We start from the raw sequence: 115343 nt of genomic DNA, 5'->3' as shown, positions 1-115343 counted from the left end.
GACGATGAGTTTAATTACAAAGAAGCGATTCCAGAAGATACCTGGTGGACTCGCTTTAAACAAAAACTCAATGATATTTATAGCAGCTTTATAAGATGGCTCACTGGTGGTGATGAAGCATCTGGAGTATGGAGGTTTGTGGTAGAGATACTTCCCTACCTACTTATGGCAGGGCTTCTAGTATTATTTGTCTATATATTTATGAAGATAGATAGTGGTTCTCTATTAATGGAAAATGTAAAAGCTCCCGAAGCCTTAATCTCAGATGATGAAGAACTCATACAGCGCCAAGACCTAAATGAGCTTATAGACGAAGCCATAAAAGATGGTAATTATAGACTCGCTGTACGGTTTTATTACTTATTTATCCTTCAGCAATTGAGTACAAAAGACCTTATAGACTGGCAAGTTCAAAAGACTAACCACGACTATATCTTTGAGATTCAAAACACGCAGCTTCAGGGTGATTTTAGAAAAGTAACAGATATTTACGATTATATCTGGTACGGTAATTTTGAGGTAGATAAGACCGCTTTCGCGAAAGCGGAAACCCATTTTAAATCTATAAAAAATCAGTTATGAGTAATAAATATAAGGTCTTAGCCGGTGTGCTGCTCCTTGCTCTTGCTCTGGTGATTTATATGGAGTCTGGGGAGAAAGATGAAGTAAACTGGTTTCAGAGTTATTCTAAAACAGATAAAATACCTTACGGTACGTACGTACTGCACGACCTGCTCTCAAACAGTCGTACCCAAGATAATTTTAAGGAGGTGAGACAACCACCTTATGAGTTTCTTGATGATAGTACGACGGTCTCTGGCACCTATTTATTTATAAATCAATACATACTCTTTGACGAAGCCGAGTCAAAAAAACTACTCTCGTGGGTAAGTAAAGGTAATACACTATTTATAGGCTCAAGAGGTATAGGCGAGACTATACTAGATACACTTAATTTGAGCACAGATTTATTTTATGATCTGGATAATCTAGAACGTAAGCCTCTTGTAAACTTAGTTAACCCTGCACTACATCGCGAGCGCCCATTTTACCTAGATAAAGAAACTACAGCAGGTTACTTTGACCAAGTAGATACACTTACTACAGTAGCCTTAGGAGAGTTTAGCCTTATGGTAGATAAAGACACGCTGCATATGGAGGAGCCTCGAGTAAATTTTGTCAAGCAGCCCTTTGGCGATGGAGAGATTCTCATACACTTAATGCCAGAAGTATTTACAAATTACTTTGTTTTAAGAGAAAACAATTATAAATACACTCAGAACGTACTTTCATACATAGATCAAAAGAAAGATCTTTTATGGGATAATCACCATAAAAATGGTAAGACCGTTTACTCTAGTCCGTTGTATATTTTCTTAAGAAATAGATATTTAAAATGGGCATACTACATCCTACTTATCGGTACGGTCCTCTGGGTAATCTTTGAAGGAAGACGCAAGCAACGTGCAATACCTATTGTAAAACCATTACCTAACCAGACGCTTACTTTTACAAAAACTATTGCTGGTATGTACTTTGATAAAAAAGACCATAAGAGCATAGCCCTTCATCAAATTAATCACTTTCTTGAATTTGTACGAAGTACCTATAATCTAGATACCAATTTTATAAACGATGAGTTTATAAAAAAACTGGCACTAAAGAGTGATAATACTCTTGAAGAAACGAGATTACTCATTAATTACATAGTATCCTTACGCTCTAGACAAGCACTTACTCAAGAGGACCTTTTAGAACTCAATAAACGCATTGAAGCATTTAAAAAACAAAACTAATGGACGATATCACACCACAAGATTCTGAGCACACTACAGATGGACTTCCACAAGAAAACGTACCACAAAGTGAAGGTATGGCTTTTGAGAATCGTATACCGCTAGAAGAATTACGTACTGCTGTAGAGGCTATACGAGCAGAGCTAGGTAAAATTATTATAGGTCAGCACGAGTTTATAGAGCTTCTTATTGTGGCATTGCTTAGTGATGGTCACGTGCTCATAGAAGGTGTTCCTGGTATTGCAAAAACGGTAACAGCAAAGCTATTTGCCAGAACACTTGATACCGCCTTTGGACGTATACAATTTACACCAGATCTTATGCCTAGTGATGTACTAGGTACCTCTATACTTAATATGAAAACTAGTGAGTTTGAGTTTAAGCAAGGGCCTATATTTTCAAATATTGTACTTATAGATGAGATTAACCGTGCTCCTGCAAAAACGCAAGCAGCCCTCTTTGAGGTGATGGAAGAGCGCCAGGTTACTATAGATGGTACAAAGTATAAGATGGACCCACCATTTATGGTACTAGCAACACAAAACCCTGTGGAGCAAGAAGGAACGTATGCGCTTCCAGAAGCACAACTAGATCGTTTCTTATTTAAAATAAAAGTAGACTACCCTACCCTTGAGCAAGAGGTAGCTATCCTACAGAGTCATCACGACCGTAAGGGAGGTGCACCACAAGCTGCTATTGCATCTGTACTTGACCCTGCAAAACTTGCAACCTTTAGAAAACAAGCACAAGAGGTGATTATAGAAGAGAAGATTCTTAACTATGTGGCAGAGATTGTTGTAAAATCACGTACACATCCTCATTTATACTTAGGCGGTTCTCCTAGAGCATCACTAGCTATTATGAATGCGTCAAAAGCATTTGCTGCAATCGCTGGACGAGACTTTGTTATCCCAGAAGATGTAAAACGTGCTGTGGTACCAGTAATGAGACACCGTCTTATTATGGCTCCTGAGCGTGAGATGGAGGGAATGACTACAGAGCAAGTGATAGATATGATTGTACAATCTGTTGAAATACCTCGATAGTATTGGCCATTATTAGATTCATAAAAGGATTATTTTTACACCAGCGTCTATTTTATGGACTGGCCGTACTAGCTTTGCTATACCTTCTCTCCTACTGGTTTCACAACCTTTTTGGAATTACAAACATTTTATTATTGGTGTTTTTGCTTGTGGTATTTACAGACACCCTAGTCCTCTTTCGCGGAAGCGGAAAAATTAAAGCAACACGTGCACTTCCAGAAAAGTTTTCTAATAGTGACATTAATGAACTTAAGGTCACACTAGAAAATAAATATCCATTTTCCGTATCTCTTGATATTATAGATGAGATCCCAGTGCAGTTTCAAAAGCGAGACTTTAGTAAGCATATTGAGATACCAGCCAGGGAGTCTAGTTCATTTAGCTATACATTACGACCTACAGAGCGTGGAGAGTACGTTTTTGGACATCTTAATTTATACGCTAGTACAAAACTAAAATTAGTAAGAAGACGTTACCGCTTTGAGAAAGACCAGATGGTAAAGGTATACCCCTCTTTTATCCAGATGAAGAAATATGCCTTTCTCGCACTAGACAATAGACTCACCTTACACGGTATGAAAAAAATACGCCGTATAGGTCACACTATGGAGTTTGAGCAGATTAAAGATTACGTAACAGGTGATGACGCTCGTACTATAAACTGGAAGGCGACGGCAAAGAGAGGTAGCCTTATGGTCAATCAGTTTCAAGATGAAAAGTCACAGCCCGTTTATGCATTAATAGACGCCAGCCGGGTGATGAAAATGCCTTTTAAAGGACTTACCCTACTAGATTATGCCATAAATAGTACCCTTGCGTTTTCTAATATTGCGCTTAAAAAGAAGGACAAAGTAGGTATGCTCACCTTTGCCGAAGAGGTGAAAAATCACCTCCCTGCTAGTAGCAAGAAAACCCACCTCCAAACCATACTAGAGGTACTTTACAATATAAACACTAAGTTTTTAGATAGTGACTATGGTGGTTTATATAATCAAGTAAAACGTAAGATCACACAACGTAGTTTATTATTACTGTACACAAATTTTGAACATATTACTGCGCTAGAGCGACAGTTACCTTATTTAAAAGCACTTTCGCGAAAGCATATTCTCGTCGTTATTTTCTTTCAGAATACAGAGTTAGATCAACTTATTACAAAACCCGCAACCTCCTTACCTGATGTCTATCATAAGACTATTGCTCAAAAAGCAGATTATGATAAAAAAGTTATGGTAGCACGTCTAGAACAATATGGAATACAAACCATATTAACAAAACCAGATGATCTCACCGTAAATACGATTAATAAATATCTAGAGATTAAAGCACGAGGTATATTATAATACTATGATTTATCTCTCATAATTCGTTCAGACGGAGTCTAATTTTTATATTTGTCCCTTAACTAAACCCACAACAAATGTCGTTGTCACCACTTCAAGCCATCTCACCTATAGATGGTAGATATGCTTCAAAAACCGAAGCCTTAGTTCCCTTCTTTTCTGAAGCTGCTTTAATAAAATATAGAGTAAAAGTAGAGATAGAGTATTTTATAGCTCTTTGTGAGTTACCACTACCGCAACTTACCGGTGTAAATAAAAACATCTTTACAGACTTACGTGATATCTACCAGAACTTTACAATAGAAGATGCGCAAGCTATAAAGGATATAGAGAAGATAACAAACCACGATGTCAAAGCGGTTGAGTACTTTATTAAAGAAAAATTTGACGCTCTTGAGCTGTCAGAGTTTAAAGAGTTTATACACTTTGGACTTACTTCACAAGATATAAATAACACTGCAATTCCTTTATCACTTAAGGATGCGATGAATCAATCTTACATCCCACAACTACTGGAAGTTGTAGATCACTTACGCCAGCTCGTAGATGAGTGGGAGAATGTACCATTACTAGCACGCACACACGGGCAACCAGCCTCTCCTACTCGCTTAGGGAAAGAAATACAAGTCTTTGTAGTACGTATAGAAGAGCAACTTAACTTGCTTAATGATATCCCGAGTGCGGCAAAATTTGGTGGAGCTACAGGTAACTTTAATGCACACAAAGTGGCATACCCACATATAGACTGGAAAGCTTTTGGACAATCTTTTGTGCACGATACACTTAAGATGCAACACTCATTCCCGACTACTCAAATTGAGCACTACGACCATATGGCGGCACTCTTTGATGGGTTAAAGCGTATTAACACCATTCTAATAGATCTTGACCGTGACTTCTGGACATATGTCTCTATGGATTACTTTAAGCAAAAAATTAAAGCGGGTGAGGTAGGATCTAGTGCAATGCCACACAAAGTAAACCCTATTGATTTTGAAAACAGTGAAGGTAACTTAGGTATTGCAAATGCAATTTTTGAACACCTTTCTGCAAAGTTACCTATCTCTAGATTACAACGTGATCTTACTGATAGTACGGTTTTACGTAATATAGGTGTACCATTAGGACACACACTTATAGGTTTACAGTCTACAGTAAAAGGTTTAAATAAACTCCTTATAAACGAAGCAAAAATCGCTGCAGATCTTGAAAACAACTGGGCAGTAGTTGCAGAGGCAATACAGACCATTTTAAGACGTGAAGGCTACCCTAATCCTTATGAGGCACTTAAAGAGCTCACACGTGTAAACAGTAAAATTACACAACAGTCTATGGCAGAGTTTGTAGATACGCTTGATGTAAGTTTAGATATCAAGAATGAGCTTAAAGCTATTACACCTCAAAATTATACAGGTATATAGTTTAAGAACGCTTTCGCGAAAGCGGAATTACAATAATAAAAGAGATGGCTATAAGTCGTCTCTTTTTTTATACTATAAACCAAAGCACTGTAGACACGACAAGTCCAACAATAGCAATAAGTGAGGTCATTACTGTCCACGACTTAAAGGTTTCTTTTTCTGTAAGGCCAAGGTACTGTTTTACAAGCCAGAAGCCGCTATCATTTACGTGAGAAAAGATACTCGCACCAGAAGCTATGGCTATAACAAGCACAGCTAGTTGAGGTGCACTAGTCTCAGAGAGGCCTAACAGTGGCGCTGTTATACCAGCAGCGGTAATCATTGCAACGGTTGCACTCCCTTGTAAAACACGGACAATAGCTGCGACTATAAACCCAAAAATTACAGGAAGAAAGATATCACTGCTCAAACTTTCTGCTATCATTTTACCGGCTCCAGTATCTATTAATATTTGTTTAAAAGCACCGCCGGCACCCGTAAGTAATATAATAACTCCTGCTGGGTACAGTGATTTTGTAGATATATCTAATAATTCACTTCTAGAAAATCCTTTCTTTATTCCTAAAAAGTACCAAGCAACTAGATTTGCAATAATAAGCGCCACAAATGGGTGCCCCAGAAGATCTGCCCCATATATAAGCCACGCTGGCAACTCCCCTTCTGCAAATAACGGACTATTAAGCACCGTGTTACATACTATTAAAAATATCGGGATTGCTATGATGAGTAATATGGTTCCAGCACTAGGAGCGTTATCTGGGACTTTCATCTCAGAAAACATATCTTCTGGTGTCTCGATATGCATTCTTTTTGATAAATACTTTGCAAGCATAGGCCCAGCAATTATAGCAGAAGGTATACCCGCTATAAAACCAAAGATGATGACATAACCTAAATCTGCTCCTAAAATTTCGGCGACGGCTATGGGGCCTGGCGTAGGTGGTATAAATGTATGTGTGATGGCAAGTCCTGCAAGTAAGGGTATAGCATACAACAGTAATGACTTCCCTGTTTTCTTTTGTAATGCATAGATGATCGGGATAAGTATAATAAATGCCACATCAAAAAACACAGGTATCGCTACAAAGAAACCTGTAAGCATTACTGCCCAAGGAGACTTTTCTATCCCAAACTTACTTAACAAAGATGCTGCGAGCCTTTGAGCACCACCAGAACGTTCTAGTATGGCTCCAAATAAAGCTCCTAGACCTACTACAGTGGCAACAAAACCAAGGGTTCCGCCCATTCCATTCTTTACAGAATCTAGTATAGACGATGGTTGCATTCCAGCAATAACTCCTACGGAAATACACGTGATAAGCAATGCAAGGAAGGCTTGCATTTTTAATTTTAAAATAAGAAATAGTAATATTGAGATGCCTATTATAACAGCAAAGAGTAGTTGGTAATCCATAAATTATGCTTCTATTTCTTTTAAAATGTCTGTAAGTATTTGATCTGTATTTTGAGCAACAGATACTTTTATGCCGTATGACGGAACTTCAAGTGTGTCATATTGTGATTGTAACAATGAGGGATTAAAAAAGTGATTTTCCCTTGATGCAAGTCGCTTACTTATAGTCTCAAAACTCGCATCAAGATAGACAAAGTTTTGTTTTGCTTTCGCGAAAGCGTTATCACTATACAATCGCTCCCTATACACCTCCTTGAGAGCAGAGCACGCTAGAACTGCACCTTCTGCCTGTGACCACGTATTTATTTTAATCGCTAGCGCATCCAGCCACGGCCACCTATCACTATCTTGTAAAGGCTTCCCAGAAGCCATTTTATCAATATTTACTTGTGGGTGAAAATCGTCGGCATCATAAAATGGTAGGTCTAGAGCTGCCGCAAGTTTTTTACCTATAGTGGTTTTACCGCAGCCAGAAACGCCCATAACTACATATACCACACTCATTAAAAAAGGGTGTTTGTCGTGCTACTTGCACTTTGTGGTACGCGTAAATTAATCCCTAACGCAGGGTTGAGTCGCTCTATAAAATAGGCAGATAGTAAGGTGGACTCCTGCTCGATGTTTTGATGTATAAAAAAATGAATTTTACGCAAGCCAAGACTCACCCAGTAAGTAAGTCGCTCTACCCAAGCATCTAGTCGTGCATAATCACTAGGATGGTTTGCCCCTACATAACGTATAAAAGCCTCTCCATTTGTTAACCTCATATGCATAATATCTCGCCTTCCAGCAGTGTCTACCAGAACATTTGCCATATTATGCTCTTCTAGAAGGGTATATAATCGCTCTGCAGTATCTGAGTTATTAAACCAGTCTGTATGCCTAAACTCTAACGCGATGGGAAGCGCTTCTGGCCAGTGGTTTACAAAATTATCTACACGGTCAAAATCTTTGGGTTGAAAATTATTGTGCATCTGTAAGAACACGGTACCCAGCTTTTCTTTGAGCATCGCCACGTGATCTACATACTCTGGGATAAAATCTTGAGCATCTATAAGTCGCTTACGGTGGCTTATCATATTTGTGATTTTTGGGAAGAATTTAAACCCCTCTGGCGCTTTATTATACCACTTTTCAAACTGCTCTTTTGGGAACAGCCTGTAAAATGTAGCGTTGAGCTCTATACTATTAAACTGCTTTGCATAATATGAAAGCTCGTCTTTAGTTCCTCTGGGGTAAAAACCTTTGAGCTCTGCTTTATTCCATTTTGCACAACCTACATAGACTTCTAGATTTTTGTTTTGCGCTTTCGCGAAAGCGTCCTCAATCACACCTCTAGTTGCAGGGTGATCTGGAGGTAAGGTAAAATCAATTAACTCTGGTTGCTCTACGGCGCCAAATTTCATACTCTTAAATTTTTATAATATGTTCTTTACTGTGACTAAAAATTTATCATATCTAAAGAACTACGGGTTTAAAGATAATGTAAGTACACAAAAGATGATATTTTATTGAATAACTTGTAACATTATGCGCTCTTAATAGTCTTATGTGCAAACAAGAATCATTAACACAACATCATATGAAAACTATCAAATTATTACTAGTTGCCGTTATCGTAAGTTTTACCACAATGGCACAGGCACAAACAGCCGAAGAAATCATTGCAAACTATTTTGAAAACACAGGCGGGATGGATGCCTGGAATTCTCTGGAAGCTCTAAAATTTGAAGGAGCGATAAAAGTTCAAGGTATGGAACTACCTATGACAATGATACAGACTAAAGAAGGAAAACAACTTTCTGTTGCAGAATTTCAAGGAATGAAGTTTTACCAAGGTGTTTTTGACGGTGAGACTATGTGGAATACAAACCAAATGACAATGGCTGCCGAAAAGAGTGATGCAGAGACTACTGCCAATGCAAAGCTAGAGATGAATGACTTTGGTGATCCATTTTTAAACTATGCAGATAAAGGGTATACCGTAGAACTTTTAGGTAACGAGACTATTGAAGGGACAGAAACTTATAAAATAAAACTCACAAAAGAACCTACAATGGTAGATGGTGCAGAAGTACCTACCGTAGCATACTACTATTTTGATATGGACAACTTTGTACCTATTGTAATAGAGCAAGATCTACTTACAGGTCCAGGTAAAGGAATGACAGGACAGACTAAATTAAGTGACTATCAAGAAGCTGGCGGAATATATTTTCCTTTCTCTATTGTAGCTGGTGCAAAAGGTCAACCTGGAGGACAAGAAATTGTAATTAAATCTGTTGAAATTAATCCCGAAGTATCTGATGAGATGTTTGCTTTTCCAGAAGGAAAATAAAAAACATATATAACATAATCCCCAAGACTACTTGGGGATTTTTTTAGCGCATATTTTAAGAAAATATCAATCCAAACCAACCCATATGAAAACTAAATACATCCTCCTAGGTCTGTGTATTGCTGCACTAAGCATACCTACCCAGGCACAAGAAATTGCCCTCAAGGGTAAAGAACTCTTTGGCGACATTACCGCTAGACAGATAGGACCCGCGCTTATGTCTGGTCGTATTATAGATATGGAAGTTCACCCTACTAATGCACAAATAATATACACCGGTACCGCAGGTGGTGGTGTATGGAAATCTCAAGATGGAGGTGCTAGCTACGCTCCTATTTTTGATGATCACATACAGTCTATAGGTCAAGTGGCTATAGACCCTACAGATCCAGATCAAACGGTATGGGTAGGTACAGGAGAAATATGGACACGTAACTCAGTCTCTGTAGGAGACGGACTTTATCGCACAAAAGATGGTGGTAATAACTGGCAAAAAATACCAGGTTTTGATAACAGTGAGCGCATCTCTGGTATTGAGATAGATCCTAATGATGGTAATACAGTGTATGTAGGTGTGCTGGGTGCATTATGGAGCGATAGTGATGATCGTGGTGTTTACAAAACAACAGATGGCGGTAAGACTTGGGAAAAAGTTCTTTACATAAATAATACGACAGGTGTTGCAGATCTTATTATGGATCCTAGCAACTCAAACATACTCTATGCTTCTATGTGGGAGTTTAGACGTACGGCTTGGGATTTTAACTCTGGTGGTGTTAACTCTGGTCTGCATAAATCTACAGATGGAGGTAAGACCTGGAAAAAAATACACAATGGTTTTCCAGAAGGTAAATTAGGACGTATAGGTGTTGCAGTAGCACCTAGTGAGCCTAGCATTGTCTATGCGGTAATCGAGTCAGAACAAGAAAAAGATAAAGGATTATACAGATCTGAAGATGGCGGAGCAAACTGGAAACGTACTAATGGAGACTTCTCACTTACTGTGCGCCCGTTTTACTTTTCAAGAATAGTAGTAGATCCAAAAAATCCTGATGTAGTAGTAAAAGGTGGTCTTAGTGGTTCAATATCTCGTGATGGTGGTAATACCTTCAAACCTTTGGGCAATATGCACTCAGACATACACGATATTGTTTTTGACATAAACAATTCTGATATGATGCACGTGGGTACAGATGGTGGCGTATATCGCTCTTGGAATGGTGGTACAACAATGGAAATAGTATCTAACCTTCCTTTATCTCAATTTTATCACATCTCTGTAGATAATGCAGAGCCTTATAATATTTACGGTGGTTTACAAGACAATGGTTCTTGGTACGGTCCATCTTCTTCTCCAGGTGGGATTGAAGCTAGAGACTGGACACGTGTAGGCGTAGGTGATGGTTTTAGAGTACTACCCCACCCTACTAAGGACATCTTATATTCTGAGATGCAAGGTGCAGATAATGTGTGGCGTTATGATATGAAGCGCAACTACACAAAAAATGTAAAACCACTACCTGCAAAGGGAAGCGCAGATCTACGCTTTAACTGGAACCCTCCTATGGCAACAAGTACACACCAGCCAGATCGCTTTTATATGGGGAGCCAGTTCTTACACGTGAGTGAAGATATGGGTGACACCTGGAAGGTAATCTCTCCAGATCTTACCACAAACGACCCAAAGAAACAAGAAAAAAACTCTGGAGGACTCTCTGCAGATAACTCGGGAGCAGAAACACACACCACGATATTTACCATTGCAGAATCACCTATAAATGAAAAAGTTATTTGGGTAGGTACAGATGATGGCAATGTGCAAATAACACGCGACGGTGGTGCAAACTGGACTAATGTAGTTGCAAATATACCAGGCCTACCAGCAAATACTTGGGTATACCACATAGAAGCATCTGTGCACGGTGCCGGAACTGCATATGCAGTTTTTGAAGGACACGCAAGAGGTGATATGAAACCTTATGTGTATAAAACTACAGATTATGGTAAAAGCTGGAAAAGTATCACCACAGATGATATTACAATGTTTGCACGCAACATTCAAGAAGATTATGAAAATGAAAATCTACTCTTTTTAGGTGCTGAAGACGGATTATACATCACCGTAGATGGAGGTCTTAATTGGTCAAAATTTACGAATAACTTTCCAGCGACCGCTGTTCACTTTCTTGATTTACAAAAACAAACTAATGACCTTGTTGCTGGTACTCACGGGCGTGGTGTTATTATCATAGATGACATAAGTATCTTAAGAGATATAAAGCCAGAAATACTAGACAAGAATGTACACTTTTTTGATACTAAGCCAGGTACAATGATAGAAGAAGGCGGTTTTGGCGGCGGAAGCACAGAGCTTGAGTTTGTGGGCCCTAACCCTGGAAATGCTCTCAAAATCAAATACTACCTAAAGAAGAGACACACCTTTGGTAAAATGACGCTTGCCATACAAGATATGGAGGGCAATGAGATAACAACGCTTGCGCCAGGTAAATCAAAAGGAATAAACATTGTCTCTTGGAACTATGCAAGCAAGTCACCTAAGCTTGCCGCGGCAAAGACATTTGCCTTTGGAGGGTTTACTCCAGTAAGAGTACAGGCAGGAATGTATAAAGCGGTCCTTAAAAAAGGTAAGGACACTTATGAAACAACTTTTGAAGTAAAGAATGATCCAAAATCATTTATTACAGCACCAGAAAGAAAGGAGCAATATAAAACTTCAAAACAACTTTTTGATGTTCAAGAAGATCTAGCATATATGGTGTATCAAATCAACTTGATGGTAAACAGTGCTCAAGATGCCGTAGAGGCAAATGCAAAAGCAACAAAGGTTGCACAACCACTCATAGATGATCTTAATGAGCTTAAAAACACACTAGTAGTTACCACAGGTGATAACTACGTAGGTACTGCTCCACCACAACTTAGAGAAAAGTTAAGTACACTGTACAGTGATGTTGCTTCAAACTACGAGGCACCCAGCTCTGCTCAAAAGGAGAATATAAACTTACTACTAGAACGATTTAATACTGCAAAAGCAGACTTTGAAAAGATTAAATCAAAACGCCTAGTGAAGTTTGAAAAATACTTAGAAAAGCAAGAAATGAAGTCTATTAACTTTGATACTAAAGAAGCCTTTTTAGATAGCAAAGAGTAAACGATAATCACTCATAAAAAATCCCGATGTGCCACTGCATATCGGGATTTTTTATTTTTACGCTTTCGCGAAAGCGGACACCTATTTTATATAAACTGTCTTTTTATTTACAAACTCTTGTATACCATCTAGCGATAGCTCCCTACCGTAACCTGAAATCTTAGTCCCACCAAAAGGTAAGTTAGGATTACTCTTGACCATATCATTTACAAATACTGCACCATCGTCAAAAAGTGGTATGAGCTTCTCTATGCGCGCCGTATCTTGAGTAAAAATTGATACTCCTAACCCAAAATCTGACTGGTTTACAAGATCTACAGCTTCCTGATCATCTTTAAAGCGGGTCACTCCTATCACAGGCCCAAAGGTTTCTTCTTTAAAAATACTCATCTCTGGTGTTACTCCAGTAACAATCGTAGGCTCAAAATAGGCTTTCTGTCTATGACCTCCTACGAGCACTTTGGCACCAGCATCTACCGTTGCTTTGAGTTGCTCTTCAAGTTCTATAGCGAGGTCTTCACGTGCCATTACTCCTATGTAGGTATCTTTATCAAGAGGGTCACCAGACTTTAGTTGTGTTACCGCTTTCGCGAAAGCGTCTATAAATTTATCATATACCTTATCGTGTAGCAAGAGTCTTTTACCAGCGATACAGCTCTGCCCCGTGTTTTGAAAACGCGCCTGAACACAAGTGGCAACTGTTTGCTCAAAATCACAATCGTCAAAAACCACTAAGGCATTACTGCCTCCTAACTCAAGTACAGATTTCTTAATCTCACTAGCTGCTGTACTAGCCACGGCAGCACCAGCCGGTTTACTCCCCGTAAGAGTGATTGCCTTTATGCGAGCGTCACGCACGATATTTTCTATACGATCACTACCCACGGGCATATTTTGAAATACGCCTTTAGGTAAACCTGCTCGTTCAAAAACTCTCTGGATGTTCTGGGCGCTTTGCATCACATTACTTGCGTGCTTAAGTACTCCTATATTACCCGCCATAAGTGCAGGCGCTATAAATCTAAAAACCTGCCAGAAAGGATAGTTCCAAGGCATTACGGCTAGCACAACACCTATAGGTTCATAACGTACATAACTTTTTGTAGCGTCTGTTTCTATTATTTTTGGTGCGAGGTGATCTGGAGCATTATCTGCATAATATCTACATACCCACGCACATTTTTCTACCTCGGCGATGGCTTGTGTTATGGGCTTTCCCATCTCAAGTGTCATAGTTTTTGCATAGTCCTCCTTATTTTTTTCTAGCTCTAAGGCAACATTGTGTAAATGCTCTGCACGTTCTGAAAAGCTTGTGGTACGCCATTCTAAATAAGTGTGCTGTGCTAGGGCAAGCGTTTCTTCAATTTCTTGAAGATTAAAAGCTTTAATTGTTGCAACTTCTTCGTTATTATATGGGTTTGTTGAAGTAATATTCATAGTCTATTTTTTTATAAAGTTACACCGCCTATAAAGGATTGTGTGTATGGTTAAGAGCATTTTAACGCAACATAGGTAAAAGGTCTTAACAAAATGTGAATTGGTTTTGTTTTAAGAAAGTTTGCAAACTTTAAACGTACTTTTAAAACTACCAACCATTATTATGAGCATTATACAACAATCTACTACAACTACAATTTCTGAAGCATTTAATAATGCGACAGAGAGCTTTATAGAACAGCTACCGCAAATCACAATGGGTGTACTCATTATTGTGTTAGGAGTTTTAATAGCTGGATGGATAGGCCGTTTTGCAAGAAAGAGAATTTCGGCTAGAACAGACGATCCTTTAATGAGCAAATTTTTGGGCACCGCTATTAAGTACCTGATAATTATAATTACTATAATGCTGGCATTACGTGCAGCGGGACTTGCTGGCGTAGCTACGGGAATACTCACCGCCGCCGGTGCAAGTGCTGTAGTACTAGGGTTTGCATTTAAGGATATAGGCGAAAACTTTATAGCAGGTATTATTCTTGCGTTCAATAGACCTTTTGATGTGGATGATACCGTTATGGTAGGGTCAAATTTTGGGAAAGTAAAAACTCTTGATTTAAGATATACAAAGCTCAAAACCTTTGACGGTAAAGATGTTTATATACCTAATAGTGATGTACTCACAGAGCCCGTAACAAACTACACAGAAGATGGTTTTTACAGATGGGACTTTGTAATAGGTATTGCTTATGAAGATAATATAGAAGGTGCAAAAGAAACCGTACTCAGAGCTCTTGCAGATGAGCCTAATGTTATTAATGACGAGATACACGAAAACTTTGTTATAGAAGATGAACTTGCAACAAGTACCGTAAATCTTAAAGTTTTCTTTTGGGTAGACACTAAAGACTTTAGAAAACAAGCAATGATCACAAAGGGTAATGTGGTACGTAAAGTAAAAGAAGCACTAGAAGATGATGGCTATTATATGCCAGCAGATATACAAGAAATTAAACTCTATGGCGGTGTAAAAGAATTCCCGCTTAGTTTTAATAAGAATACTAATTAAATTAAAAATAGATAACTATGGAAATAATATTTGAATATCACGACGTAACTGCAAGTGCTGAGTTAGAAGCTTTCGCGAAAGCGCAATTAGAAAAACTTGTAGATAAATATCAATTTATACACAGAGCAGATGTGTTTTTTAAACTTGAAAACACCTCAAGTGACGAGACAGGAAAAATTTCTGGAGTACGTATAAGTATGCCTGGTCCAAGATTATTTGCCGAGCATAGCTCTGATGACTTTTACCCTTCACTAAAGGAAGCGATAAATGAAGTAGAAGTCCAGTTAAGAAAGAAAAAAGAAAAAATGCAAGCTCACCACTAAAACCTAAAAGAATGCCAACCGATATGACACTAGCAATAGATAATAATGAACTCCTTGTGATTTACTCAGAAGAGTCCAGTATAGGAAAACAAGTAATAGGCTATGCCAAGAGTAGCGAGAGTAAAGTAAATCTGATTAATATATCAGAAGCTGGACTTACAGGTACCCAATGGAGCGAGGTAGCAGATATGCTAGGCGCTAGTATAGATGAGCTTGTTTCTAAGGATCATCCAGATGTAGATGATTTTGCAAAAGATGCTACACTAAGCGATGACGACTGGATTCATTTTATACAAAACAATAGCAATGCTATACAGAAACCTATCCTTATAAAAGGCAAAAAAGCTATGCAGGTTCAAACCCCATCAGACGTTTTACAGTTTATTGATGTAGATTCGGCTGGTTTAGAAAAGCACCCTGTAGGTGATGAGCCAGAAATAGCACCTAACACTGATGATGAACAACAAGTATAAAATTTAAAATTCATCTCATAAAAAAGGAGCCACTTTATTAAAGTGGCTCCTTTTTGTTATAATAACTTACTACTATTTTTCAAAGATTTGCTCATTAAAATCTCCATTAAAAGTAAAAGAATGTTGAGATTTTCTTGATCTTAATTTTGTCTCTTCTTCTTGAAGATCATCAGATAGTTTATCTAAGTCACCTCCATAATAGCCTATAGCCGTTGCCGTGGCAATATGATAGTTATCTGGCATAGCAAACTCTGTCATTGCTTTCTCATAATTTACACCAGCCATTTGATGTAGCGCTATTCCTAATTGTTGTGCTTGTACAGACACATTACCCATAAAAAGACCTAAATCGTGTAGCGCGTGAAAATTATCTTTTCCATCTGGAGTAGTCTTTTTATAACCGCCTAGCATAAGTGCCTGTGCATTATTTGCCCACGACTGGTTAAATTCATCTAGGCACGAGTAGATACGATCATATGCCTCTGTACCTTTTATACCCCATATGATAACCCACGGCTGGTGATTATTTGAACTTGGAGCCCATCTCCCTGCTTCAAATAGTACTCTTAGCTGTTCTTCAGAAATGGCTTCTGTTCCAAAAACTCTTGGACTCCATCTATTCTCTATAAGTGGATTAATCATATACTCTGTTGTAGTTTCCTTTTTCATATTCTTTTTTTAATAAAGGTATTTTTATCATACCTAACTACTAGTCCTATTAATAATAATTAACGTGTAGTACCTTAACATTTTAACTATTCTTTACAAAATGGGAATATTTATATAAATTATTCAATTAAAAAGTTCAATTTTTGAATGGATTATAACTAAAATTCAGCGTGTTAAGAATATGATAAAACTTAGTTAATAAGTACGAATATTCTTGTTTAGGTAGCATTAAAGATTAATTTTGCGGCTGAATTTGAACTAACAATAACATTTATGAAAAAGATTACACTTGCTATAATCGCATTAGTAGGAATGCAATTAGCAACAAATGCACAAGAGAGTACTGAGACTATGTCTACTGACTTTAACAAGTGGTCTGTAGAGCTTACAGGAGGAGTTAACAAACCAGTTCGTCCAGTTTCTGGAGGTTCTTTTACAAACACTCCATCTCTATACACAGTAACAGGTGGCGTACGCTATATGTTTAATGACAAAGTAGGTCTTAAAGGAGGTATTGCTTACAATAGCTTTGAAAACGACGATAATAGCAATGAATTTAATACAGCACTTTACAACTTCTCTCTTGAAGGAGTAATTAACGCTGGAAACATTCTTGGTTTTAGAGAGTGGACTAACACCTTTAACGTACTTGTACACGGTGGTATGGGATATTCTGCATTAACTACAGATGCTCCAGCTGTTGAGAGAGATTTTGGAGATGCAGACCAGATGCTTAGCTTTATGGTGGGTGTAACTCCACAGGTAAGAATTTCTGATAGAATTGCTTTAGTTGCAGATCTTACTGCAGTAGGTAATGTACGTCAAGATTTAACTTTCAATGGTACGCCAGCTGGTGGAACAAGAGGTTTTGATGGTTTTTATGTAAACGCAACTGCAGGTATAAACATATACCTAGGTAAAGCAGAGAAGCACGCAGACTGGTACTCAAGCAATAACGTTGCTCAAGAGCAAATTGAGGACTTACAGAATCGTCTAGCAAAAGTTGAGACAGATCTTATCGATACAGACCAAGATGGTGTTGCAGACTATTTAGATCGTGAGCCTAACACTGTTTCTGGTGTTGCAGTAAATACTAAAGGTGTGGCTGTAGACCAAAACAAAAATGGAGTTCCAGACGAGTTAGAAGCTACGTTAGATAATCGTTATGCTAAGAAGAGCGACATTCCTGCTTCTACATCATCGATGACTTCTGGTGGTGATGTGATTAAAAAATTAATCGAAGATGGTTACGTAAACGTATATTTCCAGTTTAATAGCACTAAGCCTGAAACTTACAGCCTTGAGTCTATTAACTACCTTATTAATTATATGACTGAAAACGCTGGTGCATCTGCTCAACTTGTAGGTTATGCAGACGAGATTGGAAACCCAGCAACTAACCAACGTCTTTCTGAGAGAAGAGCTCAAAAAGTAAAAGATATTATGGTAGCTGCAGGAATTTCTGCTAGCCGTCTTACTGCAACAGGTAACGGTGAAGATGCTTCTGTAGATAAAAACTCTGCTCCTGCTCGTCAGTTAGTAAGAAGAGTAACTTTTAAACTTAACTAATCGATTATAGATTACTTTAAGTGTTAATTGCAAAGCCTCCGATTTTTCGGGGGCTTTGCTCGTTAATAAGGTGTTGAGAAGTATTGAGTACGCTTTCGCGAAAGCGCACAATGATTACCTAACTTTAAAGAAAACACAAGGAGTTATGAATGATAGACCAAATGATATTAAGAGAATACGTCCAGAAATTCCAAAAGCTCGTGTCAACGACCAAATGAGCGATGAGGAGCGTTTTCAAAACATTACACTCCGGCCGGTTGTAAAATTGCAAAATCCACTGCTTATAGAAATGTTTAGAAACTACATTTCAAAAAGGAAAAATGTATTTTATAACCTATCTCTTGAGAAGCGACTTGATTATGTAGAAAATGCTGTTAATAAGGATATGAAATTTCGCAATAGCCTTAAGGGAATGATAATAGGCCAGTTTACTGTAGAGGAGTATCTTATTTATATACAAAACTCATCTGCTCTTAATAAAAGAATGGCAAACCTCATAAGAGAACGCCTTATAAGCCAGATACAATTATTTGACAACCCCTCAGACATACTTATCAAAGCAAGTTAATGCAAATACCTACAGACATACCAAAGCCGCAAAACAATAGCCCTATAGACCCCTCATCACCTCTAGAGGTCATTATCTTTATTGCGTTACCCATACTACTTATTGTAGTGTATTTTGTAAACAGAAAACGTGTGAGGAATAAAAGGAAAAAGAAGTAATTTACAATATGGACTCGCCATTGAGATCTGTTGTGAGAACGTCACTCATATAATTAAAAAAGGGCCTTAATAATCTAAAATGCTTAAGTACACGATCGCTAAAGTCACTAGCCATTACTTCTTGATCTGTAAATTCTTTACGTACAAAGAAATTCTTGAGTTTTATTAAATCTATATTTGGGTCGTCTTTTTCAAAATCTCTAGGAGCAGTTTTTACAGCATTACTTGTTTCAAATCCATTAGGAAACGCTTTCGCGAAAGCGGAATCATTAAGTATATCTCTTATCTCACTAGCATCAAGATGAAACTCTGTACGTATGCGCTTGAGATCTTCCTTTTCTGGGTTGAAAAAACCACCTGCAATTACAGATTTATTGCCAGGCTCTATACGTAAGTAATAGCCGCCACGTCTATGGGCTCCCGCCCTACTATAACTCGCAGACCTATGTACGTTATAAGGGGTTTTATCTTTACTGAAACGTATGTCACGATTGATACGAAAGACTTTGAGCTTCTCAATGTCATCAGTTTCATTAAGTCCCGTTTTAATAGTTGTATAAAGGTCTTTTAAAACCTTCTCACTATCTTGATATCGAGATTTATGGTCTGCCATCCACTCACGTGTATTATTCTTTTTAAGATCTTTAAGAAATGTGAGAGAAGCCTTAGGTACAGCTGTAATCATATAATGTCTTTAGGTTGTCTAAGTTACTTATATAAATAAAAATAGCCACCACAAAATGTGGTGGCTATTTCAATCATCAATCAAATCAAACCTGAATTACGCGTGTTGTAATTCGTGCTTTCCTTCTTTTATTTCTTCAATGAGCTTAGCATTAAAAGCTTCTAGATCTCCAGGGTTACGACTTGTTACGAGCGCCTCATCTACTACCACTTCTTTATCTACCCACAGTGCTCCCGCATTTTTAAGGTCGGTTTTAATACTGTTAAACGATGTCATCGTTCTCCCGTTTACTACATCTGCCTCTATGAGTAATTGCGGTGCGTGGCATATTGCTGCTACTGGTTTGCTTTGTTTGAAAAAGTCTCTTATAAAAATAAGCGCGTCATCGTTACGTCTTAATTTATCCGGATTAATAACACCTCCAGGTAGCATTAGCGCATTATAATCTTTTGCACTCACGTTATCTACTGTGTCTGTTACATCATACTCACCAGACCAGTTACCGTCTGCCCATCCTTTTATTGTTCCTGTTTTTTCACTTATAATATCTACGGTGAAGCCTTCATTTTTCATCGCCTCAAGTGGTGATTTTAATTCACTTTCTTCAAATCCGTCTGTTGCTAATATTGCTACTCTCTTTGTCATAATCTTTCTTCTTTTTAGTTAAACAATTAATTATGAAACAAAGATACAGGGAGGCTCTACTGGCCGTCGTTAAAGAGATGATAAGATAAAATTCATAAGGGTTAAACCTTTATTAAATGACTTGCAAAGCTGTTAAGAATGTTAAATCTGGACGTCCTGCAACAATAAACCGCTCGCCTGTGCAATGCGTGTGAGCTTAATATCATTACTAGCATCTAGTGTCTTTTTAAAAAAATCAAGATCAATATTACCCTGCCCTAAATCAAAAAGAGCACCCATCATAAGACGTATCTGGTGGCGCTTAAACCCTTTACCGCTTACGCGAAAAGCATAACTCTCCTCTGGAAAGAAGCTAGCGGTATACAAATCATTAATCTCAATTGTAGATGATAGTACGTGACCAATAGTTTGAGTTTGTGGATTAGGCTTATAAGCATACGATCTAAAATCGTGCTCTCCCTCAAAAAGCCTTGCAGCCTCCTTCATAAGCTCGATGTCTAGATCACCCGCTATATTAATCATATAAGGTGCGGCAAATGGATGATTCTTTTCTCCGTAAGAAAAAAGATACACATATTCCTTTGCGATGGGAGCATCCATCACATTAAATTTTTTATCTACCTGAGTAATTTCAAGACAGCGTATGTCTTGAGGTAAGTTATCATTAAGCAGCGTAAGAAAACCTTCTTCTGGTAGTGGGCTATCATTTAAAAACAACTCAACATAAGCCACATTTGCAGAGACCTTTGCATCTGTTCTACCAGAAGCCAATAGTTTAAAATTTTTGCGATCAAGCACATAGGCAAAGGTACGCTCCATCATACGCTCCACAGTGAGAACATCTGGCTGCTTCTGCCAGCCGTGGTATCTAAAACCTAAGTATTGAATCTTTAAAAGATAGTAGTATCGCTTATCAAACATCCTTCAAAAATAGTTGCCTCATTTTAATTTTAGATTGATAATTAAAAAATAATTGTAAATTAAAACTCAAATAACTTAAACCAATTATTATGACGACTACACAAAAACCTTCTACACTTTTCTGGATTATTGGTATTGTGCTCCTCCTCTGGAATTTAATGGGGGCTAGTGCCTTTATAGTAGACAACTTCTTTACAGATATGATTGCAAGCGCTTATAATGAAGAGCAAATGGCTGCCATAAACGCAACTCCTTTATGGTCTAAGATACTTTATGGAATTTCTACTATAGGTGGGCTTCTAGCTGCAATATTACTACTTGCCAGAAAAGTAGGTGCCGTGCGTATCTATGCAATATCACTTATTGCTATTATTATACACACAGTATATAATATAGGCTTTGCCAATGCGATGGAACTTTTTGGTGTGGGAGCTGGTCTTATATTTCCTCTTATCATTATACTCCTCGCTATTTTTGAATACTGGTGGAGTAAGTATAGTGCATCAAAAGGGTGGTTAAAATAAGAGCCACTACATATTATATAAAGCTGTCACATTATTGTGATGGCTTTTTTTGTTTGTAAATGTTTACAATGAGTATTTTTAGACAATGAAGCAATATGCTGGTTTTCTTAACACGCCTACCTTGTGGACGGGCACGCAATTCTCCCTTACTCAATTTGAAATACCTCGTATTGATTTATCTACATTCAGCGCCACGACAATACCACCTCATTTAAGATTAGGCCACCAGGTAGAATATATCTTCAAACAACTTTTAGATCATTCTGAAAGATATACCGTGCTCGCTCACAACATCCAGATTAAGCGAGATAAAATAACACTAGGTGAACTTGATTTTGTGGTAGAAGACCGCTTTCGCGAAAGCGTAAAAATACACATTGAGCTTACCTATAAATTTTACATTATAGATACTGCGGTTACTAGCACCATACATCAACTTATGGGACCCAACCGAAAAGATCACTTCTACCTAAAAATGCAAAAAACAAGAGATAAGCAACTACCGCTTGCCTACACTCCAGAAGGAATTGAGGCGCTACAGTCTATAAATTTTAACCCACAACAACTAGAACAACGCACACTGTTTATGGGGCAACTTTTTACGCCCTATAATAAAAACGTAATTCTCCCAGAAGAAATAAATCCTCGCGCCATAATAGGCTACTGGATGCAACTAGATGACTTTTGCACCGCATCCTTTCTAGATTATAGATATTATATAACTACTAAGCCAGAGTGGTTACACGAGCCACATACTGAAGTAAACTGGCTCAATCACAAAGAGGCATTAGCTATTATAAGAGAAAAACATAAGCTCAAGAGGGCACCTCTTGTATGGATACAAAAAGATGATACCGCAATTGACAAAGCCTTTGTGGTATGGTGGTGAAATTTAAAGAACACTTGACTGGTAATGATGTACTTCATAAATTGAAGCAAAATTAAAGTCTTGCAAAAATATCCATTTGACCAAAAATTTAGCAGCTATCTATTTACTGCATTAGGGCTGGCTATTTGGGTATTTGCATTTCTCTTTCTCACAGAACCGCTTGATGTAAATGAATTTAAAACAAGAGATACGTTCTAGTATTTTTTGTAGTCTGGCGTTTTCTTAACCAAACTTATTTATGTCGAGCAATAAGTGTTTTTTCTATATCGCGTAGGTGAAACCCTTTTGCCTGCAATAAAACCATATAGTGAAACAAGAGGTCTGCGCTTTCATTAAGGAATAGGTGATCGTTATCATCCTTTGCTTCAATAACCACCTCTACGGCCTCTTCTCCTACTTTTTGAGCTACTTTATTAATCCCGCTTCTAAAGAGTGACGCAACATAAGAGTCTTCTGTATCTTTAGTATTCCAGCGATCTTCTATGACTTCTTCGAGTTTTGATAAAAAGCCAAAGTTTACCTTATTAGTCTCTCCCCAGCAAGTATCTGTACCTTTATGACAAGTAGGTCCTTGAGGGGTTACTTGTACTAGTAGTGTGTCATTATCACAGTCTACCGCAATATTTTCAAGATGTAAATAGTTTTTAGTCTCTTCACCTTTAGTCCAAAGTCTCCCTTTAGAACGGCTAAAAAAGGTAACTTTTTTTAAAGCAAGTGTTTTCTCATAAGCCTCAAGATTCATAAAGCCTAGCATCAACACATTTTTAGTTCTTACATCTTGTATTATTGCTGGAACAAGACCGTTTTCATACTTATCAAAATCTATTTTCATTGCTTGTAATATCTGGTAAAAGTTATAATCTCATCGTAATCCCTTGCGTGGCTAACTCTTCTTTTAAACTTGGAATTTCTATTTCTTTAAAGTGAAAAACACTGGCTGCAAGAGCTGCATCTGCCTTACCCTCAGTAAAAGCATCTGCAAAGTGTTGCATATTTCCCGCTCCTCCACTTGCAATTATTGGAATATTTAGACTTTCAGAAAGTCTGGCTAGCGCCTCGTTTGCAAAACCATCTTTTGTACCGTCATTGTCCATAGAGGTAAAAAGGATCTCACCTGCACCGCGCTCTTCTACTTCTTTTGCCCAGTCAAAGAGGTTATATTCTGTAGGCACCTTTCCTCCTACTAGATGTACAATCCACTCTCCTTCTACATACTTTGCGTCAATAGCTACAACAATACATTGAGAACCAAATTTTGCTACAAGCTCATTTATGAGTTCTGGTCTCTTTACAGCACTAGAGTTTATAGAAACTTTATCTGCGCCATTTTGTAATAAAATATCTACATCTTCTACAGACGATATTCCTCCCCCTACGGTAAATGGTATGTTCACTTGAGAAGCCACTCTTAAAACTAAATCTGCAAGGGTCTTACGACGTTCTTCTGTAGCAGATATGTCTAAAAACACAAGCTCATCTGCTCCAGTCTCTGAGTAGATCTTTGCAAGCGCTACTGGATCACCAGCATCTCTAAGGTTTACAAAGTTTGTTCCCTTTACAGTTCTACCGTCCTTAATATCTAAACAAGGAATAATACGCTTAGTAATCACGTGATGTATCTTTCTGAAGGTTCATATTATAAAAAACGCAAATTTATAGAAAACCACCTCTATAAACTTACAATTGGTCACAGCATTTCTTAAACCCTCTTAAAATTTAATCCAAATTCACAAAGTGCTATTAATAATCTTGTAATAACGTGTTAAGCCATCACGGTAAAAGGTCATATCTCTTTACCTTTAATCTTATAAATAACAAATACTGTCAAATGATCAAACTTATAGGTGTCATAGCACTAGTTGCGGGAGCAATATTACTTGTTTTAGGAATTCTTGGAATTTTCGGGAGTCTAGAAACAGGTATAAGTCCGTGGGCATTTACTATATTAGGTTTGATCTTTTTCTTCTCTGGTATCTCTCTATTAAAACATATAAAAGATACAGATACACTAGATAAATAAAAAAAATTGTGCGTAGCTTAGTAATTCAATTTTATACTAAAAATGAGTACAAGACCTTTTCACCTCGCTATACCTGTAGATAATTTAGAAAAAGCACGCGCATTCTATCGCGATATACTTGACCTACCTGAAGGCCGCAGTAGCGACCACTGGGTAGATTTTAACTTTTTTGGACATCAGTTAGTGATTCATTACAAGGAAAAATCTACTGTAGATGAAGTGCATAATAAAGTAGATGGTAAAGCGGTACCAATTCCTCATTTTGGAGTTGTACTCGCTTGGGAAGATTTTGAAGCATTTGCCGAAAAAATAACACCACACGTAGATTTTGTAATAGAACCTTATGTACGCTTTAAAGGTCTAACGGGAGAGCAAACTACAATGTTCTTCTATGACCCTTGCGGTAATGCGCTTGAGTTTAAAGCCTTTAGAGACGACTCTCAAATATTTGCCAAATAATATATGCAAACACTCAAACCTAACCTTTTACGACAGTTCTTTATCATCTTTTTAATCATTCTATTTGGGTGGTTAATATTTAAAGAGATGGCAACCTATCTATCAGGTATACTCGGTGCGATTACACTCTTTGTTTTGTTACGTAAGTGGCAAGGACACTTAGTAAAAAAAAGAAAATGGAATTCTAGCGTTGCTGCTTGCGTTCTTATGGCAGGCTCATTTCTTGTAATACTCGTACCTATTGCTGGACTTGTATTAATGCTCACCTCAAAAATTAGTAAAGCGGTAGAAAATAGTGGCAAAGTAATAAACATTGTAAAAACAGAAATGGCAGATATAGAGTCTCGCTTTGGTCTCGATATCGCAAGCTCCATAGACACCAGTTCTGTAACAGACTGGATAAGTAGTAACCTTCAAGGGCTCGCCGGTGGGACCTTTAATGTATTTATCGCCATAGGTCTTATGTATTTTATGCTGTACTATATGCTTACTAATAGAAGGACTTTTAGAGAGTCTATGCTAGAGTATATACCGCTCAGTGAGAAAAACTTAAAACTCATAGGTAGAGATAGTCAGGAGCTTGTAAAGTCAAATGCCATAGGCATACCACTAGTAGCATTACTGCAGGGACTTGTGGCACTTATAGGCTTTTTAATACTTGGCGTAGAAGATCCCTTTTTCTGGTTTGCAATTGTCACCGTTGGGTCTATGATACCATTTGTAGGTACCGCCTTAGGTATCGTACCAGTGTGTATCATTCTATACGCTGCTGGTGACATCTGGCAAGCCATCGTGATGGTTATCTATGGTACAGTCGTAGTGGGCTCTACAGATAATCTTTTTAGACTCGTGATTCAAAAGCGACTGGCAGACGTTCACCCACTTATTACCATTATAGGAGTTATCGTAGGTGTGCCTTTATTTGGATTTATAGGTCTCATTTTTGGACCTATTGTAGTGAGTATTTTTCTACTTATTGTAAAAATATACAAACAAGAATATGGCAAGGAAGTGCCTTCAAAACAAGAAGAGGTACTCTAAGTATCTGATTTTATAAGGTTACGCTTTCGCGAAAGCGGACTCACCCGCACCACTTCTATATTATTCAAAAATTCCTATCTTTCGCCACACAAAAACCATCATAAATGAAGATATTAGGTATCGACATAGGCGGAACGGGAATAAAAGGTGTCCCTGTAGATCTGGAAACAGAAGAGTATATAGGTGAACGTTTTAGAATAGAAACCCCGCGCCCTGCAAAACCTAAGGCTGTAGCAGATTGTGTACAGCAACTCGTAGACCACTTTAACTGGACAGGACCTGTAGGAATAGGGTTTCCTACCGTTATCGTAGATGGTAAAGCTATGGCATATGGTAATATGCACAAGAGCTGGATGGGTGTACAGATAGATGAACTTTTTTCTGAAAAAACCGGTTTACCTTGCTCTGTTATAAACGATGCAGATGCCGCAAGTCTCGCCGAAGTTAGATACGGAGCCGGAAAAGATTTAAAAGGTCTGGTAGCCGTGATTACAGTGGGTACAGGTATAGGCTCTGGACTTTGCTATAACGGTAAACTCATCCCAAATTTTGAATTTGGCCGTATTCCATATAAGAAGAAACCTATTGAAAAGTATGCAGCAAACTCTGTAAGAAAGGAAGAAAAACTTACTTTTAAAGAATGGGCAGAGCGCTTTAATTTCTTTCTTAAAAATGTAGAGTTAATATGTACACCTAACCATTACATAATAGGCGGTGGTATAAGTAAGCATATGGCAGAGTTTGAAAGATATCTTACTACAGATATTCCTATTGTTGCGGCAAAAACTAAGAATCACGCTGGCATTATAGGAGCTGCTTGTGGCTATCTAGATAAACTAGAGCGCTAGTCTTGTGTTCATATCCAATACAACTCCATATTTTAGTTAACAATTGTTACGTGCAGGCGTTACTTCTTTTGCTTATTTTTAGAGTCTAACAACTCAAAAAATAGCTTATAGAATGCGCTTACTACTCGTACTTATTACCCTACTATTAAGTAGCCTATCTACACTCGCACAAAGCGGAAAGGTAGATATGGATTACTATTTACCTACAGATGTCACTTATAATCCAAATATCCCTACACCAGAAAGTGTTTTAGGCTACACACCTGGAGAGTGGCACGTGAGTCACGACAAGTTATCAGAATATATGCGCACGCTTGCAGCAGCAAGTGACCGTATGACTATAGAAAGTCGAGGAACTACCTTTGAGGGAAGACCTATTTTATTACTAACGGTCACCTCACCTAGTAATCACTCCAATATTGAAAACATACGCAAGGAACACGTAAAACTGGTAGAAGATGGCAGTGCTAGCTTGAGTACAAGCAATATGCCTATTGTAGTATACCAAGGGATGTCTATACACGGTAATGAACCTTCTGGCGCAAATGCAGGGCTTATAGCTGCATACTATCTCGCTGCCGCTCAAGGACCTAAAATAGATGCACTACTAGATAACACCATTATACTTTTTGACCCATCTTTTAATCCAGATGGTTTACAGCGTTTTGCTTACTGGGCAAATACAAATAAGAGTATAAACATAAATGCAGACCCTCAAGACCGCGAGTATGACGAGGTATGGCCAGGTGGTCGTACTAACCACTACTGGTTTGATATGAATAGAGACTGGCTTCCAGTACAACTACCAGAGTCAAGAGCCCGTATTAAGACATTTCATAACTGGTATCCTAACATTCTTACAGATCATCACGAGATGGGATCTAACAGTAGCTTTTTCTTTCAGCCAGGTATACAATCTCGTACACACCCGCTCACACCTGCACTTAACCAAGAACTCACAAAGCAAATAGGGAACTACCACGCGGCAGCCCTAGATAAAATAGGCAGCTTTTACTATACAGAAGAGAGTTTTGATGATTTTTACTACGGTAAAGGATCTACCTTTCCAGACATAAATGGTGGTATAGGTATTCTCTTTGAGCAAGGAAGTAGCCGTGGCCACGCTCAAGAAACAGAAAACGGTTTACTTGAGTTTCCGTTTACGATACGTAACCAGTTTACAGCTATATTATCTACCCTTGAGGCTGCACAAGGTATGCGCAAGCAATTACTAGACTATCAACGTGACTTTTTTAAGAACGCTCGAGGCGAAAAAGGAAGTGGCGCATATGCTTTTGGTAGTGAGAAAGATGCAGGTAGCGCATATCACCTAGCAGAGGTGCTTAAAAGACATCAAATAAAAGTACACGAGGTTGCACAAGACTTCTCGCAAGATGGAGCAAACTTTAAAAAAGGAATGAGCTACATCGTCCCAAAAAACCAAAGACAGAGCCGCCTCATCAAAGCGATGTTTGAAAAGCGTACTACCTTTCAAGATAGTTTGTTTTATGATATAAGTGCTTGGTCTTTCCCACTCTCTTTTGGTGTAGATTTTACAGAAAATGCATCTTTAAGCAAAGCTGGCAACGAGATACAAGATTTAAAAAGAAAACCTGCCCCAGCTGTAGGCACTAGTACCTATGCATACCTTATGGAGTGGCACGATTACTACACCCCTAAGGCCCTCAATACCATACTTAATAAAGGTATAAGAGCAAAGGTGGGTATGCAAAAATTTAGTGTAGAAGGCATCTCTTATGACTATGGTACCATTATGATACCTGTGCAAAATCAATCGCTTAATAAGCAAGAGCTAGCAAGTTTTATAAATGAAGTTGCACAAGATGCAAACGTAACCATCAAGGCAGTAAGTACGGGCCTCACAGAAGGTATAGATCTTGGTAGTAACCAGTTTAGAGCATTAGAGCCTGCTCGCGTAGCAATGATAGTAGGTGAAGGTATCAACCCGTATGATGCAGGAGAGATGTGGCACCTATTTGACACACGTTACAATATGCGTATCACAAAAATTGATACTAAAGATTTAGGTCGCGCAGACTTGTCTAGATATACAGATATTATCTTACCTAATTTATGGGGTAATGCTATAAATAAAGGCAACACAGATAAGATAAAACAGTGGGTGCGATCTGGAGGAACCCTCATAGGTTATAAAAACGTAGCAAACTGGTTTGAAAGAAATAAGATGCTAGACATAGATTTTGTAAAAACTAAAAATCCTGCAAAAAACGTGAGCTTTGAGCAACGTAGAGATTTTACAGGAGCACAAGTAATAGGAGGTGCAATTTTTGAAGCAAAGCAAGATCGCTCACACCCTATTAACTTTGGATATACGGGTGATAAAGTATCTCTTTTTAGAAACACTACGCTATTTATAAAAGCAGATTCCACAAGTTACAAGAACCCTATACAGTACACAAAATCACCGTTACAAGCTGGATACATCTCTAAGATTAATCTTAAAGCTATCCCAGAGACGAGACCTTTTGTACACCAGAGTACGGGTCGTGGTGAGGTAATTTTATTTACAGATAATACAAACTTTAGAGCCTTCTGGTATGGAACAAACAAACTGCTTATGAATGCTATTTTCTTCGGGAGTGAGATGTAATATTTATTAAAAAAACTCAATCTCAGATAATGAAAATAGATTATTCAACAAAGACAACGACACAACTGGTCTCTAGCTTAAATATGATTAAGGTGCTTATTGTTGCCCTACTCATCATCTTATCATTACTTATAGGCATATCTATTTATGGTATGCTCACAAAGGACAATAATGCCACATTTATAGCAACACTAGCGGTAGGCTTATGCTGTTCAGCAACATTGCCTATGCAGTTTATTTCAAAAAAAGCAATCAAGGCAGAATTAATAAAGAGAGAAGAGACATTATAAATAGAAATGTATTACGCTTTCGCGAAAGCGTACTCAACTCAATTATTTTTATAACTTTACACCACATTATGATTTTAGTCACAACATATAAACTTACCTCGTGCACACTGCTGCGCCAGACTTGATATGTTGTCACTATATGATTATAAGAAGTAACGATATTAAAGAGTCCGGCCACCACGCTGGACTCTTTATATTTATGGGCAAGCGTAGGTCTTAACAAGCTAACCAACCAACTGTATGAAAACACTGCTACGCAATTACCTTAAAACCTTTGATGGCCTATCAAGAGAAATCTGGTGGCTGTCACTCATCACGCTCATTAATAGATCTGGGGCGATGGTTATCCCGTTCTTGTCTATTTACCTCAATAAGAGTTTACACTTTAGTCTACAAAACGTCGCGTGGATAATGACTTCGTACGGTCTAGGTTCTTTTGCTGGTGCTTGGATAGGCGGTAAACTAAGTGATGTAATAGGGTATTATAAAGTCATCTTATTAAGCCTGCTCCTTACTGGTATTAACTTTTTATGGGTAATGCACGTAGAGAGTTTCTGGATGATGTGTATTTCATTCTTTGTTCTTATTGCTGTGGCAGATATGGGACGCCCTGCTTTTTTTGTAGCACTAAGCGCCTACTCAAAACCAGAAAATAAAACCCGGTCATTAACGCTCATTAGGCTCGCAATTAATCTAGGGTTTTCTGTGGGGCCAGCTATAGGTGGTTTTCTTATAGCACTCGCTGGCTATAAGACATTGTTTTATGTAGATGGCATCACCTGTTTGCTTGCGGGTGTACTTATGATGCAAGTACTCAACCCTAAAAAAGTAAAAGAACTAGATAAAGAAGTCGTGGTTCAAAACCCAGTAAAACCTCTCAAGGATACGCCTTACGTATTATTCTTAATAGCACTTGCGCTTTTTGGAATCATATTTGTACAATATTTTTCTACTGTACCGCTTTATTACAAGGATGCCTATAAACTTGATGAAGACGCCATAGGTCTCATACTAGCGCTTAATGGCGCACTCATTGTTGTATTTGAAATGCCACTCATAGCCTGGATGGAAAAAAAGGCGCTTACTAACGTGCAAAGCACCATTGTAGGTTTGCTTATGACGGGTGCAAGTTTTCTATTACTGCTGTGGGAGACTTGGGTAGGTGTGGTTGTGATAGGTATGGTAATCGCAACCTTTGGAGAGATGATTTCCTTTCCTTTTAGTAACAAATTTGCGTTAGACAGATCTAAGCTAGGGAGACAAGGAGCATATATGGGTGTTTACAGTATGTCATTTTCTGTAGCTCATATTTTTGGTCACAACAGTGGGATGCAAATTACTGCATATTATGGCTTTCAGACCACTTGGATATTTTTGATAGGGCTCACGCTTATTGCTTGGCTTCTACTCTACATTGTAAAGAGAATGCTTGCCAAAGAAACCCTTTGAGAACTCGTATCTTTATCATTAAAAAGAGAACCTAATGAAATACTATATACTACTACTTACAACGCTTATATTAATAGGTTGCAATACAGAACCTAAAACTATAGAACAGCCCGCTGTTACTAATAAGATTGATAACGCTTTCGCGAAAGCAAAACCAGTACTAGACTCAACGCGGTACAATGTAGCCTTCTTAATTATGGATGGTACTTTTAACACAGAGCTTACGGCACCTTTTGACATTTTTCAGCATACTATTTATCGAGAGAATATAAAAGCGATGAATGTTTTTACAGTAGCAAATACTCTACAACCCGTGCGTACCTTTGAGGGGATGTATCTCCTACCAGACTTTGACTATACTAGCGAAGACCTACCTAAAATAGATATACTAGTTGTACCAAGTGCAGAGCATCACCTAGATACAGATCTGGAGGATGAAGCGCTCATTAACTTTGTAAAAAAAGTAGATAAAGAAGCTATGTATGTAACCTCACATTGCGATGGTGCTTTTGTACTAGCAAAGGCAGGTTTACTAGACAACAGTGTCTCAACGACCTTCCCGAGTGACATCGATAAGATGCGCGAGACGTTTCCTAATCTTGATATTAGGAAAGATATATTATTTGTACACGATGGGAAGTATATCACCTCTGCTGGAGGTGCTAAAAGTTTTGAAGCCGCTCTCTATCTCACCGAACTTCTTTACGGCGCAGAAATTGCAAGATCACTAGCCGGAGGATTAGTGATAGACTGGAAACTAGATGATGTACCGCACCTCATAACAAAGTAATAATATGGAAAATTCAAAAATCACTACCGTCATATTTGACTTAGGAGGCGTTCTCATAGACTGGAGCCCCGAGTATGTATATCTCAAAGAATTTAGAGGCGATCGAGAGAAAATGGACTGGTTTTTAGAACACGTTTGTGCTTGGGACTGGAATGTAAATCAAGATGCAGGCTATCCATTAGAAAAAGCAACCAAAGAGCGTATAGCGATGTTTCCAGAATATGAAGAGCTCATAAAAATGTATTACGGCCGCTGGGAGGAGATGCTCGGTTTTACACACCTAGACACGCTCAAAATATTAAAAGAACTAGTAGATAATCCAGACTATAGAGTGCTAGCATTAACAAACTGGAGCGGAGAGACCTTTCCTGTTGCGCTAGAAAAGTTTCCTTGGCTGCAGTGGTTTGAAGGAATTCTAGTCTCTGGTGATGAGGGTACACGCAAACCTTTTAAAGAAATTTACGACCTTATGCTAGACAGGTATCATATTAATCCAGCAGAGGCTGTTTTTATAGATGACAGTCTTAACAATGTTGAGGGCTGTAAACGCTCTGGCATAGCCGGAATTCATTTTAAAAATGCAAAAACTCTAGCTGTACAACTTAGAACACTAGGTGTACACGTAACTTTACAATAATTATATAATGATTAAAATATATCACAATCCTCGTTGTACAAAAAGTAGACAAGGTCTAGCGTTGCTAGAAGAATCTGGAAAAGAATTTGAAGTAATCAAGTATCTTGATACTTCTCTTAGTACAGAGCAACTTAATGAGATTATAAATATACTTGATATTAAACCCATAGAGCTAGTTAGAAAAAATGAAGCCATCTGGAAAAGTGATTATAAAGGAAAAGACCTCACAGATGCTCAAATAGTGGCTGCGATGAGTGAAAATCCAAAATTAATTGAGCGTCCCATTGTAATTCTCGATAAAAATGGCGTTATTGGTAGACCAACAGAGTTAATTAATGAACTCTTAGAGAAATAAATAACTACAATTTTAAGACATTATGAAATCAATAGTCACTCTAGCCATCGTTGCTTTTCTTGGTATGACAACCGTACAAGCACAAAAAGTTGCAAATGCGCCAGTACAAAAAGAAAAAGTAAGCCAGATTGATATGCTTGCTCAAAAATTAAACCTTACAGCAGAGCAAAAGGCAAATGTTGCAAAGACTCTTACAGGTTTTAAAGCTACAGAAGATAGACTTAAAGCTAGTAATATGAATGCGACAGACAAGCAAGCAGCACTAGACAAAGTGGCAAGTCGTAAAAACGGAAACTTAAAAACATACCTCACAGATGAGCAGTATGCTATGTATGTGAAGCTTACACAGCTTTAAGAATAAAACAACATAATTTAAAAGGCCAAATTTAATTCAGTTTGGTCTTTTTTCTTGCAATAATTCTAATACGCAGCATATCAAGATAATATGCCTAACATAAAAAAGCCACTCGTACGAGTGGCTTTTTTACTATAAGTATCATAATACTCTATGCATCCTTATGCATAAAGGCTTGCTTTGCAAGTAAAACTTCATCTGTCTCTACGTGATCATCATCAGGTACACAGCAATCTACTGGACATACGGCAGCACACTGTGGCTCTTCGTGAAAACCTTTACACTCAGTACACTTATCTGGTATAATATAGTAAATCTCATCGCTCACTGGCTCTTGCGCCTCGTTTGCATCTACTTCTTTACCGTTAGGTAGTACTACATTTCCTTCCAGATCTGTACCATCTGCATAGCGCCAGTCATCTGCTCCTTCATATATTGCCGTATTAGGACATTCTGGCTCGCAGGCACCGCAGTTTATACATTCGTCTGTTATGATAATTGCCATAGGTTTCTTTTTGGGTAACTTTGCACAAAAATAATGCCTAGCCATCGATTTGCCAAAACACTATGACGCTTCAACAAAGAATTAACGCTTTTAGTAAACTCGGGACTTTCTTGAGTCAGTTCTCACGTACTAATATTACTCAAAAAGAGGGAGTTGCACACAATGACCTATTTTTTGACGGAATGAAACATCAGTTTAAACTCGCGCGAGAAAACAACGGGTGGTTTACGCAAGAAAATATTCTTTTTGCACTTGAGGGATGGGCAGCACTCCTTACCGAAGAAAAGCTTAGCGAGTGGATGAGCGGTTATAATGACGCTTTCGCGAAAGCGCAATCCCAAAAAACCGTTGCTATCATAATGGCAGGTAATATCCCGCTAGTAGGTTTTCACGACTTTTTATGTGTACTTATTGCAGATCAAAACGTCGCAATAAAACAATCTTCAAACGATAAGCACCTACTACCCTACCTAGCCAAATATCTGGAATATGTAGCTCCAGACTTTAAAGGTCGTATCTCATTTACAGAAGAAAAATTACCCGCACACGATGCTGTGATTGCTACGGGAAGTGATAATACAGCAAGATATTTTGAATATTACTTTGGTAAGAAGCCTAACATTATAAGAAAAAACAGAAACTCTGTTGCCATACTTACGGGTGATGAGAGTGAAGAGCAACTTAAAGCGCTAGGAGAAGATATATTTAGATACTACGGTCTAGGCTGTCGCAATGTATCTAAATTACTTGTGCCAGAAGGATATAACTTTGACGCTTTTTTTAAAGCTATCTACTCGTGGAGCGATGTGATGAATGACGCAAAGTATGCAAATAACTATGACTATAATAAGGCAGTATACCTTATGAGTCTTTTTGACCTACTAGAAAATGGTTTTTTAATGCTTAAGGAAGATGAAAGTTATGGCTCTCCTATTGCTACGTTATTTTATGAAAAATATGAGTCAAAAGAATCTCTTGATTTAAAACTTTCTCAAGATGTAGATAAAATACAGTGCATTGTAGGTGATGATAAAAATCTACAAGGTTTTACATCACTTATACCATTTGGAAAGACTCAAAAACCGAATCTTCAAGATTATGCCGATGGAGTTGATACTATTGCATTTTTAGTATCGATTTTGCCATAATTTTATCATTTTATCTATAATATTCTATGGGGTTTTGAGCATCTTTGCATTTCAAAATTAGCATAAAATGAAGAAGCACAACTTTAGCGCAGGACCTTGTATTTTACCTCAAGATGTTTTTAAAGAAGCATCACAAGCCATATTAGATTTTAATGATTCTGGTTTATCCATACTAGAAATTTCCCACAGAAGTAAAGACTTTGTAGATGTTATGGATGAGGCTAGACAGCTAGCCTTAGAGCTATTGGGTCTAGAGGGTAAAGGGTATAAAGCGCTCTTTTTACAAGGAGGTGCGAGTACACAGTTTTTAATGACTGCATATAACTTATTGCAATCGAAGGCTGGTTATATAAATACCGGTACTTGGAGCGATAAAGCAATAAAGGAAGCTAAGCTTTTTGGGGAGATTGTAGAGGTAGCATCTAGTAAAGAGGCAAACTTTAATTACATACCTAAAGGATACTCAATTCCAGAAGGACTAGATTATTTACACCTTACAAGTAACAATACCATCTTCGGAACACAGATAAAGGATTTTCCTGAAGTAGACTGTCCTCTTATATGTGATATGAGTAGTGACATCTTCTCTAGAGAGATAGATTTTGGACAATTTGATCTTATCTACGCAGGTGCTCAAAAAAATATGGGACCAGCAGGTACAACACTTGTTGTTATAAGCGAGGATATCTTAGGTAAAGTGACACGTCAAATACCTTCTATGCTCAATTATGAAACGCATATAAGCAAAGGAAGTATGTTTAACACACCTGCTGTCTATGCAGTATATGTCTCTATGCTTACAATGAGATGGCTTAAAAACTTAGGAGGTGTAAAAGCTATTGAGGAGATTAATGATCGTAAGGCAACCTTACTTTATAGTGAGATTGAGCTTAACCCATTATTTAAAGGATTCGCTGCCAAAGAAGATAGATCTACAATGAATGCTACTTTCTCACTTACAGATGGAGATCTTAAAGATGCCTTTGATGCTATGTGGAAGGAAGCTGGTATAAACGGTCTTAATGGACACAGAAGTGTAGGAGGCTACAGAGCATCTATGTATAATGCACTATCTATGGACAGTGTAGGTGTACTAGTAGACGTAATGAGTGAGCTAGAAAGAAAAGCATAATTTAAAAAAAACGCATACAACACTATATACTATGAAAGTATTAGCAAACGACGGAATATCACAAACAGGAATTGACGCACTTACCGCAGGAGGCTTTGAAGTAATTACTACAAACGTAGCTCAAGATCAACTTGAGAACTATATTAACACAAATGAGATAGATGTTATACTTGTGCGTAGTGCAACCACAGTGCGTAAAGAGTTAATAGACGCTTGCCCATCTATAAAAGTTATAGGCCGTGGTGGGGTAGGTATGGATAACATTGATGTACAATATGCACGTGATAAAGGACTTCACGTGATTAATACACCAGCAGCATCTTCGGCATCTGTTGCAGAGCTTGTTTTTGCACACCTCTACAACGGCGTACGTTTTCTATTTGACTCAAACCGAAATATGCCTCTAGATGGTGATACAAAATTTAAAGGATTAAAGAAAGCTTACGCGAAAGGAACCGAGCTACGTGGTAAAACACTTGGTGTTATTGGTTTTGGACGTATAGGTCAAGAAACTGCAAAAATTGCTCTTGGTGTAGGGATGAAAGTAATCTTTCACGACCCATTTACAGAAGAGGCTACTGTTGAAGTTCCTTTCTTTGATGGACAGTCAGTTTCATTTACAATAAAATCTTCTTCAAAGGAAGAGGTATTAAAATCTGCAGATTTTGTGACTCTTCACGTTCCTGCACAAAAGGACTATGTAATAGGTAAACCAGAGTTTGAGCTTATGAAAGATGGAGCAGCAATTGTAAATGCAGCTCGTGGTGGCGTTATTGATGAAGTAGCTCTTATCGCAGCTTTAGACAGTGGTAAATTATCATTTGCAGGTCTTGACGTTTTTGAGAACGAACCTACTCCAGCTGTACAAGTTCTTATGAATCCTAAAGTGAGCCTTACACCACACATAGGTGCGGCAACTAGTGGAGCTCAAGATCGCATAGGTACAGAGCTAGCAGAACAGATTATGAGTATTTTAAAATAATGCAAGAACATCAAACATTTGATTTCTAAATTGAATTAATTTGCTTTTTATCGATAAAAACAAGCAAACCATCCTTTTGGATGGTTTTTTTATGGCTGTTTGTCAAACCGCTTAGATTAATTCGTAAATTGAAAACTCACAATTAAAACTAAAATAATATGTCAGGATTACTAGATCTACTTAATGGACCAATAGGAAAAACGCTCATCCAAGGAGCTAGCGCAAAAGCTGGACAATCTGAAGGAGATACTGCAAACGTATTAAGTATGGCTTTGCCAGTACTTATGGGTGCAATGAAAAAAAATGTACAAACCCCAGAAGGTGCTGCTGGATTAATGGGAGCTTTAAGTGGAAAACATAGTGGTGGTATTCTTGACCAACTAGGAGATCTTATGGGTAATGGAGGACCTAGTGATGACGTATTACAAGATGGTGCAGGTATTTTAGGACACTTGCTAGGTGGTAAACAGCCACAAGTAGAAAACGCACTAAGTAGTAAAACAGGTGTAGATGCTGGTTCTATCGCACAAATACTCAAAGTTGCTGCTCCAGTACTTATGGGTGTGTTAGGAAAACAAACACAGCAAAATAATGTAAGCGATGGTAGTGGTATGAATGCACTTCTAGGAAGTATGCTAGGAGGGCAACCACAAGAAAACCAAAGCCTTATTACAACACTACTAGACTCAGACGGGGACGGTAGCATCCTTGACGATGTAGCTGGTATGGTATTAGGAAGTAATAAAGGAAAAGGTGGTATAGGAGGCCTACTAGGTGGTCTTTTTGGAAAATAAGATTATTACCATTTAAGATAGTAAAAGGATGCCTATGTAGGCATCCTTTTTTTTGTTCCCTAAGTGTAAAGCCAGGTTCACTCAATGGTGATACTATTAATGAATGCCGCATTCTAAATTTACAATGTACAATTATCAAGCTATCGTTAATACCTTATTAATTGCTACAGAAATTATTTGTAAAACCATTAACTTTAGTATTATGAAAAAACTATGTTACACACTACTACTCACAGCGCTCATTATAGGATGCGCCAGCACCTCAAAAAAACAAGACATTACAAATAGCTCAAAGGCTATGTCTGACACAGTACGCATCGCAAATGATAGTCTTGAATACGAGATTATAATTATAGAACCTGGATTTAATCAGTGGCTAGTCACACAACCCCCTAGAGGTTATTATGAGCAGTTCTGGCTTGAGAATAGAAATGTAATTTTTGTAAATGAATATAATAATCGCGTAGTAAATACAACGCAGTATGACCCTAACCTTTACATACAACAAATAGATTACCAGCGTGGTATAGACTACGGTTATGAAGTAAACTACTTGTTATATAACTGGTTTGAATATTTTCAACAACGTAACAACCAGAAACTACGATAATCGTATTTTTGCAGCGCTATGGAAAACTTTAAAACGCGCTGGGAAATCACAAAAAACTGGCAATTTATTCACGTTATACTGGGATTAATTGCCAGTTTCATATCGGCTTTCTTACTTTCGAAAGCTATTATTTCAAAATTTTTAGAAGCAACTTCTATTACCTATCTAGTGCTTCTCTCGCTCGGTACACTCCTACTCACCTACCTTATCATTAAATTTACCCTGTGGTTATTTACAAAATTATATGACAGATGGGGCGTTAGTTATAGATGGGAGCTTATTGCAATTTTTCTTGCCTTTGCCGTAACTGGCTCAACAGCAGGTAGGTTATCTAACCCTTTAATGGAAATTATAGGCTTAGATAAAAATCTCACTAGTGGGTGGATTTATTGGCCTGTTAGAATCTTGTTAATTTTCCCAATATATCAAGTGTTATTAGTGATATTTGGTTGGTTATTCGGTCAGTACACATTCTTTAAGGCATTTGCCATAAAAATGGTTTCTAGAATGGGATTAGGCTTTATATTTACAAAATAGATTTTGAAAGAACAGAGACCACATAATTTACAACGCGCAGCTGCATTTCTTATAATGCTTGCTTTTCTATTACCTGCGCTTGTCTCTTTCATACACAGTACAGAAAACCACACACATTACGATACCTGTTCATTTGGTAATAAAACTCACGTACACGAGAAGAAGCTAGATTGTGATCTAGGAGATCTTCATATTGTAAAAGAAGGAGTTTACGCTTTCGCGAAAGCGTACCAAACAACTACAATTTTAATAAAAAAAAGTAATGATGTAGAGTTAATTACATCATACACAACCACAGTCATAACATCTTCAGACCGTGGACCACCGTTTTGTTAAGCATTGAATAACATTCAATAATTAGCAAAACAATTTTTATGAAATTTTATTTATGGCTTAGCATTGCCTTGCTGAGCATTACAGCTACAGCACAAGAGTGCTCGTACACCTTATCTGGATACATTATAGATTTACACGATAATGAAGTGCTTGAAGAAGCAACCATTATTATAGTAGGTTCTGAGCAATCTGTGATAACAGATGCTCAAGGAAAATATGTGATTACAGATCTTTGTGAGGACCAGTATACATTACAGGTATCTCATCCTGCGTGTGAGACACAACTTGTAAAAGTAACTGTAAGCGGTAATACAACTCGAACTATTAATATGGAGCATCACCTGGAGTCTCTAGGCGATGTAGAGATTGTTGCACACGCTCATAAAAGTAAAAGCCGTACAGCGACAGAGAGTGTGGTAGACCACAACATCTTAGAAAATAATAGCGCAGCATCATTAGGTGATGCGCTTAAAAACCTAAGTGGTGTTACCTCATTAAACACGGGAAACTCTGTTGTAAAACCTGTAATACAAGGGCTACACTCTAGTAGAGTAGTACTTATTACAGAGGGTACGAGATTGCAAGATCAAGAATGGGGTGTAGAACACGCACCTAACATAGATGTAAATGCAGCTGGTGAAATCACAGTTATTAAAGGAGCGGCAGGATTGCAATATGGTGGTGATGCTATAGGAGGCACCATTATCATAGAGCCAGAGCAGGTACCTGTAAAGGATACCCTTTTTGGACGAACAATTATTACCGGTGCGACCAATGGTCGTGGAGGTTCTCTGACTACTTCTTTGATAAAATCATATAATAACGGCTGGTATGGCGGCATAAATGGAACTTTAAAACGCTTTGGGGATTTTGAAGCGCCAGATTATGTACTAAGTAACACAGCTTTGTATGAGAGAGACCTTTCTGTACGTATAGGAGTTAATAAATATCGTTATGGTGTAGAGGCTAGCTACTCGATTTTTGACAAAGAATCTGGTATTTTACGCTCATCGCACGTAGGTAATGCTGCAGATCTCTCGGTTGCTATAAACAGCCAAGAGCCCTTTGTAGTGGAGCCATTTACGTATGATATTAATGCTCCAAGACAGGAGGTACAACATCAAATTGCAAAACTAAAGTCATTTTATCGCTTTGATAACTTTGGGAAGTTAAGTGCTCAGGTAGATTACCAGCGCAATAACAGACTTGAGTTTGACATACGTCGCGACAGCGATGACTTGAGACCATCTATTGATCTACAACTTGAAACTATAGGAGGAAAAATAGATTTTGACTACACGGCAGATAATACCATTACCGCAAAGGTGGGTGTTTCTGGAAGGTACCAAGATCACTTTCCCGACCCCTTTACTGGAGTAAGAAGACTAATACCAGATTACCAAGGTTATGACTTTGGCATCTATGCGTTAGGTTCTAAAGACTTTGGAAAGTGGACTATAGAGGCAGGTGCAAGATATGATTACAACCGCATCAATGCAGAGAAGTTTTACATCACTAGCCTCTGGGAATCCAGGGAATATGATGTAAACTTTGCTCAGTTTGTAGTTGAAGAATTTGAAAATCAAATATTTGTAAAACCAGAATTTGAATATCATAATTTCTCAGCAACAGCAGGAGCCTCGTATGAGGTAAATGATGCGACTACGGTTTCCTTAAACTACGCACTAGCATCGCGCTCGCCTAATGTGTCAGAATTATTTTCTGATGGATTACACCAGAGTGCTGCCCGTCTAGAGCTAGGTGACCTAAGTTTTAATCAAGAAGTCGCAAATAAAATTTCATTAAATTTTACAAGATCTACAGACACTTGGAGTTTTACTATTGCTCCGTTTGCAAACTTTATTGAGGATTTTATCCTCATAGAGCCTACAGGCGTACAGCAAACCTTAAGAGGTAGTTTTCCAGTATGGGAGTATAGACAGACACAAGCTAGACTGTTAGGTTTTGACATAGATAACAACGTTCAAGTAACAGATCGTTTTGAATTTTCTAACCAGTTTTCACTGGTAAAAGGAAAGGATGTAACCTTTGACAAAGCTTTAATTAATGTGCCATCGGCGAGTACGCGTAACAGTGTTACGTATACAATGCCGTCTGTAAATAACTTAAAGCTGTCACTTGAGAGTAACTATGTATTTCGTCAAAATGAATTTCCAGACACAAACTTTGACGTTTTTCTACCTGAGACTAACACAACAGAGTTAGTAGATATAAGCACACCTCCCGATGCGTATCATCTTCTCAACTTTAGAAGCTCTATTGATTTTGCAATAAATGACAAGAGCAATCTTAATGTAGGTCTTATGGTAAACAATCTATTTGACACCTCTTACAGGGAGTACTTAAATCGCCAGCGCTATTTTGCAGACGATCTAGGTAGAAATGTTTTATTACAACTTAAAATTAATTATTAAATCTACGCTTTCGCGAAAGCGTAATAACACACAAACAATGAAAAACTTTAGAAATTACACACTTATCGCCCTTACTGCCATTAGCCTTGCAGCTTGTTCTAGTGATGATGACGGAGATATTCCAGAAATAATCAACGAAGAAGAGGTAATAACAACCTTAAATCTTACACTACAGTCTGGCGCAGAAACGATCGTTCTTACATCACAAGATCTTGATGGAGATGGTCCTAACGCACCTACAATTACAGTCTCTGGCAACTTAGATGTAAGCACTGTTTATAACGGTACTGTAGAGTTTCTTAACGAAACAGAAAGCCCAGCAGAGGATATTACCGAAGAGGTAGAAGAAGAGGCAGATGAGCACCAAGTATTTTATACACCGAGCTCTGGAGTAGATGCAGCGATTGCATACGGTAACTTTGATAGTGATAACAACCCGCTTGGTACTGTAATAACACTTACTACTGGAGCAACTGCTGGTACAGGTACACTTACAGTTACCCTACGTCACGAGCCTACTAAGCCTAACGATGGAACGTTAAGTGATGCTGGTGGTGAAACAGATATTCAAGTTACTTTTCCTGTTACTGTTGAGTAATGTAAAGTAAGTATACTTTTATTATTTTATGATGTATGTCCTACTGTTGCGGTGGTGCCTGTGCTCCTTCTTGTTCTGGTTTTTCAAAAAGACTCATTACTGCTCTTCCTAAAAACTCTGTTACATCTCCTGCTATAAGTCCTTCTATACCGTATTGATTTACGGCAACATCTGCTGCTAGACCGTGAAAGTACACTCCCATCATTGCTGCCTCCATAGGGTGGTATCCTTGTGCTAGATGTCCAGTAATGACTCCTGTAAGCACATCTCCAGTTCCCGCTGTAGATAGACCTGGATTACCTGTAGTGTTAATATAAAGCTGCATATCATACACTGTAATAGTATGTGCTCCTTTTATAACTATGATAACATTATGATTTTTTGCAAACTTTGCTGTTTTCTCTAGCTTATCAAAGTCGTCATCCCACTTCCCTACTAGCCTCTCTAATTCTCCTGGATGAGGTGTGAGTATAGATAATGCAGGTACTTGCTTCATAAGTGCAGGTCGCTTTGCTATTATGTTTATAGCATCTGCATCAATAACTAGTGGTGATTTTTGTGATTTTAAGAACGACTCCATCGCGGCAACAGTTTTCTCATCTGTTCCCATACCTGGACCTATAGCAATAGCATTTGCCTCTGTCTGAAAGTCTATCTCTTCAAAAACTTTTCCATTAAAGTTATCCGTTTCAACCATTACTTCTGGTAATGCTGTTTGTAAGATAGGTACCCCTATTTGTGGTACATAAGCAGTTACAAGGCCACTTCCAGCTCTTAGTGCAGCCTTACTGGCAAGCTGTACTGCTCCCATTTTACCAAAGCTTCCTCCTATAATTAAACTATGCCCAAACATCCCTTTATGAGTATACTGTGAGCGACCTTTATACATTTGCTGTATTTCGGGTTTGCTTATGAGCTTCACATTTGTAGGTGTGGTTGCTAGATATTCTGGGTCCAGACCTATATCAATAGTATCCCACATATTTATATACTTCCCTGTTTCTGGTAAAAAGAAAGCAAGCTTAGGAGACATAAAACTCAATACAAAGGTGGACTGTACAACAATATCATCCTTCTCTAAGCCTCTGTCTGCATACATTCCTGAAGGTATATCTATAGATAATGTATAGGCTTTAGACTCATTAATCTTTACAAAGAGTGCTTTTACCCAATCTTCTGGACATCTATTAAGTCCTATTCCAAAAATTCCATCTACCACGATATCTTGCGGACTTATCTCTGGAAAGTTTTCTACTCCCTTAATTATCTCAGGCCATTTTTTTACTTCATTTTTGAGAGCTTCATATGCCTTTAAAAAATCTGTAGATCGCTTATCGTTACAATCTACAATGTATGTATCTACGTTATAGCCATTTTTAAGTAGTAATCTTGCTATAACTAAGGCATCACCACCATTATTACCTATACCACAAAAGACTTTAATAGGTACTGGCTGTCCTTGCAATCGTTTATGCATCCACTCATATACATAACCTCCGGCGCGCTCCATTAGGTTATAAGATGGTATACCCTCCTTCTCTATTGTTACTTTGTCTGCTTCGTATAGTTGTTTAGAACTAAAAATCTTCATAAGTATAGGTGTTAATGAGCGTCTTTGCTCACAGTCATTAGTATAAGTAAGTGTATTATCAAAATAATGATAAGATCTATGTTCTATCATTAAATAAGAGAGAAAACTTTATAGAAATTATCACATTTACAATAAAGCAAGGATTGTTTATGGTTATTTATGATATCCGTAAAACTAAATTCTCTGCATTGCCTGTTTAGGTAAAAGTAATACATTTACTTCATCACAGACAAGATGATCGAAGCACAAAACATAACTACTTTTTATACTACCTCTATTACTATAGGTACAATTACCCCTATGGGGTATTCTGTATATATATCATTCATTTAGTTTCCGTAGTCGCGGGACACTCTTCACACACAAAAATTAGATTTATTCATTAGTTTTTACTCAGGTAAAAATGACAAAGCATTTGTATATGCGTGTATTAAAATTTGGAGGCACTTCTGTAGGAAGTGTAGAAAACATAGAAAAAACAATTGCCATCGTGGCAAACCAGGCAGCTCAAAGTCCTGTAGCCGTAGTCGTGTCTGCCCTAGGTGGTGTAACAGATTTGTTACTAAAGGCTGGAGCACTAGCAGCCAAAAAAGAAGAGAGCTACAAAGATATTCTTAAAGAAATCTCTCAAAAGCATTTGTCATTTACTGAAACACTTACTGGTAATAACCAAGAAGCTCTCAAAGCGATTACTTTACAAATGTCGCACCTAGAGGATTTACTCAAAGGTATCTATCTTATAAATGAACTCTCTTCAAAAACCTTAGATAAACTAGCCGCTTATGGCGAACTTACAAGTAGCTACATCATAGCCGCTGCATTTGAGCATAAAAGTATAGATGCAAGTCTTAAAGATAGTAGAGAACTTATTATAACAGATGCAAACCACACAAAGGCCGGGGTTCTTTATGAGATTACAAACCAAAACATCACCACATATTTTGCTGAAAAGAAAGCAAAAATCACCGTTCTAGGCGGATTTATCGCACGTACAGAGGCAGGTGATACAAGTACACTAGGTCGTGGAGGATCAGACTTTACAGCAGCAATTATAGCAGCAGCCCTAGATGTAGAGCAACTAGAAATCTGGACAGATGTAAGCGGTATGTTTTCGGCAAATCCAAAGCTGGTAAAACAGGCAAAACCCATACAAGAAATCTCGTACCACGAGGCTATGGAGTTATCACATTTTGGGGCAAAAGTACTCTACCCTCCTACCATTGTACCTGTATTGAGTAAAAACATACCTATCCATATTAAAAATACAATGGCTCCAGAAGAGCCCGGTACACGTATAGGTAATCAAGACACCGCACACCCCAACCCTATTAAAGGAATATCACACATAAGTGATGTAGCTTTATTAACTCTTGAGGGAGCAGGTATGGTAGGTATATCTGGTATCTCAAAACGTTTGTTTGAGGTACTATCGCAACAGCAAGTTAATATCATACTCATTACTCAAGCTTCCAGTGAGCACAGTATCTGTATAGGTGTGATGGAGGCAGATGCCTTACGTGCAAAAACAGCGATAGAAACAGAGTTTGCTTACGAAATATCGTTGCATAAAATTGACCCGGTAATTGTTGAGACGTCTCTAGCAATTATCGCGCTTGTAGGTGAATCTATGAAAAGTCATCAAGGCATCTCAGGAAAAATGTTTTCTACCCTAGGTAAAAACAATGTAAACATACGCGCCATTGCTCAAGGAGCAAGTGAAAAAAATATCTCTGCCGTGATTGCCGAGAAAGATGTAAAAAAAGCACTAAACAGCTTGCACGAAGTATTCTTTGAAGGTAACCGTAAGCAAATAAACCTATTTGTAACAGGTGTAGGTAACGTAGGTGCAAAGCTTCTTGAGCAAATTAACAATCAAAAGCAATACCTTAAAGAGCACCTCAACCTCAACATAAGAGTACTAGGACTCTCTAACAGTCGCAAGATGCTCGTATCGCAAGACCCTATAGATCTCAATAACTGGGAGGCACAACTAGATGGGGGAGAAAAAGCAGATATTTTACGCTTTCGCGAAAGCGTAATAAACCTGAACCAGCGCAACTCAGTTTTTGTAGACATCACCGCAAATGAACCTGTGGCAATGGCATATGAGGAATACTTAAGAAATAGCATTGCCGTGGTTGCTTGTAACAAAATAGCCGCCGCAGGTAAGCAAGAGTATTATGCAAATCTAAAAAGGCTTAGCCGCAAGTACAACGCTCCATTTAAATTTGAGACTAATGTGGGCGCAGGACTGCCTATAATAGACACCTTGCAAAACCTTATTGCCTCTGGTGATAGAATTACTAAAGTGCAAGCTGTACTCTCGGGAAGCTTAAACTTTGTTTTTAACAACTTTAAAAGTGGTGGTAGCTTTTATGATGTGGTACAACAGGCCAAAGAAGAAGGATATACAGAGCCAGACCCACGCATAGATTTAAGCGGTGTAGATGTGGCACGTAAAATTCTAATACTAGCTAGAGAAAGCGGTCTTGAGCTAGAGCTAGAAGATATTGTAAACACACCTTTCTTAACCAAAAACAATCTCGAAAGTACAGACGTTCCTCACTTCTTTGAAACCCTTAAAGAAGATGCAGCACACTTTGAAAAACTAGTTGCCGAAGCTACAGCAGCTGGCAAGCGCCTTAAGTATGTAGCCCAGCTAGATAATGGTAAAGCAAGCGTAGGCTTACAGTCTGTAGGTTCAGACAGTCCGTTTTACAACCTCGAGGGGTCAGATAATATTGTGCTTTTTTACACAGCACGTTATCCAGAGCAACCGCTTATTGTAAAAGGTGCGGGTGCAGGTGGTGACGTTACCGCCAGCGGACTCTTCAGCGATATCATAAGACTTAGATAATTTTAATATGTCTCAACAAACACATAAAGAAAGCGCTAAAACTCGTGATGAGGTACGCATTTTTTGCCCCGCAACTGTTGCAAACGTAAACTGCGGTTTTGATTCGCTAGGTTTTGCCCTTGAGGGCATAGGTGATGAGATGGTGTTTAAAAAAACTACCAAAAAAGGCGTTACTATCACAAAAATTACGGGTGACGATTTACCTATGGAAGCGCATAATAATGTAGCCGGCGTGGCAGGTAATGCAATGCTAGAAGGCATACAAGCAGATTTTGGCGTAGCTATAGAAATTCATAAAAGAATACGATGTGGTTCTGGTATAGGCAGCAGCAGTGCAAGCGCGGCTGGGGCCGTTTACGGTATCAATCAATTACTTGATGAGCCATTATCTAATCTTGAACTCACTCGTTACGCAATGAAGGGTGAAGCACTTGCAAGTGGTAATGAACACGCAGATAATGTGGCTCCTTGTATTTATGGAGGTACAACGCTGGTTACCGGCTACTCCCCTCTTAAAATTATAGCGCTCCCACCTATGGAAACGATATACGTAGGTATACTGCACCCGCATATTACCATAAAAACCAAAGAAGCAAGGGAGATTTTGCCCAAAACGGTACCTCTTGCAGATGCCATTAAGCAATCACAACATCTAGCAGGTTTTGTCGCTTCACTATATGAATGGGATAAAGAACTTTTTACCGAGAGTATACAAGATGTGCTTGTAGAGCCCCACCGCAAGCAATTGATTCCGCATTTTGATGAGATACGCACTATTTCTAAAGAGAACCAATGCATTGCCTTTGGCATATCTGGTAGCGGGCCTAGTATGTTTTGTCTCGCTTTCGCGAAAGCGCATATAGACTCATATCTAGCTAAGAGTGTAGCCTTGTATCAAGAAAACGGTCTCCAAGTAGACAGCTACTCCAGCCGAATTTCTGGCGCGGGTTGCCATATCATATAATACAATAAAAAATGCCGAGCAATTGCCCGGCATTTTCTTTGGTTGGATTGTGAAAGTAATTAATTATTCATTCTGATCATACTTCTCTGCATATCGCTTTGCAAGCTTAGTCTGGTGTGATTCTAAACTAATATCACGACCTTGTATAAAGGCTCTAGATAGATTGTTACCTCTCATATCTAACGCATTGCCATCACTTATAAAAAGTGTCGCATCTTTACCAGGCGCTAGCGTACCGGTTGTAGAAGCTATCCCCATAATCTTAGCAGGATTTAAAGTAATCATTTTAAGTGCATCTTCATCGCTTAACCCAAATTGTGTTACTTGACCTGCATAAAATGGCAGGTTACGCACTTGCCAGTACTCTGCATCATAGCCTAAAGCTACAGTCACACCTGCATCTGTAAGTAACTTTGGTAATTTATAAGGCAGGTCATAATCGTGATCTTCCATAGATGGTAGTCCTTGTACACGTTGTAGTATCACAGGTATGTTTGCCTTAGCTAGTTCTTCTGCTACCTTATAAGATTGGTATCCTCCTACAAGTACTACATTAGTAAGTTGCATCTCTTTGGCAAATGCTATCACATCAAGAATTTGCTTTTGGTCATTTGCACTTATATATACTCTTTGAGTACCGTTAAAGACATTCTTCATCGCATCAAAAGGTAAGTTTTTAGTTCCCTTAGCTTTACTGTAAGCTCTTGAGTTGTTAAAAAACATTTTAATCTTATTTATATCCTCTTTATATGACTTGTTAGGCTTATAACCAGGCTCTTCACCTAGCCACCATCTACCGCGACGCATTGTACGAGGCCAGTCCATAAAGATACCTTCATCTGTTTTATAAGCTGCATCTTCCCAGTTCCAAGCATCTAGCTGCACTACAGAAGAGGCTCCAGAGATGGTCCCTCCTACAGGTCTAATTTGTGCCATAAGCACTCCGTTAGGACGCATAGATTCTACAACCTTAGACTCTGCATTATAAGCAATGATACCACGTACGTGTGGGATCATCTCTCCTATCTCATCATCATCATTAGATTGTCTTACTGCGCCTACCTCTACAAGGCCTAGCGTTGTGTTTGTTGCTATAAAACCAGGGTATACGTGTTTACCTGTGGCATTTATCACTGTTCCCTTTGTGGCGCTACCACCACTTTGAATTGTAGATATTTTACCATTTTCAAAAACGATAGTGGCATTATCTATTACGGTCCCATCACCTATGTGTGCTGTTGCTCCCGTTATTGTATAAGCAGTTGCTTGAGCTGGTGCAGGTGTTTGTTGTGCATTTGCTGTTGCTCCTAAAAGGAAAACAACGGCTACTAGTAATTGTTGTAGTGTTTTCATCTTAGTAAATTGTTTGTTCTGTATCACAATGCATACGTTGTTTTTCTTTCTTTCTTGCCGGTTGTGTTTTTAAGCCTTTGTTCTTTTCTGCAAGCATCATTGCAGTAAGTTGTGCTTTTTCTTTTTGTACCGTTGCGCGTAGTTCCTTATCCTTTTCTATATCAAAGAATACTTTTCCTTCTATTATAGTCTTCTCTGCTCTAGCTTTTATACTAAGCGGGTGATCTGACCATATAACGATATCTCCATCCTTACCAGGTTTTAGACTTCCTGCACTATCATCCATATGTAAAAGCTTTGCTGGATTTAATGTGACCATTTTCCAAGCGTCCTCTTCTTCAATACCTCCGTACTTATAGATTTTTGCAGCTTCTTGATTAAGACGTCTTGACATCTCTCCATCATCTGAGTTAATGGCTACTGTAACTCCTGCTCTGTGCATAATAGCAGCATTATAAGGAATCGCATCGTTAACCTCATATTTATAAGCCCACCAGTCTGAGAAGGTAGATCCTCCTACGCCGTGCTTTGCCATTTTATCTGCAACCTTATAACCTTCTAGTATGTGTGTAAAGGTGTTTACATTAAAACCAAACTGCTCTGCCACCTTCATTGTCATATTAATCTCGCTCTGTACGTATGAGTGACAAGAGATGAGACGCTCCATATTAAGAATGTCAACTATAGTTTCCATTTCCTCATCTACACGATACGGTTGTCCACTACTCTTCTTTGCTTCATATTCTTTACCTCTTGTAAAGTAGTCTACAAAAACCTGCTCTACTCCCATTCTTGTTTGAGGAAATCTTGAGTAGCTATTCCAGTTTGCTTGTTTTACGTTTTCACCTAATGCAAACTTGATAAACTTCTTGTCCTTAATTACCATTTCATCTATAGGTGCTCCCCACTTAAGCTTCATCACTGCGCTCTGTCCACCTATTGGGTTTGCAGATCCGTGTAGTAACTGGATGGCCGTTACACCACCAGCTAGATTGCGATAAATATCAGAATCATCTGGATTAACCACATCACTCATACGCACCTCTGCTGTAGAGTTATGACCAGACTCGTTTATTGCAAAAGCAGCAATATGTGAATGTTCATCTATAATACCAGAAGTAACGTGCTTACCTGTACCATCTACTACCATCGCTCCTCGCGCTGATAGATTTTTTCCAACTGCACTTATTTTTCCATCTTTGATTAAGACATCTGCATTCTCAAGAATACCCTCTGCCTCATTTGTCCAGACTGTTGCGTTTGTGATTAAAATATCTTGTTGCTTAGGACGTGTTTCATAACCAAAAGCCATATTAGGATATGTAAGTGGCATAACATCTAAGGCTTTATCACCACCTTTTTCATCATCCTTAGCTTCACTTGCCTCTAAAGCTGTCTTTCTAGAGGTAAAGTTTTTTTCTGTTCCATCTGGAAGAATTGCTTTACCATTAAAACCATTTGCATCTGCTCTAGCAACAAGTCTTATAAACTTACCTTCGGCTTCTTTAAAAGTAACTGTAGCCCAGTCTTGTTTATAAGCAAACTCGCTTTTTACTTCTTCTCCTCCTTTTTTCAAAGTTGCTTTTGCCTTTTCAGTTGAGTTTTTTACTTCTAGATTATAAGTCGTACCGTTAAGGTTAATTGCATAGTTGCCATCTATGTTTACTGTAGTCATATCTTTAACTACATTTTTATTACCCTGAATCCAGTGCTCAAATAATTTTGTGTCTTGTTCAAACACCTCTCCAGAAGTAATCATAAAGTTTGCCCACGCTCCATTTTTAAGAACACCTATCTCACCGCTCTTACCTACCATTTGCGCTGGTATCGTAGTAAGTGCTTCTAGCGCACGCTCTTTTGAAAGACCATACGTAATCGCCTTCATAAGGTGCTTTTTAAAATCCTTTGGTGATTTATGCTTAAATGTAGTAAGTGCAAATGTCACTCCAGCATCTTGTAATGCTTTAGGGTTTGTAGGTGCTTGATTCCAGTGCTTCATATCAGACAGCGCTACATATTCGGCAGCATATGGATCTTCCATATCATAGGCATCTGGAAATTTAAGTGGCAAGATCATTTTACGATTCATTGCCTGTACCTCACCTATACGCTTATACTCGTCTCCGCCTGCAACTATTACGTAGTCTATCCCAAATTGATCTCCTAGCTTATCTATACGTAAGTCGTCATAAAGTCCATCACCTTCAAAAAATTGCGGTAAGGTTTTATTTCGCGTAAGCGCTTCAAGAGACATATCCTTTGTATCTACATTTCCTTTCTCATACCAGTCTAGGTCGTGTTGTACTTGACGTAGTAAGGCTGTAGCTCCCATTTTTGAAGAAGGGTATGCTTGTCTAGAAGTAACGCTCTTGTCAAAAGAAAAATATTGAGCAAGACGCTCCTCCATTACTCGATTTGCCGTATTACCATCATTGTTAAGAGCAATAAGTGCTCCCGTACCACGAGCAATACCATCGTGTTGTAAGGTTGCTACTACGCCAAAACCTGCGTTTATATATTCGGTAGCCTTCTTTTTATCATACTCAAAGTCGTCATAGCCATTTTGTTCTGAGAGAATATGATCGTTCCAGTATCCTCCCTCTCTCGAGTTGTCATATTGAGAAGCACGACCAGAGCCTCCTGCCCTCTTAGGCTTTGCAATACCAAAATTTGTATAGATATCTACAAAAGATGGATAGATGTGCTTACCATCTAGGTCTACCACAACAGCATTTGCCGGGTACTTAGATGATTTACCTACAGACACTACTCTACCATTTTGCACCACTAGGGTACCTTTCTTAATAGTTTCGCTTGGTGTGCTGTGTATTGTGGCGTTTTTAAACACCGTGTAGTTTTCATTTTTGGACTTAACACCAGCATTTGCTGGAAAGTAATCTTGCGCATACATTGTAAATGAACAAGTTACCAGCCCTAAGACAAGTAATTTTTTAAAGAACATATTTAGATTGTAAATTATTTAGTTCTTAAAGATAACTACCTTGTTAAGCAAGCGTTAAGGTTTAATAAATATTTAAGAGACTTTTAACATCAAAAAGTCTCAGGAAACTGCTTGTCATAGTTCACCAGTAATGCAACCATATAACTGTAGCTTTCTAAACCACCCGGCTGGTTATTTGCCTTAAGGTAGTTACTATAAAAGAGATCAAATAAGGGCTCAAGCGGGTTATCCATCTCATCCCAAAAGTCTCTGGAGAGTTGATACTGTGCTAGTATACCAGGATGTACCTTACTTTTTAATAAATTACCTAGCTCTTTGTCTCGGCGGTACACATCATTAAGGCAATACCTAAGTGCAAAAATACTTCCCGAGTATTGAAAATGTATATTCTCATTATTAAGCGTAGCCATAACTGCCATAAAGTTTGCCTCATTTTCTTTGGCAAACCCTAGCTGGTGTGCTTGCTCGTGACAAGATATAACAGGCCACCTGTGAGCAGGTACCATTCCATTTATTTGCGCCTCATTTGTAATGGGGTTGAGATAACCACTATATCCCATAACAGATAGCGGATATCGCAATAATGAGTTTTTTATACTTTTAGGAGGGTATTGCAAGGAAGGAAACTTCTGTTGTAAGGCTTCATAGCCGTTCAGAGTTTGATTAAATATTTCCGCTTTCGCGAAAGCGTAATTAACCACCGCACTATCATTTACAGCAAGTGCCTTGTGTAATCTATTGCTATTATTAAGAAGTTTTTCTGTAAGTGACACGAGCTCTTGTGTGGTATACTCATTATCTATTGACAAGGACTTGTGTAGTGGTAAGCGGTAATAATTCATCCCCCAAAGAATGTGAAATGCAAAATATACAATAGAAAGCATCGCAAGGGTCCGTAGTAAGAATGACTTGATGGTCTTAAATCTATTTCTTATCAAGATTACAATCTCACGTACCGCAAGCACTATTAAAACCGCATACATAATATCTCCAAAGGAAAAAGGCAGCCACCCAAAAGCATATCTAAAACCTTTTGAAATCACAGGGTATATCCCATTACTGTACCATTGCTCTACAGCTTGTGGATATAAAGCTAGTAGTCGTACAACGAGCATTTGTACAAATAATAGTAATCCAATTATGAGGGTTATGCGATTCTTTTTCAAGCGATATGATTTAAATTCGTCACAATTTACAATGTGTGTTTAACAAAGTTGACTTAAAAATTACAATTCAAATTGCTTCTAGTCGTATTTTAGTAAAAAAAATATAGTTTATGGATTCTATTTTATCATTCTTAGGTGCAATTTCTTGGTGGATGTGGCTCATACTCGTTGTAGTACTTGTAGCTATTTATGACACCTTTATACAGAAAAAGCATATTATTTTAAAAAACTTCCCTGTAGTAGGCCACTTTAGATATATGCTTGAAAGTATAGGTCCAGAGCTACGCCAGTATATTGTGGCAAATAATCGTGAGGAACTACCCTTTAACCGTATAGAACGCGGGTGGATTTATGCCTCTGCAAAAAATGAAAATAATTACGAAGGTTTTGGAACAGACCGTGATATTAACCAGTCTCATTACATTTTTATAAACAATGCGATGATGCCTTATAAGGTAGAAAAGGATCACCCTAATGCAAAAGATCCATACTTCCTAGCGTGTGCAAAAGTAATGGGAGCAGGAAGAAGAGCACGTCCTTATAGACCTAGTTCAATAATTAATGTAAGTGCGATGAGTTATGGTAGCCTTTCGGCGAAAGCTATAGAGTCTCTCAATCGAGGTTGTGCAAAGGCTTATGCATATCATAATACTGGTGAGGGTGGGTTATCTCCATACCACAAAAAAGGCGGTGATGTTGTTTTTCATTTTGGTACAGGATATTTTGGTGTGAGAAGTGAAGAAGGTGGTTTCTCAATGCCTAAAATGAAGAAACTCGTTTCAGAAAATCCGCAGGTGCGTGCCATAGAGGTAAAACTCTCTCAAGGTGCAAAACCAGGGAAAGGAGGCGTTTTACCAGGGTCTAAAATCACAAAAGAAATCGCAGAGATACGCGGAGTAAAACAAGGCGAAGACGTCTTATCCCCTCCTAATCACAAAGCATTCTCAAACGTACCAGAACTTGTAGATTTTGTAGAAGGTATTGCAACCGAGACTGGATTACCCGTAGGTATTAAAGCCGCTATAGGTAAACTTGATGCCTGGAGAGAGCTTGCTCAAGTTATGGCAAGCACTGGCAAGGGGCCAGACTTTATTACAGTAGATGGTGGTGAAGGTGGTACGGGAGCTGCGCCACCTAGTTTTGCAGACCACGTAGCAGTGCCTTGGGTATATGGATTTTCTGATATTTATAAAATCTTTAAAGAATACAAACTCACAGATCGTGTAGTTTTTATAGGCTCTGGCAAGCTAGGCTTCCCAGCAAAGGCTGCAATGGCGTTTGCTATGGGCGTAGATTGTATAAACGTAGCACGTGAGGCAATGCTTGCTGTGGGTTGTATACAAGCTAAAGTATGTCACAACAACACCTGTCCTACAGGTGTTGCTACACAAAACAAGTGGCTGCAGCGTGGTATTAACATAGAAGACAAAGCAGAGCGAACACACTACTACTTTAAAAACTTTAAAAAGGAATTACTAGAGATTACTCGTGCCTGTGGCTATGAGCACCCAGCCCAACTCACAATGGATGATGTAGATATCAACCTAGGTGATAAAAACCTAACGCAAACCCTAGCAGATGTTTATGGTTACAATAAAGTAGCTGTTCCTTTTAAAAGTACAAAAGCACTTATGAAGTGTCCAGACCTAGGTGGAAACTACAATAAAAAAGAAGTAGCCAAAGAAATAGATATGGATGACGTGCGTTATTAACGTCTCTCAATACATTGCACATACTAAAAATAGTGTACACTAGTTATAAAAATAACCAGCTTTAAACCCAATACAACCAATGACTCAAGACCTAACAAACCTTGCTTTTAACCTTCTTCCAGCCATAGTTGTAGCGCTACTAGCCTACTACTTCTTTAACCAGTTTACAAAAGAACAAGAAGGACGTCGTCGTTTTTTATTACATAAAGACAATCAGGCAAACGCGCTACCACAAAAACTACAAGCCTACGAGCGTCTTACACTATTTCTAGAGCGTATCTCTCCTGGCAAACTAGTTACACGTGTAAAACCGTATAATGATGATCCTAACGATTATGAAGCACTGTTACTGCGCACAATAAATGAAGAATTTGAATATAACCTAGCGCAGCAAATTTATGTAACACAAGAATGCTGGAACGTAGTGCGCACGGCAAAAAGTAGTACTGCCGCCATCATACGTAAGACTAATATGAGCAGCAGGGTTGCATCTAGCGATCAACTGCGTGAGACATTGCTACGTGATCTTATGGACAGCGTAGCGCCTAGTGAGACTGCGCTACAATATATAAAGCAAGAGGTAAGCGAGATAATCTAGTTACAACACATCTACCCGCTTTAGATAGGCAACTTCCTTTTCGGTAAGGGTGGCAGCAAATTCTTTTATGATTGCAAGATTCTTAGGGTTTTTAAGTTGCTCTTTGAGTAGTTTTCTTGCGCTTTCGCGAAAGCGCCATACGTGATGTACACTCGCCTCTACGAGTGCTTGTAAGCTTTCCTTTTCAAAAGAGCCTAACTGGCGCAGGTAGTTAAAGGCATTTTGTCGCAACTGGTAAGGTTGTTCTGGTTGTGTGTAACTTATGAGTTCTTGATATCGCCCAAAAGATTGTGACGGCTTATACTCTGGTGTTGCCAGTGATAATGCTAGCCATAAGGTACGTAAGTTCCCGTCTTGAAACCCAAACTGCCCATCCATCATATCAAGCACCTTGCGTTGTGATGCAGGATCATTGCGCTGCTGGTGGTACACCCATAATTTAATCATTGCCTGCTCGCGGGTGACATAGCTATCATCTTTAAGCAACTTGTAAAAATCTGTAGCCAGTGATTTGGGTACATTTTCTAGCGATGTAGCTACAGCCTGACGTATAAAGACGTTATCAGAACTTATAGCTTGTTTAAAAACAGGCAGTGTCGCGTTTATAGATTCTTGAGCCGCTTGGTATACCGCCTCTTGCCCTAGGTAGTCGTTACCAGAGGTTACAGCATCCATAAGTTGTGTAAACTTATTTGATAACGGAGCTTCTCTACCTGACTGTAATCTAAAGTACTGTTGCATAAATTCGCTCTTTTTAAGCGACTGTAAGGCATCTTCTGCTTGAAAAGCAGACTGGTATAACCAGTTCTTCTTAAAGTCTGTGAGATCTACCGTAGCTAGCGCCTCAACCTCTGTCATAAAATCTTCTGTAGATACATTTTTATATGCATACTTTTTAAGATAATTCTGCACAGCGAGATCAAAGGTGTTTGCCCCTACTCGCTCTCGTAATATGTGTATTGCCCAAGCACCTTTTTGATAATAGGTAAGACTACTTCCTCCAGAAGCGACAAGCTTTTGCCCCTTGCCTTGATCGCTTAAAGCTCGTAACTGCTCTGCAGTCTCAAAGAGTTTAAAATAAAAATAGTCATCCCCAAAGATCTCGCGTTCGGCGAGAAGTGCATAGTAAGTGGCAAACCCCTCCTGTAGCCAGTGGTGCTCACTTTTAGTTTCTGTCACAAGATCTCCAAACCACTGGTGTGCAAGCTCGTGTGCATTTACGTTTACATAATTACGATCTGTAAAGCCTATTGCATTTACCATAAAATCGTCAGAAAAGATGGTGCAACTCGCATTCTCCATACCTGCATACAAGAAATCTTTTACAGGTACTTGCTTATACACCCTAAAAGGAAACGGCACGCCTATTTTACGTTCTAAAAAGTCAAAAACCTCCTTGGAGTATCTATAAGTAGCTTCTACCTGCAACGAGTCTTCTGGATAATAGTAATATTCTAAAGGTACACCAGACGCGGCGGTAGCTGTTTTTACATCATAATTTCCCACCACAAGCGCCACGAGATAACTTGCTATAGGTTTTTCCATATCAAATTCTGAAACTAGCACATTATAATCCTTTAATGTTTTTGCAGCTACGCCATTTGCAATAACTGTATGCCTATTGTGTCCCGTCACTTTAAGATCAAATATGATTTTATCATTCATATCATCTATACTAGGCAGCCAGTGTGAGGTATACTTACCTTGTCCTTGCGTCCAGAACTGCTCACTCCCATTGTTATTTACAAAATATGCAGCCTGTGAAGGTTGCACTGAGTAGTCAAAAGTTGCTTTATAGGTCACCCCAGCTTTAAACGTCCCATTAAAGACTATGGTAGTATCTGTTGTACTTATAGCAAACGCAGGTGTTTTATCTACAAGCTGCATCGCCTTTCCATCCATCACAACTTGATTTACGTCTTGTAATGCGGTAAAGGTTGTAGTCACTTTTCCTAAAACAGATTTTGTGTCAAAATCAAGCGATAAGGAAGCGGTAACTTCCTTAAAATCAACGGTTTTGGTTTGAGCAGATATTTCTTGGGTATACGCTTTCGCGAAAGCGGACAACGTTATAATAGCGAGCAATAGGTATTTCATATACTCAAAATAACAACTTTTGAGCCAGTATCTTTTATACAGGCATTCGAAAATTTGAGTTAAAGGCTTATTTTTACTTTTAATGAATCCCACATTTTTACAAACTCCCATAGATTACCTTAAAGGCGTAGGTCCTAACAGAGCAGACTTATTGCGGTCTGAGCTAGGCATACACACCTTTCAGGACCTAATGCATCTTTTCCCGCACAGGTATATTGATAAAACGCGCTATTATAAGATAAGCGAGCTTGAGCGTAGCAATGCAGAGGTGCAGATTATAGGGAAGTTTACCAGTATGAAAATGATAGAGGGCAAAGGTCGCAGGCTTGTGGCAACCTTTAGAGATGATGGTGGACAGATGGAGTTAGTATGGTTTAGAGGTCATAAATGGATCAAGGAGGGTATCAAGATGAATACGCCTTATGTGATTTTTGGAAAATGTAATTATTACAACGGTAAATTCTCGATGCCACATCCAGAGATGGAACTGCTTTCTGAGCACGAGAAAAGTATACGATCTGCAATGCAACCCGTGTACCCATCTACCGAAAAATTATCTAATCGTGGCATCACAAATAAGGTGGTAAATGGAGTGATGCAAACCCTCTTTATGGAGGCAAAAAATCACCTCTTTGAGAGCCTCTCAAAACCCCTTGTTACAGAGCTCAAATTAATGCCAAAAAGAGAGGCACTTTTAAACGTTCATTTTCCGCAATCTCAAGAGCATCTTGCACGTGCTCAATACCGATTAAAATTTGAAGAATTTTTTTATATCCAGCTACAACTTGCCTTTAAAAATGTAAACCATAAGACTAAAATAAAAGGATATCCTTTTGAGAAAGTTGGTCCCATTTTTACAGAGTTTTATAATGACCATTTACCCTTTGAGTTGACCGGTGCACAAAAACGTGTTCTTAAAGAAATACGTCACGACCTAGGTACAAATGCACAAATGAACAGGCTTTTACAGGGAGATGTGGGTTCTGGGAAGACCATAGTAGCGCTTATGTCAATGTTAATAGCACTTGACAACGGTTTTCAGGCTTGTTTAATGGCGCCTACTGCCATCCTGGCAGTGCAACACTATCAAGGATTATTAGAATTATGTAAAGAACTGAATACCAGTATTTCATTACTTCAAGGTTCAACTAAAGCTTCAGAACGTAAAATCATACACGAGCAGCTAGAAAATGGTGAGCTAGACATCCTTATAGGTACACACGCTCTACTAGAAGACAAGGTAAAATTTAAGAATCTTGGGCTCGCAGTGATAGATGAGCAACACCGTTTTGGGGTAAAGCAACGCAGTAAGTTATGGCACAAAAATGAGTACCCACCACACGTACTTGTGATGACCGCCACCCCTATCCCCCGCACCCTTGCGATGACCGTTTATGGTGATCTAGATGTGAGTGTAATTGATGAGTTACCACCGGGCAGAAAAGCCATAAAAACGGTACATAGATATGACGCAAATAGACTCAAAGTTTTTAAGTTTATAAGGGACGAAATTGCCCTAGGTAGACAGGTCTATATTGTGTACCCATTAATACAAGAATCTGAGGCGATGGATTACAAAGATTTGATGGATGGCTACGAGAGTATTTCTCGTGAATTTCCGATGCCAGAATATCAGATTTCTATCGTGCACGGAAAGATGAAACCAGACGATAAAGAAATTGAAATGAATCGCTTTATAAAAGGTGAAACTCAAATTATGGTCGCCACAACCGTAATAGAAGTTGGCGTAAATGTTCCTAACGCTTCTGTGATGATTATTGAGAGTGCAGAGCGTTTTGGGCTAAGCCAGTTACACCAGCTGCGTGGTCGTGTAGGTCGAGGTGCAGAGCAAAGCTATTGCATCCTTATGACCAGCCACAAACTCTCTAGCGATAGCAAAGTGCGCCTAGAGACAATGACACGCACTAATGATGGCTTTGAAATAGCAGAGGTAGATCTCAAGCTACGAGGTCCAGGCGACATTACAGGAACCCAGCAAAGTGGCGCGCTCAACCTTAAAATAGCAGATATTATACGTGACAATGACATTCTTAAAGTAGCCAGAAGCTACGCCTGGCAACTGGTAAAAGACGATCCTAAGTTTGAGAAAGAAGAAAACCAGATCATACGCTTTATGTATGCCCAGATGATGAAGTTTAAAAATATCTGGAGTTATATCTCTTAAGTATTCAAACATAACAATCGCTTAACATACTGTAGCGCAACCTTATGCTCATCACTTCATCTTAATTAAAAGATACCCTTATGAACATTAGATTCACCCTTACGCTTTACACAATAATCGCAATATTACTGGCAAGCTGCTCTACAGATGACAGCGTTAACACAGAAGAAGACAATCGTATTTTTATAAATAATACTACACTAGAGTATAAGCATTACAAAATTACCGCTACTGCTCTAGACAACGGACTCTTTAATCTAGTGCGTCCTGAAGACGAAGAAGACTTTTTTATACTTTACGGAGGCGTAAATGGCTTCATACCAGAATTAGGCACAAATTATACGATAGCTGTGGCAAAATATTCAGTTCCAAACCCTCCTGCAGATGCAGGTAGCACAGAGTATGACTTTTTAAGGATTATTGAGCAATCTGAAGGGTCTACAACAGAAACTTTTGACCTAAGATTGCTTACTCAATACAGCGATACACAAGATACTTTTATCACATCAGACAGTAGTAGTAATTATGCACTACTTAATGATATTACTATAGACTGCAATACCGTATGCGAGCAACTTGAACCTACATTAAATGAATTTGAAACTCTCTATGGTACCTTCTCAAGAAACAGTGATAATAGTTACAAACTGCTAGACACTTATATACAGTAGCTTAGTCCTCACAGCACTCTAGGCATACTGTTTTTAGGCACACACCACTATATGCCACCTCACACTCTAGTAAATACCTACCTCTTTTTCAGTCAAGCGATTACCCAACGACTTAGTAACAACAACTTTAAAAAAGACGTGATAATCACTTTATTATGCAAGTACAAAATATGTGATTATAAGTAGTGAAATGGGGATATATACGCTTTCGCGAAAGCGTAAAAAACTACACAGATACTACCTCTTCTCCTTTGCCTACTTGCTTACTTATCCTATATTTGCCTACTTCAAAAAGCTTCATTTTTATGAAAATTTCTTACAACTGGTTAAAGCAGTTTATTGATATAGATTGGGATGCCGAAAAAACTGGCGAACTCCTAACAGACCTAGGTCTAGAGATAGAAGGTATAGATACATACCAAAGTGTAAAAGGCGGTCTAGAAGGGATTGTAATAGGTCACGTGCTTACCTGCGAGCAACACAGCAATGCAGACAAGCTTAAAGTAACTACGGTAGACATAGGTGCTGAGGCTCCTGTACAGATAGTTTGTGGTGCGCCAAATGTAGCTGCAGATCAAAAAGTACCAGTTGCAACTATAGGCACTATGCTATACACAGCAGAAGGTGAAGCGTGGAAAATTAAGAAAGGAAAAATACGTGGTGAGGAATCTCACGGTATGATCTGTGCAGAGGATGAGCTAGGTCTAGGTATGAGTCACGATGGTATTATGATACTAGACGAGGCGCTTGTACCAGGAACACCAGCTGCTCAAGTTTTTGAAATAGAAAATGATCAAGTTTTTGAAATAGGCCTCACGCCTAACCGTGCAGATGCTATGAGCCACTGGGGTGTTGCCCGTGATCTCAAAGCTGGATTGTTACAAAAAGAGATAAACAAAGGACTTATCACTCCATCTACTTCTTCTTTTAAAATAGAAAAGCGTGTACATAAAATAGATGTAGATGTACTAGACTCAGAAAAAGCACCACGCTACGCGGGAGTTGTGATAAGCGGTCTTAAAGTAGGAGACTCGCCAGAGTGGTTACAACACAGACTTAAAGCTATAGGCCTCTCGCCTATTAATAATATTGTAGATGCGACTAATTATGTACTTCACGAGCTAGGGCAACCGCTACACGCCTTTGACCTTAGTAAAATCACTGGAGAAAAGATTGAAGTACGCACACTAGAAGCTGGAACAAAGTTTACGACACTAGATGGTGTAGAACGTGAACTACACGAAGATGATCTTATGATCTGTGATGCAGAGAAGCCTATGTGTATTGCTGGAGTTTTTGGCGGTTTACATAGTGGTGTTTCAGAAAATACAAATGCCATCTTTTTAGAAAGCGCTTACTTTAACCCTGTAGCAGTACGTAAAACAGCAAAGCGCCACGGGCTTAATACAGACGCATCTTTCCGTTTTGAGAGAGGTATAGATCCTAATATTACTGAGTATGCGCTTACGAGAGCTGCCATACTTATTATGGAGATTGCCGGTGGAGAGATTACAAGCGAGATAGTAGACATCTACCCAAAAAAGATAGAAGACCAGCAGGTGTTCTTAAACTTTGATAATACTACAAAACTTATAGGTCAAGAATTACCTCGTGAGGTGATTAAGGAAATATTAATGTCACTAGATATTAAAATTAATAATGTAACAGAAAGTGGTATAGGTATGACCATACCAGCTTTTAGAAACGATGTAACTAGAGAGGCAGATGTTATAGAAGAGATACTACGTGTATACGGTTATAACAACATCTCTTTTGGCAACAAGCTTAATGCTACCGTATCATCTACCTCAAAATTTGATGATCACAGAGTAAGTGATGTAGTGGGTAATCAACTCGCGGCACAAGGTTTCTATGAGATGATGGCAAACAGCCTTACCACTCCAGCTTATACTGCTCTTTCTGAAAATTTAAAAGAGGCATATAATGTAGAGATGCTTAACCCGCTAGGTAAAGAGCTTAGCGTTATGAGACAGTCTATGCTGTTTTCTGGACTTGAGGCAATCTCGTATAATATAAATCGTCGCCGTAGTGATCTCAAGCTTTTTGAGTTTGGAAAAACGTATCACAACTACCCTGGTGAGCGCAAAGAAGATAAGCACCTTGCCTTATTTGTAACAGGTAATCGTACAGATGAGTCTTGGGCAAATACAAGCGCACCTACTAACTTCTTTTACTTAAAAGGAGTCGTAACAGCGTTACTTGAAAAGTTAAATATAGCTCGACTACGTAGTGCGAGTGTTAAGAATGATTTATTTTCTGAAGCGGTAGGTTTATCTCTTGGAAAACAAGAAGTGGTAACCTACGGTATTGTAAAGAAAAGTGTTTTAAAGAATTTTGATATTTCTCAAGACGTATACTTTGCAGACTTTAACTGGGATGCGGTCTTAGAGATTGCTGCTCGCAACAAAGTAGTGTTTAAGGAAATACCAAAATACCCTGCCGTAAGACGTGACTTTGCTTTGTTACTAGATACAAAAGTTCAGTTTGAAGAAATTGAAACCATTGCAAAACAAACGGAAAAGAAACTTCTCAAAGACGTAAACCTTTTTGATGTATACGAGGGTAAAAACTTGCCAGAAGGAAAGAAAAGTTATGCTGTGAGTTTCTTATTACAAGATGAAAACAAAACACTTACAGATAAGAATATTGACAAAGTGATGAACAAACTGCAACAACGTTTTGAAAAAGAACTAGGAGCAACACTTAGATAATCACTTTACAAATTACTTCAAGTCCCAAATTCTTAATAGAATTTGGGACTTTTTTTATGATATAGAATTTCGACATCTACTATTTAAATAAACACTGTGTATTGCTCTTAAAACCTTAACACATTTGTTTAATAGTTTCAATAATTTTGTGCAGTACGACCAGTGCATTGACATTGCGGCTTTTGTATTGTATATTTAGTAGAAAAAAAGAGATGCTATTAACCAGAACAAACATTCACGATAAATTATTACGTGAGCGCAGCAAGAGTGAGCAAGAGCAAGATATTCTGGCTCAAGTAGAAGCTATTTTTAAACAAGACCGCTTTCGCGAAAGCGGAATCATAAAAACCCTTAATAGCCCTTCAGGCTCAGGTTACAATGAGTTTAACATAGACTTACTAGCAACCGAAAATATCTTCCATATTAAACAAATAGAGAAGATTTGTATAGATTATAGACTTCGCTTTCTAGATACAAAGTACTTTAAAGGGAAATATCCACAGCAAGCGCTAGACAATATTAAATATCTTGAAAACACGCACAATACAGAACTAGATGGTTTTAAAATCATAGCACCGTCAAAAATGTTTGTACTAGAAAAAGCAGATGACCCTTTACTTTTTGCTCCTATGGGTAATGGATATTACTACCTCATACATAAATGGGGAAATGATCTTAACCCCTTTAGAAGACAGTGGGCTTGGTCGTTTAAATCTTTTGAAAATCTAATTGTAACCACCCTTTTAATAAGTCTAGTCGCTACTATGCTTATACCAGACGGTCTTTTTACAAAGAATCAAGATTTAAGTCAAGATGTTATGGTCTTTTTCTTTATGTTTAAGTCTATAGGAGCTATTGTATTATTTTATGCCTTTGCATTAGGTAAAAATTTCAATAAAGCGATATGGAATAGCACTTACGATAAAACAAGATAACTATATGAGTATACTATCAGATTCCCGTTATGAGAAGATCCACACTGGGTCTGCCATTGAGACAAAGCGTTTACAGATCATTCTAGAAGAAAAAGGAATCCCTAGTATACTAAGAGATGATAATGAGAGTGCAAAGCTAGCCGGCTATGCACTAGGCTCTCCAGATCAATCTAGATTACTGGTTGACAAGGAACATCTTGTAAAAGCTAAGCATATTGTAGCAGCCACACTAGAAGATTTTAAAACAAATGCCCTCACAGATGATGAGCTCAACTCACTCTCACAAGAAGAATCGCAAAGTACACCCATAAAAACAATCACTAGAAATACTACAGAAAAGAAAAAGCCAGGAGTATCTCCTGGCCGTCTTATCTTTTATGTACTCTTCTTATTATACTCCTTATGGCGCTTATCACCTTTATTAAAAGGTGAAGAGTTACCTATGCTTCGCATTATAATAAGCGGTGCGTTAAGTATATTCTGTATTTATATGCTCATCTCTTACTTCACTAATAAAAAGTAAGCGAGTAGCCTACTCGTACATCGCCATACGCTGTTCTCTGATGCTCTTATCACTCATATACTCATCAAAGTTCATAAAGCGATCTATAACTCCTTTAGGAGTAAGCTCTATTACACGGTTACCTACTGTGCTTGCAAACTCGTGATCGTGTGTTGTGAGCATTACAGTGCCCTTAAAGTTTTTAAGCGCATTATTAAAGGCTGTAATAGACTCAAGGTCTAAGTGGTTTGTAGGTTCATCAACCATTAAGATATTTGCACGCTTCATCATCATTTTTGAAATCATACAACGCACTTTTTCTCCCCCAGATAAAACATCAGATTTTTTAAGAGCTTCTTCGCCAGAAAAAATCATTTTACCTAAGAAACCTCTTAAAAAAACCTCTTCCCTCTCCTCTTCTGTTTGTGCATACTGGCGCAGCCAGTCTACAAGGTTAAGAGTCCCATCTTGAAAATATGATGAGTTATCTAGTGGCAGGTAAGATTGTGTTGTTGTTACTCCAAAATCAAAGCTACCACTATCTGCAGTTTGATTACCATTTATAATCTCGTAAAATGCTGTAGTAGCACGACTATCTCGAGAGAATAATACAGCTTTATCTCCTTTATTTAAGTTTATATCTACGCCCTTAAATAGTGTATCCCCATCTAGACTTGCAGTAAGACCAGCACAATTAAAAATCTGATCTCCAGCCTCACGATCTCTGTCAAATATAATACCCGGGTAACGACGGCTAGATGGCTTAATTTCTTCTATATTAAGTTTATCTATCATCTTTTTACGAGATGTAGCTTGCTTAGATTTTGCAACGTTTGCAGAGAATCTAGCGATAAACTCTTGTAATTCCTTTTTCTTCTCTTCGGCTTTTTTGTTTTGCTGTGCTCGTTGTCTTGCTGCTAGTTGAGATGACTCATACCAGAAGGTATAGTTACCACTATAGTGAGTGATCTTACCGTGATCTATATCTGATATGTGTGTACAAACTGCATCAAGAAAGTGACGGTCGTGAGATACCACAATCACACAATTCTCATAGTTTGCTAAGAAGTTTTCTAACCAAGCAATCGTCTCATAATCCAGGTCGTTTGTAGGCTCATCCATAATAAGTACATCTGGATTACCAAAAAGCGCCTGTGCAATTAAGACACGTACTCGCTGCTTACCATCTAGATCGGCCATAGATGTGTGGTGGAGCTCCTCTTTTATACCAAGGTTAGATAGCATTGTAGCTGCGTCACTATCTGCATTCCATCCATTCATCTCTTCAAACTGTACTTGAAGCTCTCCTATACGGTCTGCATTCTCATCAGAATAGTCTGCATATAATGCATCAATCTCAGATTTGATTTTATATAACGGCTTATTACCCATTACCACAGTCTCAAGTACCGCAAACTCATCATAAGCATAATGATTTTGCTCTAGTACAGACATACGTTTACCTGGCTCTAGATGAACGTGACCAGAGGTAGGGTCTTGCTGTCCCGTTAATATTTTAAGGAACGTTGACTTTCCTGCACCATTTGCACCTATAATACCATAGCAATTGCCATTAAGAAACGAGGTGTTTACCTCGTCAAATAAAACGCGTTTACCAAATTGAACCGAAAGATTAGAAACTGATAACATAAAATTGTCTGTTTAGAGCCTGCAAAAATACCTATAATTAAAGAAATTTTAAACATTAGAATAGTAAAATGCTTTTAACGTGGCTTTAACAACTTAAACACACCGTTAAACTTATTTTTGAGAATAATGCGCTATGCTTACCTTTAAAGCATAAATTAATACCCTATATGAAATATCACATCGCTCTTCTCTCATTACTTGTAGTATTTACAAGCAGTTGTATCTCTGAAGACAAAGACAAGGCAGACGGAACATATATAGGTGGTGAGATTATCAACCCTGTACAGAGCTATGTGCTTTTACGTAAAGGTGAGAAAGTCACAGACAGTATACCCCTAGACAGACGTAATAGATTTTTATACAAACTGGAGAATTTTGAAAGTGGCCTTTACCGCTTTGAGCACGGAGAACACCAGATTGTTCATATTGAAGAAGGAGACAGCATCCTGTTACGTGTAAACACAAAAGAGTTTGATGAGTCTTTAAGCTTCTCTGGTTATGGTTCAGAAAAGAGTTCATTCCTCATAGATATGTACCTTCACTGGGAGTCTGAAAACAAAAACTTTAAAAGAAAATATCAAAAAAATCCAGAGAATTTTCAGAAGACATTAGACTCAATGTCTATTATACATCAAGAAGAACTCAATACATTTTTGAACAATCCAGAAGCTACCTACTCTGAAGATTTTATAGATATTGCTAAGGCGGTTTCTAAAATGGACAATTTTCAGCGCAAGGAGCTTTACCCTTTTGCTCATTATGGTAAGGACAAACTGAATTTTATTGAAACGTTGCCTGGAGACTTTTACCGCTTTCGCGAAAGCGTAGATATAAATAATCCAAACCTAGATGAGTTATACGGTTTTAGAAGATATCTGGGCTCGTATATAAATCATCTAAGCTTTTTAAGGTATGGTGACTCATCAAGTTACGACCGTATGTCTTACGTACACAATCACCACCAGATTGCGGTTATAGATAGTATTGTAAGTAATGAGCCACTTAAAGAACGTTTACTCTACCAGATGGCACGTATTTTTATTGCAAACAGCAATAATTCTCAAGAAGTGGTAACCTTGTTTGATGAGATTAAAGCAGTATCTTCTTCACAAGAAACGATAGCAGATATAGATGCCCTTTATGCAAATAATAAAAGTATGGAGGCCGGTAATGTCATACCAGATGTTCTTATTGTAGACACAAACCTAGCAATGAACACGCTGTCTAGTCGCATTACAAAACCTACGGTACTATACTTCTGGTCTTATTTAAGAAAGTCACATATGAACAATTCTCATATAAAGGCTCAAGACCTTCAAAAAAAATATCCTGAGTTTAATTTTATTGCGATTAATGTCAATAAGGAACAAGACAAATGGTTACGTCATCTAGACAATAAGAATTATAATTCTCTTATGGAATATCAACTTGCAAAGCCCGTTTTAGGAAGAAAGCAACTTGTACTCAATGATATTAACAAGACAATAGTGCTAGATAGAAAAGGAGTGATTCTTAATAGCCACGCAAACATACACAGTCCAAAGTTTGAGAATGAGCTTCTTGCCTATTTAAATCAATAGACCACATATTAATCACATATAAAAAAGCCTCCCTAATTATGGAGGCTTTTATTATGCTTAATATTTGATGAAGCTTACTTGTTACCCTTCTCATAATCTGCTAGAAACTTAGCAAGACCACTATCTGTAAGTGGGTGTCTTAATAATCCCTCTATAGAAGATAAAGGACCTGTCATAACATCTGCCCCTATTTTTGCACAATCTATTACGTGCATTGTATGCCTTACTGAGGCAGCTAGAATTTGTGTGTCAAACATATAGTTATCATATATGTGACGTATCTCCGCTATAAGATTAAGTCCGTCTGTAGAGATATCATCTAGTCTCCCTATAAATGGAGATACATATGTTGCACCAGCCTTTGCAGCAAGTAATGCTTGCCCACAAGAAAATACGAGGGTACAGTTAGTACGTATCCCTTTATCTGAAAAATATTTTATAGCCTTAATACCGTCCTTGATCATAGGCACCTTTACGACAATTTGCTCGTGTAATGCAGCGAGTTCCTCCCCTTCCTTAATCATCTCGTCATAAGTAGTAGAGATTACCTCTGCACTCACATCTCCTGTAGCAATAGCACAGATATCCTTATAGTGTTGTAAGATATTCTCACGGCCTGTGATACCTTCTTTTGCCATAAGTGATGGGTTTGTAGTTACCCCGTCAAGAACACCAAGGTCTTGCGCTTCTCTAATCTGGTCTAAGTTTGCGGTGTCTATAAAAAATTTCATAGGTTTTTCTTTTGTTGATTATACACAAATGTAGCTAAAAGTGATAAGTCGTTTCCCTTACAAGGATTAATTGTTTGTTAACTACAAGCCGTAATGGTTGAGCAACAGTTTTTCATACCAAGTATCTGGCAGCATACGCTTAAGTGCTATACTAAAACGTTGCATAAAGAACCCAACTCGATAATGCACTTTTGGATTTTTTGATTCCATAACGCGCTTTATAACTTTTGCCATAATAGCGGTGTCCATTCCTTTATCTACGTGCTCATCCATAAGAGCTAGCGTGTTCTTATAATTATCTTTATAAGGTGAGTTATCTAGTACGGGGGCGTGATATCTACCCGCAGCAATATTGGTTGCAAAATCGCCTGGTGCTACGGTAGTCATCTTCACATTAAACTCTTTAAGTTCCATACGGTATGCCTCTGTAGTGATACCTAATGCACCTTTTGTAGCTGAGTAAATACCACGATACGGTAACCCCATATATCCAGCTATAGATGTAATATTTATAACCATACCAGAGCGCTGTGCTCGCATAGTAGGTAATACTGCTTTAATCACTTTTAGCGCGCCAAAGTAATTTGTTTCAAAAACACGTCTCGTCTCAGTATCTGGAGTTTCTTCAAGAGGTCCGGTTATGCCCATACCTGCATTATTTATAAGGTAGTCTATTTTACCTTCGGCTTTGAGGAGTGTGGCTACTGCTGCCGTTATGGTTTCTGGCTTTGTTACATCAAGTGCGAGCATATGCACACCATTTTCTACACTATTTTTAGGATTACGGCTTGTACCATAGACGGTGTATGAATGATTTACTAAAAACTGTGCGATGGCTTGCCCTATACCAGAAGAGGCACCGGTGATTAAAACTACTTTTGACATATGTTATTTTAGAGTGGGGCAAAGATAAGAAGATATCACCTTTACAGATACCTTCGTCTCAAATTACTAAGTAAGAGTTGATGGGGTGTTATTACGCTTTCGCGAAAGCGTAAAAAAAAGCGCCCAATTACTTGAACGCTTTTAAAATAATTTCTTTTGAACCGTTATTATAAGCGACGTGCTTTATCAAAAAACGCGTAGTACGGTGCTGTGTCTCGTAGCATACTGTATCCAGACACCTCGTCTTTTCTTCTTCCATTTGCATCTAGTAATAGTACGGTAGGAAAAGATTTGTCTCTATTATACTTGTCTTGCAGCTTCATATTTTTCTTTTTCTGCTCTGGTGTGATGATATCTTCTCTAAAAGGGATATCTATCTCGAGTAGCACAAAGTCGTCTGCCTGCTGGATAAATTTATCTGTTTCCCAAAGATCTTTTTTAAGCATTTTGCACGGGCCGCACCAGTCACTACCTGTAAAATACATTAAGATAGGCTTACCTTGACGCTGTGCTACTTTTTTTGCTTTATCAAAATCTGTGTACCATTTTGCCTGCTGCGCTTGCATAGTCGCTGCCGAAATGAGTAGTAAAAAGACGATGAGTTTTTTCATTATAGTTGTTTTAGGGCTGTTGCAAATTTAAAAACTTCTAGAAATAAACAACAATCTTGCCACAATATTGTAATTGCCTACAATTTACAAAACATACTATAATTCTAAAACTGCATTTGCAATAGGTTTTCTCACCTTCTTTAAGGAAGAAAACATATCATCTTCTGCTCTATACCCTACTGGCATAACCAGTACTGGCTGTATGCCGTGTTTATCTAGGTCAAGCGCCTTGCTGTAACCTTCTGGAGAAAAACCTTCCATAGGGCAGGCGTCTATCTCTTCTAGCGCACAAACGGTAAGTAAATTACCCATTGCGAGATATGCTTGCTTTGTCGCCCAGAGATGATTATCTGAAACACTTACGCTTTTAAAATGGTCTAATAGATAATCTTTAAAAGGTTTTAGAACCTCGTCTGGTGTGTTGCGTGTAGCCTTGACGTTATTAAAGTAATCTTCTACATAGGTGCCGTCTACGTTTTTTTCTATACAAAATACAAGTACGTGAGAAGCATCTGCCACCTGTTGCTGGTTCATTGTTACAGGTACTAAAGCCTCTTGCTGCTTTTTATCACTTATAATTACAAGTCGTACGGGCTGTAACCCAAAACTTGTGGCTGTAAGATTAAAGGCATTTTTTAAAATATCTATTTGAGCGGTAGAGAGCATACGCTTGTTATCAAACTTTTTAGTCGCATACCTCCATTTTAAAGCTTCTATTACTTGTAGCATTTGTTCTGTTTTTAGACCTTGCAAAGATACAGACACAAGGCTGCATATCTAGTATGTTATGCAGTAAGAATTACTAAGTCACATCTATCTATGCTTACAGTACAACAACGTATTAAAGAAAGTGAGACACGCATCTTTAAAGCGGTTTTCCCTAATACGACTAATCATTATGACACCCTTTTTGGAGGTACCGCATTACATATGATGGATGAGGCTGCTTTTATATGTGCAACACGTTTTAGCCGTAAGAAAGTAGTAACTATATCTACAGATAAAATAGATTTTACAAAGGCCATTCCAGAGGGCACCATTGTAGAACTTATTGCTCAGGTAGAAACTGTGGGCAATACAAGCTGTGTAGTACGCGTTGAGATTTACAAAGAAGATATGTATAGCTATGATCGCGAGCTAGCTGTTGCAGGGAAATTTACTTTTGTCGCTATAAATGATGACAAGAAACCTATTACTATTATTGATAAGGCCTAGTGAGAAAAATTATTAAGAAAATAACCATTCTACTCTTTGCTTTTTTGGCACTGCTTGCTTGTGGGATATTTATACTCTCTGGCCACGTTAAATCCAGCACTAAAAATCAAACTTACAATAACATTGCCGAGGTGCCTCAAGCTTATACAGTTATTGTTCTAGGTGCTAGTGTGAGATCTAACGGAGATCTATCTACTATGCTAGAAGATAGAGTGTCGAGCGCGCTCTCGCTCTATCGCGCAGGTAAAGTATCAAGATTTTTACTCTCTGGAGATAATGGTACAAAATCTTATAATGAGCCTAAGGCTATGCAACAGTATCTTATTAACCAAGGTGTGCCAGAAGAAGATATATTTTTAGATTATGCAGGTTTTGACACCTATGATAGTATGTATCGAGCAAGCTCTGTTTTTAATGTAAAGGAAGCTATTGTAGTAACTCAAAAATTTCACCTACCTCGAGCGCTTTTTATCGCAAATAGATTAGGTCTTGATTATTACGGTTTTATAGGAGATAGACATATCTACCAGCGTGAGAATTCTAATAAGAGCAGAGAACTTCTAGCAAATGTAAAAGCATACCTAGAGTTAGGCATAAGTAAAGAGCCTACCTATCTAGGGGCAAAAATCCCAATAGATGGGCCTCCTCAATCTACATACTCAGATTAAAATGTATTTCAAAAATTAAAAAATCTACTGTAGTTTTACTCAAAAAAAGTAACCCATTGTACGCAATATTAAAAAAGGAAATCACCACATTTTTCTCCTCACCTATAGGCTACTTAGTCGTAGGTCTATTTCTAGTAGTCACAGGATTATTCTTATGGGTTTTTGAAGGAGAGTTTAATATTCCTAACTCAGGCTTTGCAGACCTCGCTCCATTTTTTCTTATTGCCCCGTGGATGTTTACTTTCCTTATACCTGCGGTAACTATGCGCAGTTTTAGTGAAGAAAAAAAAGCAGGAACCTTAGAACTATTACTCACAAAACCCATTACTACGTTACAACTTACGCTAGGTAAATATCTGGGTGCTTACAGCCTCATACTTATTGCTATTATACCTACGTTAATGTATGTGCTCGCTATATATATGCTAGGTAACCCCGTAGGTAATCTCGACGTAGGTGTAACCATAGGGTCATATGCTGGACTTATACTACTTGCCAGTATTTATACGTCATTAGGAATATTTATATCTGCTTGTACTAGTAATCAAATTGTTGCCTTTATTGCATCAGTAGCGCTTTGTTTTTTTCTCTATTTTGGAATTGAAGGTATAGCAGCTTACAGCAGCCTAGAGGGTACTGCAACCTTCTTATCAAGCTTAAGTATTAAATCACATTATGAAAGTATAAGTAGAGGAGTCATAGACACGAGAGACCTCATATACTTTGTCAGTGTAACTGCGTTTTTTATCATACTCACGGTATGGAGATTGCAAAAAAATCAACACACTTACGTGAAAAAAATCTCTAACATAGCGCAACCGCTACTCTTGTTTATAGGGTTACTACTTATAAACTATGCAGGTTCATTTGCACATAAACGTTATGACCTAACTCAAGATGGTAGGTATACCATAAGCACGCCTACAAAGGAATTATTAGACCAAATTAAAAGCCCGCTTATCATAGATGTTTTTCTTGAAGGAGACTTTCCAACAGAATTTAAAAAGCTTCAGAACGAGACGCGCTACCTTCTTGAAGAAATGCAGGCTCACAATCCTAATATTTACTTTGAGTTTTCAAACCCTGTAGAGCCTGGCGAAACGACCGCTCAAGTAGCAGGGCAGTTTAACGAGTTTGGAATGACCACGATACCGCTTAAAGTAAAACAAGACGGCAAAGAGACTACACAAACTATTTTCCCCTGGGCTACTATTAATTTTAATGGTAAAGCCGTTCCTGTTTCTTTAGTAAAAAATGTGGTTGGGTCTTCTCCAGAACAGCTGGTTTATGCATCTATTCAAAATCTTGAGTATGCCTTTGCAGAGGGGCTTAACATCTCTTTAAATGCAAAGTCTAAACGCATAGCAGTACTACGAGATAACGGTGAGTTACCAGATGCAAAAATTGCAGATATGTTCCGTAAGCTGGGTGATACTTATAATATTGCACCCTTCCCAATGGAGGTGGCAAACCAAGACCCAGAAAAAGCACTCAAAGCCTTACAAAACACCTTTGACCTCGTAGTTATCGCAAAGCCTACAAAGGCATTTACAGAGCAACAAAAATATGTGATAGATCAATATATTATAAACGGCGGAAACAGCCTCTGGATGCTCGATGCTGTCGCAATAGAAGACGATAGTCTGCGTAATGATGCAGGTAAAACAGTTGCATTTCCTAGAGATCTCAATCTGGACGATCAACTCTTTAAGTATGGTGTACGCATTAATCCCTCACTAGTGGTAGACCTCTACTCTGCCCCACTAAGTGTAGCATCTGGAGAAGGAAGTGAGTCACAATACATACAACTACCGTGGTTATACAGACCACAGGTACCTAGCCTTAACACCCACCCTATAAATACTAATATTGAAAAACCGGTACGCTTTAACTACGCAAACCCTATAGAACTTCTTGAGTCTAATAATGAACTCTCAAAAACAGTATTATTACAATCTAGTATCTATACAAAGCTAGAAGCAACCCCTAGAGAAATTGCACTTGCACAAGTAGATATAGAACCTCAGGAGGCAGATTTTCAAGCAGGGCAACAACCACTAGCTGTTTTAGTAGAAGGTGCATTTTCTTCGGCATTTACAAATCGTGTGTTACCAGATGGAAGTGATAAAGAACGCTTTCGCGAAAGCGCAACAAACGCCTCAAAACTCATACTCATATCTGACGGTGACATTATAGCAAACGAACTAGATAGCCGCGGGCAGCCACTAGAATTAGGCTTTGACTACTACACAAGAACCAGCTATGGTAACAAAGAGTTTTTGCTTAATGCGGTTAATTACCTGCTCGATGATAATGGTCTTATTAACATAAGAAGTAAAGAAATTGCCCTTCCATTTATAGACACCCAGAAGGTTTCAAAAGAGATCACCACGTGGCAAGTCTTGACCATTGGGCTTCCGCTTGTGATACTACTTATTTTTGACGTCATATATACCGCAATAAGAAAGCGTCGTTACGCCCGCTAGATGTTGATAAGTTAATTTCTAAAGCCGTCGCATTTCAAATATATTTGTAAGTAGTGTGCAGGTAATTTATTGCATCACTTTATATTCAATTTTCTTGCATAGCAAAACCTAATAATACTATGAAATTTATAGTCTCTAGCTCTTACCTTCTCAAACAACTACAAGTGTTGGGAGGGGTGATTAATAATAGCAACACATTACCTATACTAGATAATTTTCTTTTTGAACTTGATGGTAACGCCCTTACGGTTTCGGCATCAGATTTAGAAACTACAATGACTTCAAAACTTGATGTAGAGTCTAGTGATAATGGAGCTATTGCATTACCAGCGCGTTTGTTACTAGACACGCTTAAAACATTTCCTGAGCAACCCCTAACTTTTACTCAGCACGAAAATAACACCATAGAGATAAGCTCTAACCACGGTAAGTATGCACTAGCATATGCAGATGGTGCAGAGTTTCCTAATGCCGTATCACTAGAAGATCCTAGTGTGGTAAAAATACCTGGAAGCGTGCTTGCTACGGCTATAAGCAACACCATATTTGCAACAGGTAATGACGATTTACGCCCAGTGATGAGCGGCGTTTTCTTTCAGTTTGCAACAGATGGTTTAACCTTTGTAGCAACAGATGCTCATAAGCTTGTAAAGTATGGTCGTACAGATGTTGTAGCATCACAGGCAGCAGAGTTTATTATGCCTAAAAAGCCACTTAACTTACTTAAAGGAATCCTCTCAACGTCTGACGATGATATCTCTGTAGAGTACAACGAAAGCAATGCAAAATTTACTTTTGATAATGTAGAGCTTGTATGTAGACTTATAGATGGTAAATACCCTAACTATGAGGCCGTAATACCTAAGGAGAACCCAAATAGACTTACTATAGATCGCAACCAGTTTTTAAACTCTGTGCGTCGTGTATCTATTTTCTCAAATAAAACAACACACCAGATACGTCTTAAAATTGCTGGAGCAGAACTTAACATCTCTGCCGAAGATATAGATTACAGCAACAAGGCAGAAGAGAGACTTACTTGTGATTACCAAGGTGATGATATGCAAATAGGTTTTAACTCAAGATTCTTAACAGAGATGCTTAATAATATGAACGCCAATGATGTTTCTCTAGAGATGTCACTTCCTAATAGAGCAGGTATCTTAACTCCAGTAGATGGTCTTGATGAAGGTGAGCAAGTAACAATGCTTGTAATGCCAGTAATGCTTAACAACTAAGAGACTTACATCTTATAAAGTAATACCATAATGCCACTCTTAACTAGAGTGGCATTTTTTATGCAGTTTCTGTACGCTTTCGCGAAAGCGTACTAACAGCATTTACAGCACTCCTCTATTTTATTCGGTTGAATTCTGTACTTTTAGCAATCTTAAAATAAAATGAATGAAAAAATATTTTGCGCTTTTAGGACTAAGCCTTGTTGCACTATCTTGTAATGAATCAAAAAAAGTAGTTACTCCAGCACAACCAGAAGGTCCTGTTATTATAGATGTTACTGCACTTGAAAGTAATGATGTAGATGTACGTAAATACACAAACACCATCACCGAAGGAGAACTCAAAGAAATGCTCTACGTGTATGCCAGTGATGAATTTGAAGGGCGTAACACAGGAGACCCAGGTCAAAAAAAGGCAGCAGCATACCTTGTAAACTATTATAAAGAACTAGACGTACAACCAGGTAATAATGGTGATTACTATCAAATCGTTCCAAATACATTTTTTAGAAAAGGAAGCGGACTTAATGATTCTGAAAATGTTCTTGCTTTTATAAAAGGGTCAGAAAAGCCAGAAGAGGTTCTTGTACTCTCTGCACACCTTGATCACGTAGGTATGGACGCAAAAGGAAATGTATATAACGGTGCAGACGATGATGGTTCTGGAACAGTAGCTTTACTTGAGATTGCAGAGGCTTTTAAACAAGCTGTTAAAGATGGTAAGGGACCTAAACGCTCTATCCTATTTTTACACGTTACAGGTGAAGAGAAAGGTCTTTATGGATCAAAATATTATTCAGAAAATCCAGTATACCCACTTGCAAATACCATTGCAGATCTTAACATTGATATGATAGGTCGCAATGATGACGCGCACAAAGAAGATAACAACTATGTGTACCTCATAGGCTCTGATAAGCTTAGTACAGATTTACACAATATCTCATCTGCAGTAAATGCAAAGTACTTTGACATCAACCTTGACTACCGTTATAATGTAGAAAATGAGCCTAACAGATTTTACTACCGCTCAGACCACTATAACTTTGCAAAGCACAATGTGCCAGTAATCTTCTACTTTAATGGAACGCACGATGATTATCATAAAATAAGTGATACTCCAGATAAGATTAACTATCCTTTACTTGAGAAGCGCACAAAGCTCGTTTTTGCAACTGCGTGGGAACTTGCAAACAGAAAGGAAAAACCGGTAGTAGATAAAGCCGAAAAAGAGTAAAACAGAAACAACTCATTATCAGAATTATAAAAAAATGGAGCAAAAAAATGCTCCATTTTTTTTTGATAAAAGGTTGTACATCTATTAATATTAATTATCTTTGCACTCGCAATTAAAATGGTGGTTGTAGCTCAGCTGGTTAGAGCGCTGGTTTGTGGTACCAGAGGTCGCCGGTTCGAAACCGGTCTTCCACCCTTAAAAAAAGCTATCCTTCTGGATAGCTTTTTTGTTTTTATATGCTTTTGCGTGTTGTGAGTCCTTATATCAAGTCAAATAAGCTATCTACAGCGGCATATCGCTCTACAGTAAAACCTTCACCATACTCTGTACCTATAAGTCTACCTAGGTCTCTTGCTCTATAGTTTATGCTATCTTTAAAAGTCTTACTAGATATAGGCGTATCTCCTTCCTTATTATTTGGATCGTGAAACTGTGATGTGTAAGCAAACACAGCCTCACATTTTTTATCTATAAAGCCACTTACATCAACTACCACATCTGGCTCTATATTTTGCCACTGTATATAGTGATACACAGTTTTGGGACGCCATTTTTCTTGAGGCTTTCCTTCTACTATAGTTTCTATTTTTTTAAGACCGCTTAAAAAGCAAGCATCACTGGCTAGTTTACTCCCTTTACCGTGATCTATATGCCTATCTGTAATAGCATTACAGAGTACCATTTCTGGTTGATATTTACGTATGATTTCTATGATTTTGAGTTGGCTCTCTCTATCATTTACAAAGAATCCATCTGCAAGCGCGATATTTTCTCGTACGCTCACGCCTAAAATCTTTGCTGCATTTGCTGCCTCTACATCACGTATCTCTGCAGATCCTCTTGTTCCTAACTCTCCCCTTGTAAGATCAAGAATACCTACTTTCTTTCCATTTGCTATTTCCTTTGCTATCGTTGCACCACAGCCCAACTCTACGTCGTCTGGATGTGCTCCTATAGCTAGTATGTCTAATTTCATAAAATATATTGTTATAATGCCTGTAATGGCATTTTATAAGTCGTACAATTCTAGTCTGCTACTATTGTTACTTTTTTAAGTACAACTTCAAGCGCTTGATCAATATCTGCCATAAGATCTTTTTTCTCTTCTATACCTACAGAAAAGCGTATCAAGCCATCTGCAATGCCTTGTTTTGCTCGCTCTTCTTCTCCTAGTAAAAAGTGAGAGGTTTGAGCTGGGCAAAGCATTGTACTCTCTACACCTGCAAGACTCATAGAAGGTTTTATGAGTTTAAGCGCTTTTTGAAACTCCTCTGCATCAATGTGTGGTGCTAACTCGAAGGACATCATACCACCAAAACCGCTCATTTGCTTTTTTGCAAGAGCATAGTCAGGATGCGACTTGAGACCTGGATAATACACCTTATCTATTTCCTCCTTTTTATCGAGCCATTTGGCAAGCTTCTTTGCATTTCTATTTTGAGCTTTAACACGTAGCGCCATAGTCTTGATACTACGCTCAAGCATCCAGACCATAAGATCACTTAAGCTTCCTCCTAGATTTTTACCTAGATTCCAGATACGGTCTATATGCTCTTGACTTGCTGCAACGGCTCCTGCACAGATATCACTATGACCACCCATATATTTTGTTGCCGAGTGTATCATTATATCTATGCCAAAATCTTTTGGATTTTGATTAACAGGTGATGCAAAGGTGTTATCTATCATCGTTACAATGCCGTGCTTTTTGGCTAGCGCAGAGACCATTTTCATATCTGTGACTTTCATAAGCGGGTTAGACGGGGTCTCTATGTAGATAACTTTGGTTTGTGGGGTTATCGCTTTCGCGAAAGCGGCCTCACTAAGATCTTCTGTAAACGTATAGGTGATACCATATTTATCAAACTCCTCTACCACAAGGTTATAAGTCCCTCCGTATAAAGTTTCTTGTAATACAATGTGATCGCCATTTCTCAAAAAGGCAAGCAAGGTTGTGCTCACTGCAGCCATACCACTGCCAAAAATCATTCCCGCCTCAGTTTTTTCTAAAGCTGCAATTTTTTTGCTTAGACCTTCTTGGTTAGGTGTATTAAAATAACGTGGGTAGCGCTTTACATCTACATCCATAAAGGCATATGAAGATGACATAAATATAGGAGAAACAGCTCCTTGAAACTGCTCGTCTTTTACTTCTCCCGTGTGAGTACAAATGGTATTGATACCCTGGTTTGACTTTGACATAACTTTACTTTTTTTAATATTCTAAAAATACAAAAAACACCTAGAGCACCTCTCTCATTATTAAAGAATAAAATAGTGCGCTCTGGGCCAATTGCTTAGCACAGTTTTAGACATTCTCTTAAAAATGTTAATGCAATAGTCGTATAAAGTTGCTACCTTTAAAAGAATGAAATTGATTACTAATATATATCAACTTTTAGTAACTGGAGAATACGATAAACCTCTTTGTGGCAAGGAGATGGACGCTATGCCCTATATTGAGAACGCATATCTCGTAATAGATGAAGATCGCATTTATGAGTACGGTAGTATGGATGATTTACATCCCATCGCTGTAGATGAAGTTATAGACGCAACCGGTCAAATAGTATTACCTATGTGGTGTGACTCTCACACGCATCTAGTATTTGCTACAACTCGTGAAGATGAGTTTGTAGATCGCATAAAAGGCTTGAGTTATCAAGAGATTGCTGCCAGAGGTGGTGGAATTTTGAACAGCGCTCGCAAGTTACAGGCAATGAGCGAAGATGAACTTTATGAAGATGCATTAGAGCGCTTATCACAATGTATAAAAACGGGTACTGGAGCTATAGAGGTTAAAACAGGTTATGGTCTTACAGTAGCGTCAGAACTTAAGATGCTGCGCGTTATTAAAAGACTCAGTACTGCCGTAAATATCCCTGTAAAAGCAACGCTTCTGGCAGCACACGCTATACCAGAACGTCATAAACAAAATAGAGCAGCTTATATAAATGAGATTGTAAATGAGATGATACCAGCATTTACAAAAGGAGCATTAGTAGATTTTATAGACATATTTTGTGAGACAGGATATTTTACGGTGGCAGAAATGGATACCATAGTCAACGCCGGAAAGGCGCACGGCTTAAAACCTAAGGTACACGTAAACCAGTTTACAAGTATAGGTGGCATACAGAAAGCTATAGAGCTTGAAGCACTCACTGTAGATCATCTAGAAGAACTTACCGAAAAAGATATAGATGCATTAAAAACATCAAATACGATACCGGTAGCCTTACCAGGCTGTTCTTTCTTCTTAAATATACCATATACACCCGCACGCAAGATTATAGACGCAGGCCTATCTCTTGCTGTGGCAACAGACTACAATCCAGGATCATCACCTAGCAGCTCTATGAATTTTATAGTCTCACAGGCGTGCATCAACCTTAAAATGACCCCTGCAGAGGCAATTGTTGCAGCTACTATAAACGGTGCATTTGCAATGGATGTCGCAAAAGAAACTGGAAGTATTACAAAAGGAAAAAAAGCAAATTTAATAATTACTAAACCCCTACCCTCTTACAATGCAATTCCCTATCACTTTGGACAACACCAGATTGATAAGGTAATTGTAAATGGAGAAGTCTTATGATTATACCTAATTTTTCTATCGTACCGGGAAGCCCGGTAAGTGACATTTTTATTGAACACGAAGTTAAAACCTTCTACGAGGCGATACGCAAAGTGCAAAATCTACCGTACGGCAGAGTAGAAAACCCTTTGGAATTTGGAAGCATTATTACAAATGGTCGAGGTACCTGTAGTACTAAGCACGCGACACTTAAAATGCTTACAGATGAGCACGCAATTTATGGTTTACAGTTAGAACTTGCCATATATGCTATGAGTGAAGAGAACACCCCAGGTGTGGGAGCGACTCTTGATAAATATAACCTGCCATATATGCTAGAAGCTCATACCTTTTTATGCTATGATGACGAAGTATATGATTACACATTTGCACAGTCTAAAAACCTTACGTGGACAGATTCTATACTTATGCAAACCACAATAGATACAGATCAGATAGGTGAGTATAAAAAGAGCTATCACAAATCTGTACTTGCAGACTGGATAAAAAGAGATCACCTACCATACACGCTAGACGAACTCTATACTATAAGAGAAGAGTGTATTGAAGCGCTCTCAAACGCGACAACGCATTGATATGATACAGCTACACATTGCAACGGAAAGTGATATTAAATCATTCACACATCTTAGAGCTGGTGAGACCAAGTTCGGAGAAACCTTGCAACTATGTGATAGCCTAGATGACGTTGTAAATAATAATTGTACCTATGTACTTTTTGGAATTTGTGAGGATATTGGTATTCGTGCAAATTACGGTAAGCCCGGCGCAGTAAAAGCTTGGGGAAGCTTTATAAAAGCTCTAGTAAACGTTCAAGACAATCAGTTTAATAATGGTAACGATATCCTACTATTAGGTCATATAGCTGTATCTCCAGATATAGACGATATAGATAAGGAGAATCCAGAAACACTAGGTAGTATTGTAGCAAGAATAGATAGTAAAGTAGCTACCGTGGTAAACCGCATAGTAAGTGCAGGGAAAATACCTATAGTGATAGGAGGTGGTCATAATAATGCCTACGGAAATATAAAAGGTACTGCAACGGCTTTGCAAAAAGCGATAAATGTCATCAATTTTGATGCTCATACAGATTTAAGAAAAACAGATTATAGACATAGCGGTAATGGCTTTACGTATGCACTAGAAAGTGAGAACTCATATCTCAACACCTATTGTATCTTCGGGTTACATAAAAACTACACACCACAGTATATTTACAATATGATAGCTACTAGCAATCATATCACCGCTTTTGATATGGAGGATATGCTTCTCGAAATTAAACAGGTAGAAAATTTTGAAACCGCTATCTCCCAGTTAAGTGACAATACACTGGGTATTGAGATAGATGTAGATAGTATTGCAAATTTCTCAAGTAGTGCACAAACGCCCTCTGGATTTAACTTAGAGGTGATGCGTTATTTTTTAGGCCAGCTTGCAAGAAAGACTAAATGTGGTTATTTACATATTTGTGAGGCCGCTCCAACAAAGAAAAATTATCAACAAGTAGGTAAAGCATTATCTTACCTCGTTACAGACTTTATAAGAAATCATCGTGAACATTATACCCTATAACACAAAGCATAAAGACACCTTCAAACATCTTAATATAGAATGGCTAGAGACCTATTTTTATGTAGAACCTTATGACTTAGAAGTATTAAGTAAGCCAGAAACTTACATTATAAATAAAGGAGGATACATATTTTTTGCCCAGCACAATGATGAGATTGTTGGCACCGTAGCGCTTATGCCCACAGCAGTAAACGGGGTATTAGAACTTACAAAAATGGCAGTATCTCCACAGGCCAGAGGTCTGGGCATAGGTCAAAAATTAATGGAGCATTGTATCGCTTTCGCGAAAGCGGAAAACCTTTCAAAACTCATACTCTATTCAAACACCATTCTAGAAAATGCTATTCATATCTATAAAAAATGGGGTTTTATTGAGATTCCCGTAGAAGAAAATGCATCATACGAGCGAGCAAACATAAAAATGGAAAAAATAATTAATCATAAATAACCGAAAATGAAATTACACAACATCATACTATTAGCGGCTCTTACCATAAGTATTACAAGCTGTAAAGAGAACACATCAAACGAAACCAAAACAACTACAGAGGTTGCAAATGAGGAGACAACAAAGAAAAGTAACTTTGAGATTTACCCAGTATCTCACGCTACTATGGTTTTAAAATGGGATGATAATGCTATTTATATTGACCCCGTAGGAGGTCCAGAAAATTTTGACCTTTATGATGCGCCAGATCTTATCTTGATTACAGATATACACGGTGATCACTTAAACGTAAATACTGTACAAGGTATTCTAACAGAATCTACAAAGATTATTGCGCCACAAGCAGTAGTAGATAAACTTCCAGAAGATTTACAAAAAATCACAACCGTACTTAGTAATGATAATTCATTAATGAAAAATGGTTTTGACATCACTGCGATCCCTATGTACAACCTTAGAGAGGAAGCACTTAAATTTCACTCAAAAGGTAGAGGAAATGGCTATGTAATTGAAAAAGATGATAAGCGAGTTTACATCTCTGGAGATACAGAAGACATACCAGAAATGCGCAATCTAGCAGATATAGATATAGCTTTTATATGTATGAACTTGCCATACACAATGACGGTAGAGAGCGCTGCGAGCGCGGTATTAGACTTTAAGCCAGAGACCGTATTTCCTTATCATTACAGAGGGACTGAGGGTCTAAGCGACGTTTCAAAATTTAAAGAACTAGTTAATAATGGTGATAGTAGCATAAATGTTACTCAGCTAGACTGGTACCCTACAGCAGAATAAAAAAACACCGCTCTAGGATATCCATCCTAGAGCGGTGTTTTTAATATACAATATGTTCCCTCCTACTTTAGACTAAAAGACGTCTGTGCAAGAAGTGATCCTTTATCATATACATAGACATTATAAGTTCCTTCTGGAAAATCTTTTGTGGTCTTCCCTATATTTTCACATATATCTAGCGCCGTATTCTCATAATAGAACTTAGAGATTGTGCTATAAGTTACAACTGTCCCGTCAAAGGCTACTTGCTTGTTATCACCTAGGGTGTTTCCTTCTGGGTCTACAACCTGTACATAAAGTATACGGTCACCAGCTTCGGCAAGACGATTTTGTGGTACTGTATAGCACGCACGTAGCTTATCTACACGTCTATTATTTGAGTTCTCTATAAGCTTTCCAGAAGAGCGTTCTATAACACCTGTAGCACGCAGCTTGTTTGCCGCCAGTGCAGATCCTAAAGTTACACGCTCTGCTAGTGCTTGATTTTCTAGTGACAGAGAATCTCCTACACCTCTTTGTACCTCTAGCTCATACGTTGTACTGTCTACGCGCATCGCAAGCATCTGGTTACTACCGCGTAGTGAGTCATTTTGAGCAAATAAGAAATCGCGCTCGTTACGTAGTTTAAAAACCTCTGCTCTATACTTACCAAGGCTAGCAATGGTAGCATCTTTTGCATTAATATCTGCAATGAGTCCTTGTATTCTGTCACGAGCATCGTTAAGCTCTGTGTCCTTCAGATTATTTTCTTCTATAACCACATCATACTTACTTACCATCTCCTTAAGATCTGCAAGCACAACGTTTTTCTCTTTTGTAAGTTGGCTTTTGGTATCTTTTTCTTGGTTGTACAGTTTTACTGCAAAGGCCCCAGCAACGACTAAAAGTACTGCAAGAATCCCTGCAATAATCTTAATACCGTTTCCACTTTTTTCGTTGTCCATAATATTTAGTTTAATTTTATTGGTTATACGTCTAATGCAAAGAATTGGATTTTATTTTAATTGCTTCTGCTAAAATATTCTTTTTACCATACAATTAACGCCCGATATTAAAAATTGTTAAAATAACAAATACACGTAGTCCATATGCTACTTAATCTCGTAGCAAACTTCCTGATGTACAAATATATAAAGCACAGCAGCAAGGAGGTTGACATAGTTTTGATTTAAATTCTTCTATAAATCAGTTCATAAATTCATAAGGTAATTGCTGTGAGTACGCTTTCGCGAAAGCGTAAAAACAATCCTTCCTCGTTGTTAACGTAATTCTAAAAGCAATGCTATCCCAAAGTTTTTTACGGAAATTGTAGTTTATGAATAAACTGTACACAAAACTGGAGCTTTTATATAGCCGCATCACGGGTAATGTAGCTTTTTACCCCAGCCTTATTGCCTTTATGGGGCTAGCGTTAGGATTCTTTATGTCTTATGCAGAGCAACAAGGCATCTCGAAGTATCTCATAGACACTATACCGGCTCTTGTGATTAATGATGCAGATACGGCTCGTACGCTTCTTAGTACATTTATAGGAGGTATTTTTAGCCTGATGGTTTTTAGTTTTTCTATGGTTATGCTCATACTTAACCAGGCGTCTAGTAATTATTCACCACGCATATTACCTGGACTCATTGCAAATAAACGTCACCAGGTGGTACTGGGCTTTTATATTGCTGTCATCATTTACTGTATAATTATCTTACTTAGTATTGAACCAGAACAGTCTAAAACGCAACTACCAGGCTTTGCAGTACTTATAGGGATTGTATTAAGTATACACGTGCTTGCAGCTTTTATATACTTTATACACTCTATATCTCAAGCTATACAGATTAATAATATTATAGATCGCATTTACAAAGTATCACGAGATCGCATCCAGCAACTTATAGACACAGAGAGTGATCCAAAAGGAGTAGACGTTTTTAAAGACAATGATTCTTGGCAAAGCTATACTACTAAGTTCTCTGGACATCTTAATGATATTGCACTAGACTCTCTTGTAGATTTTTGTAATGAGCACTCTTGTAAAGTTTCACTTCTAGTTCCTAAAGGATCATTTGTACTTGATAGTACAAAAATAGTAAGTGTAAATAAGGATCTTGATGAGGAGGCTATTGAGGCGCTACGCTCTTGCTTTGGCTTTTCTAGATCTGAGATTGTGAAAAATAATTATATCCTAGGATTTAAACAACTTACAGAGATCGCTGTAAAAGCAATGAGCCCGGGTATAAATGATCCAGGTACGGCAATTACCTGTTTAGACTACCTTACCGAGCTATTTGTATTACGTATGCAAAAGAGAGATAACAGCTTTGTGACAGATAAAGATGGTAATGCCCTTGTATCACTACGCACTATAAACTTTGAAGAAGTTCTTTATTTCATTTTTGCATCCCTAAGGCAGTATTGCAAAGCAGACTTTATAATGCTACACAAAATGTTGCAAAGCTTGAGATATCTAAGTACATCTGATGCGTTAAAGGATGAGTATACAGAGGCTATTATCAACCAAGTACAACTCATTATAGATGATGCAAACCAATTTATTAAAAACGAGTCAGATCGTGCTATTTTAAACAAGGTGGCTAGTGAAGTGCAAACAAGCTAGATGATATTATTACCACCAGATAAGGTTTTTTGACTGGTTTTCTTTTTCTTTATACACATTACATAATGCGTGCTGCATTACTTAAAACTACATTTACTTTTATGAAAAATTTGCTTCTTATTGCTTTATGTTTCGCTTTCGCGAAAGCGTACTCACAACAACCCTCATCACAACCTGGTGAGTTTATCAAAGATTTTGGAAAAACTTTTGAAGTACCAGAACCAGATTTTAAAACCGATACTGAAGCACAATTTTATATTGTTTTTGATGTAGCAAAAGCCCCAGAAGACCCTAGTGCAAGAAATCCATACATAGAGACGATGGCTCGCTTTTTAAATATGCACGATAAAGCAGGTGTGCCCAGGGAGAATATGCACTTACGTGCAGCTATACACGGCAAGGCGGCATATGGCGTACTTACAAATGAACTTTATAAAGAAAAATATGGGGTAGATAATCCCAATATTGCACTTCTAGAAGCACTAAGCGATGCAGGGGTAGAACTTATACTCTGTGGGCAAACGGCGGGATCACGCAACATTACTTCGGCACGAAGATTGGAAATAATAGATGTAGCTCTCTCTGCAATGACCGTTTTAAGCCAGTCACAAATGAGTGGATACTCACTTATTGCATTTTAAAAAACCGCTACTAGCATACCTTACACAATAAATTAAACCAGATTAATGCGTTACCTATTTTTACTGGGCTTTATACTCACGAGCCTATCTTCATACTCTCAAAAAATAACTCGTCAAGACAGTTTACGTGGTAGCATTACACCGCAAAGAGCGTGGTGGGACCTTGTACACTACGACCTTTCTGTAGAGGTATTGCCGGAGTCAAAGACAATTATAGGGACTAATGTGATGACCTACAAAGTGCTTAATGAAGGCACTAATGAGTTACAAATAGATCTACAAGCACCTATGGAGCTTACCGCAGTAATGCAAGATGGTCACTCGCTGGATGTACGGTCAGAAGGTAATGCGCATTTTATACAACTTGAAGATCCACAGCGTGAGGGTGAGCTAAAGAAGATCTCGCTAAGTTTTGAAGGTAAACCTAGAATTGCAAAAAACCCGCCGTGGGATGGGGGTATCACCTGGAAAAAAGATAGCAACGGAAAACATTTTATTGCCAGTTCAAATCAAGGCATAGGCGCTAGTGTGTGGTGGCCTAATAGAGATCACCCGGCAGACGAGGTAGACAGTCTTGATATGCACGTTACCGTGCCTAAAGATCTCGTAGACGTGTCAAACGGAAGACTTGTGCACATAGATACAGACGCAACTACAAAAACATACCACTGGACAGTAAAAAACCCAATAAATAACTACGGTGTAAACTTAAATATAGGTGATTATGTAAACTTCTCTGAGGTTTATAAAGGAGAGAAAGGCCCTCTAGATATGAGCTACTGGGTTCTCAAGGAGGATGAGGAGAAGGCTCGAGAGCAGTTTAAACAAGCCCCTATGATGATGGAGGCTTTTGAACACTGGTTTGGTCCTTACCCGTTTTATGAGGATAGTTTTAAACTCGTGCAAGCACCTTATCTTGGGATGGAACATCAAAGTTCTGTAACCTATGGAAATAGATTTAAAAATGGGTATCTAGGTAGAGATCTTTCTGGTACGGGTGAGGGATTAAAATTTGATTTTATAATCATTCACGAGGCTGGTCACGAGTGGTTTGCAAATAACATTACGAATAAAGACGTGGCAGATATGTGGATACACGAAGGCTTTACCTCATATTCTGAAAATCTATATCTCGATTACCACTTTGGAAAAGAAAGTGCTGCAACCTATACCATAGGTACTCGTGATAAAATACGTAATGATAGACCTATGATAGGCACCTATAATGTGGATAAAGAAGGAAGTGGTGATATGTATTACAAAGGTGCAAACATACTACTTACCTTACGTACCATAGCACAAGATGATGATTTATGGCGCGCTACACTACGAGGCTTAAGCAAAGAGTTTTATCACCAAACGACAACAACAGCTGCTGTAGAAAATTATATTGCAAATGCGCTAAATCTAGATTTAACACCTTTCTTTAATCAATATCTAAGAGAAAAAGATATCCCAACATTTGAGTACAAAATCGATAAAAAAGAAATGCACTATCGATTTAATAATACCATACAAGGTTTTACAATGCCCTTACGTATTAAGATTAATGAGGAGTATATATGGATTGAACCTACAGATATATGGCAATGCTTAGAAGTACCAAAAGGTACTAGAACCGTACAAATAGATCGCAATATGTATGTAGAGATTAGAAAAATGTAAGTACAACTTACTCAAATCGTATTGCGCGTACAGGGCTAATTTTGGTTATAATATAAGATGGTATAAGTAAGATAAGTACACATATAGTAAAAACCCCAAAGTTGAGAGATAAAATATGCCATCCATTTATGAGAACAGGTGCCTCACTCACATAATACGTAGATGGGTCGAGTTTTATAAACCCAAAATACTTCTGAGCAAATAAAATTCCTAGGCCTATAAGGTTACCCCAGAAGAGTCCCAGACCTATAAGATACATCGCGTTGTAGATAAATATCTTACGTACATTCCAATCTGAGCCACCTAGAGCTTTGAGAATACCTATCATACGAGTGCGCTCAAGTACAAGTACAAGCAGTGCTACCGCAATGTTAATACCTGCTATAAGGATCATCACGACAATAATGAGCATTATATTAAAGTCAAATAACTTGATCCACTCAAAGATATTATAGTTGCGCTGTATGATAGATATGGATCTAAGCATAGAGCCAGAGTTTTCATACACTTCGTTATTAACTCGCTCTATATTATCAAAATCATCTACAAAAACCTCAAACGCTCCTACCTCGTCCTTTTCCCATTTATTTATAAAAGTAAGATGGCGGCGGTCTCCTATAATGTAAATCTTATCAAACTCTTGATAAGCGCTTTCGTAAAGACCTACAATATCAAGTGATCGTGATCTAAAGCGTGTGTTTTCTTTATTTACAAAGTGTATTACCGCTTTATCACCTACCGTAAAACCTAAACGTTTTGCAAGATAGGTACTCATTAAGATTTCATTATTGAGGTCACCTGTGAGCTCTGGCTTGCGGCCTTCTATGATGTAATCTTCTATGCGAGACCAGTCATAATCATCACCCACACCTTTGTAAACCACACCCTCAAAGGTCTCTGCAGTGCGTATCATTCCTGCCTTAGTTGTGATTGCCTGCACGTGTGTTACTTCTGGTACGGCATCAAAGTTTGGGTAAAAGTCTTGATTAATGGTAATAGGGTTTACGGTCTCCTCGCTATTATTTCCATCAAAGTTTGAGACAAGTATATCACCAGAAAAGGCAGACACCTTTTGTCGTATTTCTCTTTTTAAACCTATACCCGTTGCGATAGATATAAGCATCATCACCATACCTATTGCGATTGCTGCAATGGCAATTTTAATTATCGTACTGGAAGCACTACTTTTATACGATGTCCCGCCATTTAGGCGTTTGGCTATAAAATACTCTAGATTCAAATGCGTCTCATTTTATTCAAAAATACCCTTTTTTTAACGCTCACACTCTTAATTTCTTGTGCAAATACGGGTGGAGATAAGACCGCTTTCGCGAAAGCGGAATCAAAACAACCCACAACAAGTAACGTAGTAGTCATAGATTCTAGCATTACTGTGGGTGCAAATAGAACAGAGCTGTACCTCCCATTACTAGCAAATAAAAATGTGGGAGTAGTTACAAACAAAAGTGGACTCATCTTTACCGAGACGTCGCATACAGAAGCGCAAAGCACTCACCTAGTAGACTCCTTACTAAGTATGGGAGTTACGATAAAGAAGGTTTTCTCGCCAGAGCACGGCTTTAGAGGAAATATAGATGCCGGCGAAAAAGTAAAGGACGGTAAGGACCCAAAAACGGGCCTCAATATTATCTCTCTTTACGGAAAGAATAAAAAACCCACAGTACAACAATTAGAAGGGGTTGATGTCTTACTCTTTGACATACAAGATGTGGGCGTGCGTTTTTACACCTACATATCTACCCTCACCTATGTTATGGAAGCAGCTGCCGAAAGTGGGATTCCTGTCATAGTGCTAGACAGACCTAATCCTAATGCACATTACATAGACGGTCCTACACTAGAAAAAGAACACACTAGCTTTTTAGGAATGCACGAGATACCACTTGTGTATGGTATGACGATAGGCGAATATGCAAAAATGGTAAATGGAGAAGGCTGGCTAAAAGATAAAATCACAGTAGATCTTACGGTAATACCGCTTGAAAACTGGTCATACCAGAAAAAGTATGCACTCCCTACAAGACCATCGCCTAATTTGCCTAATGATAAGAGTATCAATTTATATCCTAGCTTAGGCTTTTTTGAAGGAACTACGGTAAATGCTGGTCGCGGGACAGAGATGCAGTTTCAAATCTTTGGCGCACCAGATTTTCCTAAAGAGCACTTTTCATTTTTATACACGCCACAACCTAATTTTGGATCAAAATCACCAAAACATAAGGGAGTCACCTGTAACGGTAAAGACCTACGTGATGAGGCCTATATGAACACGGTAAATCTTGAATGGCTCATAGAAGCCTATGCTGCAAGTAGTAAGAAGGATACCTTCTTTAAAACAGCCAGTTTTACACTTCACGCAGGTTCAACACAATTACAGCAAGACATTGAGGCGGGTTACACCTTTAAAGAGATTAAAAGAAAATGGTTGCCAGGTATAGAACGATTCAAAAAGATACGCTCAAAATATCTAATGTATGAGTAGGGATGCGTTTTTGCTTTCGCTTAAAGCGAAAATAGAAACCCTATTTACCACCTATACAAAGTTACTTCATACACAAGAACAGCAAGACATTATGCGTAATGGCTTTGTATTCTCTAAGATAGATCCTACGGCAAACGTGCTAGTTATGGGTATAAATCCATCGTTACGCACAGATTTTATAAGTGACGATATGTGTAACTATGATTATAGTAAATTGCAAAGGGATAGGTACTTTAAAAAATTTCATCACTTACTATCAGCTCTTGAACCAAAAGGAATTACTTATTGCGATTTATTTTATCAACGACATACGGAGCAAAAACAAATAGCACACTTTCTTAACGACGAGGTGGGTAAACAGTTTCTCAGAGATCAACTTGAGATTACTAAGGAGGTCATTACCTATGTTGCTCCTAAGCTTATCTTACTTTTTAATAGACAAGGCGCTCAGTTTTTTTCTTCTGAGTGGATGGATATTAGCCTAGATTTTGATAAAAAACTGTCTACATATAACAAACTTGCTTATAGCCACAGGCTTGAATCCTATATTTACTTTGCCCCTTTTTTAGGGTATAGAACACCAAAAACCGCGTTTGAGCAATTAGATCAAGATTTGCTGTTGTTAGCAAAGCTTGTTAATTAATCTCAAAACTTTAAAGCAGACAATGTAATTGTAGTGACTTTTTTACGTTTAACTATATTTGATACTAGATTACGATATACTCCCTTAATATTAATCCTATGAAAAAGATTACCCTACTCCTACTCGTCTTTACAATGCTCTTTTTTTCTTGTAATGATGATCTTGATGATACTATAAGACCAGCAACTACAGTAGAGCTGTCTGACTTTGTTTACAGAGGTCTCAATTACTGGTCATTATATAAAGACCAAGTGCCAGAGCTAGCAAATGATTTTTTTAGTAATGATGGAGAAAAATTTGACTACTTATCACAGTTTGCTTCTGTAGAGGATGCTTTTGATGCTCTTACGGCGCCTGTAGACCGTTTTAGCATATTACGAGATGATTATACAGAATTAGAAAACTCGCTAGCGGGAATTCGCACCGCTTCTGGTATGAATATCTCCCTGCTTATTATGCCTAATGATCCTACTAGAGCCTTTGGTATTGTGAGATATGTGGTAAATGATAGTCCAGCAGCTATTGCGGGTGTCCAGCGAGGTATGATTTTTACACTTGTAGACGGGCAACCATTACAAGATGCGACTGGACAACCTATAGATGGTAACACAAGTTTTTCTAGCTTTTTTAGTCCAGAAAGCTATACCATAAGTACAGCAACCTTTAACGGTACAGACTTTGACCTTACGGGAGAAGAAATCGTTATAAATAAAATACAGCTCATTATAAACCCTTTACATACCGTAAATGTTTTAAGTGTAGGTGGTAATGAGATAGGATACTTACATTATACCGGTTTTACAAATGAGTTTGATAGTGATCTTAATAATGCTTTTGCAGAGTTTCAGGCAGCTGGCATTACAGATCTTGTGCTTGATTTACGCTATAATGGTGGTGGCTCTATAGAGACGGCAAACGACCTCTCATCTATGATTACTGGTCAGTTTGAGGGACAAACATTTATCACTCAAGAGTATAACTCAGATCGCAATCCAGAGAATCAATTTACACGCACTTTTAATAATAATCTAGGAAGTGGCGATGATGGGGCAACTATAAACAGCTTAGGACTTTCTAGAGTATTCATACTCACTACAGGAAGAACCGCAAGTGCCAGCGAACTTATACTAAGTGGTCTAGATCCATACATTGAGATTATACAGATAGGTACAAACACCGTAGGAAAATTTGAAGGATCCTTCTTATTATATGATGCGCCAACTCCAGGTTTTAGAAGATCTGAGGCAAACCCAAATCACAGATACGTAATGCTACCGCTTGTACTTAAGTCTGTAAATGCAAATGGTCTTACAGACTATTTTGACGGTTTTACACCAGATATTGAAATAGCCGAAGATTTTACAAACTATGGCCAGCTAGGTGAGCAAGGCGAGCCACTTCTAGACGCAGCCATAGATGTTATTCTTAACGGAAGAAGCAACGCACAATATAACACGACGATACAACCCTCATATTATGACACAGAGCAACAAGACCCGCTCTACCAGCGTATGATAGTTGATCAACTTGATATAGACTAGCACAAAAAAAAGGGGTGACAGATTATGTCACCCCTTTTTAATTAACTATTAGAGAATAACCTAGTTAATCTCGTAAACGTTACCTGGTACTATACCTACATTAAGCGTATTTAACAAAGTACCCGTAGTAGTATCATAAAGCTCTACAGTACCATTACTAGCAAAGTCTGCAGCGTTACATCCAGCTAGTGTACCGTCGCTGAGTATGGTCATATTATAGAAAAATGATCCAGATATAATTGCAGTACTAGCCGCAGTAAAATCTACTATTGTTGTTTTATAAACTGCTCCACCTAGATAATAAAAAACATCATCACCTACTACATTTAAGAAGCTAGGGTGTTCGGTATCTGTAAATAAAACTGTTTCTACAGCAGTATTTGTATCTGTATCTATAATAGTAAATTGTCCTCCCGTCTCATTACCTGTAAATGCTGGAGCACCACTAGCTAGAACTACAAGACGTCCCGCTGTGTCAAACTGTAGTGAGTTAGGTACATCACCAACCTCTATTGTAGTAACAACATTTTCTTGCTCACTAGAGATTACAGATACAATGTTATTTACTCCAAAACCTCCTTTGTGTGCTACATAAATAGCATCTCCTTTTGCTACGATTTGATCTGGCCCTTCTGCAACAGGAATTGTACTTACTATCTCATTTGTATTTAAATCTAAAACAGCCACATAATCATCTGTAGCTACAGCTGGATCTCCCCAGTTAGTCACATAACCGTTATCCCCTATTATTACCATATTACGTGGGTTATTAAGTCCTTCTGTAATCTGGATTATTTCTTCAAAGGTATCCTTTTCTACTACCGTGATACGTGAGCTTACGTTTGTAACTACATAAACATTATCATCTGACATCGTTAGTGATTGCACGATGTTACCCAGGTTATCATCATTTACAGCTTGATAGATAGATGGTGACACCGTAGTAAGGTTTTCATCTATATGATCTACTGTTCCAAAACCATTTGAAAAAGGTCCTTCATTTGTTACTAAAAATCCAGTAGCATATGGTCCTTCAACCTCTGGGGTAACTGGTATAAAAATATCATCATCTGTATTACAAGAAAATAATAAGAGTGTTGCAATACAAAATGTGTAAAAAGAATGTTTCATAAGTGTTTTTAAAAAGTAATTGTTGTTTGTAATAAAAAGTTTCTTCCAGGGTTAGGTCTAAAAGCAACCGTCTGGTAGTTCGTATTAAATAAGTTATTGACTCTCGCCATTACTTGAAGCTTAGTTCCTTGCTTGTGTAAGATGTCATAGCTTGTCCCTATGTGAGCAATCGCATAGCCGTCTACCTGCGCCGTATTATCTGTAGTTGTAAAAACACGATCTACAAAGGTAGTTTGCACATAACTACTCAGCCTGCCATAGTTATGCGCGATACCTAGTATCGCTTTATGAGCTGGTACATAGATAAGTTGTTTGCCTCTGGCAACATCATCGGCCTGTGTATAGGCATACTGAGCAGTGGTTGTAACTTTATGGCTACCCATAATAGCCGTATAATCAAGTGCTCCCTCTATACCATAATGCTCAGAGTCTGCAATGTTTATAGGTGACCAGATACCGCTAAGATTAGGCTGCCATTGTATCAAATCATCTGTGTTTATGTAAAACCCTCTCAGTCCTAAAGTGAGGTTTTTACGTGTTCTTTTTAAGCCTATCTCGGCTTGTACGCTTGTTTCAGGTTTCAAATCTGGGTTACCTACAGCACCTGGCCCAGACCAGTACGCATCGTTAAAAGTGGGAATTCTATAATTTTTTGATGCGTTAAATGTGAATGTATACGCTTTCGCGAAAGCGTAATCAAAACCAGCTCCCAAAAGAAATGGGCTATCAAAACCTTCTACCAGCTCTTGTCTAGCCTGAATCTCATAGGTAAATTGATTAGTAAGTTGCTGTTTCCACAAGGCGACAACAGATCCTTGATTTCTAGTAGTCGAAACGATAGACGCACCAGCTGCCGAAATATGGTTCACCTCACCTATTACGGTAAGTTCCTTTTTGCGATCCAGCTTATAAGTTGCCTCGTAGTTTGCCAGGTAGCGTATAGATTTACCTAGATCATTATCGTCAGTTTGGTTATTTGCAAAATATCTAAACTGTTCAAAAATATGAGCCGCACGTAACTTGCCATTAAATCTTGTACTCAGGTTTTCCCATATGGCGAGTGTTCTTGTATTTCTGTCTTCATACCCATCATTAGACGGTGCCGTGAGCGTGCCAGAAAAGTTGCGATTACCTACATAGGTATTGTGGTGCAGTTTTAATAAATGTGTACGATCACCCTTATTTTTAAGGAGGTAACCCATATTAAAAATGGCGTTAAGATTATCATATTGACCATTTTCATTAAACTGATTATCTGTATTGAGATAGTCAAAATCATTTTCAGAACGTTGATAATCTAGCCCGGCATCTATGTAAAAATTAGTGTTTGAAAATTTCGTTTTGGCCGTTGCGATTTGAGTATCAAAACTTCCGTAACCTGCGGTTACTCTCGTACTCAGTCCCTTATTAAATCTAATATCATTACCTAGATGGACACTACCACCTACTGCTCCAGAGCCATATATAATGCTCCCGCCGCCCGCTCTCACATCGAGCTGATCATAATTTTTTGACGATAAGGTATTAAAATCAGACTGGCCAGTGAGCTGGCTATTTATGTTTATACCGTTCCACACGACGGCTGTCTGTGCCGCGTTAGTCCCTCTAAAAGAGGCAGAGGCTACACCGCCTGGCCCATTTTCTCTAAAGTATATGGTGCTATTTGCTCGCAACACCTCGGTGAGAGCCGTGCGCGATCGCTGTATGGTGCTATCACTTATCTTCTCAAGAGTTATACCTACACTGTGGCTTTTCAACTTTGAGTCACTAAGTATCACTTCAGGTAAAACTTGAAGTGTATCTATTTGTGCGGCAGTTGTAAGTGCGCATAGCACGACAACAATAAAAAGGAATCTATGTTTCATCTATCTACCAACTTTTTACCCGAAAGTTGCTTGATTTTAATTATGAATAGAGGCAGGTCTCCTGGCTTGCTTTTGTTACACCTTCCCATCATAACACCTTATGACAGTGGCTTTGTAGTAGTAACAAACCCTTTATGGGCTTAGCTTACAGTTGCGGGAACAGCTTCCGATTTATACGGAATTCCCTTTTAATTTTCTGCACCCGTGTGATGCATCAAAACCAAAATTCGTCGCAAATATACATAACATTATTACCATACCTAGCAGTAAATCAAAAAGAAGAAAGCCCTCTTGCGGCATTGGCTATTTTAATACTACTTTTGGCAAATGAAGCACTTACACCTTTTAGTCTGCCTTATATTTCTAGTAACAGCTTGTAAAAATGAACCAGAAGTCACGACTGTTACTCCCACAATGAGTGCATCACAAGCAGTAACCTATGCAGATGGTTTTACCATTACAAAGTATGAAAACTACTCATTGCTAACGGTTACAGAAGCATTCCCAAATGCAGACAAAACCTTTACCTACGCCCTTGTGCCAGAAGGAGGATTGCAAGCTTCTATAGAAGAAGAAAACAGTAAAAGCCTCACCGAGTTACTTACTAATCGAGGTATAGATGCCATTATAAAAACACCTATAAAAAATGTAGTCGTTACCTCTACTACGCACATCCCCTCGTTAGAAATGCTTGGGGTTATCGAAACTTTAAAAGGTTTTCCTAATCTTGATTATGTGTCGAGTCCGCTTTCGCGAAAGCGTATTGAAAACGATCTCATTACAGAGCTAGGTCAAAACGAATCGCTTAACACAGAACTTGCAATAAATCTCAATCCAGATGCGGTTATCACCTTTGGTGTAGAAGGAGAAAACAAATCTGTAAACACGCTACAACGTGCAGGAATCCCAGTGCTTTACAACGGCGACTGGGTAGAAAAAGAACCGCTAGGCAAAGCAGAGTGGATCAAATTCTTTGGCGCTCTGTACGGCAAAGAAAAAGAGGCAGATAGCATTTTTACAACCATAAAAAATCAATATCTAGCCACTAAGAAACAACTTGCATCTGTAACGTCAAGTCCTACTATTTTAAGTGGTGCGATGTATAAAGATGTGTGGTATTTACCTAAGGGTGATAGCTGGCAGGCTAAAGTTCTAGAAGATGCCGGAGGCTCATACCTATGGGCAGATACCGAGGGAGTGGGAAGTATTGCACTGAGTATAGAATCTGTGCTGGAAAAAGGGCAGCAAGCAGACTTCTGGATTGCACCTGGACAGTATACATCATATTCAAAATTACTAAGTGACAACCCTGCCTACGGACAGTTTGATGCATTTAAGAACAAGAAGGTCTATACCTTTGCAAAGAGTAAGGGAGCAACGGGTGGTTTATTATATTATGAACTTGCGCCTAACAGGCCAGACCTTGTCTTAAGAGATCTTACCAAAATCTTACACCCAGAGCTTATTACAGAAGAATTTACATTTTTTGCACCGCTAGATGAGTAATAAAAGTTACATTATACCCTTTTGCATATTAGTTTTCATACTAATGCTGTGCTTTATTGTAAACATAAGTTTAGGCTCCGTAAACATTCCTTTTACAGAGGTTATCTCTGGATTACTGGGTGGTGATGTGTCAAAAACATCTTGGTTATATATTATCGTAGATTATAGATTACCTAAGGCTATTACAGCAATTATTGCGGGGGCAGGCCTTGCGGTTTCTGGCTTGTTAATGCAAACGCTTTTTCGTAATCCGCTGGCGGGTCCATTTGTATTAGGTATAAGTAGTGGTGCCAGTCTAGGCGTCGCTTTATACATCTTAGGAGGCACGGCACTGGGGCTATCTTCTACCCTATTATCTGGTAAATGGGGGCTCATCGTATCGGCTAGTGTAGGAAGTTTTTTAGTCTTACTTATGGTGCTAGGTGTAGCTACGCGTATAAAAGATACAATGGCGCTCCTTATCATAGGTTTAATGGTAGGAAGCCTTACGAGTGCCGTAGTAAGTGTGCTAGCATATTTTAGTAAAGCAGAAGAGTTACAACGGTTTGTTTTTTGGTCCTTTGGGAGTCTTGGTGACGTCTCGTGGCGTGGTGTGGGAATCCTTTCTGTTTGTTTTGTCATTGGGATTATGGGCGCTGTTTTTTGTCTCAAATCACTTAACAGCCTTCTCTTAGGAGATGCATATGCACGTACGATAGGTACAAAATTTAGTCAGTCACGTCTACTCATTATTATAGCGACAAGTTTACTAGCGGGTAGTATCACTGCTTTTGCAGGTCCCATTGCTTTTATAGGGCTTGCAGTACCACATTTAGTACGCCAGCTTATACCTACGGCAAATCATCGCATACTATTACCAGCCGTTATTATAGGAGGGGCAATCCTTATGCTGGTTTGTGATACAATAGCACAGGTGCCGTATAGTGAGTACACGTTACCTATAAACGCTATCTCTGCAATGGTGGGTGCTCCTGTCGTGATATGGTTATTAGTTCGTAAAAAGAAACTTCTTTTTTAATGCAGGCTATAAACAATCATATCACCCTCCGCACAAAAGATCTGGTTATAGGCTATAACAATAATCGTGAAGAAACACCTATTGCAAAAAATCTCAATATAGATTGTAAAAAAGGAGAACTCATTGCGCTAGTAGGGATAAACGGGGCTGGTAAATCTACATTGCTTAGAACGCTCACTGGACTTCAAGAGCCGCTTGCTGGTGCTGTCTATATTAATGATAAAGAGATTGCCAAAGTAACTCCAGCATCACTCGCACAGCAACTTAGTGTTGTATTGACTAATCAAGCCATTTCAAAAAATCTTACGGTAGCAGAGCTAGTAGCACTGGGCAGACAGCCTTATACAAACTGGCTAGGCACGCTCACAGAGGTAGATAAGGATATTATAATAACAGCTTTAAAACGTACCGAAACCTACGTACTCAAAGACAAGAAGTGTTACGAGCTTAGTGACGGGCAACTGCAGCGTGTCCTCATAGCAAGGGCACTTGCACAAGACACACCTATAATTATGCTAGATGAACCTATGACACATCTAGACCTACATCACAAAGCCTCTATATTAAACCTGCTAGCTAGAATCGTAACAGATGAGCGTAAAACCATCATTTTCAGTACACACGAGATAGATTATGCACTTACCCGTTGTGATAAAATGATTGTGATGAAAGAGCGACAAGCCCTATACGACACTCCAGAAGCACTTATTGCTCAGGGAGTTTTTGATATACTCTTTCCTTCTCACAATGTGGGGTTTGACCGTAAAAACCGTATCTTTTTTCTCAAAAAGTAAGACGATGCGTTTTCTTCAATTATTTCTAGTAGCTATGGTGCTCGCTAGCTGTTCTGCACACTCTATTAAGGGTGAAGAAGAGCGCTTTCGCGAAAGCGTAAAAACATCCATCCCTCCCACTACAGAGGCAGTTTATAAGATTATAGATACCTCAAAAATTTATAAGCTCGTAGCGAGTTATTATAAATATGATAGCAATCAAACCAATGTAGTAGCCGAATATAATTACAAGAAATACCTGAAATTTTACAAAGATGGAAAGCTAGCGGTTTTTGATGATTTTGACCTCACAAGCATTGATACGCTTAAAGCGAAAGTAACCGACCACGGTTATTACGATTATACATACAACACCTTATATACAAGGCATCACCTCACAAATAAGAGTGGAAAACAATTTTACAACCCACAAGTGCACGAGCCGAATGGTGACACCTTATCACTCTACTCTCAAAGCACAAAAAGTATATGTCATTACGTAGCCATAGCTATTCCGGCAAACGTGGTTGTTGCCGAGGCTGAGTGGTAGTGAGTTTTGAAAACTTTGTACAATTTTGAATACCCTCCACTCACAATTTACTCCTAACATCATCTTTTAAAATACGTATTGCACGATCTTCTTTATATCTTTACCGTATGAATGATACTTTATTACTTTTTCTTATTGCTTTCATATGCTTAGTGGGCGGTACGCTCTTAGGGATATTTATCTCAAATCTTAAAAAGAAGGGAGAACTTAGCGGTTTACAAGAGCGCTTGCGTCAAGAAGAACTTAAGCTAGAAGAGGCTAGAAATACAAGCCTTAAAGTAGAGACACAAATGCAGCAACTTCGTTCAGAAAACAATGAGCAACTCCAACAACTACGAGCAGATAGTGAGAAACAACTTAGCTACCTGAGAGAAGAAAAAGATCAGTTTCAAAACGAACTTACCGCTCGTAACGTAGCCTTTGAAGGCTTACAAAAAAGGATGGAAGAAAAAACGGCTGAGCTAGAACAGCTGCAAGAGAAGTTTACCAAAGATTTTGAGCTCATCGCTAGTAAAATTCTTGATGAAAAGTCTAATAAGTTCACTTTACAGAACAAACAAAACCTTGATATCATCTTAAAACCGCTTCAAGAAAAAATTCAAAACTTTGAGAAGCGCGTAGAAGAAACTAATAAAGAGGCAATAGATAGAACCTCTGCCCTTAGAGAGCAAATAAAAGGTCTTACGGCGCTTAATGAGCAAATGACAAAAGAAGCCAGTAACCTTACCAAAGCGCTCAAAGGAGATAGTAAGATGCAGGGTAACTGGGGCGAACTTGTACTAGAGCGTGTGCTAGAAAAATCTGGGCTTGAAAAAGACCGCGAGTATTTTATACAACAAAGCTTTACTACAGAAGAGGGTAAACGTGTACTTCCAGATGTGGTGATACACTTACCGGCAAATAAAAAGATGATTGTAGATAGTAAAGTATCCCTACGTGCCTATGAGCGTTTTGTAAATGAAGAAGACCCACACCTTAGAGATGCGCACTTAAAGCAGCACGTAAATGATTTAAAGCGACACGTACAACAGCTTAGTGATAAAAACTATCAAGATATCTACCAGATAGAAAGCCCAGACTTTGTACTGCTATTTATACCTATCGAGCCAGCTTTTGCCATTGCCATAAATGCCGAAAATGAACTCTATAATAAAGCTTTTGAGCAAAATATTGTTATCGTTACACCTTCTACCCTACTTGCCACACTGCGCACTATAGACTCAATGTGGAATAATGAGAAGCAACAACAAAATGCGCTAGAAATCGCAAAACAGGCTGGAGGTCTTTATGATAAATTTCACGGGCTAGTAACAGATCTTACGGCCGTAGGTAAAAAGATGGATGATGCAAAAAGCGGGTACTCTGCCGCTATGAATAAACTTGTAGAAGGTAATGGCAACCTAATCACAAGAGTAGAACGCCTTAAAAAAATGGGAGCCAAAGCAAAAAAAGCACTTCCAGAAGCTATCATTAAGCGTGCAAATGCAGATGATGACCTAACTTTACTAGACTAAATAATTATGAAAAAAATACTATTTGTAGTTCTTACTACCATCTTTTTACTGGCAGCTGCTTGGTTTGCCTTCATTTACTACGTCCCTTACAGTAAAGGAACACGCGCCGGCGAACTCATAAAATTCTCTAGCAAAGGAGTGATTTTTAAAACTTGGGAAGGTGAGATAAGCCAGGGTATAAGTGGAGCACAAATCTTTAGCTTTTCGGTATTAGATCAAGAAGAGGAAGCTATTGAGGCGCTTAATAAATATCAAGGTCAATATGTAAAGGTTGAGTATATAGAGCGCTTTGGGACCTTCTCTTTCTGGGGAGATACTAAGTACTTTATTACAAAGGTAGTACCAGAGCAATCACCACACTTTAATAGACAATAGGGAGATTAAGAGTGTTTATTACGCTTTCGCGAAAGCGTACTCAAAACCCCATAAACTTAAAAAGGTCTACTCATTGAGTAGACCTTTTTTAATACTGTAATTTGAGTAGTAAATTAGTTACTCAAGTACATCTTTCTTCTTGCGTATAAATCGTAAAAAGCATCATCACGAAGGTTATCTATAAATAAGATACTCTCTCCTGTACTCTTCATCTCTGGTCCTAAGTTCTTATTTACATTTGGAAACTTATTAAAAGAGAATACTGGTTGCTTGATTGCATATCCTTCTAGCTGTGGATTGAAGTTAAAGTCTTTTACCTTCTTCTCACCTAGCATCACCTTAGTTGCATAGTTTACATATGGCTCTTTGTAAGCTTTTGCTATAAATGGAACCGTACGAGATGCTCTCGGGTTTGCCTCAATGATGTATACTTTATCATCTTTTACAGCAAACTGTATGTTAATAAGACCTACCGTATCAAGTGCTAGTGCAATTTTTCTAGTGTGATCTTTAATTTGCTCTAGTATAAGGTCTCCAAGGTTAAATGGAGGTAATGTTGCATTACTATCACCAGAGTGTATACCACAAGGCTCAATGTGCTCCATAATACCTATGATGTATACATCCTCTCCATCACAAATAGCATCTGCCTCTGCCTCTATCGCTCCGTCTAGGTAGTGATCTAGTAGTAGTTTGTTATTAGGTATCTTACGTAGTAAGTCTACAACGTGCTCTTCTAGCTCGTCGTCGTTTATTACAATCTTCATTCCTTGTCCTCCTAGTACATAAGATGGTCTTACAAGGATAGGGTAATCTAGTCTTTGTGCTACTGCAAGCGCCTCGTCTGCCGTCTCTGCTGTATCAAATTCTGGATAAGGAATATCAAGATTTTTTAATAATGTAGAGAAGCTTCCTCTGTCTTCGGCAAGATCTAGTGCTTGGTAACTTGTACCTAAAATTTTGATACCGTAACGGTCGAGCTTTTCGGCAAGTTTAAGTGCTGTTTGCCCTCCCAGTTGTACAATTACACCTTCTGGCTTTTCGTGACGTATGATGTCATAAATATGCTCCCAGAATACAGGCTCAAAGTATAACTTATCTGCCGTGTCAAAATCTGTAGATACAGTCTCAGGGTTACAGTTTATCATTATAGTCTCATAACCACACTCTGCAGCAGCAAGTACACCGTGCACACAGCAGTAATCAAACTCGATACCTTGACCTATACGGTTAGGTCCTGAACCTAGTACTACTATCTTTTTCTTGTCTGAAACTACACTTTCGTTTTGAGCAAATCGAGTTCCGTCAGGAAGCTCCATTTCATTTTCAAAAGTTGAGTAAAAATATGGTGTTTGTGCTACAAACTCTGCCGCACAAGTATCTACCAGTTTATAAACTCTGTTTATTTTTAATTCATCTCGCTTGCTTGTTACTGCACTTTCGAGACATCCTAGCATATGTGCTATTTGTCTATCTGCAAATCCTCTTTGTTTTGCCTCGAGTAATAAATTTCGCGGAAGCGTATCTACCTTAAAAGTAGATATCTCTTTTTCCATTGCATATAGCTCCTCATATTGTTTAAGGAACCACATATCTATTTTTGTAATCTCGTGTATACGTTTAAGCGGGATACCCATCTGGATAGCATCATAAATCACAAATACACGGTCCCAGCTTGCGTGGGTAAGTTTGTCTATAATCTGGTCGTAACTCTTATATCCTTTACCATCTGCTCCTAGGCCATTACGTTTAATCTCTAGTGACTGTGTTGCTTTGTGTAAGGCTTCTTGAAAAGAGCGTCCTATACCCATTACTTCTCCTACAGATTTCATCTGTAAGCCTAGAGTGCGGTCACTTCCTTCAAATTTATCAAAGTTCCAACGTGGTATTTTTACAATCACATAATCTAATGTAGGCTCAAAAAGCGCCGATGTAGATTTTGTAATCTGGTTATCTAGTTCATCAAGGTTATATCCTATCGCTAGTTTTGTAGCGATTTTTGCAATAGGGTATCCCGTTGCTTTTGATGCCAGTGCAGATGATCTAGATACACGTGGGTTAATCTCAATTGCGATAATCTCTTCTTCATTATCTGGGTTTACCGCAAACTGTACGTTACACCCTCCAGCAAAGTCACCTATACTGCGCATCATATGGATTGCCATATCACGCATTTTTTGGTAAGTAATATCAGATAATGTCATCGCAGGTGCCACAGTAATAGAGTCTCCTGTGTGGATACCCATAGGGTCCATATTTTCGATAGCACAGATAATAACCACATTATCATTTGCATCACGTAGTAACTCTAGCTCATATTCTTTCCAACCTAGTAAGGCTTTATCTATCATCACCTCGTGTACTGGTGATACTTCTAGACCGTGAGATAGGAGTCTATCAAAATCTTCTTCTTCAAAAACGAAAGATGCTCCCGCTCCTCCTAGTGTAAAAGAAGAACGTATTACTAATGGAAAACCAAACTCTTGAGCAATCTCTTTTCCTTTTAAGAATGAGTTTGCACTTGCCTGTGGTGCCATAGGGATTCCTATGTCACGCATTAAGTTTTTAAACTGATCGCGATCTTCTGTAATATTAATAGCCGCGATATCTACACCTATAAGCTCTACATCAAAATCTTTCCAGATACCCTTCTCATCTGCCTCAATACAAAGGTTAAGCGCAGTCTGGCCTCCCATAGTAGGAAGTACTGCATCTATATTAGGATGCTTTTTGAGTATCTCTACAATAGACTTTGTAGTAAGTGGCAATAAATAGACGTGATCTGCCATAGAGGGATCTGTCATAATCGTTGCCGGGTTAGAGTTGATTAGAATAGTCTCAATTCCATCCTCTCTTAATGATCTTAGTGATTGTGATCCTGCATAATCAAATTCACACGCTTGACCAATAACTATAGGTCCAGAACCTATGAGTAGAATCGATTTTAAGTCTTTATTTTTAGGCATTTACTGTGGTTTTTCTAGAATTATCTAAAATTATGAACTGAAAGGGTATAAAAAAAGGTGTTACTTAAAAAAAGTAACACCTATATATTTACATCAAATAGATGCATTATTTTTTGTGACGTAGTTCAGAAGATACGCTTATTTTCTTTCTTCCTTTAGCACGACGACGTGCTAAAACTTTACGACCGTTTACAGAAGCCATACGCTCTCTAAAACCGTGTTTGTTTCTTCTTTTTCTTTTTGATGGCTGAAACGTTCTCTTGCTCATTTTGTATCTTCTTTAATGTCTTGTTAGGACCGCCTTATAATTTCTTTTATTTACAGCTTTCTAAGCTGGGCGCAAATATACGAGAAGTTTTTACTTCTACAAATGGAAAAATAAATTTTTTTTATCTCCTTTTATATACCTTTGCTCCCGCCTGTATATAGGGCAAAAATAAGAAAACAAACGGTCTAAATATAATCTATGTTTAATAAAAACATCAAACTCGTTCTAGCTATAGCAACTCTTGCAGCAGCAATATGGCAATTTACAGAGAATGAAATAGGTAATGGTATAATGCTACTCTTACTTATGGGAATCTTTATATTCTTATATTTTAAAAACGAAATTATCTTACTTGCCTTTTTACGTTTACGTAAACAAGACTTCCCAGGAGCTCAAAAGTGGCTTGCCAAAATTAAAAACCCTAGCAGCGCTCTAGTTACAAAACAAGAAGGATACTATAACTACCTACAAGGACTTATGGTATCACAAACTAATATGACCCAGGCCGAAAAATATTTTAAGAAAGCCATAAGCCTAGGTCTCTCTATGGATGCAGATCTTGCAATGGCAAAATTAAGTCTTGCAGGTATTGCAATGAGTAAAAATAGAAGACGTGAGGCACAAACCCTTATGAAAGAAGCAGAGGCTCACGATAAGCACGGTATGCTAGGTGAGCAACTCAAGACTATGAAAGCAAACTTCAAGGCCGCTGGTAATCAACCAAAACACCAGTACGGTAGACCTACATCTGCCAGAGCTGGGAGAAGACAGCGATAGTATACCTTTTACTACACAATGAAAGCTGACTTTCTAACATATCAAGCACAAACCACCCCTCACCCACTAGCGATGGAGGTAGCAAGTGCAAAAGGAAGTTACATATATAATACAGACGGTAAGAAATTTTTAGATTTTGTAGCAGGCGTCTCTGCCTGTAGCTTAGGACATCAACATCCTAGAGTGAAAGCTGCAATTATCAATCAGCTAGATAAGTATGCTCACGTGATGGTGTATGGAGAATATGCACAGTCTCCAGCTGTACAGCTCACAAAGCTCCTTGCGGCCCACTTACCTCCATCTTTACAGAGTACATATCTTGTAAATAGTGGTACAGAAGCTATAGATGGCGCCATAAAACTCGCTCGTAGAGCGACGGGTCGCACAGAGATTATCGCAGCTGTAGATGCCTATCACGGTAATAGCTATGGAGCACTAAGCCTTATGAGTAATGAAGAGCGCACCGCGCCCTTTAAACCTATGATAGGTGATGTCTCTTTTATAAAATTTAATTGTGACCGCTATCTTGAACGCATCACAAAACATACAGCCGGAGTTGTACTAGAAACCATACAAGGGGGTGCAGGTTTTATAGAGCCTACTAATGACTTTCTATCTAAGGTAAAACAACGATGTAAAGACGTAGGCGCTCTTCTCATACTTGATGAGATACAACCAGGTATGGGGCGCACAGGTAAACTTTTTGGTTTTGAGCACTACGATGTCGTTCCAGATATTCTTGTAACAGGTAAAGGGCTAGGCGGCGGTATGCCCATAGGTGCATTTACTGCATCTCGCGACACAATGGCGTTACTATCAGATAATCCTAAGCTGGGACATATTACCACCTTTGGTGGGCACCCAGTGATTGCGGCGGCAGCGCTAGCCACACTACAAGAAATCACAGAGACCACTCTTATAGCAGACACCTTAGTAAAAGAACAACTCATACGAGAGCAACTCGTACACCCATATATTACAGAAATAAGAGGGCGCGGCCTTATGCTTGCGGCACTTACCCCTTCAGCAGTGATTACTTCTGAGGTGATACTTGCTTGTCAAGATGCGGGTCTTATATTGTTTTGGCTACTTTTTGAAGATCGCGCCATACGCATCACTCCGCCACTTACTATCACGGCAGAAGAAATCATAGAAGGATGCGCTATTCTGCTAGCAGCCTTAGACCAAGCACTAGAGAAGCACGGTAGCTTAACATAATTAAAATACTTTATAACAATTCATTGGGATAGTTACGCTTTCGCGAAAGCGTAAAAACTCGTAATTTTATAAAAAAAGCTGCTCTTGAAATTTAAACTAAAATCTGACTTTAAACCTACTGGTGATCAACCCTCTGCAATCAAACAACTAGTAGACGGTATCAATAAAAATGAAACCTACCAGACACTACTAGGTGTTACCGGAAGTGGAAAAACATTTACGGTCGCAAATGTGATACAAGAGACAGAAAAACCCACACTCATACTCGCTCATAACAAAACACTCGCAGCGCAATTATACAGCGAGTTTAAAGCATTTTTTCCAGATAATGCGGTAGAGTATTTTGTATCATACTATGACTATTACCAGCCGGAGGCCTTTATTCCTTCTTCTGGAGTGTATATAGAGAAAGATCTTTCTATCAATGAAGAGATAGAAAAAATGCGACTAAGCACCACAACCTCCCTACTCTCTGGGCGTCGCGATGTGATTGTGGTTGCATCTGTATCCTGCTTATATGGTATAGGTAACCCAGCCGAGTTTGAGAAAAACATAACAGAAATCAAGCAAGACCAAGTTATGGCACGCACGATGTTTCTTAAAAAACTCGTGCAAGGACTCTACTCACGTACCGAGGGAGAGTTTAATCGTGGTAATTTTAGAATAAAGGGAGACACGGTAGAGGTGTTCCCGGGGTATGCAGATATGGCTTTTAGAGTTCACTTTTTTGGTGATGAGATAGAAGAAATAGAAGCCTTTGACCCAGCATCTGCAGAGGTGATTGAGAAATATTCTCGCTTGCGCATCTATCCTGCAAATATGTTTGTTACCTCTCAAGATGTACTACAAGGAGCCATAAATCAAATAGGTGAAGATCTCACAAAACAAGTAAGCTTTTTTGAGGAAGTAGGTAAACACCTAGAGGCAAAAAGACTTGATGAGCGCACAAATTTTGACCTAGAAATGATACGAGAGCTAGGCTATTGCTCCGGTATTGAAAATTACTCAAGATATCTAGACGGTCGCGAGCCAGGCACAAGACCTTTCTGTCTACTAGATTTCTTTCCAGATGACTACTTGATGGTAGTAGATGAAAGTCACGTGACGGTCTCGCAAGTAAGTGCGATGTATGGAGGTGATAGAAGTCGTAAGGAAAATCTGGTAGAATATGGTTTTAGGCTACCTGCCGCGATGGATAATCGCCCGCTTAAGTTTGAAGAGTGGGAAATGATGCAAAATCAAGTTATATATGTTTCAGCTACGCCAGCAGACTATGAATTGCAAAAGTCTGAAGGAACTTATGTTGAGCAAATTATACGTCCTACGGGGCTTTTAGACCCTATAGTAGAAGTACGCCCATCTCTCAACCAGATAGACGACCTGATAGACGAAATAAACAAAGTCACAGAGCGCAATGAGCGCGTGCTTGTCACCACGCTTACTAAGCGTATGGCAGAAGAGCTTACAAAATACCTCACCCGTATAGACATACGCACCCGCTACATACACTCTGATGTAGATACACTTGAGCGTGTAGAAATAATGCAAGATTTACGTAAAGGCGTTTATGATGTACTCGTGGGTGTTAACCTACTTAGAGAAGGTCTAGATTTACCAGAAGTATCACTGGTAGCTATACTTGATGCAGATAAGGAAGGTTTTTTACGTAGTAACAGATCACTTACCCAAACTATAGGACGTGCCGCACGTAACGTAAATGGGAAGGCTATTATGTATGCAGATAAGATCACAAAGTCTATGCAAGAAACCATAGATGATAGTAACTACCGTCGCCAGAAGCAAATAGACTATAATACTAAAAATGGCTTTACCCCTATGGCTATTAAAAAGAGTCTTGATAATGCGCTTACGCGAAAAGAAACTTACAAGATTGAAGCCGAAGAGCTCGTAAATCTAGCCGCCGAAGATGCAGAAGAGTATCTTACTAAGCCACAAATAGAGAAGAAAATACGAAGCACTAGAAAGGCTATGGAAGCTGCTGCCAAAGAGCTAGACTTTATGCAGGCTGCAAAGCTTAGAGACCAGATTAAAGTATACCAAGAGCAAATTAAGGAACTAGCATAAATAAAGAAAGGGCTCCCTTGCGGGAACCCCATCTCAAACTAACCAACCAAATTTATTATTGTATCTCAATTAATCTTGAAGGTTGCACTTGAGCTTCTTCACGCTTAGGTAAAGAAACCGCAAGAACACCATCTGTATAACTTGCTGTGATTTTTGCCGTATTTACAGATTCTGGTAAATTAAATGAGCGTTTAAAAGAAGCATAGTTAAACTCTCTACGAGTAAACTTTGCTGTCTCTTTTACTTCTTCCTCTTTCTTAATTTCTGAGGAGATTGTAAGTAAGTCATTGTCAAGATTTATATTAAAATCTTCTTTCTTTAAGCCCGGAGCGGCTACGTGAAGCTCAAACGCGTCATCTTTTTCTATAATGTTTACAGAAGGTGTTGCGTTTGTAAATGTGTTTGTTCTTCCTCCTAGCCAGTCTGTGTTAAGTAATTCTTCAAAAACAGATGGTAAGTATGGAGCTGTATTTTTTCTAACTAATGTCATAACTATAATTTTTAAATTGTTTTCAAATTTGTACAGCTATAGACAAATTCAGTTCCAATACTAAAAATATGACGTTATGGCACATTTTAAAATTTAAATAGTGACTTTTTGTCGTGTTTTGTTAATTATAGAATCTTTTAAAGATTTCTACAAGACGTTCTGACGGTATAAGTTTGCCCTCATAATTACCCATCTCCCCTAGTATTTGTTCTACCGCTTCTGGACGTATACCTAGTTTGAGGCCATAATTTCTAAGGGCATCAATCTCTATAAAATGTGTTTGCTCATCTACATTCATTACGAGCAATAGTCTATGAAACTGTGTGATGCGCTGTAACTCTGTACTAAAAACCATTTCCTGCAGCGGATTTTTAATAAGTTCATCTACCGCTTCCTTAGATATCTCAAGACGCTTTGCAACCTCGAGTATAAAATGATATTCACGCTCGTGCAAGTGGTTATCTGCTTTTGCCATAGCAATCATATCTGATATAATTTGTAGATTTTCGGTAGTCATTTATAATGGTTTAATGGCGCAATGTAACTTTTATTTTGGAGTCATAAAAATGTTTTGGTTGCTGTATAATTTGTAGTTTTAGGGGATTAATTACGCTTTCGCGAAAGCGTAACTCACCTAGTATCTAGACCTATTATATGAATCTATCTGTACGCTTTTACTATTTAATTGCTTTTGTAAGTCTTAGTATTCTAAACGCTTGTCAAGAGTATACTTCTCAAAATACATATGACCTCGCTATAAAGAACATCACGATTATAAATGAGAAAGGTATAAGCGATGGCGATCTTTACACAGTTTATATTAAAGATGGATTAATAGCCGAAATTGACCCGCTGGACACTTCAAAATCCTTATTTGCCACAAAGGAAATAGATGGAAGTGGCAAGTATATTTTACCTGGGTTTTGGGATAATCACACACATTTTAGAGGAGGATCTAAACTGATTACTCAAAACGAACTTTTTTTAAAGCAGTTTATAAAGTACGGTATCACTACTGTAAGAGATGCAGGTGGTGATCTTACACCACAAGTACAGCAGTGGAACAAAGAGATACAAAATAGCACACGCATAGGTCCTACAATTTATACTTCTGGACCTAAGCTAGATGGAAAAAATGCACGCTGGGCAGGATCTATAGGTGTTTCTAACAGCAATGAGATAAGCAAAGCATTAGACTCATTACAGTCTATAAATGTAGATTATGTAAAGCTTTATGATAGTACACTATCTGGAGAGCAGTACCTAGAGATTATAAAACAAGCAGAGTCTCGCGGTATGATAACTTCTGGACATATGCCATTTACCGTCACCCTTGATGAAACTATAGATGCGGGAATAGACAACATTGAGCATCTGTATTACATCTTAAAGGGTTGCTCATCTCAAGAAAAAGAAATCACAGCACAAATAAAAGAAGGTAAACTAGGCTTTTGGAATAGTATGGAGCAGCTTATAGCAACCTATGATGAAGATACCGCGCAGCGCACTTTTAAAAAACTCAAAGACAACAATGTATATGTCACTCCTACCCTTTTTATAGGCGACATTCTGAGCTATATGGACGAGGTAGATCACAGTAATGATACATACCTAGCGCTGCTAGAAGAAGATTTTATCGCGACCTATAAAGGAAGAATACAAAGTGCACTTAACGCTACTCCAGAAGCAATACAACGCCGAAAAGATTTACAAGTGTTCTTCTTAACGCTAGCCAAAAAACTTAATGACGCTGGAGTCACTCTCCTTGCTGGCTCTGATAGTGGTGCTTACAATTCATATACCTACCCTGGGCCGTCGTTGCACGGAGAGCTTAAAGAATTTACACGAGCAAATATTAAACCTGCAACAGCGCTTACTGCTATGTATGAGGGAGCGCGTTTTTTAAATAAGACGTCATACTCATTTTCTAAAGGAGGTATTGCAGACTTAGTAGTACTTAACAGCAACCCACTTGAGGATATAAATGCAACAAAAGATATCTGGCTTGTTATTAAAAACGGAGCAGTCGTACGTAACAAAGATTAATCTATAAGCCAAAAAGCTTATAAAATACTTTTATAAGTAAATACACTTATAAATATACATTATAAGTAAATATGCTTATATTTGAATAATTAAACAATCTAAGTGAAAGACAAACAACATATCGTTATCTCTGGAGACTTCATTGCTTACACAAGTTTAAGTACAGATGAAAAGAAAATTCTTGAGCAATCACTTTACAATCTATTTGACCAGCTTCAAGAAAAATTCAACACCTTCTCTAGACTCATAAAGGGTGACTACCTAGAGTGTGTAGTGCCAGATCCTGCAAATGGACTTTCTGTGATGCTTGCTATAAAGACTTTTATTAAGTCTCTAGAAATAGAAGAAAAAGCAGATAATAACAGATCAAAAGTATTCCAGACGTACAGTATACGTCTGGCAATGGGTCTAGGCACTTTAGATCGTTTTGACATTGCAAATAATGTCATAGATGGCGACGCCATCTATAGAAGTGGTCGCGCTATAAGCGACGAGAGCACACACAACAAGGAGCGTATGGTTATAAAAAACACGCTATTCTTTAGCTCAAAAAATAAAGATCTCACCTTTAATATAGAAACCATACTCGCACTGCTAGATCACCTGCTCGCCAGAGCTACAAGTAGACAAAATGAAGTGTTGTTTTTAAAAATTATGGGTAACAGTGAGAAGATCATTGCAAAGCAGTTATCTGTGAGTCAGTCATCTATAAACCAGCACTCGACCGCCTCTGGGTGGAACGGTATGGATAAATCTATTCGTTATTTTTCTCATCTTTTAAGCGCACTTACTTAATGGAAATTATCACGTTAATTACCCTACAGACTATAGCTCACCTACTGGCAGACTATACCTTTCAATCTAAGAAAACAGCAAAATCTAAAGCAAAAAAAGGGTTTAAAAGTAAGTATCTCAAGTGGCATATATTAATCGTTTTTGTGTGTTCTTACCTACTCTCTTTTGATTATAGATTTCTTCCTGCAGCTTTGATTATAGCAGGATTACATTGGCTGATAGACGGTTTTAAACCTCAAATGCTTGCTAGTAAAAGACTACATAAAGGAGCCTTTTTTATAGATCAGTTATTGCACATTCTTATATACGCGCTAGTGAGTACTGCCTTTGTGCAATTGTTACAGTGGCAACCTATACTTGTAGATACGCTACACTTAAAATACATAAGCCTAGTAGCCGCATTTCTATTTTGTACAAAGCCAGCTAATATCCTTATTAAAGAAATTTTCACCCTCTTCTCTGTATCATTTACAGAGAAGTCACAAGACTTACCTAATGCAGGTAGGCTCATAGGTATCACAGAGCGCTGGCTCGTGCTTGTACTTATTATTATTGGCCAGTTTAGCGCTGTAGGCTTTTTAATTACCGCAAAATCTATCTTAAGATTTAAAGATGGTGATTACCTTAAAACCGAATACGTACTAATAGGCACAATGCTCAGTTTTGCCATTGCGATTGCTTCTGCACTTATCCTCACGCTATTTATATTCCCCTTACTACCACGTTAAAAATTTCCCAATTTTAAAATAATAGAATGGCAGTTGGTATTTTAGGAGTCACAACCAAAATATCCAACATATGTATTTCAAACACCTATTAACGGGGTTGCTTGTTGTTTCCGCTTTCGCGAAAGCGTATTCTCAAAAAATCCCGGTCCCAGTAGACACCACAATTGTCACAAAACACACCACCACCATAAAAGGAAAAACCATTCCTTATACAGCAACTGCAGGGTTTCAACCCGTTTTTGATCAAGAAGGTGCACCCGTGGCCAGTCTACTTTACACCTATTACAAAAGGTCTGATATAAAAGATGATCAAGAGAGACCGCTAGTAATCTCTTTTAATGGAGGGCCAGGCTCTGCCTCTGTATGGATGCACATTGCATACACAGGGCCACGCATCTTAAAGATAGATGATGAGGGCTACCCTGTACAACCCTACGGTATAAAAAGCAATCCTAACTCGATACTTGACGTGGCAGACATTGTTTTTGTAAACCCTGTAAATACAGGATACAGTAGAATGTTACCTAATGAAAAAGGAGAAATGCCAGACAAGAAACAGTTTTTTGGCGTTAATGCAGATATTAAATATCTAGCAGACTGGGTAAACACTTTTGTTACAAGAAATAATCGCTGGAGATCACCTAAGTTTCTTATAGGAGAAAGCTACGGTACAACAAGAGTTTCTGGACTTGCCGCAGAGCTTCAAGACAGTAAATGGATGTTTATAAATGGAGTGATACTTGTATCGCCTACAGAAATAGGTTTTGACTTTGACGGTCCTGTAGAAGTAGCAAACAGGCTTCCTTACTTTACTGCGGCTGCCTGGTACCATAATATGTTACCACCAGCATTACAACAAAAAGACCTTACAGAAGTACTAGCCGAAAGTGAAGACTATGCTGTAAATGAACTCCTGCCACTTATTGTAAAGTCTGGTTACCTAGATGCATCAAAAAAAGAAGCTGCAATCAAAAAAATGGCATATTATTCTGGTCTTTCTGAAAAAACTATACGCCAAAACAATCTTGAAGTACCCTTTAACTACTTCTGGAAAGATCTCTTAAGAGATCGTGATGGCCTTACTATAGGTAGACTAGACTCTCGCTATAAGGGAATGGATGTAAAAGAATCTGGAGACCGACCAGATTATAATAGCGAGCTCACTTCGTGGTTACATTCATTTACTCCAGCGATAAATTACTACTATAGCCAAGAGCTAGGATTAATGACAGATCTACCTTATAATATGTTTGGCCCAGTGCGACCTTGGGACAGATCAAATAATAATGCAGGACCTAGTCTGCGCAGAGCGATGGGTGTAAACCCTAACCTTAATGTAATGATACAGAGCGGTTATTATGACGGTGCTACGACTTACTTTAATGCTAAGTATGTGATGTGGCAGCTTAATGCTAGCGGTAAACTAGCAGATAGATTAAGCTTTAAAGGTTATAGATCTGGACATATGATGTACTTACGTAATGAGGACTTAATCAAGGCAAATGATGATATACGTGAGTTTATAAAAAAATCATCTGTTGGGATTGAGAAAGGTGCAATGCATAAATAAGAGATGACCTATGGATGAGAATTACGCTTTCGCGAAAGCGTAAAAATAACCAACAATAAAAACGCCCTATCTAAAAAAGATAGGGCGTTTTGCTTAGGTACTATTTAAATTTGAAAACCTTAAACCTTAGTACATAGCACGCAAAGCAGTAATATCGTTGCTGCTAAACTCTCCGTCCTCATTATTTGAGAAACAAGCTTGCATTATTGAGTCAAAATCTCTTGTAGGAGTACCTGGTAACTGCACAGCACCTGTAGATCCTGCAGACTCTCCTCCACCGCTACCACAGCTCTGACGATCGTAGTAATCTGAGTGACGGAAACCTATAGAGTGACCTATCTCGTGTGTAATTACGTGCTCATTAACATTTGTACTAGAACCTTCAAGGTTGTAAATCTGTACAAATTTATTAGGACGTCCTTGTGCATCTGGAAAACCTGCTACACCTCCAGAACCAGAGTTATTTGCAGAGTTATCATAAACAACCATATCGCTGTTTGAGAAGTTTGTTCCAAACGTAAGTCTAAAACGTAGTGCAGATCCTGAGATACGGTTAAAGTTATTTACCGCCCACTGTAAAGCTGTTCTACCTTTATTAGTAAGACC

105 protein-coding genes, 1 tRNA gene and 1 riboswitch (2 of these 107 running past the window's edge) are annotated in these 115343 nt (G+C 38.3%); of the genes, 74 read left to right on the top strand and 32 right to left on the bottom strand.

From position 1 onward, the window contains the following. From ABVM49_RS10880 to purB, 5 genes are all read left to right on the top strand, one after another. Positions 1 to 582: the 3' portion of a DUF4129 domain-containing protein gene (locus ABVM49_RS10880; RefSeq protein WP_405201909.1), read on the top strand. 225 nt of this gene lie to the left of the window's left edge; the window shows 582 of its 807 coding nt (coding positions 226-807); its start codon lies beyond the left edge, outside the window; its stop codon occupies positions 580 to 582. Beyond that, a complete protein-coding gene (locus ABVM49_RS10875; RefSeq protein WP_405201908.1) occupies positions 579 to 1796 on the top strand; it encodes a DUF4350 domain-containing protein in 1218 nt (405 codons plus the stop codon). The genes ABVM49_RS10880 and ABVM49_RS10875 overlap by 4 nt, the downstream gene beginning before the upstream one ends. Then, positions 1796 to 2842, top strand: a complete 1047-nt coding sequence (locus ABVM49_RS10870) for an AAA family ATPase (protein ID WP_405201907.1) — start codon at positions 1796 to 1798, stop codon at positions 2840 to 2842. Before ABVM49_RS10875 ends, ABVM49_RS10870 begins: the two co-directional genes overlap by 1 nt. A gap of 8 nt (positions 2843 to 2850) precedes the next feature. Next, positions 2851 to 4185, top strand: coding sequence for a DUF58 domain-containing protein (locus ABVM49_RS10865; RefSeq protein ID WP_405203673.1), 1335 nt, complete (start codon positions 2851 to 2853; stop codon positions 4183 to 4185). Positions 4186 to 4262: 77 nt separating this feature from the next. Further along, complete coding sequence (gene purB / locus ABVM49_RS10860; protein ID WP_298348690.1) at positions 4263 to 5606, top strand: adenylosuccinate lyase; 1344 nt, start codon at positions 4263 to 4265, stop codon at positions 5604 to 5606. A gap of 67 nt (positions 5607 to 5673) precedes the next feature. Here the strand turns inward: purB and ABVM49_RS10855 are convergent, their stop codons facing one another. Genes ABVM49_RS10855 through ABVM49_RS10845 form a run of 3 tightly spaced genes read right to left on the bottom strand, consistent with a single transcriptional unit; the run spans position 5674 to position 8426 of the window. Beyond that, a complete protein-coding gene (locus ABVM49_RS10855; RefSeq protein ID WP_405201906.1) occupies positions 5674 to 7020 on the bottom strand; it encodes a GntP family permease in 1347 nt (448 codons plus the stop codon). Positions 7021 to 7023: 3 nt separating this feature from the next. Next, positions 7024 to 7524: a gluconokinase gene (locus ABVM49_RS10850; RefSeq protein WP_405201905.1), complete on the bottom strand. Its 501-nt coding sequence runs from the start codon at positions 7522 to 7524 to the stop codon at positions 7024 to 7026. Further along, the gene (locus tag ABVM49_RS10845; RefSeq protein ID WP_405201904.1) at positions 7524 to 8426 is read right to left on the bottom strand and encodes a DUF72 domain-containing protein; all 903 of its coding nucleotides are present in this window, start codon (positions 8424 to 8426) and stop codon (positions 7524 to 7526) included. Before ABVM49_RS10845 ends, ABVM49_RS10850 begins: the two co-directional genes overlap by 1 nt. Positions 8427 to 8602: 176 nt before the next feature. On the opposite strand from ABVM49_RS10845, the gene ABVM49_RS10840 reads away from it, so the two are divergent. Then, positions 8603 to 9358, top strand: a complete 756-nt coding sequence (locus ABVM49_RS10840; protein WP_021778882.1) for a hypothetical protein — start codon at positions 8603 to 8605, stop codon at positions 9356 to 9358. An 85-nt stretch (positions 9359 to 9443) separates the two neighbouring features. Next, the gene (locus tag ABVM49_RS10835; RefSeq protein ID WP_405201903.1) at positions 9444 to 12530 is read left to right on the top strand and encodes a WD40/YVTN/BNR-like repeat-containing protein; all 3087 of its coding nucleotides are present in this window, start codon (positions 9444 to 9446) and stop codon (positions 12528 to 12530) included. 81 nt (positions 12531 to 12611) lie between these two features. Here ABVM49_RS10835 and ABVM49_RS10830 read toward each other — a convergent pair whose 3' ends face one another. After that, positions 12612 to 13967 (bottom strand): NAD-dependent succinate-semialdehyde dehydrogenase, encoded by a 1356-nt coding sequence (locus ABVM49_RS10830; protein WP_405201901.1) that lies wholly within the window; start codon positions 13965 to 13967, stop codon positions 12612 to 12614. Between the two features lie 163 nt (positions 13968 to 14130). Between ABVM49_RS10830 and ABVM49_RS10825 the strand changes: the two genes are divergently transcribed. From ABVM49_RS10825 to ABVM49_RS10815, 3 genes are read left to right on the top strand one after another with little or no spacing between them, the layout of a single operon-like run. Beyond that, positions 14131 to 15033 (top strand): mechanosensitive ion channel family protein, encoded by a 903-nt coding sequence (locus tag ABVM49_RS10825; RefSeq protein WP_021778879.1) that lies wholly within the window; start codon positions 14131 to 14133, stop codon positions 15031 to 15033. A gap of 17 nt (positions 15034 to 15050) precedes the next feature. Then, complete coding sequence (hpf, locus tag ABVM49_RS10820) at positions 15051 to 15356, top strand: ribosome hibernation-promoting factor, HPF/YfiA family (RefSeq protein WP_405201900.1); 306 nt, start codon at positions 15051 to 15053, stop codon at positions 15354 to 15356. 11 nt (positions 15357 to 15367) lie between these two features. Next, a complete protein-coding gene (locus ABVM49_RS10815; protein ID WP_405201898.1) occupies positions 15368 to 15829 on the top strand; it encodes an arsenate reductase family protein in 462 nt (153 codons plus the stop codon). 72 nt (positions 15830 to 15901) lie between these two features. On the opposite strand, the gene ABVM49_RS10810 is transcribed toward ABVM49_RS10815, so the two are convergent. After that, on the bottom strand, positions 15902 to 16498 hold the full coding sequence (locus tag ABVM49_RS10810; protein WP_405201896.1) for a nitroreductase family protein: 597 nt from the start codon (positions 16496 to 16498) through the stop codon (positions 15902 to 15904). Between the two features lie 273 nt (positions 16499 to 16771). On the opposite strand from ABVM49_RS10810, the gene ABVM49_RS10805 reads away from it, so the two are divergent. Together ABVM49_RS10805 and ABVM49_RS10800 are read left to right on the top strand one after the other, a co-directional pair. Beyond that, entirely contained in the window at positions 16772 to 18067 is a 1296-nt protein-coding gene (locus tag ABVM49_RS10805) for an OmpA family protein (protein ID WP_405201895.1), read from the top strand. Between the two features lie 145 nt (positions 18068 to 18212). Continuing rightward, positions 18213 to 18635, top strand: a complete 423-nt coding sequence (locus tag ABVM49_RS10800; RefSeq protein WP_375253450.1) for a glyoxalase — start codon at positions 18213 to 18215, stop codon at positions 18633 to 18635. Positions 18636 to 18794: 159 nt separating this feature from the next. On the opposite strand, the gene ABVM49_RS10795 is transcribed toward ABVM49_RS10800, so the two are convergent. The 3 genes from ABVM49_RS10795 to ABVM49_RS10785 all read right to left on the bottom strand — a co-directional run bounded on the left by ABVM49_RS10795 (position 18795) and on the right by ABVM49_RS10785 (position 21044). Next, positions 18795 to 19478 (bottom strand): DUF2461 domain-containing protein, encoded by a 684-nt coding sequence (locus ABVM49_RS10795; RefSeq protein ID WP_405201894.1) that lies wholly within the window; start codon positions 19476 to 19478, stop codon positions 18795 to 18797. A gap of 96 nt (positions 19479 to 19574) precedes the next feature. After that, the gene (locus ABVM49_RS10790; RefSeq protein WP_021778871.1) at positions 19575 to 20123 is read right to left on the bottom strand and encodes a type 1 glutamine amidotransferase domain-containing protein; all 549 of its coding nucleotides are present in this window, start codon (positions 20121 to 20123) and stop codon (positions 19575 to 19577) included. A 141-nt stretch (positions 20124 to 20264) separates the two neighbouring features. Next, complete coding sequence (locus tag ABVM49_RS10785) at positions 20265 to 21044, bottom strand: tRNA pseudouridine synthase A (RefSeq protein ID WP_405201893.1); 780 nt, start codon at positions 21042 to 21044, stop codon at positions 20265 to 20267. 89 nt (positions 21045 to 21133) lie between these two features. Here ABVM49_RS10785 and ABVM49_RS10780 point away from each other — a divergent pair, with 89 nt between their 5' ends. Both ABVM49_RS10780 and ABVM49_RS10775 read left to right on the top strand, forming a co-directional pair. Then, the gene (locus tag ABVM49_RS10780) at positions 21134 to 21568 is read left to right on the top strand and encodes a hypothetical protein (RefSeq protein ID WP_021778869.1); all 435 of its coding nucleotides are present in this window, start codon (positions 21134 to 21136) and stop codon (positions 21566 to 21568) included. 85 nt (positions 21569 to 21653) lie between these two features. After that, complete coding sequence (locus ABVM49_RS10775; RefSeq protein ID WP_405201892.1) at positions 21654 to 22457, top strand: DUF1853 family protein; 804 nt, start codon at positions 21654 to 21656, stop codon at positions 22455 to 22457. A 232-nt stretch (positions 22458 to 22689) separates the two neighbouring features. On the opposite strand, the gene hisIE is transcribed toward ABVM49_RS10775, so the two are convergent. Beyond that, a complete protein-coding gene (gene hisIE, locus ABVM49_RS10770; protein WP_405201891.1) occupies positions 22690 to 23289 on the bottom strand; it encodes a bifunctional phosphoribosyl-AMP cyclohydrolase/phosphoribosyl-ATP diphosphatase HisIE in 600 nt (199 codons plus the stop codon). 22 nt (positions 23290 to 23311) lie between these two features. Next, the gene (hisF, locus tag ABVM49_RS10765; RefSeq protein WP_405201889.1) at positions 23312 to 24067 is read right to left on the bottom strand and encodes an imidazole glycerol phosphate synthase subunit HisF; all 756 of its coding nucleotides are present in this window, start codon (positions 24065 to 24067) and stop codon (positions 23312 to 23314) included. Between the two features lie 218 nt (positions 24068 to 24285). On the opposite strand from hisF, the gene ABVM49_RS10760 reads away from it, so the two are divergent. From ABVM49_RS10760 to ABVM49_RS10710, 11 genes are all read left to right on the top strand, one after another. Beyond that, positions 24286 to 24477, top strand: coding sequence for a hypothetical protein (locus tag ABVM49_RS10760; protein WP_375251841.1), 192 nt, complete (start codon positions 24286 to 24288; stop codon positions 24475 to 24477). Between the two features lie 42 nt (positions 24478 to 24519). Then, positions 24520 to 24936, top strand: a complete 417-nt coding sequence (locus tag ABVM49_RS10755; protein WP_405201888.1) for a VOC family protein — start codon at positions 24520 to 24522, stop codon at positions 24934 to 24936. A gap of 3 nt (positions 24937 to 24939) precedes the next feature. After that, positions 24940 to 25977: an AI-2E family transporter gene (locus tag ABVM49_RS10750; RefSeq protein ID WP_405201886.1), complete on the top strand. Its 1038-nt coding sequence runs from the start codon at positions 24940 to 24942 to the stop codon at positions 25975 to 25977. 104 nt (positions 25978 to 26081) lie between these two features. Next, the gene (ppgK, locus tag ABVM49_RS10745; protein WP_405201885.1) at positions 26082 to 26825 is read left to right on the top strand and encodes a polyphosphate--glucose phosphotransferase; all 744 of its coding nucleotides are present in this window, start codon (positions 26082 to 26084) and stop codon (positions 26823 to 26825) included. 112 nt (positions 26826 to 26937) lie between these two features. Then, positions 26938 to 29457, top strand: a complete 2520-nt coding sequence (locus ABVM49_RS10740) for a M14 family metallopeptidase (RefSeq protein ID WP_405201884.1) — start codon at positions 26938 to 26940, stop codon at positions 29455 to 29457. Between the two features lie 29 nt (positions 29458 to 29486). Beyond that, on the top strand, positions 29487 to 29747 hold the full coding sequence (locus ABVM49_RS10735) for a hypothetical protein (RefSeq protein ID WP_405201883.1): 261 nt from the start codon (positions 29487 to 29489) through the stop codon (positions 29745 to 29747). A gap of 240 nt (positions 29748 to 29987) precedes the next feature. After that, on the top strand, positions 29988 to 31196 hold the full coding sequence (locus ABVM49_RS10730) for an MDR family MFS transporter (protein WP_405201881.1): 1209 nt from the start codon (positions 29988 to 29990) through the stop codon (positions 31194 to 31196). 34 nt (positions 31197 to 31230) lie between these two features. After that, entirely contained in the window at positions 31231 to 31986 is a 756-nt protein-coding gene (locus ABVM49_RS10725; protein ID WP_405201879.1) for a DJ-1/PfpI family protein, read from the top strand. A 4-nt stretch (positions 31987 to 31990) separates the two neighbouring features. After that, positions 31991 to 32623, top strand: coding sequence for an HAD family hydrolase (locus ABVM49_RS10720; RefSeq protein ID WP_405201877.1), 633 nt, complete (start codon positions 31991 to 31993; stop codon positions 32621 to 32623). Between the two features lie 7 nt (positions 32624 to 32630). Beyond that, the gene (gene arsC, locus ABVM49_RS10715; RefSeq protein ID WP_405201875.1) at positions 32631 to 32978 is read left to right on the top strand and encodes an arsenate reductase (glutaredoxin); all 348 of its coding nucleotides are present in this window, start codon (positions 32631 to 32633) and stop codon (positions 32976 to 32978) included. A gap of 22 nt (positions 32979 to 33000) precedes the next feature. Beyond that, positions 33001 to 33333, top strand: coding sequence for a hypothetical protein (locus ABVM49_RS10710; RefSeq protein ID WP_405201874.1), 333 nt, complete (start codon positions 33001 to 33003; stop codon positions 33331 to 33333). A 151-nt stretch (positions 33334 to 33484) separates the two neighbouring features. On the opposite strand, the gene ABVM49_RS10705 is transcribed toward ABVM49_RS10710, so the two are convergent. Next, the gene (locus tag ABVM49_RS10705) at positions 33485 to 33838 is read right to left on the bottom strand and encodes a 4Fe-4S dicluster domain-containing protein (protein WP_021778852.1); all 354 of its coding nucleotides are present in this window, start codon (positions 33836 to 33838) and stop codon (positions 33485 to 33487) included. Between the two features lie 62 nt (positions 33839 to 33900). Between ABVM49_RS10705 and ABVM49_RS10700 the strand changes: the two genes are divergently transcribed. The 9 genes from ABVM49_RS10700 (at position 33901) to ABVM49_RS10660 (ending at position 42410) form a co-directional block, all read left to right on the top strand. Next, positions 33901 to 34986, top strand: coding sequence for an acyl-CoA reductase (locus tag ABVM49_RS10700; protein ID WP_405201872.1), 1086 nt, complete (start codon positions 33901 to 33903; stop codon positions 34984 to 34986). A 67-nt stretch (positions 34987 to 35053) separates the two neighbouring features. Then, positions 35054 to 36118, top strand: a complete 1065-nt coding sequence (serC, locus tag ABVM49_RS10695; RefSeq protein ID WP_405201870.1) for a 3-phosphoserine/phosphohydroxythreonine transaminase — start codon at positions 35054 to 35056, stop codon at positions 36116 to 36118. Between the two features lie 31 nt (positions 36119 to 36149). Beyond that, positions 36150 to 37100, top strand: a complete 951-nt coding sequence (locus ABVM49_RS10690; protein WP_405201869.1) for a D-2-hydroxyacid dehydrogenase — start codon at positions 36150 to 36152, stop codon at positions 37098 to 37100. A gap of 158 nt (positions 37101 to 37258) precedes the next feature. Further along, the gene (locus ABVM49_RS10685) at positions 37259 to 37894 is read left to right on the top strand and encodes a DUF937 domain-containing protein (protein WP_405201868.1); all 636 of its coding nucleotides are present in this window, start codon (positions 37259 to 37261) and stop codon (positions 37892 to 37894) included. A 202-nt stretch (positions 37895 to 38096) separates the two neighbouring features. Continuing rightward, positions 38097 to 38504 carry a DUF6146 family protein gene (locus ABVM49_RS10680; RefSeq protein ID WP_405201867.1) on the top strand — a complete coding sequence of 136 codons (408 nt, stop codon included), beginning with the start codon at positions 38097 to 38099 and terminating at the stop codon, positions 38502 to 38504. Between the two features lie 18 nt (positions 38505 to 38522). Next, on the top strand, positions 38523 to 39041 hold the full coding sequence (locus ABVM49_RS10675) for a DUF6787 family protein (RefSeq protein ID WP_375251827.1): 519 nt from the start codon (positions 38523 to 38525) through the stop codon (positions 39039 to 39041). A 3-nt stretch (positions 39042 to 39044) separates the two neighbouring features. Beyond that, entirely contained in the window at positions 39045 to 39377 is a 333-nt protein-coding gene (locus ABVM49_RS10670; protein WP_405201865.1) for a hypothetical protein, read from the top strand. Between the two features lie 38 nt (positions 39378 to 39415). Further along, complete coding sequence (locus tag ABVM49_RS10665; RefSeq protein ID WP_405201863.1) at positions 39416 to 41812, top strand: TonB-dependent receptor; 2397 nt, start codon at positions 39416 to 39418, stop codon at positions 41810 to 41812. Between the two features lie 37 nt (positions 41813 to 41849). Then, positions 41850 to 42410, top strand: coding sequence for a type 1 periplasmic binding fold superfamily protein (locus ABVM49_RS10660; protein WP_405201862.1), 561 nt, complete (start codon positions 41850 to 41852; stop codon positions 42408 to 42410). A gap of 40 nt (positions 42411 to 42450) precedes the next feature. Here the strand turns inward: ABVM49_RS10660 and ABVM49_RS10655 are convergent, their stop codons facing one another. After that, positions 42451 to 44091 carry an NAD(P)H-hydrate dehydratase gene (locus ABVM49_RS10655; protein WP_405201860.1) on the bottom strand — a complete coding sequence of 547 codons (1641 nt, stop codon included), beginning with the start codon at positions 44089 to 44091 and terminating at the stop codon, positions 42451 to 42453. Positions 44092 to 44422: 331 nt separating this feature from the next. On the opposite strand from ABVM49_RS10655, the gene thrA reads away from it, so the two are divergent. Beyond that, positions 44423 to 46858: a bifunctional aspartate kinase/homoserine dehydrogenase I gene (thrA, locus tag ABVM49_RS10650; protein ID WP_405201858.1), complete on the top strand. Its 2436-nt coding sequence runs from the start codon at positions 44423 to 44425 to the stop codon at positions 46856 to 46858. Positions 46859 to 46865: 7 nt separating this feature from the next. Next, positions 46866 to 47822, top strand: coding sequence for a homoserine kinase (locus ABVM49_RS10645; protein WP_405201857.1), 957 nt, complete (start codon positions 46866 to 46868; stop codon positions 47820 to 47822). Between the two features lie 63 nt (positions 47823 to 47885). Here ABVM49_RS10645 and ABVM49_RS10640 read toward each other — a convergent pair whose 3' ends face one another. From ABVM49_RS10640 to ABVM49_RS10630, 3 genes are all read right to left on the bottom strand, one after another. Then, on the bottom strand, positions 47886 to 49175 hold the full coding sequence (locus tag ABVM49_RS10640; RefSeq protein WP_405201855.1) for an amidohydrolase family protein: 1290 nt from the start codon (positions 49173 to 49175) through the stop codon (positions 47886 to 47888). Between the two features lies 1 nt (position 49176). Then, positions 49177 to 52137, bottom strand: a complete 2961-nt coding sequence (locus ABVM49_RS10635; RefSeq protein WP_405201853.1) for an amidohydrolase family protein — start codon at positions 52135 to 52137, stop codon at positions 49177 to 49179. Positions 52138 to 52226: 89 nt separating this feature from the next. Continuing rightward, positions 52227 to 53303, bottom strand: coding sequence for a DUF3810 domain-containing protein (locus tag ABVM49_RS10630; RefSeq protein WP_405201852.1), 1077 nt, complete (start codon positions 53301 to 53303; stop codon positions 52227 to 52229). A gap of 110 nt (positions 53304 to 53413) precedes the next feature. Here ABVM49_RS10630 and ABVM49_RS10625 point away from each other — a divergent pair, with 110 nt between their 5' ends. Continuing rightward, a complete protein-coding gene (locus tag ABVM49_RS10625; RefSeq protein WP_375251817.1) occupies positions 53414 to 55015 on the top strand; it encodes an FMN-binding glutamate synthase family protein in 1602 nt (533 codons plus the stop codon). A gap of 79 nt (positions 55016 to 55094) precedes the next feature. Further along, positions 55095 to 55613: a hypothetical protein gene (locus tag ABVM49_RS10620; protein WP_405201851.1), complete on the top strand. Its 519-nt coding sequence runs from the start codon at positions 55095 to 55097 to the stop codon at positions 55611 to 55613. Here the strand turns inward: ABVM49_RS10620 and ABVM49_RS10615 are convergent, their stop codons facing one another. Then, positions 55614 to 57710, bottom strand: a complete 2097-nt coding sequence (locus ABVM49_RS10615; RefSeq protein ID WP_405201849.1) for a M1 family metallopeptidase — start codon at positions 57708 to 57710, stop codon at positions 55614 to 55616. An 82-nt stretch (positions 57711 to 57792) separates the two neighbouring features. On the opposite strand from ABVM49_RS10615, the gene recG reads away from it, so the two are divergent. The 5 genes from recG to ABVM49_RS10590 all read left to right on the top strand — a co-directional run bounded on the left by recG (position 57793) and on the right by ABVM49_RS10590 (position 64756). Then, a complete protein-coding gene (gene recG / locus ABVM49_RS10610; RefSeq protein WP_405201848.1) occupies positions 57793 to 59895 on the top strand; it encodes an ATP-dependent DNA helicase RecG in 2103 nt (700 codons plus the stop codon). An 80-nt stretch (positions 59896 to 59975) separates the two neighbouring features. Next, on the top strand, positions 59976 to 60566 hold the full coding sequence (locus ABVM49_RS10605; RefSeq protein ID WP_405201846.1) for a DUF4377 domain-containing protein: 591 nt from the start codon (positions 59976 to 59978) through the stop codon (positions 60564 to 60566). Between the two features lie 305 nt (positions 60567 to 60871). After that, positions 60872 to 63298: a phenylalanine--tRNA ligase subunit beta gene (pheT, locus tag ABVM49_RS10600; RefSeq protein WP_405201844.1), complete on the top strand. Its 2427-nt coding sequence runs from the start codon at positions 60872 to 60874 to the stop codon at positions 63296 to 63298. Positions 63299 to 63510: 212 nt separating this feature from the next. Then, positions 63511 to 64233, top strand: a complete 723-nt coding sequence (locus ABVM49_RS10595; RefSeq protein WP_405201843.1) for a hypothetical protein — start codon at positions 63511 to 63513, stop codon at positions 64231 to 64233. Between the two features lie 4 nt (positions 64234 to 64237). Continuing rightward, positions 64238 to 64756: a putative signal transducing protein gene (locus ABVM49_RS10590; RefSeq protein WP_405201842.1), complete on the top strand. Its 519-nt coding sequence runs from the start codon at positions 64238 to 64240 to the stop codon at positions 64754 to 64756. 9 nt (positions 64757 to 64765) lie between these two features. Here the strand turns inward: ABVM49_RS10590 and ABVM49_RS10585 are convergent, their stop codons facing one another. Then, the gene (locus tag ABVM49_RS10585; protein ID WP_021778827.1) at positions 64766 to 66385 is read right to left on the bottom strand and encodes an ABC-F family ATP-binding cassette domain-containing protein; all 1620 of its coding nucleotides are present in this window, start codon (positions 66383 to 66385) and stop codon (positions 64766 to 64768) included. Between the two features lie 167 nt (positions 66386 to 66552). Here ABVM49_RS10585 and ABVM49_RS10580 point away from each other — a divergent pair, with 167 nt between their 5' ends. After that, positions 66553 to 67965: a TlpA family protein disulfide reductase gene (locus ABVM49_RS10580; RefSeq protein ID WP_405201841.1), complete on the top strand. Its 1413-nt coding sequence runs from the start codon at positions 66553 to 66555 to the stop codon at positions 67963 to 67965. A gap of 74 nt (positions 67966 to 68039) precedes the next feature. Here the strand turns inward: ABVM49_RS10580 and fsa are convergent, their stop codons facing one another. The 4 genes from fsa to ABVM49_RS10560 form a co-directional block, all read right to left on the bottom strand. Then, the gene (fsa, locus tag ABVM49_RS10575; RefSeq protein ID WP_021778825.1) at positions 68040 to 68696 is read right to left on the bottom strand and encodes a fructose-6-phosphate aldolase; all 657 of its coding nucleotides are present in this window, start codon (positions 68694 to 68696) and stop codon (positions 68040 to 68042) included. A gap of 81 nt (positions 68697 to 68777) precedes the next feature. After that, the gene (locus tag ABVM49_RS10570; protein ID WP_405201840.1) at positions 68778 to 69581 is read right to left on the bottom strand and encodes an SDR family oxidoreductase; all 804 of its coding nucleotides are present in this window, start codon (positions 69579 to 69581) and stop codon (positions 68778 to 68780) included. Positions 69582 to 69748: 167 nt separating this feature from the next. Further along, complete coding sequence (locus ABVM49_RS10565; protein WP_021778823.1) at positions 69749 to 70192, bottom strand: thioredoxin family protein; 444 nt, start codon at positions 70190 to 70192, stop codon at positions 69749 to 69751. A gap of 96 nt (positions 70193 to 70288) precedes the next feature. Then, a complete protein-coding gene (locus ABVM49_RS10560; protein ID WP_405201839.1) occupies positions 70289 to 70921 on the bottom strand; it encodes an NAD(P)H-dependent oxidoreductase in 633 nt (210 codons plus the stop codon). A gap of 90 nt (positions 70922 to 71011) precedes the next feature. On the opposite strand from ABVM49_RS10560, the gene ABVM49_RS10555 reads away from it, so the two are divergent. From ABVM49_RS10555 to ABVM49_RS10530, 6 genes are all read left to right on the top strand, one after another. Next, positions 71012 to 71407, top strand: coding sequence for an acyl-CoA thioesterase (locus tag ABVM49_RS10555; RefSeq protein ID WP_021778821.1), 396 nt, complete (start codon positions 71012 to 71014; stop codon positions 71405 to 71407). Further along, complete coding sequence (locus ABVM49_RS10550; protein WP_405201838.1) at positions 71407 to 72075, top strand: vancomycin high temperature exclusion protein; 669 nt, start codon at positions 71407 to 71409, stop codon at positions 72073 to 72075. Before ABVM49_RS10555 ends, ABVM49_RS10550 begins: the two co-directional genes overlap by 1 nt. A gap of 56 nt (positions 72076 to 72131) precedes the next feature. After that, a complete protein-coding gene (gldG, locus tag ABVM49_RS10545) occupies positions 72132 to 74561 on the top strand; it encodes a gliding motility-associated ABC transporter substrate-binding protein GldG (protein WP_405201837.1) in 2430 nt (809 codons plus the stop codon). 119 nt (positions 74562 to 74680) lie between these two features. Beyond that, the gene (dnaN, locus tag ABVM49_RS10540; RefSeq protein ID WP_405201836.1) at positions 74681 to 75799 is read left to right on the top strand and encodes a DNA polymerase III subunit beta; all 1119 of its coding nucleotides are present in this window, start codon (positions 74681 to 74683) and stop codon (positions 75797 to 75799) included. 166 nt (positions 75800 to 75965) lie between these two features. Further along, on the top strand, positions 75966 to 77036 hold the full coding sequence (locus ABVM49_RS10535) for a M28 family metallopeptidase (RefSeq protein WP_405201834.1): 1071 nt from the start codon (positions 75966 to 75968) through the stop codon (positions 77034 to 77036). Positions 77037 to 77155: 119 nt separating this feature from the next. Beyond that, positions 77156 to 77231 (top strand) — tRNA-His (locus tag ABVM49_RS10530). A gap of 64 nt (positions 77232 to 77295) precedes the next feature. Here ABVM49_RS10530 and bshB1 read toward each other — a convergent pair. After that, positions 77296 to 78012 (bottom strand): bacillithiol biosynthesis deacetylase BshB1, encoded by a 717-nt coding sequence (gene bshB1, locus ABVM49_RS10525; protein ID WP_021778816.1) that lies wholly within the window; start codon positions 78010 to 78012, stop codon positions 77296 to 77298. A 50-nt stretch (positions 78013 to 78062) separates the two neighbouring features. After that, the gene (locus ABVM49_RS10520; protein WP_405201832.1) at positions 78063 to 79238 is read right to left on the bottom strand and encodes a trans-sulfuration enzyme family protein; all 1176 of its coding nucleotides are present in this window, start codon (positions 79236 to 79238) and stop codon (positions 78063 to 78065) included. Between the two features lie 166 nt (positions 79239 to 79404). On the opposite strand from ABVM49_RS10520, the gene hutI reads away from it, so the two are divergent. The 5 genes from hutI to ABVM49_RS10495 are packed head-to-tail and all read left to right on the top strand — an operon-like array spanning position 79405 to position 83458. Next, the gene (hutI, locus tag ABVM49_RS10515) at positions 79405 to 80634 is read left to right on the top strand and encodes an imidazolonepropionase (RefSeq protein ID WP_405201831.1); all 1230 of its coding nucleotides are present in this window, start codon (positions 79405 to 79407) and stop codon (positions 80632 to 80634) included. Next, positions 80631 to 81209 (top strand): hypothetical protein, encoded by a 579-nt coding sequence (locus tag ABVM49_RS10510; protein ID WP_375251802.1) that lies wholly within the window; start codon positions 80631 to 80633, stop codon positions 81207 to 81209. The genes hutI and ABVM49_RS10510 overlap by 4 nt, the downstream gene beginning before the upstream one ends. A 1-nt stretch (position 81210) precedes the next feature. Continuing rightward, positions 81211 to 82212: a formimidoylglutamase gene (locus ABVM49_RS10505; protein ID WP_405201830.1), complete on the top strand. Its 1002-nt coding sequence runs from the start codon at positions 81211 to 81213 to the stop codon at positions 82210 to 82212. Beyond that, positions 82193 to 82660, top strand: a complete 468-nt coding sequence (locus tag ABVM49_RS10500; protein WP_405201828.1) for a GNAT family N-acetyltransferase — start codon at positions 82193 to 82195, stop codon at positions 82658 to 82660. Before ABVM49_RS10505 ends, ABVM49_RS10500 begins: the two co-directional genes overlap by 20 nt. A 6-nt stretch (positions 82661 to 82666) precedes the next feature. Continuing rightward, on the top strand, positions 82667 to 83458 hold the full coding sequence (locus tag ABVM49_RS10495) for an MBL fold metallo-hydrolase (protein WP_405201827.1): 792 nt from the start codon (positions 82667 to 82669) through the stop codon (positions 83456 to 83458). A gap of 62 nt (positions 83459 to 83520) precedes the next feature. On the opposite strand, the gene ABVM49_RS10490 is transcribed toward ABVM49_RS10495, so the two are convergent. Continuing rightward, a complete protein-coding gene (locus ABVM49_RS10490; RefSeq protein WP_405201826.1) occupies positions 83521 to 84402 on the bottom strand; it encodes a hypothetical protein in 882 nt (293 codons plus the stop codon). Between the two features lie 371 nt (positions 84403 to 84773). Between ABVM49_RS10490 and ABVM49_RS10485 the strand changes: the two genes are divergently transcribed. From ABVM49_RS10485 to ABVM49_RS10475, 3 genes are all read left to right on the top strand, one after another. After that, positions 84774 to 86069 carry a DUF2254 domain-containing protein gene (locus tag ABVM49_RS10485; RefSeq protein WP_405201823.1) on the top strand — a complete coding sequence of 432 codons (1296 nt, stop codon included), beginning with the start codon at positions 84774 to 84776 and terminating at the stop codon, positions 86067 to 86069. 65 nt (positions 86070 to 86134) lie between these two features. Beyond that, positions 86135 to 86710, top strand: coding sequence for a DsrE family protein (locus tag ABVM49_RS10480; protein ID WP_405201821.1), 576 nt, complete (start codon positions 86135 to 86137; stop codon positions 86708 to 86710). Positions 86711 to 86755: 45 nt separating this feature from the next. Then, on the top strand, positions 86756 to 88375 hold the full coding sequence (locus ABVM49_RS10475) for a M1 family metallopeptidase (protein ID WP_405201820.1): 1620 nt from the start codon (positions 86756 to 86758) through the stop codon (positions 88373 to 88375). 7 nt (positions 88376 to 88382) lie between these two features. Here the strand turns inward: ABVM49_RS10475 and ABVM49_RS10470 are convergent, their stop codons facing one another. After that, positions 88383 to 89615 carry an ABC transporter permease gene (locus ABVM49_RS10470; protein WP_405201817.1) on the bottom strand — a complete coding sequence of 411 codons (1233 nt, stop codon included), beginning with the start codon at positions 89613 to 89615 and terminating at the stop codon, positions 88383 to 88385. Here ABVM49_RS10470 and ABVM49_RS10465 point away from each other — a divergent pair, their 5' ends adjacent. From ABVM49_RS10465 to ABVM49_RS10455, 3 genes are all read left to right on the top strand, one after another. Continuing rightward, a complete protein-coding gene (locus tag ABVM49_RS10465) occupies positions 89616 to 90878 on the top strand; it encodes an exo-beta-N-acetylmuramidase NamZ domain-containing protein (RefSeq protein WP_405201816.1) in 1263 nt (420 codons plus the stop codon). It begins immediately after the preceding gene. Next, positions 90871 to 91521: a hypothetical protein gene (locus tag ABVM49_RS10460; RefSeq protein WP_405201814.1), complete on the top strand. Its 651-nt coding sequence runs from the start codon at positions 90871 to 90873 to the stop codon at positions 91519 to 91521. Before ABVM49_RS10465 ends, ABVM49_RS10460 begins: the two co-directional genes overlap by 8 nt. Positions 91522 to 91619: 98 nt before the next feature. Continuing rightward, on the top strand, positions 91620 to 93062 hold the full coding sequence (locus ABVM49_RS10455; protein ID WP_405201813.1) for a S41 family peptidase: 1443 nt from the start codon (positions 91620 to 91622) through the stop codon (positions 93060 to 93062). A gap of 60 nt (positions 93063 to 93122) precedes the next feature. Here the strand turns inward: ABVM49_RS10455 and ABVM49_RS10450 are convergent, their stop codons facing one another. Next, positions 93123 to 94193 carry a YncE family protein gene (locus ABVM49_RS10450; protein ID WP_405201812.1) on the bottom strand — a complete coding sequence of 357 codons (1071 nt, stop codon included), beginning with the start codon at positions 94191 to 94193 and terminating at the stop codon, positions 93123 to 93125. An 8-nt stretch (positions 94194 to 94201) separates the two neighbouring features. Further along, entirely contained in the window at positions 94202 to 96058 is a 1857-nt protein-coding gene (locus ABVM49_RS10445; RefSeq protein ID WP_405201810.1) for a TonB-dependent receptor, read from the bottom strand. Between the two features lie 33 nt (positions 96059 to 96091). Continuing rightward, positions 96092 to 96298: riboswitch (cobalamin riboswitch) on the bottom strand. 87 nt (positions 96299 to 96385) lie between these two features. On the opposite strand from ABVM49_RS10445, the gene ABVM49_RS10440 reads away from it, so the two are divergent. The 6 genes from ABVM49_RS10440 (at position 96386) to ABVM49_RS10415 (ending at position 101794) form a co-directional block, all read left to right on the top strand. After that, complete coding sequence (locus ABVM49_RS10440) at positions 96386 to 97564, top strand: ABC transporter substrate-binding protein (protein ID WP_405201809.1); 1179 nt, start codon at positions 96386 to 96388, stop codon at positions 97562 to 97564. Between the two features lie 43 nt (positions 97565 to 97607). Next, complete coding sequence (locus tag ABVM49_RS10435; RefSeq protein ID WP_405201807.1) at positions 97608 to 98582, top strand: iron chelate uptake ABC transporter family permease subunit; 975 nt, start codon at positions 97608 to 97610, stop codon at positions 98580 to 98582. Then, on the top strand, positions 98582 to 99376 hold the full coding sequence (locus ABVM49_RS10430) for an ABC transporter ATP-binding protein (RefSeq protein ID WP_405201806.1): 795 nt from the start codon (positions 98582 to 98584) through the stop codon (positions 99374 to 99376). The genes ABVM49_RS10435 and ABVM49_RS10430 overlap by 1 nt, the downstream gene beginning before the upstream one ends. Before the next feature lie 4 nt (positions 99377 to 99380). Further along, positions 99381 to 99905, top strand: coding sequence for a hypothetical protein (locus tag ABVM49_RS10425; protein WP_405201804.1), 525 nt, complete (start codon positions 99381 to 99383; stop codon positions 99903 to 99905). Positions 99906 to 100012: 107 nt separating this feature from the next. Then, entirely contained in the window at positions 100013 to 101419 is a 1407-nt protein-coding gene (gene rmuC / locus ABVM49_RS10420) for a DNA recombination protein RmuC (RefSeq protein ID WP_405201802.1), read from the top strand. A gap of 6 nt (positions 101420 to 101425) precedes the next feature. After that, the gene (locus ABVM49_RS10415) at positions 101426 to 101794 is read left to right on the top strand and encodes a 6-phosphogluconate dehydrogenase (protein ID WP_405201801.1); all 369 of its coding nucleotides are present in this window, start codon (positions 101426 to 101428) and stop codon (positions 101792 to 101794) included. A 113-nt stretch (positions 101795 to 101907) separates the two neighbouring features. Here ABVM49_RS10415 and carB read toward each other — a convergent pair whose 3' ends face one another. Then, complete coding sequence (carB, locus tag ABVM49_RS10410; RefSeq protein WP_405201800.1) at positions 101908 to 104760, bottom strand: carbamoyl-phosphate synthase large subunit; 2853 nt, start codon at positions 104758 to 104760, stop codon at positions 101908 to 101910. A gap of 106 nt (positions 104761 to 104866) precedes the next feature. Next, positions 104867 to 105028, bottom strand: coding sequence for a 50S ribosomal protein L34 (rpmH, locus tag ABVM49_RS10405; RefSeq protein ID WP_021778793.1), 162 nt, complete (start codon positions 105026 to 105028; stop codon positions 104867 to 104869). A gap of 198 nt (positions 105029 to 105226) precedes the next feature. Between rpmH and ABVM49_RS10400 the strand changes: the two genes are divergently transcribed. From ABVM49_RS10400 to uvrB, 3 genes are all read left to right on the top strand, one after another. Further along, positions 105227 to 105805: a hypothetical protein gene (locus tag ABVM49_RS10400; RefSeq protein ID WP_021778792.1), complete on the top strand. Its 579-nt coding sequence runs from the start codon at positions 105227 to 105229 to the stop codon at positions 105803 to 105805. An 18-nt stretch (positions 105806 to 105823) separates the two neighbouring features. After that, the gene (locus ABVM49_RS10395) at positions 105824 to 107023 is read left to right on the top strand and encodes an aspartate aminotransferase family protein (protein WP_405201798.1); all 1200 of its coding nucleotides are present in this window, start codon (positions 105824 to 105826) and stop codon (positions 107021 to 107023) included. Positions 107024 to 107107: 84 nt separating this feature from the next. Further along, a complete protein-coding gene (uvrB, locus tag ABVM49_RS10390; RefSeq protein ID WP_405201796.1) occupies positions 107108 to 109108 on the top strand; it encodes an excinuclease ABC subunit UvrB in 2001 nt (666 codons plus the stop codon). Positions 109109 to 109163: 55 nt separating this feature from the next. Here uvrB and ABVM49_RS10385 read toward each other — a convergent pair whose 3' ends face one another. Next, entirely contained in the window at positions 109164 to 109598 is a 435-nt protein-coding gene (locus ABVM49_RS10385) for an Hsp20/alpha crystallin family protein (protein WP_405201795.1), read from the bottom strand. A gap of 121 nt (positions 109599 to 109719) precedes the next feature. Beyond that, positions 109720 to 110115, bottom strand: a complete 396-nt coding sequence (locus ABVM49_RS10380) for a TerB family tellurite resistance protein (RefSeq protein ID WP_405201793.1) — start codon at positions 110113 to 110115, stop codon at positions 109720 to 109722. 137 nt (positions 110116 to 110252) lie between these two features. Between ABVM49_RS10380 and ABVM49_RS10375 the strand changes: the two genes are divergently transcribed. The 4 genes from ABVM49_RS10375 to ABVM49_RS10360 all read left to right on the top strand — a co-directional run bounded on the left by ABVM49_RS10375 (position 110253) and on the right by ABVM49_RS10360 (position 114737). Beyond that, positions 110253 to 111644 carry an amidohydrolase family protein gene (locus tag ABVM49_RS10375; protein ID WP_405201792.1) on the top strand — a complete coding sequence of 464 codons (1392 nt, stop codon included), beginning with the start codon at positions 110253 to 110255 and terminating at the stop codon, positions 111642 to 111644. A gap of 102 nt (positions 111645 to 111746) precedes the next feature. Beyond that, the gene (locus tag ABVM49_RS10370) at positions 111747 to 112439 is read left to right on the top strand and encodes a fumarate hydratase (protein ID WP_405201790.1); all 693 of its coding nucleotides are present in this window, start codon (positions 111747 to 111749) and stop codon (positions 112437 to 112439) included. Continuing rightward, a complete protein-coding gene (locus ABVM49_RS10365; RefSeq protein ID WP_405201788.1) occupies positions 112439 to 113167 on the top strand; it encodes a DUF3307 domain-containing protein in 729 nt (242 codons plus the stop codon). The genes ABVM49_RS10370 and ABVM49_RS10365 overlap by 1 nt, the downstream gene beginning before the upstream one ends. 70 nt (positions 113168 to 113237) lie before the next feature. Beyond that, entirely contained in the window at positions 113238 to 114737 is a 1500-nt protein-coding gene (locus ABVM49_RS10360; RefSeq protein ID WP_405201787.1) for a S10 family peptidase, read from the top strand. A 126-nt stretch (positions 114738 to 114863) separates the two neighbouring features. Here the strand turns inward: ABVM49_RS10360 and ABVM49_RS10355 are convergent, their stop codons facing one another. Beyond that, positions 114864 to 115343, bottom strand: partial view of a M57 family metalloprotease gene (locus ABVM49_RS10355; RefSeq protein WP_035324577.1) — the 3' portion only. Its footprint extends 393 nt past the window's final position; only the last 480 of its 873 coding nucleotides appear in the window; its start codon lies beyond the right edge, outside the window; its stop codon occupies positions 114864 to 114866.

Origin of the sequence: Dokdonia sp. LLG6352-1 (assembly GCF_045055815.1) — a bacterium.
In the GTDB taxonomy this organism is placed as follows: domain Bacteria; phylum Bacteroidota; class Bacteroidia; order Flavobacteriales; family Flavobacteriaceae; genus Dokdonia; species Dokdonia donghaensis.
Note: the sequence above shows the minus strand (reverse complement) of the source record. Positions and strands in the feature narration are given on the sequence as shown.

Coding starts and splice junctions, on each gene's coding strand:
- fsa (WP_021778825.1), bottom strand. CDS start 68,696: ATGAAATTTTTTATAGACACCGCAAACTTAGACCAGATTAGAGAAGCG.
- ABVM49_RS10755 (WP_405201888.1), top strand. CDS start 24,520: ATGAGTACAAGACCTTTTCACCTCGCTATACCTGTAGATAATTTAGAA.
- ABVM49_RS10790 (WP_021778871.1), bottom strand. CDS start 20,123: ATGACAAAGAGAGTAGCAATATTAGCAACAGACGGATTTGAAGAAAGT.
- ABVM49_RS10850 (WP_405201905.1), bottom strand. CDS start 7,524: ATGAGTGTGGTATATGTAGTTATGGGCGTTTCTGGCTGCGGTAAAACC.
- purB (WP_298348690.1), top strand. CDS start 4,263: ATGTCGTTGTCACCACTTCAAGCCATCTCACCTATAGATGGTAGATAT.
- ABVM49_RS10735 (WP_405201883.1), top strand. CDS start 29,487: ATGAAAATAGATTATTCAACAAAGACAACGACACAACTGGTCTCTAGC.
- ABVM49_RS10360 (WP_405201787.1), top strand. CDS start 113,238: ATGTATTTCAAACACCTATTAACGGGGTTGCTTGTTGTTTCCGCTTTC.
- ABVM49_RS10365 (WP_405201788.1), top strand. CDS start 112,439: ATGGAAATTATCACGTTAATTACCCTACAGACTATAGCTCACCTACTG.
- ABVM49_RS10685 (WP_405201868.1), top strand. CDS start 37,259: ATGTCAGGATTACTAGATCTACTTAATGGACCAATAGGAAAAACGCTC.
- ABVM49_RS10415 (WP_405201801.1), top strand. CDS start 101,426: ATGAAAAAAATACTATTTGTAGTTCTTACTACCATCTTTTTACTGGCA.
- ABVM49_RS10730 (WP_405201881.1), top strand. CDS start 29,988: ATGAAAACACTGCTACGCAATTACCTTAAAACCTTTGATGGCCTATCA.
- ABVM49_RS10690 (WP_405201869.1), top strand. CDS start 36,150: ATGAAAGTATTAGCAAACGACGGAATATCACAAACAGGAATTGACGCA.
- ABVM49_RS10675 (WP_375251827.1), top strand. CDS start 38,523: ATGGAAAACTTTAAAACGCGCTGGGAAATCACAAAAAACTGGCAATTT.
- ABVM49_RS10480 (WP_405201821.1), top strand. CDS start 86,135: ATGCGTGCTGCATTACTTAAAACTACATTTACTTTTATGAAAAATTTG.
- ABVM49_RS10425 (WP_405201804.1), top strand. CDS start 99,381: ATGCGTTTTCTTCAATTATTTCTAGTAGCTATGGTGCTCGCTAGCTGT.
- ABVM49_RS10825 (WP_021778879.1), top strand. CDS start 14,131: ATGAGCATTATACAACAATCTACTACAACTACAATTTCTGAAGCATTT.
- ABVM49_RS10505 (WP_405201830.1), top strand. CDS start 81,211: ATGATACAGCTACACATTGCAACGGAAAGTGATATTAAATCATTCACA.
- ABVM49_RS10520 (WP_405201832.1), bottom strand. CDS start 79,238: ATGTCAAAGTCAAACCAGGGTATCAATACCATTTGTACTCACACGGGA.
- ABVM49_RS10645 (WP_405201857.1), top strand. CDS start 46,866: ATGTCTCAACAAACACATAAAGAAAGCGCTAAAACTCGTGATGAGGTA.
- ABVM49_RS10510 (WP_375251802.1), top strand. CDS start 80,631: ATGATTATACCTAATTTTTCTATCGTACCGGGAAGCCCGGTAAGTGAC.
- ABVM49_RS10870 (WP_405201907.1), top strand. CDS start 1,796: ATGGACGATATCACACCACAAGATTCTGAGCACACTACAGATGGACTT.
- ABVM49_RS10430 (WP_405201806.1), top strand. CDS start 98,582: ATGCAGGCTATAAACAATCATATCACCCTCCGCACAAAAGATCTGGTT.
- ABVM49_RS10585 (WP_021778827.1), bottom strand. CDS start 66,385: ATGTTATCAGTTTCTAATCTTTCGGTTCAATTTGGTAAACGCGTTTTA.
- ABVM49_RS10485 (WP_405201823.1), top strand. CDS start 84,774: ATGAATAAACTGTACACAAAACTGGAGCTTTTATATAGCCGCATCACG.
- ABVM49_RS10830 (WP_405201901.1), bottom strand. CDS start 13,967: ATGAATATTACTTCAACAAACCCATATAATAACGAAGAAGTTGCAACA.
- ABVM49_RS10475 (WP_405201820.1), top strand. CDS start 86,756: ATGCGTTACCTATTTTTACTGGGCTTTATACTCACGAGCCTATCTTCA.
- hisIE (WP_405201891.1), bottom strand. CDS start 23,289: ATGAAAATAGATTTTGATAAGTATGAAAACGGTCTTGTTCCAGCAATA.
- ABVM49_RS10855 (WP_405201906.1), bottom strand. CDS start 7,020: ATGGATTACCAACTACTCTTTGCTGTTATAATAGGCATCTCAATATTA.
- ABVM49_RS10810 (WP_405201896.1), bottom strand. CDS start 16,498: ATGAAAAAGGAAACTACAACAGAGTATATGATTAATCCACTTATAGAG.
- ABVM49_RS10395 (WP_405201798.1), top strand. CDS start 105,824: ATGAAAGCTGACTTTCTAACATATCAAGCACAAACCACCCCTCACCCA.
- ABVM49_RS10460 (WP_405201814.1), top strand. CDS start 90,871: ATGAGTAGGGATGCGTTTTTGCTTTCGCTTAAAGCGAAAATAGAAACC.
- ABVM49_RS10495 (WP_405201827.1), top strand. CDS start 82,667: ATGAAATTACACAACATCATACTATTAGCGGCTCTTACCATAAGTATT.
- ABVM49_RS10710 (WP_405201874.1), top strand. CDS start 33,001: ATGAAATCAATAGTCACTCTAGCCATCGTTGCTTTTCTTGGTATGACA.
- carB (WP_405201800.1), bottom strand. CDS start 104,760: ATGCCTAAAAATAAAGACTTAAAATCGATTCTACTCATAGGTTCTGGA.
- ABVM49_RS10680 (WP_405201867.1), top strand. CDS start 38,097: ATGAAAAAACTATGTTACACACTACTACTCACAGCGCTCATTATAGGA.
- ABVM49_RS10615 (WP_405201849.1), bottom strand. CDS start 57,710: ATGAAATACCTATTGCTCGCTATTATAACGTTGTCCGCTTTCGCGAAA.
- ABVM49_RS10620 (WP_405201851.1), top strand. CDS start 55,095: ATGACTCAAGACCTAACAAACCTTGCTTTTAACCTTCTTCCAGCCATA.
- dnaN (WP_405201836.1), top strand. CDS start 74,681: ATGAAATTTATAGTCTCTAGCTCTTACCTTCTCAAACAACTACAAGTG.
- ABVM49_RS10570 (WP_405201840.1), bottom strand. CDS start 69,581: ATGTCAAAAGTAGTTTTAATCACCGGTGCCTCTTCTGGTATAGGGCAA.
- ABVM49_RS10635 (WP_405201853.1), bottom strand. CDS start 52,137: ATGTTCTTTAAAAAATTACTTGTCTTAGGGCTGGTAACTTGTTCATTT.
- rmuC (WP_405201802.1), top strand. CDS start 100,013: ATGAATGATACTTTATTACTTTTTCTTATTGCTTTCATATGCTTAGTG.
- ABVM49_RS10835 (WP_405201903.1), top strand. CDS start 9,444: ATGAAAACTAAATACATCCTCCTAGGTCTGTGTATTGCTGCACTAAGC.
- ABVM49_RS10560 (WP_405201839.1), bottom strand. CDS start 70,921: ATGCTACAAGTAATAGAAGCTTTAAAATGGAGGTATGCGACTAAAAAG.
- ABVM49_RS10705 (WP_021778852.1), bottom strand. CDS start 33,838: ATGGCAATTATCATAACAGACGAATGTATAAACTGCGGTGCCTGCGAG.
- pheT (WP_405201844.1), top strand. CDS start 60,872: ATGAAAATTTCTTACAACTGGTTAAAGCAGTTTATTGATATAGATTGG.
- ABVM49_RS10775 (WP_405201892.1), top strand. CDS start 21,654: ATGAAGCAATATGCTGGTTTTCTTAACACGCCTACCTTGTGGACGGGC.
- ABVM49_RS10720 (WP_405201877.1), top strand. CDS start 31,991: ATGGAAAATTCAAAAATCACTACCGTCATATTTGACTTAGGAGGCGTT.
- ABVM49_RS10455 (WP_405201813.1), top strand. CDS start 91,620: ATGAAAAAGATTACCCTACTCCTACTCGTCTTTACAATGCTCTTTTTT.
- ABVM49_RS10805 (WP_405201895.1), top strand. CDS start 16,772: ATGAAAAAGATTACACTTGCTATAATCGCATTAGTAGGAATGCAATTA.
- ABVM49_RS10605 (WP_405201846.1), top strand. CDS start 59,976: ATGAACATTAGATTCACCCTTACGCTTTACACAATAATCGCAATATTA.
- ABVM49_RS10535 (WP_405201834.1), top strand. CDS start 75,966: ATGAAAAAATATTTTGCGCTTTTAGGACTAAGCCTTGTTGCACTATCT.
- hpf (WP_405201900.1), top strand. CDS start 15,051: ATGGAAATAATATTTGAATATCACGACGTAACTGCAAGTGCTGAGTTA.
- ABVM49_RS10385 (WP_405201795.1), bottom strand. CDS start 109,598: ATGACATTAGTTAGAAAAAATACAGCTCCATACTTACCATCTGTTTTT.
- ABVM49_RS10440 (WP_405201809.1), top strand. CDS start 96,386: ATGAAGCACTTACACCTTTTAGTCTGCCTTATATTTCTAGTAACAGCT.
- ABVM49_RS10625 (WP_375251817.1), top strand. CDS start 53,414: ATGGATTCTATTTTATCATTCTTAGGTGCAATTTCTTGGTGGATGTGG.
- ABVM49_RS10640 (WP_405201855.1), bottom strand. CDS start 49,175: ATGAAAACACTACAACAATTACTAGTAGCCGTTGTTTTCCTTTTAGGA.
- bshB1 (WP_021778816.1), bottom strand. CDS start 78,012: ATGAAATTAGACATACTAGCTATAGGAGCACATCCAGACGACGTAGAG.
- ABVM49_RS10785 (WP_405201893.1), bottom strand. CDS start 21,044: ATGTTTGATAAGCGATACTACTATCTTTTAAAGATTCAATACTTAGGT.
- ABVM49_RS10815 (WP_405201898.1), top strand. CDS start 15,368: ATGCCAACCGATATGACACTAGCAATAGATAATAATGAACTCCTTGTG.
- ABVM49_RS10400 (WP_021778792.1), top strand. CDS start 105,227: ATGTTTAATAAAAACATCAAACTCGTTCTAGCTATAGCAACTCTTGCA.
- ABVM49_RS10875 (WP_405201908.1), top strand. CDS start 579: ATGAGTAATAAATATAAGGTCTTAGCCGGTGTGCTGCTCCTTGCTCTT.
- ABVM49_RS10800 (WP_375253450.1), top strand. CDS start 18,213: ATGAATGATAGACCAAATGATATTAAGAGAATACGTCCAGAAATTCCA.
- ABVM49_RS10375 (WP_405201792.1), top strand. CDS start 110,253: ATGAATCTATCTGTACGCTTTTACTATTTAATTGCTTTTGTAAGTCTT.
- ABVM49_RS10740 (WP_405201884.1), top strand. CDS start 26,938: ATGCGCTTACTACTCGTACTTATTACCCTACTATTAAGTAGCCTATCT.
- ABVM49_RS10590 (WP_405201842.1), top strand. CDS start 64,238: ATGAGTATACTATCAGATTCCCGTTATGAGAAGATCCACACTGGGTCT.
- ABVM49_RS10580 (WP_405201841.1), top strand. CDS start 66,553: ATGAAATATCACATCGCTCTTCTCTCATTACTTGTAGTATTTACAAGC.
- ABVM49_RS10780 (WP_021778869.1), top strand. CDS start 21,134: ATGACGACTACACAAAAACCTTCTACACTTTTCTGGATTATTGGTATT.
- ABVM49_RS10435 (WP_405201807.1), top strand. CDS start 97,608: ATGCTGTGCTTTATTGTAAACATAAGTTTAGGCTCCGTAAACATTCCT.
- ABVM49_RS10795 (WP_405201894.1), bottom strand. CDS start 19,478: ATGATTACAGCTGTACCTAAGGCTTCTCTCACATTTCTTAAAGATCTT.
- ABVM49_RS10465 (WP_405201816.1), top strand. CDS start 89,616: ATGCGTCTCATTTTATTCAAAAATACCCTTTTTTTAACGCTCACACTC.
- ABVM49_RS10840 (WP_021778882.1), top strand. CDS start 8,603: ATGAAAACTATCAAATTATTACTAGTTGCCGTTATCGTAAGTTTTACC.
- ABVM49_RS10750 (WP_405201886.1), top strand. CDS start 24,940: ATGCAAACACTCAAACCTAACCTTTTACGACAGTTCTTTATCATCTTT.
- ABVM49_RS10760 (WP_375251841.1), top strand. CDS start 24,286: ATGATCAAACTTATAGGTGTCATAGCACTAGTTGCGGGAGCAATATTA.
- ABVM49_RS10450 (WP_405201812.1), bottom strand. CDS start 94,193: ATGAAACATTCTTTTTACACATTTTGTATTGCAACACTCTTATTATTT.
- ppgK (WP_405201885.1), top strand. CDS start 26,082: ATGAAGATATTAGGTATCGACATAGGCGGAACGGGAATAAAAGGTGTC.
- ABVM49_RS10565 (WP_021778823.1), bottom strand. CDS start 70,192: ATGAAAAAACTCATCGTCTTTTTACTACTCATTTCGGCAGCGACTATG.
- hutI (WP_405201831.1), top strand. CDS start 79,405: ATGAAATTGATTACTAATATATATCAACTTTTAGTAACTGGAGAATAC.
- ABVM49_RS10665 (WP_405201863.1), top strand. CDS start 39,416: ATGAAATTTTATTTATGGCTTAGCATTGCCTTGCTGAGCATTACAGCT.
- rpmH (WP_021778793.1), bottom strand. CDS start 105,028: ATGAGCAAGAGAACGTTTCAGCCATCAAAAAGAAAAAGAAGAAACAAA.
- ABVM49_RS10700 (WP_405201872.1), top strand. CDS start 33,901: ATGACGCTTCAACAAAGAATTAACGCTTTTAGTAAACTCGGGACTTTC.
- arsC (WP_405201875.1), top strand. CDS start 32,631: ATGATTAAAATATATCACAATCCTCGTTGTACAAAAAGTAGACAAGGT.
- ABVM49_RS10725 (WP_405201879.1), top strand. CDS start 31,231: ATGAAATACTATATACTACTACTTACAACGCTTATATTAATAGGTTGC.
- ABVM49_RS10595 (WP_405201843.1), top strand. CDS start 63,511: ATGCTATTAACCAGAACAAACATTCACGATAAATTATTACGTGAGCGC.
- recG (WP_405201848.1), top strand. CDS start 57,793: ATGAATCCCACATTTTTACAAACTCCCATAGATTACCTTAAAGGCGTA.
- ABVM49_RS10445 (WP_405201810.1), bottom strand. CDS start 96,058: ATGAAACATAGATTCCTTTTTATTGTTGTCGTGCTATGCGCACTTACA.
- ABVM49_RS10555 (WP_021778821.1), top strand. CDS start 71,012: ATGCTTACAGTACAACAACGTATTAAAGAAAGTGAGACACGCATCTTT.
- ABVM49_RS10490 (WP_405201826.1), bottom strand. CDS start 84,402: ATGGACAACGAAAAAAGTGGAAACGGTATTAAGATTATTGCAGGGATT.
- ABVM49_RS10845 (WP_405201904.1), bottom strand. CDS start 8,426: ATGAAATTTGGCGCCGTAGAGCAACCAGAGTTAATTGATTTTACCTTA.
- ABVM49_RS10660 (WP_405201862.1), top strand. CDS start 41,850: ATGAAAAACTTTAGAAATTACACACTTATCGCCCTTACTGCCATTAGC.
- ABVM49_RS10380 (WP_405201793.1), bottom strand. CDS start 110,115: ATGACTACCGAAAATCTACAAATTATATCAGATATGATTGCTATGGCA.
- serC (WP_405201870.1), top strand. CDS start 35,054: ATGAAGAAGCACAACTTTAGCGCAGGACCTTGTATTTTACCTCAAGAT.
- thrA (WP_405201858.1), top strand. CDS start 44,423: ATGCGTGTATTAAAATTTGGAGGCACTTCTGTAGGAAGTGTAGAAAAC.
- ABVM49_RS10655 (WP_405201860.1), bottom strand. CDS start 44,091: ATGATAGAACATAGATCTTATCATTATTTTGATAATACACTTACTTAT.